This window comes from Lysinibacillus sp. EB106-09-02-XG168 (assembly GCF_058791475.1).
The window spans coordinates 2478651-2593993 of record NZ_JBYTDN010000003.1 but is presented as its reverse complement, the minus strand read 5'-3'; the positions used below and the strand labels follow the sequence as shown (position 1 = coordinate 2593993).

Genomic DNA, 115343 nt, shown 5'->3' with positions numbered 1-115343 from the left:
GGGCAAAAACAAATTATGAAAAAACCTTATAAATAAGCGTTTTGAGTTACTTTTTTGAAATTGACATGTTTCAAATGCTTTTAAGTTGTATTTTTGAAACGGGAAATGCTCTATTATAAACCATGTCAAAAAGTACACTTTATGACATGGTTTATAATAATTTTAACTAATACCCCCTTTTCGGGGATTTGGGAAAAAACCCCCTTGTAGGGATTCCTACAAGTTCTTTTTGTTTTACTGAAATTAGAGGATGTTTGGACAAGGATAGAAGGCCCCGCTTGTAGCCTGTACACCTCCACCATTGAGTGGATCAACATCATCATATATTTGTCGAGTGATTTCTTCAGCATGACTTTTTTCCAATCTATCATCAGTACATCTAATATCTAGTTCATGTATGTTCACACTAGTCCATAAAGAACCTCCATGAATATTTTTGAATTCAAACTGAAGCAATGGGCCTGGGTCATGATTACGATCTGCAAAAATAGTATGATATCCTCCTAATGAAACCGTATATGAAAACATCATTCTATCCCTTCGATCCCCTTTAATGATAGTAAGTATTGGATTTTTCAATGTAACTAAAACTACACTCTCATCGTCTTTCCATACTATGTCCCAATCTTCAAATGGGAAAGAGAGAGATGCTAAAGTCCCTTCCGTTCTTACACTTGGTATGGCTTTATTTGCTGAAGAAGCTTTTTCTATATCCATCATTCTATTTAATACACCTCTCTTGAAATTTATTCATTTTTTATTATTTACACGAAGCATACAATTTATGTATTTATGTCCTCAAAATAATAACGGAACATTCTTAATATACAGAAAAATTAAGTTTTTTAAATGAAAAATTCCTTAGCGTACCTTGGTAATCTCCAGCTATAACTTTATTCTTTGCCATAAATAAAAAACTCCTCCAAAAATAAATAAATCAATATTACCAAGTGTTGTCAGTGTTAGCACAAAAATAAGTATAAATGCTTTTTTACAAAATGAATAACCCGTTAAAATAGATATTTTTTGTATCGCACCTGCTCAATGCTTTTATTTTTTATTTAAATTAATGGTACCCCACGGTACCCCAGAAAGTACCCCAGTTAAAAGATTTTATATGAGTTTATATGGTAGATTGTTAAATATAAAATAAATTCTTTTTTTTATGAATCACCTCTATTTAATCAAGTCATTTTTTCACCCCAAAAAAATCAATAAAACAAAAACACCGCCAAATCAATATTTTTACGCTATAATGTAGGACGAGGTGAAGAAAATGTTTGTAAGTGAGAAACAAATTGAAATTCGATATGCTGAGACCGACCAAATGGGCGTAGTGTATCATGCGAACTACATTATTTGGATGGAAATAGGTCGTTCACAGTTAGTCAATGATGCAGGCTTTGAGTATGCAGAGTTAGAGAAAAATGGTTATGTATCGCCAGTGATGGATTTATCCATTTCTTATAAGGCAGCAATGCATTATGGTCAAGTGGCAACTGTCCGTACATGGGTAGAAAAGCACGATCGTCTACGTACAACATATGGCTATGAAATTTTACATGAAGATGGCACGATTGCAGCGACTGCTCAGTCCGTACATATTCTAGCGCAAAAAGATACGTTACGTCCGGTGTCATTAAGTAAAATTGATCCGGCATGGGATGCGAAGTACAAAGAAATCGCACGCGATACGAAATAGGAGAAACATATATGGAACTATTATTAGCGATAGGTGCAATTATGGCATGTCTTGGTGTCGTGCTAGGCGCTTTTGGAGCACATGCATTAAAAGATAAATTTGCGTCACCACACTACGCAGCCATTTGGGAAACTGGAGTGCAGTATCATATGTACCATTCATTAGGTTTACTGGGGCTTGGTATTTTATCGAGTGATGCTCTTTTAGGAGCTTCTAGTATGCTTTCTTGGGCAGGTTATTTAATGTTTGCAGGTATAGTGTTTTTCTCGGGTAGTTTATATGTATTAGCGGTTACAGGTGTGAAAAAGCTTGGAGCGATTACCCCAATCGGTGGTCTATTATTTATCATTGCCTGGGTGCTAGTGGCTATTTCTGCATTTTCTTAGAATATTCACTGCAAATAAAGTGAGGTAGTTCCTATGGAGCTATCTCATTTTTTATAAAGAAGTAAAAAAATGAAACAAAATGGTCTATTTGTGCGTACTACATAATGATTAGATTATTTTAGCATTTTAGCGTATTTCAACTGAAATACAGAAATTCAGGTTAAGCACTTCACGACTGTGAAAACACCTGAGTGACTAACGTCATGTGGGCCTAAAGCCTGCAGACGCAATTATGTCGAGTCATATTTGATATGGTAAAATAAGTCTTAGTTTATAAGTTGAAGGTGGGAATAAATATGGGTTTATTAAAAGCAGGAGTTGGCGCATTAGCAGGTGTTTTAGAAGATCAATGGCGTGAATATTTCTATTGTGAATCACTGTCAGCTGATGTTCTTGTGGCAAAAGGTTTTAAACGTACTTCTAAACGAGGGTCAAATAAAGGTAATGACAATATTATTAGTAATGGCTCTATTATTGCTATAAATGAAGGGCAATGTATGATGATTGTCGAGCAAGGGAAAGTAGTAGAGTTTTCTGCTGAGTCTGGGGAGTATGTTTATGATACATCAACAGAGCCTTCGATTATGTATGGCAGTGATTTATCTGAAGGTATTATGGAAACATTCAAGCAGATTGGTAAACGCTTCACTTTTGGAGGAGAACCTGCAAAGGATCAGCGTGTGTACTATTTCAATAAAAAAGAAATCGTAGGTAATAAATATGGGACACCAGCACCGATTCCTTTCCGCGTAATCGACCGTAATATTGGCCTAGATATTGATATTGCTATTCGTTGTCATGGCGAATATTCATATAAAATTGTCGATCCATTATTATTCTATACGAATGTTTGTGGAAACGTAGAGCGTGAATTTACAAGAGATGCCATCGATAGTCAATTAAAAACGGAGCTGATGACTGCGTTACAGCCGGCTTTCGCACATATTTCAGCAAGCGGGGTTCGCTATAGCGAAATTCCGGCTCATACGGTAGCTCTAGCGGATGCTCTAAATAAAGTGTTATCAGAGAAATGGCTAGCAACACGTGGTTTAGCAGTCGTATCATTTGGCATAAGTTCTTTAAAAGCATCTGAAGAAGATGAAGCAATGATTAAACAACTACAACGAAATGCAGTAATGCGTGATCCAGGTATGGCTGCGGCTCATTTAACGGGTGCTCAGGCGGAAGCGATGATTGCAGCATCCAAAAATGAAGGTGGAGCAATGGCAGGATTTATGGGCATGAATATGGCAGCTCAAGCAGGCGGTGTTAATGCAGGACAGCTTTACCAAATGAATGAGCAAAATAAACAGGTAGCCCAGTCACAACAAACAGCGACGAATTCAGGTACATGGAAATGTGCATGTGGCAACGAAAACACTGGTAAATTCTGCTCAAATTGTGGGACACCAAAACCAGCCGAAGAAGGATGGACTTGTACATGTGATGCTGTCAACAAAGGCAAATTCTGTGGCGAATGTGGTGCTAAAAAACCTTCAGGAGCGTTACAATACGTTTGTGATAAATGTGGATGGCAGCCAGAAGATCCTGCGAACCCACCAAAGTTCTGTCCTGAATGTGGCGATGTGTTTGATGAGAATGATGTTAAGTAAGGAGATGACTAATGATGCCAACGCAAGATGCTGAAAATTTTAAACAAGTAAAGCTTGATTTTGACGCTGAGTGTCCATCATGTAGTGCATCTATTGAATTTAACCCCGCAACTGGCAAACTTACGTGTCCATATTGTGGCTATGAGACTGAAATTGCAGCCCCAGAAAAGCAAGAGGAAAAAGTTGCCCAGGAAATGGATTTTGTAATGGCTGAAGAACGTGGGAATTTTAACTGGGGTGTTGAGAAAAAAACAGTTATTTGTAAATCCTGTGCGGCAGAAACAATTTATGATGCGTTACAGGTAGCCGATAGTTGCCCGTATTGTGGTTCTAATCAAGTTATGGAGGCAAGTGCTAAAAATACACTAGCACCGAACGGGGTATGTGCATTTGAAATAACAGATAAGCAAGCAGGAGAGAACTTTCAAAGTTGGATTAAGGGAAAATGGTTCACGCCAAAAGCAGCAAAAGAAAGCGCAAAGCCGGATTCGTTTAAGGGAGTTTATCTTCCATATTGGACTTTTGATACTAAAACAAGCTCAAGGTATTCTGCAAGTTACGGTAGACATCGAACAGTTACAGATAAAGAAGGAAATACCCGAACTGAAACGGATTGGTATTCCACAAGTGGTTTTTATCAGGAATTTATTGATGATCATTTAATTAGTGCAACAGCCCGTTATGATCGAAATATGATGAGAAAAATAGAACCTTTTAATTTACTCAACAATAAAGCCTATAAACCAGAATATGTTTCAGGTTTTTTATCAGAACGCTACAGTATTGGTTTACAGGACGGATGGAGTCAAGCGAAGAGGGAAATTTCAGATCATCTGGAGTCACAAATTACTTCAAAAATACGTTGGGAACATAATGCGGACGTAGTATCTAGCTTACATTTCTCAACAACGCATGATGATATTACATATAAATATCTAATGTTACCAATTTGGCTATCTTCATTCCGCTACAAAGAAAAGGTTTATCGATTTATGGTGAATGGACAGACAGGTCGAGTAGGCGGAGATGCCCCGATTTCACCACTTCGTGTTACAATTGCAGTTATCTTATCATTAATTACGATTGCGATTATTTGGTATTTCTTTATGTCAGAATAGTTAGGAGCAGTATTCCTGTAGGGTTATCCATACGTTGGAATGCTGCTTTTTATCTACTTTCAGGCAATAATTGATTTAGTAGTGAATGCGTCAGCACAAAAAATAAATGGGTGAATGGCTGAATCATTGTAGAAAATAGGATGAAAACTTCTAGTTATCACGGCTTTCACTTCTGATAGTTGCATAAATTATAATAGGAAGAAAATCTAAGGGGTTTTACACATTACTACATGAAAAAGGCGAATCCATGTGTTAGTGTGGCGCTAAGTAAAAATATATGTACTAAAGCAACCTATTTTATGGGAAAGTCGTTATGAAAGATGAAATGTCAGAAAAACGCACGATATAGAGTACGTCTGTGGAATGAAAAAGAAATGTTATTTCGTCAAAGTAATGGTACTTCTTATGACCTTTATTGTTAAGAAGTGATGAACATAAAGCGTGTGAAAAAAATTACTAGGCACTAATTCGTTTTATTAATACATCATCTTGGTAGGATCTTGTTAAACTTCAGGACAATTTATTCCATAAAATAACGTCATGTGAAGTTGCCAATTTACTTTAAACAAATTATTATACATTCAGAGAGCTTTTTTTCATGAAATGAGCTGTGAATGTAATGTTATTCTTGGATAACATCATGTATGGAGGTTTCGACAATGGATGCAATTGAAGTGTTAACAAATTTAGATCAAATACATGGGTATTTTCAACCTATATTTAGCGCGGATGCGCATACGGTGATTGCTTACGAAATTTCCGGACAGTTACAAATTGAAGGTCAACAAATTAATTTAAAAGACTTTGTGAATAACGAAGATATTCCAGAAGAATATCGTATCGATATGGAACATAAAATTTTACACGCTGCATTAGCAAAAGTAAACGAAATCGGACAGGATATTGATATTTATATTCCAAGTAACCCGAACTTATTGATGCAGGATTTCGGTGAAAGTCATTTTAATATTATTCAACAATACATCAGTGAAGAGGATTTACATCGTATTGTATTAGTTGTTTCTGAGCATCGTTTTATAGGTGACATTAATAAATTGCACCATGCAGTACGATACTTTACGACTTTTGGTGTCAAAATTGCTATTCAGGAAGTAGGAGCGGAGAGTCATCTAGAGCACATTGCTTTATTATCACCACAAATCTTAAAGGTCAATATTCGTGACTTAAATTATGATTCTTGGTCCGCACAGTCAGATATGATATCAGCAATAGGTAGCCTAGCTTATAAAATTGGTGCAAATCTTTTATTTGAAGGAATCGAAACAGTTTATCAATTACAATTTGCCTGGAAAAATGGAGGCCGATTTTATCAGGGCAGATACTTGGCAAATTCTTCATTGACATTCGTAGAGAAGGATATTTTAAAAGAGCGCTTTAAGGAAGAATGTCAACAATTTATTACCTCTGAAAAGAAAATTTTAGAGGCACAATATTTTGAGTTGAAAAAGTTGAGGGAGGAGCTAGAAGCAATCGTCCATCGTGTTAAGCCTTCTAGTGACAACATCACACATTTAGAGCATTTAGCTCAGTTGTTGGATAGTTATTCGTTCCGAGTATATATTTGCAATGAAGATGGTTTCCAACTATCCCCAAACGTCATGCGTATAGATGGTCAGTGGGAATTGCAACCTAGTGCGATCAATAAAAACTGGAGTTGGCGACCATACTTCCTACAAACAATCATTAAAATGCGCAATGATCAAAGCGGAGAAATTTCAGAGCTTTATCGAGATATCGAGACTGGAGAAATTACAAGAACATTTTCGATTGCAATAAACGAGCATGAGTACTTGTTCGTCGATCTATCGTATGATTATCTTTATGAGCATAACATCTTTAGATAGTGCTACAAATGCTTATATGTCAGGGTTTCAGGGGTACAAGAATAACTTGTACCCCTAATTTGTGTAAAGATGATCACTTGAATTTTATTGGATAAAAGAAAATGAATTGTTTTTTTTGCAACGGCGTAACAGTAGCTTCAGCAAATCTTTTGATTGAATGCTTATTTTTAATGGTAAAAACATTTTTGCGATGTAACACTACTAAGGAATTTTAAAAGTATTGCTATTAAGAGACTGAGAAAAAAGCTAAATGTAATGGAAAGTAAAGGAAAGCGATAAAAATTTATATAGTAAATCCCCATCCGTTTATATATATTTATGGAGGAGGGATTTTGAACAATGAAAAAATTATTTTTAGTACCACTAACATTGCTACTAGTTATTTTGTTAGTAGCATGTAACAAAGATAAAGAAAGTGACAGTGGTAAGAATGAAGAAAATGCTGATCAAACAGCAGAGGAAACACCATTAAAAGTCGATAAAGGACTTATAAACGTTGAAGTTACAATACCAGCTTCGTTATTGGAAGGTCAGGACATTGATACAGCGATTACTGCGGCAAAAGAAGAAGGGGTTAAAGAAGTCATTAAAAATAGTGACGGCTCTTTAACATACAAAATGCCTAAATCAGTTCATAAAAAAATGTTGAAAGAGCTGGAAGAAAGTGTTTTAGAAACGGTAGAGGAAATTAAAACTAGTGATGATTTTACTTCTATCAAAGATGTCACTTATAATAAGTCCTTTACGGAGTTCACATTAACTGTAAATAAAGAACAGTTTGACAGCGGTTTTGATGCCATGTCATCAATGGGACTTGCAATAGTAGGTATTTATTATCAACTTTTCAATGGAATGGATCCGGAGAAGATTAAAGTTACAGTAAATTTTAAAGATGAAGCAAATGGAGATGTATTTAATTCAGTTGTTTATCCTGATGATTTGAATGATAAATAAACTGGAGAACAATTAGTATGGAATGATCCTCTTTAAATTGGGCATTTAAATATGACTATATAATTCTAGTCAATTACATGTCCTTTTTGAAGGGGATATTTTTATAAGTTACGCAAAATTTGAGTTAAAAAAATTTTAGTAGCTAAATAAAAAGCTAAAAATGTCAATCTTTGTTGGGCAAGCCACTGAAAAAGTCGATTTGTACCAAAATTTTCGGTATAAATCGACTTTTAATAATCATCGCATAATTGATGTAAATTATTTTAACGGAACTCCAAGTCCTAATGTAGAAGCGATCGAGACAATAGAGCTAATAACACCTAGTATACTAGTTAATTTCTCTAATGGCTTTTTAGCTTTCTCCTTATCTCCATTTTCAATATGAGTTTTAAGGAGTTCAAAATGAGCTTCTGCAATTTCTCGTTGTTCATCTGCTAGGTGTTGAATTTCTTTTTGAAGCTGTTGTAAAGCATTGATAATGTCACTTGGTGGGCTAGCTATCCCTTGACTGAGTGTACCATTGTTTTCAATAGTTATATTACCTTTGTTTTCTCCAAAAGTTAGACCACCATATTTACTAGATTCACCCATATAACCATCTCCTAATATAATAGTAACTTTCCCAAGTTTTGATACTTTATCTAATACTTGATCAGAATTTTCTTTTGTTAAAATATCGATAATTTCTCTTAAACTCTCGGGTTTATTGTGTTTAGTTATCCCGACATTTTCCTTTTTATTTGTAATTTTTTTTTTGAAAAACTTTGTCTGAAATCCTCACTTAATTCAATGATTGGAATAGCGTTTAAAGGATCAAAACAGTTCTCTGTACCACAATATTTGCATGTAACGGAATCGATATTTTCAAGTTCGGATTTACTAGCAGTTAAAATACTTCTACTACATTCCTCACATTGAAATTCTAATTTTATAACGAGCGCTTCTTGTTTTTCTAATGCAGATAATTGATCAATAACTAATCCAAGAGGCAAGTTAGTTATTTTTGCAATATAACTATGGTAAAATTTATCAATTTTACTGATAGCAATTACCTCAAGTGCATTATCTATTTTTTGAGAAATTTCCCATGGCTTTAAATTGCTCAATACTTTTACCTCGCAGAATAAATTTGGTAAATCAATTTTTCTCTAATATAATCCAATACAGGTTCAGACGCAAATACATTGAACTTAAATGTCTTTGTATTTACACCGATTCGAACAGAATATTCTTGTTTAACGCCATCAACACTGTGTTCAAATAGTATAGATCCTTTTTGTTTGGAAAGGTAAGGCTCTAAATAATTGTATAAGGGTAAACCTCTCAGTTCTCTAATACTACCTAACCCTATCGTTTCAAGGCCACTTAACAGTAACAAAGTAAAAGGTGTTGTTTCTAAAATACCGGTGATATGTTCGCAATTTAAATTTTGCTCTAGAACTGATAATTCACCATTAGTATAGTATTCATCAATTGCAGAAAGTATACTCACAATGGATTGACCCTGCGTTTCTTCAAATGTATTGACTAATCCTGCTGGTCTTCCTGTAGCATCAATCAGCCTTCCTTGAAGTGAATCCGCTAAAGTCGCAAGATTACCACCATAATTTTCTAATAAATCATACTGTTTGAATTCGTAATGCTCATCAACTACTTTAGTTAACCAGGCAATTATTTTTTTGGCAACCGTTGAACTTGCTCGTACTTCAATTATTCCCTTAACTTCATCAATGTAAACTGTTGTAATTTCATGTTTAATATATTCTCTACGGTTTGCTAAAAAGTAATCAACATTAATACCTGTTCTATGAATGAATCGTAAAAAATATATTTGTGAACCTTCGATATCAGCAGCAGCAATAATGGTAGGATCAATAGGAACATTTTCGCTATTTGGTGTAACAACTGTTTCGAAAGGATTAAAAGGCATTTTATTAATAATACTTTGTTTAAAACCTGTTAAATCAGTTTTATTTGTCGCCTGGTACCAAGCTAAGGAAACTGCTCCAGAGAAAATATTATCGCTGATTATTTTTAGAACATCGCCATCAATATGCTCAAAAACATCCCATACTCTGCTAGCTAATTCATTTACATTGCCATTGGTATCTAAAGTCATTTTATTACAAATCTCTTTAAGTAGAGTTTTGCTTAATCTATGCAAGTCTTGGGGGAAAATTAAAGATTTAATAGTGTTCATTTAACACCCTCCAGAATTATATTCTGTGTTCGATGAAAGTATGCATTTTGCTTAATAAATATAATAGTATATGTATGAAAAACCCAAAAAATGACAAAATAATGTTGGTTGACAAGAAAAGATGGACATATATAGACCATGGCGAATAAAGTTAGAGAAGGATTGTAAGAAAGTGGGAGGGGTTATATAAAACATCAATTCGGTATAACAGCCTAAATTAAAAAGTCACTCATTAATAATTAAGTAACTTTACTTAATTATTCGGCAAAATGAAATTAGGGTACAAAGGAGAAGCTGGTTCTCAAATGTACCCCAATTGACTTACCTTTAATTACTTTAAACGAAGAATGTTAGTAAAGACTTGTTACTAAAATTAAAGAATTTGTGTTAATTCTGAATTTACAAACCTTTGAGCAGTAATGAGAACACCTGAAGCCGTTCTACCATAGACGCTATATAATCCGCCAGTTTGGTTAGGGACAATTTCCACTTCATACTGAGCAGCACCTCCTACACTTGGTGTTACGAATGCAGAAGCGTTAGCATTTGCGGCAAATGGAGTTGTTGATAGTAATTGTCTTGAACCGTTAAGTCTAAAAACTCTTACTACCCCAGTTAGTAAACCTCCAGTTAGATTGAGAATTTTGATACGAACGCTAGTTGCATTAGCTGGTTGATTTCCTGTATTTTCAATTGGTCCAGTAGTTAAAGGCAATTTAAATTCACCTCTTTCTTTAAAATAGATTTATAATCTGCAGATTACATTTTCATTGTATGCAGTATCTATAGTAATGCTCTAAACGTATTCATCAATTTTCTATAAAAATGTAGAAATTGATATGTAAATCTTTCTTCATTAGCTATCTAATGTGCTATGACTTTCTACCATTTTGGGGGTGTCACTTAATTCTTTTTTTTGCACGTATTGAGGATATTTGGTGTTATATGAATATCAGATGAGTAACCGTACATATTACGGCTTTTCGATAAGGCGGGTGAGGATATATTGATAGGAGTTCCTATTCTGGTATAATTAACTGTGAGAGAGGATGATCAGTATGAGTAAAAATATCGTTGTTATAACAGGGGCAGGCAGTGGTTTAGGTGCAGCACTTGCTAAAAAGTATTCGACTTTAGGCTATCACATTTGTTTGCTTGGTAGAACAAAATCAAAGCTTGAAAATACGGCTAACGCGTTAACTAATGGCCACACTATTTATGAGGTGGATGTTTCTTCAAAACAAATGGTTACTCAAATAATTCATTCTATACAGGATGAGTTTGGGTCCATTCCGTTGCTAATTAATAATGCGGGTGTTGGCTATTTTGATAATGCTGAAAACTTGAATGAGGATTCAGTTCATCAAATGATTGATATTAACTTAAAAGGAACAATTTTTTGTTCACAAGCAGTATTAAAAGGTATGAAAGAACGTAATGAAGGAACAATCATCAATATTGTTTCAACAGCTGGTCTAGAAGGAAAAGTAACGGAATCTGTTTATTGTGCTAGTAAATTTGGTGTACGCGGATTTACCGAGAGTCTAGCATTAGAATTAAGCGAAACAGCGATTAATGTATGTGCTGTATACATGGGTGGTATGAGAACAGAGTTTTGGGACGGTATATTTACTGAAGAAAAAACTAAAACGTTAATGGATCCTAATGACATCGCGGAAATTATAATGGACAATATAAAACCAAGAAAAGCGTTAGCTGTAACTGAGGTTGTAATTAAAAATCGACGATAATACAATGATCTGAAAAGAAAATGACTAGGTTCTGCAATTAATGTTGAGCCTGGTCATTTTCTATTTCATTTAATATTTCAAAAAAATATACAGTAGATGTCCTCAAATATTATTATTTTAGCCATGCCAATAAGGAGTGAGTAGCGTTGTTTAAAGAATCTATTTCTGTCATTGCAACTGCATCATAGTAAAAAAACGAAAATGCTATTCATACTTCGATGAAAATTGAAATATTTCTCTTGTACTATAAAAATTGAAAGACGGATAGGAGGAGAAAAAATGACTCAAATTGCTAATACTGAAATGATTCATCCAAAAATTTTATACTACGGGACACCTGTGATTTTATTAACTACACTGAATGAAGATGATACCGTAAATATTAGCCCCCTTTCGTCATCATGGGCGTTAGGGGATTGTATAATATTAGGGATTGGACTTGGAGGAAAAGCTATTGAAAACCTAGAACGACAGCCAGAATGTGTAATTAATGTCCCAGGACCTTCATTATGGGAGAACGTAGAAAAATTAGCTCCATTTACAGGGAAAAATCCTGTTCCAGAATTTAAGAGGGTGAATGGATTTTCATTTGAAAAAGAAAAATATGAAATTAGTAACTTAACACCAACCGTGTCTAAAACAGTAAAGCCTTCAAGAATTGCAGAGTGTCCAATTCAACTTGAGGCAAGGGTAAAACATATTCGAATCCCTGAATATGCCTCTTTTTTTGCCATTGTTGAGACACAAGTTTTACATGTCCATGCCCATAAGGAAATTATTGTTGAAGAAAATAAAATTGATCCAAATAAATGGAGCCCACTAATTTATAATTTCCGACATTATTTTGGACTTGGTCATCAGTTAGGTAAAGCCTTTAGAGCAGAAATTTAACTATTATTAGTTATCGTAGAAAAGATCAGCACTCATTTTTTATGAGGGACTGGTCTTTTAGTGACTTTTTTAGATTATAAAAGTACAGTAAGTTACAAAACTGTCATGTTGTGATTTCTTTAGTCATGTAAAACGATTGTTGTGGTCCGAAATGCTTGGTATAGTTAACGATGCTGTTATGATAATTTATAACCTTATACCCAACATTGATTGCTTAAAGGAGAAATGAAAATGAAAGCACTATTAAAAATTTATTTGTCTATAATTGTTACGATTGTGTCCTTTTATAGTTTAACGCCTACAATCGTAAACGCAGATGCAAATGAAAAAACTCAAAAGATTGATCAATTTATTCAAGAGCAAAAGGCGATTAGTAAAATTCCAGGGATATCGCTAGTAATTGTTGAGAAGGGGAAAACGGTTTATGAAAAAGGTTTTGGATACGCCGATGTTCAGTCAAAAACACCAGTTACCTCCAATACATTATTTGAACTAGGATCTACATCGAAAGCCTTTACTGGACTAGCCATTTTAAAATTGGAAACGGAAGGGTACCTAAAACGCTCTGATGATGTCCGAAAGTTTATCCCGTGGTTGGAGTTGCAATATAATGGAGAACCTCAGGCGATTACTATTAATCAGTTACTGTATCATACAAGTGGTATAGCTACGAACACAATATCAAGTATTCCTAAAAGTAATGAAGAGAACGCACTTGAATTGACTGTGAAAAAATTGCTTGATCAGCCATTAAATAGACGGCCAGGTAGCTCATTTGAATACGCAACAGTCAATTATGATGTTTTGGGACTCGTTATTGAAAAGGTTTCAAAACAACCGTTTGATATGTATATCAAACAGCAAATATTAGAGCCAATCAATATGAAAGATTCATTTGTTGGACTTCATCAAGTTAAATCTAATGAGATGGCGTCAGGATATAAAATAGGACTGATGAGAGAACAGGAATACACACCACCTATCTATCGTGGAAATATACCTGCTGGATATATTATTAGTAACACAAACGATATAGCAAACTGGTTAAAGCTCCAGTTAGGAAATAGTCAAATTAATTCGATAGAGAATAAAATTATTCAAGATTCGCATATCCCAGATCAATCTGTAAAGCCATTCGATAAGGATACATACTACGCAAGTGGATGGGGAGTTATAGGAAAAGAAGATAAACAATATATATTCCATGCTGGTGAAAACCCTACATTTTCATCTTATTTCATCATGCAGCCCGATGAACAACTAGGAGTAGCCGTATTATCGAATATGAACTCGAGCTATCCAACTGCGATAGGACAAGGTGTGATGGATTTATGGGAAGGGAAAACGGTAAATACTATTCATGCTGACAACTATCAGAATTTGGATAAAACGCTGTCACTTATATGCGTTATTGTTATAGGCTTTGGGATGTTTTTAAGCGTTCTATTGCTACAATCCTTGAAGAAAGTTATTAAAAAACAACGAATTATAGTATCTTTAAATATGAAAAGGGCTTTATTATTAGTTTTTCATTCTTTAAGTGTTGCAATAACTATTACAATGATCATAATGTTCCCGAAAGTATTACCTGGGGGATCAAATTGGGAATTTATTAAAGTATGGGGTCCAACGTCAATTACTGTGTTATTTTATGGTGTAATAGTGTCGACTGTGATTTACTATTTAGTAGGTTTGGTAAAAATCTTCACGAAAAAAGAAAAGAATTAGAAATGTAGAGATTTGATTGTTTAAGAAAATTATGGTAATGTGGAAGTGACTTTAGGTGAAGGGTGGAGAATCCAAATGAAAAAAAGATCAATATGTTTTTTATCTATGGGTATCGGATTCTCAACGGCTGTTTTTTTCTAAAATGGAGTTTTAAGGGACGAGTCTGTCCTTTTTTAGAAAAATAAAAACCTAAAGGAGATTAACATGAAAACTAAAATAACACGCAAAAATCCAATCCAAGTACCTAGCCCTGTTGGCAATTACAGCCATCTTACAATAATTCCAAAGAATGCAACAATGTATTCATTATCTGGACAGATTGGAGTAGGAGCTAGCGGTGAATTGCCATCGACACTAACAGAGCAGGTTAAAAATACATTAAAAAATATTCAATTAATATTAGAGTCAGAGGGGCTTAACGCAGACAATGTGGTGAAGGCCAATATTTGGGCAACTGAAGAAATAGATTGGGATGACTTCTATCAACAATGGGAGACGATGTTTGGAAATCCTTATCCATCTATGACGATAGCTTATATTACTGCTTTAGGACTTCCTGACATTAAATTAGAAATTGATATTTGGGCTGCTAAATAAGCAGAGTACCGACAAAATCTTGAATGATTTTGTCGGTTTTTTTAAGTGAATTTTTGGGGTAAATGATCTGAAAAAAAGGCCACTTTTCCTAAGTGGAAAGTGACCAAAGAAAGATTTAATAATGATGGGGGTGTGTTTCTTGCCCAAGGTATGAGCAAGTTGGAAGCAAATTAGATACACTACCATTTTATGAAATAGAAAAGATGGCTGTTAGGTCTTTGTCTAAATCAATTACTATTTTTAGGTGTTTTTTTAGAATTACTAGAAGTTTTAAGTAAGGAAGGTACTGTCCAATACGTACCCATGCGCCATAACCACTCAAATGGACCAAATTTAAAGTATTTTAACCAAATCTTACTGAATAGCAATTGGAAAATGTAAATGCCTATACAAATCCATAGAGATTGGATGAAACGAATATTGCCAATAAGGTGAAATGCATTGCCAATTATTAAAATTAGCGCGGTTTGTCCTAAATAATTTGTTAATGCCATTCGACCATAGTCTTTTAACGGTGAAAGCAAAACTTGACATAAAGGACGTTGCAGTAAAAGCATTAATAATCCTACATAAAATGCTGATACAAATGGGCTAAATTGAAGTCCTATTAGTGTAAACTTTTCAATGTTTGTAACTTGTACCTTAAGCTCATCTTCTGTCATTTGATCAAAGTTCACCATTGCTTCTGGGGCATAATGCCATTGATACAGCAATCCCCCTACGCTAATAAAGAACATAATAACTGTTACGATAACTATTCTTTTGCGATTGTCATGGATCTTTTCAAAAATTCGATACTGCCCAGCAGCTAATCCTAGCAAAATTAGAGGGAACGGCATAGCAATTTTGAAACCAAAATAAGCGGTTATAGCTAATAAAATAAGCCCTATAGTCAGGTTTATTTCTTTACGAACTTTGTAAAAAGGTAATGCTATTAGCCCGAATATTGCATAGATGGTTAATGCTTCTCCAGGTTGGAAATAAAAGTGTACAAGCCCGATTAACAATAAAATAATAATTCTTCTAACAAATAATAAGTAGGCATTTTCATTTTTAGCCATTGCACGGGAAATGAAAATATAAAAGCCTACACCAAATAAAAATGAAAAAATGGTGAAAAACTTACCTTCCACAAAAAGTGTTAAAAACCTATTATATGCAACATCTACAGATGTGTCTGGTAGATTAATCCACATTAATCCTGGAATATTGACTAAAATAATTCCTAATAAAGCAAATCCCCTTAAATAATCTAGTGTATCAATTCGTTTGTTTAATTCAATTGGTTGCATGTTTCTCACTCCTCATTGACAAAGTATACGGAAGTTATCCATAAAGTAGTAACGAAGAATGTTACGCCAATCTTACAAAATCGTCATATAACATTAATCATTTTCTGGATACATAGATAAAATGTCCTTTGCCTGCTGCCTTAAAATATCGATTAATTCTTTCGGTTCTACAATTTGTGCATGCATGCCAAGTCGATAGAAAAGGGGACTAATAAAATTCAGCTCACCATTGTCTATAATGGAATTAATATAACCGGTGCCATCTTCTTTGATCACGACCAAATCTTCAAGGTTTGGTTCACTTTTGCATTGTCGCACACCTTCTTTTGATAAGAGTACATGTAAACGGATAGGTTGTTTATTTTCATAATTGCTACTAAACCACTCCTTCAAATTTACAAATACCTCTTTGTTTTCTGAACTTTCTATAATGGAAAGTATGCGGTCTACACGAAACAGTAATATTTTTTGTTTTGTGAAATCAAAGGCGGGCATATACCACAACCCATCATGAGCATACACACCAATTGGATGAATATGTTTCGTAGTTGTACCTGATTTTGAATCATAGTGAATATGTAGATTTTTGTTTTCAATGGCTGCCTCTAAAACTTCTTTCAATAAAGGGGTTTCAATCGCCCGTTTAGGATTCCAAAACGCGATGTAAGATTGAAGTTGATCTACTTTCCGCTTTGCCTCTTCCTGAAGCGAGCTATAAAGCTTATGTGAAGCTGATTGCATTTCCGTATTAAAAGGTAAATCACGGTAATAATGAAGTGATTGGAACGCAAAGAAAATCGAAACTGCTTCATCTTCTGTAAATAAAATAGGCGGAAGAAGTCTGCTCGATAGGACTGTATAGCCACCGTTCCGCCCTTGCTCTGCATAAATAGGCAAGCCCATATCACTTAAATCTAAAATATATCGATGAACCGTGCGAATCGATATATTGAATTCATCTGAAATTTCCTGAGCAGTAAATTTCTTTTTTGCACTTACAAACAGAAGAATATCTAATAGACGTTTTGCTTTTGACATTTTCTCACCTTTTTTCATTTAATCATGCCAGTAGTTGTCATGTTTTTTGTTTAGTATAGATCTTGTTCAGGAGTTTTTCAAAAGTTAAAAGGAGATGATGTTATGTCACGAGAAATCATTTTATATATTGCAACAAGTTTGGATGGATATATTGCGAAAGAGAATGATGATTTACAATGGCTAGAAGAAGCAGAGGGGGAAGGGGATGCTGGATATTCAGATATGTATCAATCCATTGATACTGTAATTATGGGTAAAAGAACGTATGATTGGGTTGTAGACCATATTGAGTCTTTTCCATATCCCGATAAGAAATGTTATGTATTTACAACGTCACTAAGTGGTCAAAACGAACATGTTGAGTTTGTAAATGAAGATATTGTAGCGTTTACTAAAAAGTTAAGGGAACAGGAAGGCTCTAAAATTTGGATGGTTGGTGGAGCGGGAATTCTCGATCCATTTATAAAGAAGCAGTTGATCGATGAAATAATTATTACGGTTACACCGCATTTATTAGGTACTGGCATTCCATTGTTTAAGGATAATAATCCATTTCAAGACCTGGAGTTAGTAAATACACAACGCTTTGGGCAAATGGTGCAAATGCATTATAAGGTGAAGAAAGAAGTTTGATCATTTATCTTAAGGTGACAACCTTCAAACGTAAGTAAAAAAAATCGACCAGACATATTATATATATATATTATGTTTGGTCGATTTTTTAATGATTTTGAACATAACGATTGTTAATTTACCTTGTCTTACTCAATTATCGGTACAGATTTGTTCATGTTCAATAAAAACATGAGTAGTTTTTAATCCAATCTAATATTTCTTAAAAGCATATTCTATAAGAAACAGTGGGGTGAAATTATGTCTGAAAAAAAGAAAATTACTAGAATAAAACCTATTGGCTATTGTCCTCCGGTTAAATACACAGCACTTAATAGTTGTTGTCCTTCAGCCCCTTCATCTTCATGTCTTTGTGACTGTTGTGTTTCTCCACTTCAGTCCGTCTTACAACAACTTGTTGGGCAAACTGTAATTCTTGGTACTATTGCAGACGCACCTAATGTACCTCCTCTCCTTTTTTTATATACTATTGTTGAGGTGAATGATTTTTTAGTTACTGTTACAAATGGAACTCAAACTTTTGTGGTAAATATTTCTGATGTAACAGGGGTAGGTTTTTTCCCACCAGGACCTACTATTAATTTGTTACCGCCTGTTGATTCTGGGTGTGAATGCAATTGTCGCGAACGCCCAATTAGACAATTGCTGAATACACTTATTGGTTCCTCAGTAAATCTTTTGGCAAGTAACGGGTCTACTGCAGTAAATTTTAACGTGGAACAAACAGGTCTTGGTATTGTGTTAGGTACACTACCAATAAGTCCTAATCAACCAATTTTTAGATTTGCAATTTCAACTTGCAAAATTGTAGCTGTAGAGCAAACTAATTGAATAAAGAATGATATTAAAAACAAATATTTAGTGAGTCAGTAGTTATTAATAATTAATAGTTTTATTCTTGAACTAACAGGTTGCATTTGCATTAGTTTAGCAAGAGACAGCGATTCAGGAATTTCATCTTCCTCTGTCAATTGATGAACTTAGCCATCAAGATCAAAGCTAAATAAGAAAAGAGGATAACTAGCCTTTATAAGAGTAATTATCCTCTTTTCTTATACTCTTACATAAGATCATCAGCCTCTTTTTCCGTCATTAGGAAAGCAAACGGTAGATTTCCCCCATGATTCCCTTCATTTGATGCATACCTGTGTCAGTATTGGTCATCATAACAATCCCTTTTTCAAGGTAAGGGTAGGCGACTAGCATACATTGAAACCCAACACCCCAGCCAAGCGAGGAAAACTCAAGGTTGTCACCCGTTCCATCTAGAAATATGCCGAGACCTGTCCATTCTTTACAGCCTTGTGTGCGGAATAGTTCTTTTACATGTTTGGACGTAATGCCAATTTTACCTTGGCCTTTGACAGCAATCATAATATCTAGTAATAATTTTACTAAATCGCTCGAGGTAGTCCATATACCACAAGCTGCAATATAAGGATAAATAGAATATTTCCCTGGAATTAACGCTCCATTTTGATCATGGCCACATGCAAAATTATCTAAATTCGATGTTGAAAGAGAGGTAGAAAATGTACTGTTCGTCATGTTTAGTGGCTTAAATATAAAAGTGTCCATGAGATGAGAAAACGGTTTTTGTGTTATATCTTCTAATAATAGTTGAATAAGACAAAAGCCTGCATCAGAATAGTGAAAATCACTTTCAGGTTCATATGTCACTTTAATGGTAGTAGAGCAATAAGGTGTTGTACCATTCAATATTTCTACCATGGACGGTATTTCGTTGAATGATTCTAGTTCTATAAAACTACCCTCAGGGTCCACAATACCAGATTGATGACATAATAAGTTGCGTAATGTAACTTTTTTATGCTTTGTCAAAGGATTGTCAGGAACCTTCCATGAAACTAGTTTTTTATTAACATCTTCATCTAAATCTACAATTCCTTGTTCTACGAATTTCATAACTAAAATGCTTGTTAGAAACTTACTAATTGAGCAAGCGTTGAAAATGGAGTGCTCATTAACTATTTTATCAGTACCTGCTTCAAGAACACCAAAATGATCTTTCTTACTGATTTTTCCTTTTTCGATAGATACAATGCTTAAACCTGTTATACGGTAATGCTCCATGCGTTCACGAATGTTTATCATTTATTGAGCTCCTAGTTTTTTTCATTATAACAGAGAGAGGAGAACTGGTGTTTGTGGAATGAGTATTTATTTTTTTAATTGTGCATGTACAATCATACAAATACTATCTTTTGTAAAGTCACTTTTGTTCCATGACCCATATAGGTGTAACAAGTCAAACCCATTTTGTTCTAATAGCCTCTTCAATTCCATTGGATATGTATAGCGAATTCGAATTGAATCTTCGAAAGTTGAATGTTCTAGCTTATTGATAGAACGACAAGTTAAGATCTGTGTGATAGGGTCATATTCTTCATGGTGTTGAATGGTTAGTTTTTCTCCTTTGCTAGTAACCAAGCTTTCCTCGTATTCATCTACAATAGAAAGCTCGCTTAGAATAGGGTTTCGAGTATCGAATATAAATTCTCCTCCAAGGTGTAGGTGTTGTTTTACGGATTGGAATAAAGCATTTTGACTTTCATTACTTAAAAATGTTGAAATGAATTACCTGTCATATAAATAAAATTTGATGTGATTGGTAAATGAAGTTGTGTGCAGTCTTGCACAGTGAAATGTACATCAACATTCTCCTTTTTCGCATTTTCAATGGCTTGCTGAATCATCCCTTCATGAATATCAATTGCATAAACCTCAAATCCTTGTTTGGCAAGGGGAATAGCTAATCGACCTGTCCCACAAGCTAGTTCAATAATCGTTTCGTTCTTTGTTTTTAGGTGATCCTCAATATAATGTAAATCTACTTTATAATTTTCATGAAGTTTACCATATTCAATAGGGTTATTATATTTCTCTAAATTTCCACTAAACTCATTTTGATACATATAATATAGCTCCTTCGACTTTATCTTAAATTGTAAGAATATTGTATAATATATATAATATTCGTGCAAATATGGTTTTTATTGAAAGATATAGATAGTGTTTTATAAACAAATGCCTTATATTTAAGTTTATTGGAGTGGAGGCTGAGCGACTCCTTGGGGATCAGCGGTAGAGGAACGAAGGCTAAAAGCATCACATCCTGTGATAACGCCTTCATGACCAGCAACAAAGCGCCCATCTGGAACGGAAATCAACCTCACGCTTTGGTGATGAGTCACGAATAATCAATTAAACAGGAGGGTTTATTTGAACAAAGAATTTCCGCGTAAAATACATATCATTGGCTCTGTTGGGAGTGGGAAAACAACTTTAGCGAAAGAATTATCAAAAAAATTTGATATTCCTTATTTTGAATTAGATAATGTTGTTTGGATAAGACAAAATTCTGGTGATAGTAGAAGAACTGACCAACAAAAAGTGGATTATTTGCAAAATATTATTCTTACAAAAGCGTGGATTATTGAGGGCGTTCATAATGAGGACTGGGTAGCACAAAGCTTTTCGAATGCGGACTTAATTATTTTCTTAGATACAAATTATTTCATCCGAATCTACCGAATAATAAAAAGATTTACGTTGCAAAAACTTGGTTTAGAAAAGTCCAATTACAAACCGACCTTTTCAATATTTATAAAAATGTTTCAATGGAATCGTTATTTTGAGGAGATTAGCAAACCTAATTTTTATAACAATTATGGAAAGTATAAAGACAAGCTATTGGTCGTAACAAGTAAAAGGGAGATTCTTAAAAAAAGCATATCCAATAAATAAAGGATACGCTTCTTATATATGTGTATTTTAAGCATTTTTCTTCGTTTTTGTTGCTCGTTTTCTCGTTGTTGGCTTTTTCGTTTTCTCTAAGGAAGCTTGAAGTGCTGTCATTAAGTCCGTGACATTATCAGGTACTGGACGTTTATCGCTAGTCGAGATTGTATTTGTAGCTTTTTTCTCCTCTATAAGTTCCATTAAAGCATTGCGATAGTCGTCTGTATATTTTTCAGGATTAAATTCTGTTGTTAATTGATCGACTAGCATGAGTGCGGTTTCTAGCTCTTTTGGAACAATGTTTTGTTCACTTGGAATACTTGGAACATCACCAACACTTCTTACTTCATCAGGGTAATGAATCGTCTCCATCACTAAAGCGTTTTGATAAACACGGACAATTGCTAATTGCTCTTTTGAACGGATAATAATTTTGGCCACACCTATTTTTCCAGATTGTTCTAGTGTTTGACGTAATAGGGCATAAGCCTTTCCGCCAGTCGAATCAGGGGATAAAAAATAAGTACGCTCAAAATAAATAGGGTCAATTTCAGTTAATTTTACAAAATCAATGATTTCAACGGCCTTATCTTCATTTTCCTTCCGCAAGTTCTCTATTTCTTCTGGATCTAATACGACAAACTTATTTTTTGCATATTCATAAGCCTTCACAATGTCCTCATCTTTTACTTCTTGGTTACAGCCTTCACAAACTTTTTTATAGCTAATAGGTGTATGACATTCTTTATGAAGCTGTCGCAATTTAATGTCTTTATTTTCAGTAGCGGCATGAAGTTTTACCGGTATATTCACTAGACCAAATGAAATACTGCCTTTCCATACTGTATGCATTTGTATCACCTCGTTTTTCTTACTATGATATATTTTGCTTATTTTTATGTATCTTAAAGTGAAATCGTCAAAAACTGAAGGTAAAAAGAAAAGTAGGTATTCATATGAAACCAATGCTTTTAACGGAAGTGCTTGAAACGCCTATTGGTGAGGAATGGATGTACGAAACAAAATATGATGGATTTAGATGTATGTTAGTGTGGGACGAACAGCCAATGTTAATAAGTAGAAATGGCAATAACTTAAATAACTTGTTTCCAGAGATACTCGATTTTTGTAAAAGTATATTTAATAAAGTTAAAAAGTATTTACCACTTACATTTGATGGTGAATTAGTTTGTTTAACGAATAACTTTAATAGTAATTTTTCGCTCGTCCAACAAAGAGGAAGGATGCAAAACAAAGATGTTATTGCTACACATGCAAAAACTTTTCCTTGTCATTATATAGCTTTTGATTTACTGAGCTTAAAAGGGGAGTCGCTAACAAGTAAGTATTTAAAAACACGCAAACAGCAACTTTCTAAGCTTTTTACGATTTTAAAGCTCCCGGTGACTGTCAATTATGAGGATCAGCGTTCTTTGCAAGTGATTAATAGTGTGGAGCATAGTAAACCTCTTTGGGAGGCTATTAAGGTTTACAACGGAGAGGGCATGGTTGCGAAGAAGAAAACAAGTAAATGGATTGGGGATATACGCTCGACACATTGGTTGAAAATAAAAAATTGGAGATATGTTACGGTCATCGTTACGAAATACGATAATAGCAATGGTTACTTTCATGGCAGTATTTATCAACAGGAGAAGCTAGTTGAAGTTGTTAGTTTTAAACATGGAATGTCAGAGAAAGAACGTAAAACACTTATTGCTTTTTTTCAAGCAAATGGGAAGAGGAATAATGAAACATGGGAGTTGGAGCCATCCATTTGTGTTGATATAGCATGTATTGATTTTGATGGCAGCAAATGCCGAGAACCACGTTTTCAAGCATTTCGACTGGAGATGTTGCCAGAGGATTGTCATTGGCAGCATATGCAGCGTCAGCTTTTGCCTATTCCGGACACTGTTCAGATAACACATCCTGATAAGCCTGTTTGGCCTGAAATCGGTATTACGAAGGATGGTTATTTGCAATATTTGCAATTGATTTCTCCGTATTTGCTACCTTTTTTGCGAGATCGTCCGCTTACGTTAATTCGATTTCCTCATGGCGTGTCGGGAGAAAGCTTTTATCAAAAAAGTAGTCCCGAGAAAATACCTGCATTTGCTTCAACAGGATGGATGGACGATATTCATTATCTTGTATGCAACAATCTTGAAACATTACTTTGGCTTGGCAATCAGCTTGCATTAGAGCTGCACATACCTTTTCAAACGTTACAAACAGAGCATCCTACTGAAATTGTCTTCGATCTAGATCCACCTTCAGTCGATCAATTTTCGCTTGCCGTTTCTGGGGCACTGGATTTAAAGGAAATGCTAGATTTTTTTAAGCTCCAATCTTTTGTGAAAACATCAGGAGGTAAAGGATTACAGCTATATATACCATTACCTGAAAACGCCTTTACTTACGATGAGGTGCGCGTATTTACTGAATTTATTTGTCGTTTTTTATGTGAGCAAAAACCAGAATTATATACGATCGAGCGTTTGAAGAAGAATAGACATCAAAAATTATATTTAGATTATGTGCAACACGCAGAAGGCAAGACGATTATTGCGCCATATTCAACTCGTGGCAATGAGAAGGGATTAGTGGCAACGCCATTATACTGGGACGAGGTTAATGAGCATTTAACACCTGATCAATTTACGATTCCCGCTGTACTGGAGCGTATGAAAAAAGGGAGTAACCCATTTAAAAATTTCCGTGAAATAGGGGAGAGCCAGGATTTTCAATCCGCTTTAGAACAGTTAAAGGAGCAATGATGTGCTTATCCACGACTTTTGACGTCCTATCCATCCTTTTAGGGATTCTATCCACGATTTTGGACGTTCTATCCATCTTTTCAGGGATTCTCCTAAGTATGAACAGGCAGATAGAAGAAAAAACTCGCTAAAAGCACTAAGCATCGGCTTTAATGTCGATGTCTTTTTTCAAACTTATATGAGTTTATTTTGGAGTATTAAAGAGTTTCTAAAGAGAAACTGTCTCTTTTTTATCAGTCTCAATTAATTATTATCATTTGTGATTAAAAAAACAAAAAGACCACCTCGTATGAGATGGACTTTTTGGTCATATAAAAGCAAAGTTAGAATGGTGTCATGAAAGGGTGGTATCAGATGACAATATAAGAATAGACCAGCACTATTCCTATATTTAGAAAACTAATAACAGCCCTTAAAATAGGGGGTAAACGAATTCGCTCAATCAAGTATTAAGACAGTTCGCCGAGGGGTTTTCTACTGAATCTTTATACAAATCATGTTCAAGGACAACATTCTATACTTCGTTCTTTTCTAGATAATCAAGAATCCCCATTGCAGAAACAATGGTATCGAACGGGATTGTTTGATAAACGGGATGATTTTCTGCGATACCGTTTTCCTGTAAATAGTTGTGTAATAGTGCCTTCAAGCGACTATCTAAAAAATGTACTTGTTCTTTAAAATCACTAGATACCGTTAACGCTTTTTTTCCTTCAGCTAGAAATAGCGGCGTCCAATAGCGCACTTGTCTGTAAGCTTCAGCCGGATTTCTATAGGCACCGAAATGACCGAAATACAATTCTGAAGCATTTAACTTTTCATAAAGCTGGATAGATTGCTCCATCGTATGTGGGTCATACTGATTCGGTGAAGTGGAGGGAATAATTAAATCAATTGCTTCGCTCTCCATTTCTGGATAACGTACACCAGTAGTATCTCCAACAAACAAGCCGTTCGAAGCAGAATAATGCATTGATACATGATGCTTTGCATGACCTTCTGTATGATAAAACGTTAGCTGATGCTGACCTAAAGATAGTACTTCCTCATGGCCAATTTCAATAATACGTTCAGCATCAATAGGTACAATTGGATCAAATAGACGATCGAATTCTGCTCCATAAACACTCTTAGCACTTGCAATTAGACGACTTGGATCTACCATATGAGATACACCTCGTGGATGAACAACGAATGTAGCATTTGGACAGCTTTGTAAAAACAAACCTGCACCGCCAGCATGGTCTAAATGGATATGCGTAACAATTACATATTGAATATCCTCTAAATCAAGATGTAATTCATCTAAACCTTCTACTATATATGGCATAGAAGGACTAGCAGAAGTCTCGATTAATGCAATTTTTTCATCGATAAGCAAATAAGAGCTTGTACGCTGTTCACGATTTAAATCGTGTGTATCAATACAATAAAAATTTGGTGCAAGTTGTTGGACTCTCCCCATTAAATACTCCCCCTTTATTTCTGTTGAGTGCTAAATATTCTCTAATATGCAATTTTTATCTACAAAAAGTAGTGGTTATACTTTATAATAATAGAAAATTATACTGAATGTCCATTCATTTTTAGGAGGATTTATTAATGGAGAAAAATATTCGCTACGATACACAAAAGGTCCATCGAGTTAATTTAGCCATCATTGCAATTTTGGCTGCGCTAATTTGTGGACCGCTCATATTTTCAAAGGGCATTATGTTCTTATTTGTTGGACTTGCTGTTATTGCTTTAGCTATATGTAATTACTTTTTACCAATTAAAACGTATGTTAAAGGCTTTATTTTTGGAATGATTCCTTCAATTGTTGTTTTTTCGTTATTTTTAGTTGATAGCTTTTCATTAAATAAACATTATATTTTACTTTGTTCGGTAGCCATTATCGCTCTTTATTTTAAGAAAGAATTACTAGTTATTTTTGGAGTGCTAACAAACATCAGCTTCCTGATTCTTTATATTGTTAAGTCTGAATCATTATTAGGTCCATTTGATGATATAACGGTATTCATTACGCTTCTAGCGATTATGAATGGTGTTATTATTGCATTATATTTAATCGCAAAATGGGGCAATGAACTAATAGAGCATGCTGCAATTCAACAAAATGAAGTGAAAGCGTCATTAAATCAGTTAGAGAATACATTTCAGGAAATTGAAAAAAGTAGCCAAGCTTTAGATGAGCACGTTACACATTTCCAACAAACAATGCAGAGTATATCTGGATCTAGTAAACAAATTCTTTTAGCTACTGAGGATATTTCTGCAAGTATTCAGCAGGAATCATCTAGCTTACAAATGATTCATGGTACGATGAAAGAATCTGTGCATTTTGTCAACGAAACATTCTCAATTTCAAAGGATACTGTTTCAAAATCTACTGATTTGCAGCAGGAAATTCTAATAGGATGGGAGAAAATGCAGGATGCGATGGTGCAAATGGGCGTAATGAATCAAGCGATGAGTTCTACAGCAGAAACTGTGAATGAGTTACAGACTAGCTTGAAAACCGTAGATAGTTTATTAAAGGGCATACAGCATATTGCAGAACAGACGAATCTACTTGCTCTTAATGCTGCAATTGAAGCGGCAAGAGCGGGGGAACATGGTAAAGGGTTTGCCATCGTTGCTGATGAAGTGCGGAAATTAGCGGAAGAAAGTGCCGCTATTACGGTAAGTATTACGAATGTAACCAGAACTTTGTTCGAAAAATCAACAGAAGCTCATCAACGCTCTGATGACGGTGAAAGGGCGGTACAACAAGGGGAAATGCTTTTACAAGATGTGAGCAACTTCTTCAATGTTCTAAAAGATTCATTTAATAATACCAATATAGATTTAACTCGAGGGATGAACGAATTAAGCAGCGCCATTTCTCAGTTTGAAACAATCCAATTTCAGATTGAAAAACTTAATGACATGACCGAGCAAAATGCAACTTCCACAGGAGAGATTGTGCACTCGGTAGAGGACGAACATACTATGCTTGAAATGATGACGAATACAACTAGTCGTATTCAGGAATTAAGCGATACATTAAAGTCGCTTGTAATGAAAAACGGAAGTGAATCTTTTTATGAGTCTAATGAAAATTAGATTGACAAAATTATTTTGATTATTTAGAAAGCGGAAGTGTATTTTAAATTCATTTCAAAGGAGGGGGTTTTTAATATATGAGTATTTTGTTAATGGATTATATGAGCTCTTTTAATGATTAGAAGATAGTCTTTTTAATTTCAGACAAAAGATGGATGAAAATGAAATGTGTTTTTATATATTATTTCATAAATAAAGGGGAGATAGGAGAATATTGAAATGATAAAAGGTTTATATGAAGCACATTTACCAGTTAGTAATTTTAGAAAAATCGATTGTATTTTATCAAAAGTTAGGGTTGGAGCTCGCTTACAAAAAAGGAAAGGTAGCTTTTTTCTGGATCGTTAAAGGAGAAAGCTGGTTAGGTTTATGGGAAAGTGATAGCGTTGAATTAAAATACCATTCATCTATCCGACACTTAGAGTTTAACTTCTTTCAGCGGGTGTGCAAGCACCCGCTGAAAGAAGTTAAAGCCTCCGGCGGATGTCACGGAATCGGAAAGGAGTTCTTTGTGCAAGCACAAAGCCGATTCCGGACGCAATTATGCCGAGGCATAATTGATAATTGACGAAGAAGATCATGAGCATGTAAAAGAATGGTTGTCTTCAATTGGCGTTGAAGTTCGCACTGAATTTGGCCTTACTTCCGAACATCAACCTTTAGTATTATCAAATTATCCTCATGCACATGCAGCAATTTACTTTTCAGACCCGGATGGTAATTCATTAGAATTAATTACACCATTGAGACTAGATGATATGGAGAGTTTTAATGAGATGTCTCTTGAAGAGTGGAGAAAACGTTATTCCGTTTAAGCTTTTAGCGGGAAATTCCATTACAGTAAAAGAGCCTTATACCATGAACGGTAAGGCTCTTTCTTTTGTGGAGGTGATATTATCCATTTTTCAATGCGTTACTGTCATGGTTATATTTAAAGACGATGGCAAAAATGATGGCCAAAACAAGTGTATAACCGCCAAAGAACAACCAAATACTTTGCCAATTTCTTACACCCTCAACTGTGAAATAATCAACTACTTTGCCACTAATTACAGCTCCTAAATAGGCGCCAATACCATTGACCATCGTACTAAATAATCCTTGAGCACTGCCTCGAATTCGATGATCGACTGCTTTTTCAACAAAAATCGCTCCAGAAATATTAAAGAAATCAAAGGCACAACCGTAAACGATCATTGATAACAACAATAGTAAAAATCCTCCGCCTATCGGGCTTCCATACCCAAAGAATACAAAACGTAATGTCCATCCAATCATACTGATGAGTATTACTTTTTTAATGCCAAACTTACTTAAAAAAAACGGAATGGTGAGTATGAAAAATACCTCTGAAATTTGTGACACTGATAATAAAATAGCTGGATATTTAACAGCAAAGCTATTTTTATAATCAGGGTTCAAAGCGAAGTCGTGTAAAAATGGATCACCAAATGTATTAGTAATTTGAAGCGCAACGCCTAGTAACATTGAAAAAATTAAAAACAAAGCCATTTTTTTATCTTTAAAAAGAACAAAAGCATCCAGTCCCAAAAGGCTTACCCACGACTTGTCCTTTATTTCATTGGAAGTTGGGCATGCCGGAAGAGAAATAGTGTAAAGGGCAAGTACTAACGAAGAGCCGCTAGCGATAAATAATTGAATATTACTTAATTCAATTTTGGCAAGACTAATAATCCACATCGCAAGAATAAAACCAATTGTCCCATAGACACGAATTGGTGGAAAGTCCTTTACAATATCAAAGCCTTTGTTCTCCAAACTAAAATAAGAAATCGTATTCGATAATGCAAGTGTTGGCATATACACGATTGAGTTAAAGAGCATTACCCAAAACATCATCGTAGGATCGGAAATTTGAGCCGCAACAAATAGGGTAATCGCACCGAGGAAATGTAGTATTCCGTATAAAACATTGGCTTTTACCCAACGATCTGCAATTATACCTATAAGACTGGGCATAATAATGGCTGCAAGACCGTTAGAACTATACACGATTCCAACTTGCGCGCCGGTAAAATTCAACGTATTAATCATATAAGAACCGAATGTAACGAGCCAAGACCCCCAAATAAAAAATTGGAGAAAAATCATTATTTTAAGCCGTAATTTTATATTCATTTTTTCCTCCTATAGAAGGTGATGTAGTTGTTCAGAAGCAATAATGCAATTCACTACTTTGGATTTTTAAACATACCTACAGCATTTGCTCCTTGCGACCGAATCATACGAATTTTACTGGAGTTTCTTTTAAAGGATTGTCCTATATGTAACAGAATTTTTTTGTGGAAATTGTAATAATATAGACGCTCTGAAATGGGAAGGCCTAGAAAATATATAACAAGGAGGATTTTAGTTTTTTGAAAATATAAGGAAGTGTTCAACTTGATTCAAGAGCGTGCGTGTTCTTTTTAGATGAAATCTGGAATTTTTTGATAGGAAATCTAGTTACAAAATAATATAATTAATAAGTGACGTTTTGTTTTAAAACTTAAAGTTTAGGAGTAAGTACTTTGGCAATATTTATTATGGCAATATTGGTTACGTTAATTTTCGGCAGTTTTTCTTACATGTTATTAAAAAATACTGAAGATTTTTTAAAGATGAGTTCCTTTTCAGAAAAATTCATTAAGAAATCATTTTTAAAAAAGTTCGTAAAGTTTATGGGCTGGTGGTTTTTAATACTTGTGATAAGTGTATGGATTATAGCAATGCTCTCTTTATTTGAATGAAACTATGTCAAGTAGTTGAACATAATGTATGTCCTTCTATTTTACACATAGAACGAGAAAGCTAAGGGATAGCATTCCTGTACATATCTTTTTTCAACAAAGTGAAGTTACTCATTTGAAAAATAATGAGTAACTTTTTTCGATTTTCAATTACTTCAATAAAGGACAATGGGGCTCACTTTTGAACCGGATGATGAAGTAGCCGAAAGGTTGATTTTTGTGCATAATTATTTGTATTTTCAGAAAAGTCTTGATATTATTCCTGCTCATATTTATATGAAAAGTGAGGAAATGATAATGCCAAATGTTTATAGAGCATTAGGTGATTCAACGCGACGCCATATTTTAAGTATGCTTAAACAAGGAAGCAAAACCAGATAGTTGAAGTATTTGATATCTCTCAACCAGCAATTAAGAAGCATTTGAATATTTTATTGGAGGAGAAAATTATTTCATTCAATCAATCTCGACACACTCCAAATTGCTTACCTTGAAATGATTCAATACATCGGAGAACTACTTGATGATCAACTCATAAGTCTAAAAAATTATGTTGAAAAAGGAGAGTTTCGAGATGGAGAAAAATGAAAATTCTGTAAAGTGAGAAATTGGTGTTAACGCACCTTTGAATAAGGTTTGGGATGCATTGACTAAGCCTGAGCATTTAAACCTTTGGTATACGAAAAATGCTGATATAGAATTTTGTATAGGTGGAAAAGGTTATATGAATCATGGCTGGGGGGCAACATCTGAGGGTGTTTTTACAGAAATAGATTTATTGAAATGCTTTGTACTTCAGAGCATAGATGGGGATTTTACAACCATTACGACTTTAGAAGAAATTTGGGATGGTGTAAAAGTGAATATAGAATATCAGGCTTCCTTTATTAGTGAAATGAATCAATCTACAAAGGAAAATATGTTATTTGGCACAAGTCAATTTTTGGAAAATATAAAGAGTGTCTATGAAACTGGCACCGATATTCGTTCGATGTTTTGGAAAACATGGATTGGTATTGCACACACAACAAACGAGGGTAAGAGGGGGACAAAGGTTTTACAGGTGAAGGAAGGCTCGGTAGCTGCAGCTGCTGGAATTAAACCTGAAGATATTATACTAGAGATAGATGGAGAAGCAATCGAAGGATATGAATCTTTTGAAAGAACACTGAATAAGAAAAATATTAATGGCAATGTTACGTTAACGATAGAAAGTAAAAATGAAAAATCACAGGTAAATTGTCTTGTAGATGTTTTTAGTTAAATTAACGCTTCGGTACAATCATAACCTACATGATCAAATGTAACTGGCACTTAATAGAAGGGCTCTCAGACGTATTGAAAATCCAGTTGACGGGTAATTCTCTGTCACGATTCGTCTGAGAGCTCTTTAAGTATTTACGGGAGAGTCTAATACAATAATCATATAACAAGAGATAAATAGACCGCAAAGTTTTCTTTAAGAAAGCTTCTTATTAAAATAAAACCTCTGAAAAGCCATTTCCAAAGGTTTTGAACATTTAAATGCTATGTGTTGAATCTTATTTACTTGTCCTTATCGTTCATACGACTAAAAATGGTTGCTAAAATAGGACCTGATATATTATGCCAAACACTGAAAATCGCACTTGGCACCGCGGCTAATGGAGAGAAATGTGCAACCGCTAAAGATGCACCTAGGCCCGAATTTTGCATTCCTACTTCAATAGCAATAGCTTTCTTTTTCGCTAAGTTCATACCGAAGAACTTTCCAAATAAATACCCGATTAAATAGCCTAAACAATTGTGTAAAACAACAACAGCGAAAATAATTAAACCAGTTTCAGCAATCTTTTGTTGATTGCCTGCAACTACAGCAGCCACAATAGCGACGATGGCTACTACAGAAACTAGTGGCATCATTTTCACACTTGCTTTGGCTTGCTTGTTAAAGAACTTTTGTACAATGAAGCCTAATGCAATCGGAATAATAATTACTTTGACGATCGACATAAAAAGTGCACTAGGTGCAACATCTATGTACTCACTTGCGAATAAATAAATAAGTCCAGGTGTGATGATTGGAGCTAATAATGTTGTGATAGATGTAACTGTCACCGATAATGCCACATCCCCTTTGGAAAGGAATGTCATGACATTTGAAGATGTACCTCCTGGACAGCAACCTACCAATATAACTCCAATTGCAATTTCCGGTTGAAGATTGAACAGTTTCACCAGTAAAAAGGCTAAAGTTGGCATGATAAGAAATTGACCAACTACACCAACTGCCACATCTTTCGGTCTAGTTAAGACTTCTTTAAAGTCCGCAACTGTTATGGTTAATCCCATACCGAACATCACAATACCTAATAATGTCGTGATATACGCCCCAATCCAAGAAAATCCGCTAGGGATAAAAAAGGCAAGCGCTGCAAAAAGGAGCACCCAAATTGCAAATGTATTGCTAATAAACTGACTAAAACGTTCTAAAACTTTCATGTAACACCTCGATGTAATATTTTACTAACATAGTAAACTATAAACTAATTACAGAATTTAATCAATAGTGTGAATAATCAGTTAATAAATTGTGGTTTGTTATAATACCTTCAATATTAGAATCTTTTTTTGAGTAGTTATATGAGTTAGGTAAGGGAATAAAAAATTAAATATAACAAAATATGAAATTTCAGATAATAATGACCGAAATCTAATTAAGTGGTAAAGTATAGAAAAAACGAATGGAGAATTTTGTTATGGAAAAATTAAAAAGGGTTGTATTAAAGCATTTTTTAAGTGAACATATGAAAGAATTGAACTCTTTTATACTTACAGAGGAACAAAAACAATTTTCTGCACTTCCAAGCAAATTTGAGGAAATTAATGAGGGACAGTATCGTATTGTTATTTTAAGTGATAATATACCAGTTGGTTTCTTTCTCCTAAATTCAAATGAGAGAGTAAAGAAATACTCTAATAATTTGAATGCTATGTTATTAACGGCACTATCAATTAATCATACCGAACAAGGAAAAGGCTACGCAAAACAAGGAATGACATTACTAGTTGAGTTTGTTAAAAAAGAATTTCCGAATTGTGATGAAATTGTTTTAGTTGTAGACAAAGATAATATACCAGCACAAAAACTTTATTTAAAAGTAGGATTTGAAGATACAAATGAGAGATTAATAGGACGTATCGGCGAAGAAATTATTATGAGACAATTAATAACATAATATTAGACCACAAATAAAAGCTAGGTTCGTTTTACTATCTTCGTCACCAGAGTGATTCTACATTTTGTAGATTAACTCTGGTTTTATGTATTATTGAAAGTTTAGCATCAATCCCTGAAAATCAGCTTCATAATATGTATCAAATGGCGCAAGTGGTCATTTGTATCAAACGTTACATTTTATATATGTATGAAATAAATTAACAATCAAACTAGGAGGTAGATCGGTGCGGTAAGTATTTCCTCCAGTGGTGTTTATAAAAACAATTAATTACCAGAAGAGACTGACCGACGACCAATCTGCGCAGTTATTAGAATTAGTAGAACAAAAAACAGTAAAGAACAGTTATTATTTGGGGGCTGGAATACTGGTTTTACTTACAGTCACAGTATGTTGACGCAAAGGCTTCAGATAAAAATGATGCCTCTATTGTATTAAAAATTGGATATAAAACGTGTAATTTCTATTAATAGCAGTTGTCGTATGAGATATTTGAGCAGATGGCGGATAACGGCGAAATCAGACGCTTGGTGCTTGAATGTAAGACTAAACTTGTCATTTCTTGCGCTTACCCGGGAAATTATTTCTTATTTCCTAAACTGAGTAACCAATTTCCAAATAGCTTTCATGCAGATAAAAAATAATGCGTGATTGAAGATCTTATAATTATTTCGTGATACATAGCTGATGAAGCTCCATCGTATGAAAACTACACAATTATCGGGTCTTCTTTGGCGGACCAGACTTATTTTCCGTTAGTAGAAGAATATATGGCAATGGTTGACGAAGAACACCTGTCCGTTCAGAACGACTTCACGGTCGCTTTTGCCGAGTGGCAAGGCGTTAACGCAGAAACGATTCTTACGCTAGTGAAGTGTATGCTGCATAGCACGGATTCTATGAAACTGAAAATCAAAACCGATATGGAAAATGAGAGGCATCTCATGCTGCTGCTAAATCAGGTTCGTGACCTTCAGGATTACGAGGTCGAACATATCGTATACTTAATCGGGGCGGACCGAATAAGCTGAAGAAAATAGCTGCCAAAACCAAAGGAAATCGAGGAAAGTGGCTCACTGAGTTGGCGCAGGCCGCCAGCCGCGGATAAATTGGGACAAAGGGCTTAACAGGATAAGTATTGTAGCTGCAAAATAGAAGATGACCAGCAAAGCTAATTTAGCCGAGCTGTTTTTTAAAATTTACTTAGTCATCATCAACCATAAGTCTAAAGCCCAACATGGTATCAGTCTATCACTGTATTTACGAGTAAATAAAACTTTGATATTCTATTTATGGTAAATATTTCTTTATGAAGGGAGTAGGCAGGGTGTTAAAGTGAAAAATTTTTTAATTGTGGGGGCATTAATTTTTGTTTTAGGATGTGTATATCTATAAAGGAGGTAATTCTTTTATGAAAAATAAACTATCTGCGGTGTTAGCCGCTACATTAGCGTTAACGATGAGCCTACCAACAGGGGCGATGGCGTCTTCTAGCAGTCAGACTACGGTTGTAGCTAGTCAAGAATTAGCTAGTCAAGAACTGAAAAAGATTGCGGCGGAGAAGGCTACTCTACTCACGAAGTCCTATGAGACGACAAGCGTGCAGTATGCTCTAATTGATAATGGTAAAGTTATTTTGTCGGGTCAGACAGGCAAGAACGATATAGAAGGGAAACAGCCACTGACCAAAGATACCCTATACGGGATTGGTTCAGTCAGTAAAATGTATGTAACAGCAGCTGTAATGAAATTGGTCGACGAAGGAAAAGTCGATTTGGATGCTCCTGTCATCCACTATGTTCCTGATTTCAAGATGAAAGACGAGCGTTACAAAAGCATTACGCCACGTATGCTGTTGAACCATTCCTCCGGCTTGCAAGGTAGTACGTTTAGTAATTCATTTTTATTTAAAGATAATGATACCTATGCCCATGATAACTTGTTGAGACAATTGTCCAACCAACATTTGAAGGCGGACCCTGGGGCGTTCTCTGTATACTGCAACGACGGCTTTACATTAGCTGAGATTATGGTAGAAAAAGTAAGTGGTATGAGCTTTACCGAATTTATCCATCAACGGTTTACAAAACCCTTAAAGCTAAATCATACGATAACGCCGCTGGACAAATGGGAAGATGATAAGCGGGCTGGACTTTATAATCCAATGTACCAAGGGCAGCTTCCTACAGAATCGGTGAATGTGATTGGTACGGGAGGGATCTCTTCCACAGCAGAAGATTTGGTGCGATTCTCACAAATATTTATGGGACAGGGAAAAGGAATCCTCTCTGATAAGGCAGTCAAGGCGATGGAGCAAGAGGAATATAAAAAAGGAATGTGGCCGGGGGATGGAGATAATATTATCAACTATGGTCTTGGCTGGGATAGTGTGAAACTATATCCATTCAGTGAATATGGGATAAAGGGCTTGGCTAAAGGCGGTGACACGGGACTGCAACATGCTTCACTGGTCGTGCTTCCGGAACAGAAGATGGCAGTGGCTGTGTTGTCATCCGGTGGTAGTAGCATTATAAATCAACTGATGGCGAATGAATTACTGCTCGCCGCGCTTAAAGAGAAGGGCACAATTAAGGATATCAAGCCGAACAAATCTTTTGGTAAGCCGATCAAAGCCAAAATGCCTCAAGACGTAGCGAAGAAAGCAGGTTATTATGGTAATAGTTTCAGTCAATTCAAAATAGAAATTACGAAGACTGGAGAACTAATCTTACCATCTAATCCACAAGAAAAATATGTATATACTGCGAATGGAAGTTTTATAAATGAGAATGGTACTGCCAAGCTCAATTTCGTCACAGAGAAGAATGGACGAACTTATATGAAGGAGAGCACATATTCATCGTTGCCAGGTTTAGGGCAAGCAGTGGTTACTCAATATGTAGCCGAGAAACTAGAAGAGAATGTGCTATCGAAGGAAACCGCTGCCGCATGGGCAAAGCGGGAAGGCGTCAAGTTCTATCTTCTTAATGAGAAATTTAGTTCTATGCAGTATTTCGCACCAATGATGCAAATTAATGGCAAGGAAGGCATGGAGGGCTATTGGGAAAGTATAAAAATTACAGGCCCTAACACGGCGATGCATCAGCTCCAAATACCTGTGGTGGGTGGCCGTGATACGACGGAAGCCCGTTTCTATACAGAAAGCGGCGATGAATATATGGAGATGTCCGGATTTTTATACGTAAGTGAATCCAACGTAAAACCGCTGGATGCAAGCCAATCATCCAAAGTAACGCTGCAAGCAAATGGGAATGCTAAATGGTTTACAATCCCACAAGCGGCAGCAGGGAAAACAATGACCGTGGCGTTGCCAGAGAATAGTGCGTTCGCGGTGTATAATGAGGAGGGGGTATGCGTCAATTTCACTGTTGTGAGTGGTAATAACAAAGTAAAACTGCCGAAGAACGGAACAGTTGTATTTGCTGGCGCACCGAACTCGGAATTTGCATTGACGTTGAATTAACTATAATTCAAGAACGACTTCAACAAAACCAGTACGACACAGAAATAATTCGAGCATTTGACTGCATTCTTAACTCGGAAATAAGTAGAAGATAATAAACAAAAGCCACTAAAGATAAACTATACCCCAAAAGTTAGACCGAAAATTTATCATTAAGGGGTCACTATCTTAGTGGCCTTTTTATTTTAAAATAAAATGGAAATAAAGGATACAAAACCTAGTTGTTGGCCGGCCCATATTTTTTAAGAAATAAGGGAAAAGGCAAATAAAACTGAAGGGGTTTTTATGTGAACTTCGTCCACTTTCCATAATTCGGTCAAACTTACTACAGTTACAAAGTGCGCGGAAATGCACTATAAAAATAAAACACTTTTTTGCTTTACAAAACATGTCCAGCTCAACGTGTGTGAGAAATGAGCTAACTTAACAAAAGTATATTTACCACAGGAAAAAGCCTTACACCTAGCATGGTAAGGCTTTTTATTATCAAAATTTCTCTTTTTTTCCATCTCCGTTCGGTCTTTGTGTATAATGAAAATATTCCTAAATAAGAAGGGGTTGGATAGAGAAATGACAGAAGATCTCTTTACTGCATTTATGTTTTTATTTCCAGTTTTACTAATAGCAATAACACTATGGATTAGAATCATAAAAGTAAATAGCAATATTCAAGTTGAACAAAATAAAGAAATTATCGAGCTTTTAAAAAAGAGCAGTCGCGATAAAGATGAAATCAAAATAAACGAATAATACATATATAGATTAATTTAATGTAGTTTAACATCCTTCGGGGTGTTTTTCTTTTGCTTTGAAAACCTATGTACCTATATCTTCATTTGATTTCTGAAATTGTTAAAATATACAAAATTGCTGAAAGAGTATTTAACTAGTAACAAAAAAGAATTTTTAACAGGTATCGGTATAGAAGTAATAAAAACTATTATGAGTAAAGGGGGGAGAGGTTTACCATGTTGGTGCCCCACTTTTGAAGAGTTTAATTAAAATTCACTATATTGCTGATATGATTTGTATAGCTTGTTTCTCTTTTTCTGCGAAAGAGTGCGCATATGTTTTAAGTAGAGTAGGTGGTGTGCCAGATGAAATTGAAATGGTAGTAAATGTATGCCTTAAACCATGTGTAGAGATTAGCTTTACATCATAAATCTCATGCTTTTGTAACAAAGTTAATCTGGCAGCATTTTGATTCAAAGGTCTACATGTTGTACTGACAAAGACCAAATCGTCATCCTGTTGCTGTTTACCATATGCAAGTTTTCTTTCGATGCACAATTTCCGCCTCCAACAGTAATGCTAAATCATATGTCATATCGATGGACCGGATACTATTTAGTGTTTTTGTCGATCTTTCTCCAGGAGCATCGCGGGTACGGTTGATATAAATCAATTTATTTTCAAAATCAATTTCTGACCACCGTAATGCTTTTGCTTCTCCTCGTCTCATTCCTGTTGCTGTAAGAATTGCAATTAAAGTATACCTAGACATATCTCAAGATTGTTTAACACACTGTAATAAATATTCTAACTCTATAGGAGTTAAATAGTTTCCTTCGACCTCGTCATTATTTTGCTTTTTAATACGTGGTAATTCAGCTTTTAATATACGATTCCTTTCTAATATTGCATCTTAGAAACCAGGAAGCAAGACAGCCAGTAGTTATGACCGATAATAATAGTTACATCCGGGCAAAAACAGCAATGTACGGTATTGAGGCAGCATTGTCGAAAGCTAGTGGTAGAACTAGTGATCCGGTATATACAGAAGTACAGCGTCGTGTATATTCGCTAAATTACAGAATTAAGGAATATGAGCATAAGATTGCAGAGGTGCAAAAACGCATTCTTTATGTTATAGGCGATAGAGAGATTGAGGTTCTTCATAGACTTCTAGATGGTGATAGTATGCGGGCGATTGCTAAACATATGAAATTATCCAGTACGACAATCTTTAGAGCCAGAAACAACTATTGAAACAAATGATGAAGTAACCAAGAAATTCTTTTTAGATATTTTCTGAATTAATTTTCAAAATAAGAAAGGATATAATAAAAAATTATAGAATTCCACAGTGTATTAAATGCATTTTTAAAGGAGGATGTATTTGTGACTACACCTGACTACAGAACACCAATTAAAAACCGAATCGGTGGTGTGTTTATACCAGTACGAAACCTAGAGAAAGCAAAAGAATGGTACAGGAAAATACTTGGTTTGGAAAGAGGAGAAGAATATTTTGGCCATATATTCGTGGCTCCCATGGAAGGTACTGCTGGATTAATTTTAGATGCCATGCCAAAGTGGAGAAAAGAAGATGGTGATATTTCCACTTACCAAGTTCCATCAATTCAGTTTTTAACTGATGATATTCAAGCTGCTTATCAATTTATGAAAGAAAACAATGTTGAACTTGTTACAGAGATTCAGGATAATTTTTATTTTGTGTTTAAAGATCTAGATGGGAATTTATTAATGATTTGTAAAGAAGTATCTTAAAGATTGTGAACGATTGCACTTCATTAATTGGTCCTTTAATAAAAATGGAAATGTAACTTTTGGAACAAATATAACAAAAGGAACAAATGTAAAACGTGTAGCGTGTTTTGTGATAGAAAAAGTATGATGTAAACTCGGGGTAGGTCGGTGCGGTAAGGTTTTCTTCCCTTGGTATTTATGAAATCCTAAATATTGGGGAAAGATAGACCGACGACCGACCTGCGCTTTATAAACTTGTTCGAGGCAAGACATACACGGCCGGCCCATATTTTTTAAGAGATAAGGGATTAACTTACAAAGACTTAGGAAAGAGTTGGAACAAGAATATAAAAATAATAGTCTAGATCGAACAAGGAAACGTTTTAAAGATCATAAGTTATTTTCGGTGTTTTACACACCAGCAGTTCAAGATGCTTATGTTAAAATAACTGGACCGCTAAGTTACTAAAAGCTGTACGGTTTTCTTTATGATGTTGAGGATTATATGAATTATCATATGCCCTGCGAGTATAAGTAAGTAGCTGTTCTGTGTTGACTAATGATTTCTTAAGATGCTCGATTTTGAGCGTCTTTTTTATTTTACAAAGCAACTAGCATAATGGGGTTATTACAAAACAAAGAAAAGATGGAGGTGGTGTTGTATGAGATATGGCTGGACAAAGAAAAAACCACTAAAAAGTGGTTTAAAATTAGAAATAAATATTTTCTTTATCTATCAATTCTTTAATATTCGCATATCCATACCGAACCTACCTTATAACAATTGGGACCAGCTGCTGATGCAGTAGAGATTGTAGATACAGATGTTAAGCCTAAAAGTGATACAACAAAAAGAAGAATGCCTAATTTCTTTTTCATATAATCACCTCCTTATTACTTATTTATTAAACTAATTGGAAAATTATAACCAAATAAATTATAAATGTTCTTTTATAAAGCTACAAAACAAGTTAACATACTTCAGGATGTTTTTATTTTGCTTTGAACATAGCATCAAACAGTCAAAATGCTTAGCAATGATGGGAAAAGTTTGGTGTGGTTTTGAGAGTGAAATTTATAGAAAATTGTTCCAATTTATTACCTCTCGAATTATTATTGAATGGGAGGTGAAAATATGACTGATGATATTAAACGATATTTAATATATACTTTCTCTTTTTCGTGGATATTTTGGGGGATACTAATTGGTTTAGTAAAAATGAATATTACTACATTCGGTACTCCATTAGCGATGGTGTTTTTTATTTGTGGAGGTATTATGCCAGCTATCATTGGAATTAGTCTAAAGAAAATATATAGATCCAATGAGGAGTTTAGTGTTTATATCAAAAATATTGTTAACCCTAAACATCATCTTGGATGGTATATCTGATTATTGTTCTGGCTTTTATTAGTAGTTACTTGCCAACTTTATTTGGTGGAGCAACGATGCAAAAACCCTTATACATGGCAGTTCTTAGTTTCCCAATGATGATTATTGGTGGCGGAGTTGAGGAAATTGGATGGAGGGGGTTCTTGCAACCTGCACTCCAGAAAAAGTTTTCGATATTTATTAGTACCATGATTGTGAGCATAATATGGGCAGTTTGGCACCTACCTTTATGGTTCATTCCAGGCACTAACCAGTCTCAAAGAAACTTTATTTACTTTATTATCACGTTAATTGCCATATCATTCATATATTCTATAATTTATAATGCAACTAAAAGTATCTTCATGTGTATCGTTTACCATGCATTTATGAATTCTTTTTGGAGCGTATTTGTACCAAATGATAAGATTTTACCGGCTTTTTCTACTCTTATCTTTGGAATTTGTATTTTTACGGTATATAAATTAGTGATAAATAGAAAAAGTGTTTTTTAACTGGATAATAAGGATAAAAGAATGGAAATCATTTTGATTTTCCACCCATCAATTCTTACGTATCCTATTGGGAAGAAAATAGAAAACGGTATTTCAAAAACAACATCGATTTTGATGTTGTTTTTATTTTTTTAGAGCAATTAGCATAATTAGGTGATTACAAAACAAACAAAAGATAATGGAAGTGGTGTTTATGAAATATGGCTAGAGCAAGAAATCCAAAACGTAATAAAGCCAATGAATTTTATAAGGCTACAAATGGAGATATTAAATTAAAGGATATTGTGAGCATTTAGGTGTAGCAGAGGGTACAGTCAGAGGATGGAAAAATAAAGACTGATAGGATGAAGCCTTATCCCTAACACGGTAAGGCTTTTTCTTTTGCTCTGAGAACCGCTTCAAATCCCCATTATAAATTGTGTGAGGAAGCGGCTAGGTAATGTGTGACACAAATGACTATTTGAAGTGTTTTGAGAGCAAATTTGATTACATATATTTCCCCTTTATAAATGGTGGTAGACATTATTAAAAAACACAATTAGTTGTGTAACTTTTCCTTACTACAAAGTAAAATAAAAAATTTTTCCTCCACCTTCACACCTGTTTTGACATTAACATTAAAGAAAGCAAATGCTAGCAAAAATACTAATACGTATTTTAACAGGAATTTCATTTCATATCCTACTTTGTAAAATGTCGGGTTACATATTATTGAATTTGATATGAAATATATAAATCCTTTTTTGGGGGGCAAAATAATTAATAAATTAAAATAGGAGGAAATTTGAATTGAGAAAAATATATGTATTACTTTTTGTTTTTTTGTTTATTGGGAGCAGTAACCTTGTTCATGCAGAAGATAAAGCAACTAAACCAGGAGGTTCGTATGATGTTAAGAAACTTTATTTAGAAAACGGTTTTACTGAGGTTAATGAAGCAATAAAAAAAACCGAAGATTTATTAAAAAAAAATTTAGAGCTTCCAACCCGTGTTCCATCAATTACTTTTACACATATTGTGGGAAGTTTTAGCAATAAACCAGGAGTACCCAATTTAGAAATTTCTTATTTAGATGAGAATTCACCGCGTACCCGTTTTAAAATATTGGTTTCCAAAACGCCACCTTCTTCAAATATTTCTAAAAAAATACGTTTAGAGGATGGCAATGAATTACTTTATTATAATCACAGTGATTTTGATGTGTTCGTAGTTGAAAAGAAAGAACTTGGATACACTTTTATGATTGATAAAGAGAGCAGTAAAAAAATTACTATGGATGGTGTAGTTAAAATTGTTAACTCTATGGAATAAGCGGGGAAATTCTTATTTATAAAAAGTTTTAACTTTTCCATTTAGCTGATAACAGTACAAATGTGGAGGTGGTGTTAATGAAGGATGGCTAGAACCAATCGTGAAAAAGCTTATGACTATTATCGTAAGCATAAAGGTAAAGTCACGTTTAAAGCAATTGCTCCCAAATTCGGTGTTAGTGAAAGCACACTGAGGCGTTGGCGTAAAGAAGATGGTTGGGACGATGATATACCCAAAAAGAAAATATCTAGTCGTGGCAGCCCCAAGAAGCGATCACAAAAATCACAAAAAACAGTAGAATATGAATTACTACCAAGCAACGGTCTGAATGATAGACAGTCGCTTTTTTGCATGCATTATGTGCGATGTTGAAATGCTACGAAAGCCTATCAGAGAGCCTACGAGTGCGATTATCGAACCGCTCATGCGAATGCGGCCCGGCTGATGGCGAATGATGGCATATTTTATTCATTCTCCTTGTGATAGCAATTATTGCAATGAACCTGGGGTCAAATTTCTCTGAGGACATGTCTATACCTGGATCAGAATCAGAAAAAGCCCTTCACCTCATTAAAAAGGAATTTCCCACTAATACAAGTCAAGTACAGTTAGTATTTAATGCACCTGAAAATAAAACCTTAGATTCTGAAGAGATTAATAATATAATTACAGATACATTGAAAGTGATAAAAGAAAAAGATAGTCATATTGTTTCTGTAGCAAGCCCATTAGAGTTAGGGAATTTTAATAAAGATAAGAATATTGGTTATGCAATTGTTACTTATAATGTAGTAGCAGACAAGGTATCGGAAAAATCAAAGGAAAATATTATAGAAAACATCGAAAATATACGTGATGCTGGCATTCAAACAGAACTATCTGGTGATGTTTCATTTTCTGAAATGGAAATAGGAGGAATAACAGAAGTAATTGGGGTAGTTGTTGCTTTCGTTATATTGGCAATTACTTTTATTTCTTTATTAGCGGCTGGGTTGCCAATTATTACAGCGGTTATTGGACTTGCTATAGGAATTTTTTTAATTATGATTGGCACAAATTATTTGGATATTACCTCAGTTTCAATAACGTTAGCAGCAATGTTGGGACTGGCAATAGGCATTGATTATGCTCTCTTTATTATGACCCGTTTTAGACAGCAAAGGAAAGAAGGATATTCTGTCCAAGAGTCTGTAGCAATTGCAAATGGAACAGCCGGTAGTGCTGTAGTGTTTGCTGGGATAACCGTCATCGTTGCGCTCATAGGATTATCTGTTGCAAAAATACCATTTTTAACAATGATGGGTCTTTCTGCTGCCCTTTGCGTATTATTCGCAATATTTATTGCAATAATTGTAGTTCCAGCTTTTTTAGGTCTGATGGGACATAAAGTGGGGCCAGATAGAAAGAATAGTTTTATAAGCAAAATTATTAAAAGTGATAAAAAACAAACTACACCCGAAAGATGGGGAAATTTCGTAGCAAAACGCCCGTGGAAGGTGGCGATTATTGGAATTGTACTTCTATCTATAATTGCTATCCCTATCTCCCATATGGAACTCGCATTACCAGATAACGGTTCTAAAAGTGAAGAGACAACAGAAAGAAGAGCATATGATTTACTTAGCAAAGCCTATGGCCCAGGCCATCTTTCAACATTAATTGTAGCGGCTAAAACCTCAAGCGAAACAACCAATCCACAAGAAGCATTAAATGATACTATAGAAGAGTTAAGTGGGTTATCAAATGTAAAAAATGTTAGTCCAGCAATTCCTGGACCTTCAGGAGAATTGTATCTTATTTCTATAACTCCAGAGACAGGAGCAGCCGATTCAGAAACAAAAGATCTTGTAAACGATATTAGAGAAAAGGCAAAGACCTTGGAAAAATCCAATCATTTAAAATTAATGGTTACAGGTACTACGGCGGTAAACATTGATATATCACAAAAACTGAGTGATGCATTACCAATATTCGCTTTGTTAATTATTGGATTTTCATTCATCTTATTAGTACTAGTATTCAGGTCTATTCTAGTTCCATTAGAAGCAGTACTAGGATTTGTACTATCTTTAGGTGCAACATTAGGATTCACTGTATTTGTAATACAAGATGGAAATTTAATTGATTTATTTGGATTTCCTATTGCTTATCCTATATTAAGCTTCTTACCAGTCATTGTGATAGGAATTTTATTTGGGTTAGCAATGGACTATGAGGTTTTTTTAGTTAGTAGAATGCGTGAAGTATATACACATACCGGTGATGCACGTAAAGCTGTTCTAGCCGGAATGAAAGATAGTGGTGGAGTAGTAACAGCTGCAGGGTTGATTATGATTTCAGTATTTACTGGATTCATGTTAGCTCCAGATCAAATAATTAAAGCAATGGGATTTTCACTTACATTTGGCGTTATATTTGATGCTTTTGTAGTAAGAATGGCTATTGTACCAGCAATAATGATCTTAATGGGAAAAGCTTCTTGGTACTTGCCAAAGTGGTTAGATAAATTACTACCAAATTTAGATATTGAGGGAGAATCATTTATGAAAGAAATAGAAAGAAAAAGGAGAAAGGTGTTAAGTTCGAATAATGCATAATGTTTTTAATTAATGGGTCTGCTTATTTTTTATAAAAAAGTTCATCAGTCGGATGTTTTGGATCAATTCTTTTTCAAAGCAACCTCTTTATGTTTGTTCATTTTTCAGGATTGTTAAGAACAGTATCGTTTAAAGGATTTTCTTTTGATAAAGAACCTGAGGAATGTATATCTATTATTAATAGTACATGAAAAGTCACTCATTTTTTATTTATAAAATTTTATTTATAAAATGAGTGACTTTTTAAAATTTTTTTAATATGATTAAAAATACAAGTTGTTGTAAATTATTGTCTTTTTTAAGAGTTCTACTTAAAACATACCTGTCCGAACGATTGTTATAAATTATTCAATATTATAGGTGAGGTACCATTTTAAAAAAAACTACGAGTGCCCCAGAAAGTGCCCCAGTTAAATACATTTAAATACGCTTAAATAGAAGGGTATAAAAACCTCTGATTTGCAAAACCTTGATGTTATGCATCCTTAAAAATTAAATACATTTGGATAGAAACCAATGTCATAAGGATTACTTATTGAAAAAGATAATATTAATGTAATTTACTTATGAATATAAATGAGCTATCATGGGTATTGGAGAAAAGATGCTTTAACAATTTATATAGGCCTTTTCAAAAAGATATTTAGGGGGATCCGCAAATGGCACAAGGTAATTTACACAACAGCCGCGCATCATTCGAAGTTAATGGTAAAACTTATAATTACTATGACTTAGCTGCGATTGAAAAAGCTGGCGTTGCAAAAGTTTCAAACCTTCCTTACTCAATCAAAGTATTATTAGAATCAGTTTTACGTCAATATGATGCATATGTTATCAACGAAGAGCACGTAAACGAATTAGCAAAATGGGGTAACGGCGCAAATCCAGAAGCTGAAGTTCCATTCAAACCTTCTCGCGTAGTATTACAAGACTTCACTGGTGTACCAGTAGTAGTTGACCTTGCTTCTCTACGTTCTGCAATGAAAGAAATGGGTGGCGACCCAAGCAAAATCAACCCTGCTATTCCAGTTGACCTTGTAATTGACCACTCAGTACAAGTTGACAAATACGGTAATGCATCTGCATTAGCAGCAAACATGGACCTAGAATTCGAACGTAACGCTGAGCGTTATAACTTCTTAAAATGGGCTCAAACTGCTTATGATAACTTCCGTGCTGTACCACCAGCAACTGGTATCGTTCACCAAGTAAACTTAGAGTATTTAGCTCCAGTTGTACACGTAAACGAAAATGCTGACGGTACTTTCGAAACATTCCCTGACTCAGTAGTAGGTACTGACTCACATACAACAATGATCAACGGTATCGGCGTTCTTGGATGGGGTGTTGGTGGTATCGAAGCTGAAGCAGGTATGCTTGGTCAACCTTCATACTTCCCAATTCCAGAAGTTATCGGTGTTAAATTAGTTGGCGATCTTCCAAACGGAACTACTGCTACTGACTTAGCATTAAAAGTAACTCAAGTATTACGTCAACGTGGAGTAGTTGGTAAATTCGTTGAGTTCTTCGGACCTGGCGTAACTAAATTACCACTAGCTGACCGTGCGACAATCTCTAACATGGCTCCTGAATATGGTGCTACATGTGGTTTCTTCGCAATTGACGAAGAGTCATTAAATTACATGCGTTTAACAGGTCGTGACGAAGAGCACATCGCGGTTGTAGAATCTTACTTAAAGTCTAACCACATGTTCTTCGATCCAACATTAGAGCCAGTTTACACTGACGTATTAGAAGTAAACTTAGCTGAAATCGAACCAAACCTTTCTGGTCCAAAACGTCCACAAGACTTAATTCCACTATCTCAAATGCGTTCTCGTTACAAAGAAGCAGTAGTGGCACCACAAGGTACACAAGGTTTCGGTTTAACTGAAGATGAATTCTCAAAAACTTCTGTAGCTAAATTTGCTGAAGGTGATGTAGAAATCCCAACAGGTGCTGTAGCAATCGCTGCAATCACTTCTTGTACAAATACATCTAACCCATATGTATTAATCGCTGCGGGCTTAGTTGCGAAAAAAGCTGTAGAAAAAGGTCTAACAGTGCCTAAATGGGTAAAAACTTCTTTAGCACCAGGTTCTAAAGTAGTAACTGGTTACCTTGAAGATTCAGGTTTACAAACTTACCTTGACCAAATCGGTTTCAACACTGTAGGTTACGGTTGTACAACATGTATCGGTAACTCAGGTCCATTACTTCCTGAAATCGAAGACGCTATCAAAGAGAACGACCTATTCGTAACTTCAGTTCTTTCTGGTAACCGTAACTTCGAAGGCCGTGTACACCCACTTGTAAAAGCTAACTACTTAGCTTCACCACCACTTGTTGTTGCTTATGCACTTGCTGGTACTGTGGATGTTGACCTACAAAAAGATTCATTCGGTAAAGACAAAGATGGCAACGATGTATTCTTCGCTGATATCTGGCCTTCAACTGAAGAAGTTAACGCAGTATTAGGTACTGTAGTTAACCGTGAATTATTCCAAAAAGAATACGAAACTGTATTCACAGCGAACGAAAAATGGAATGCAATTGAAACATCAACTGAGTCTCTATACACATTTGATGACAAATCAACTTACATCCAAAACCCACCATTCTTCCAAGGTCTTGCAAAAGATCCAGAAGCTATTAAAGGCTTAGAAGGCTTACGCGTAATGGCGAAGTTCGGTGACTCAATTACAACTGACCATATTTCTCCAGCTGGTGCAATCGGTAAAGATACACCTGCAGGTAAATATTTAATCGAAAACGGTGTTGCAATCCGTGACTTCAACTCATACGGTTCTCGTCGTGGTAACCACGAAGTTATGATGCGTGGTACATTTGCAAACATCCGTATCCGTAACCAAGTTGCTCCTGGTACAGAAGGTGGATTCACTACTTACTGGCCAACAGGTGAAGTAGAGTACATCTATGACGCATGTATGAAATACCAAGCGCAAGGTACTGGCTTAGTAGTACTTGCTGGTAACGACTACGGTATGGGTTCTTCTCGTGACTGGGCTGCTAAAGGTACTAACTTACTTGGTATCAAAACAGTTATCGCACAATCTTACGAGCGTATCCACCGTTCTAACCTAGTAATGATGGGTGTTCTTCCACTTCAATTCATGCCAGGTGAATCAGCTGATACTTTAGGCTTAACTGGTAAAGAAGAAATCTCTGTTAACATTACTGACAACGTAAAACCACGTGAAATCTTAACAGTAACTGCTAAATCTGAAGACGGTTCAGTTAAAACTTTCCAAGCTTTAGCTCGTTTCGACTCAGAAGTAGAAGTAGACTACTACCGTCACGGTGGTATCCTACAAATGGTTCTTCGCGCAAAAGCTGCTCAATAATCATTTAAAAAAACCGATCTCTTAGGAGGTCGGTTTTTGTCTATACATAGAAAAACTGAACTTATCATAGAAGAGTATTCTGAAGACGGAAGAGTGATGTTATCATGGGCGAATGAACAACAGGATGAAAGTATGACTGTTCTGATTGATTATTATAGTGGACCGAATTTTGATTTGGATGAACTTCGCCAAATGCCTACAGTACCAGCTATTTCTTTGGAAAAAGCGTATCGTCGATTTCTAGAAAATATCGATTTTCAATTGGTTTGGGACAAAAATTACGATAACGAAATTGAGTCTTATCAACTTATCTATCAGGCGTGTGATCGACAAACTAAGTTACCTATCCGGTATATTGACGCGACTACTGGCGAAATTATTGTGAGTAATGTTTAATGAATTGTTTTTTTATGGAAGCAAAGCGACAGTACAGAAGTTTCCAATCACTATAGGTGGTGCGATGAATGCGGATTAAAGTTATTGTTCGCATCCGTAACGCTAGTCAGTTGCACTTGGTAAACAACCGATTTTCTGGGAAGTCGGTTATTTTTATTTGCTTCTTTCAAAATGAAAGGGTCGGTCTAGAAATTAATCAAAATCGTGGATAGAACTGCCGAAATCGTGGATAGAAACGTCAAAGTCGTGGATAGAACTGCCGAAATGATGGATAGAAACGTCAAAATGACGGATAGAAAGCAGGGCGACGGAAACAACTTTCAAAACGAGAGATTGCTCCGATTGAATGAAGAATAATCCTTATGAAATGACGGATATCTCAACAAAAATGAAACATAAAACCTAAAAGTTGCGACTCTAACCATCAATTAGACGGTTAGAGCCGCAATTTTCAAATCAGTTTATCCGCTAAAGTTCTTCATACTATAAAACTGTAAAAAAATCGCGAATGACATAGAAATTACTGCAAAATAAATCAATGTTATTGTTCCCAACTGTAAAGACAATACGACCCCGCCTAAGCTTGCGCCTATTGCACTGCCTAAATAATTTACAGAACTGTTTAATGCCACTGCCGAACTTCCGTTATTCGGCTGTTGTAAGAGTAAAATATGTTGTTGAGGAGCCTGGCATGCCCAACCCATTGATCCCCAGACAAAGAACGGTAAGTATTTTAAAACAGGGAAGTTAAGCAATAAGGGTATACTAATAATCGATAACGTTAAAGTAAATAAAATGATTGTAACTAAAGTTCTTGGTTTTCCGAAGTAGTCGATTAAGTAACCAATCAATATACTTCCAACCAAGCCACCGAATCCCCATGCCCATAGGTACATTGTTATATTACTCGAGCTTGTCATTTCTTTTAAAAGGGGAGAGAGATATGTGTACAATCCAAGACTAGCAACACTGGCGAAAAAAGTTATACATACAGTTATAGTTACTCTTTTATCCAGGAACATTTTTAAACGTTCGTTCAGTGCAGGGGGAGGTGTTGTTGGGAAATCGGGCAGAAAAATATGCATACATAAAATAGAAATGACACCGATTGTCACTAATAGCCAAAGTGTTACTTTCCAATCAAATAAGTTCGATATATAAATACCTAAAGGAACGCCCAACACTGTTCCCATACTCATTCCTCCTATAGTCAACCCTAGAGCTCTTCCTTTCTTTTCACTAGAAACGAATTTTGTAGAAGCTGCTATAGCTAAAGGTGAAAATAAACCAGCCCCAGTCCCCGCAATTGCTCTCGAAAGTAGAAGAATAGAAAAGGCCGGAGCTAAAGCTGTAACGCTATTTGCTATTGTAAAGAGTAGCATTGACCATATTAAGATTTTTTTAATAGGTTTTCCAGCAAGTAAAGAAGAAAAGAACGGCGCGGATATTGCGTAAAATAAAGTAAAAATGCTCACTGCCTGACCAACTTGTGATGTGCTTTTTTGATACGTATCGCTAATTCCAGGGAGAAGTCCTGCGATTACATAAGCATCAAAACCCAAGGCAAACATGCCAAAGGCTACTAATAAAACATTTTTCATATTTTGAACCTCCATAAATTAAAGATGCTAACCTATAACGTTATGTTATAATCGAAGCACCTTCTATATTTAATAGGTTACTAAAAAACCTCAGATATGGAACAATCACTATTTTATAAGGATATAACAAATCGTTATAGGGTATGGAGGGATACAATGAATGTAGAATGGTTACACAGTTTTATTGCTGCTGCCAATCAAAAAAGTTTTTCTAAAGCTGCTCAAATTATGAATCTTTCCCAACCTGCACTAAGTAAACATATACGAAACTTAGAGAATATTCTTGGCATCGAATTATTTCATAGGACTTCCATTGGTATCGAATTAACCGAAGCTGGCGATCGTTTCTACACTCGAATAACACCAGTTTTAACTGAATTAACAGCCATTCGTGAAGAATTGCAGCAATTTAATCAAAGCAATCCTATTGCCATCGGTGGTCTGCCTAGCTTAGCCACTTACTATTTGCCAAACAAAATGAATGAACTTAAGCAACTTGGTCGACCTATAACATTAATGATTCAAAATACTTCAAATGAACTGTTACAATCTTTAGAAAAAGGGAGACTTGATGCAGTCTTTGTGGATGCAAAATATTCAAAGGAATCTTTATGGAATTGGGAGCTGTTTTCGGAACCTTATTATGCCGTGTTTCCTTTGAATCATCGTTTTAATTCAAGAATAGCAGTTGAACTTGAAGAACTGTGTGAGGAGCCGCTTATTGTTCATCAAGCTCCTTGTGATTCAAGGAAGGATATAGTAGAACAATTACAATCACTTGGCTACACGCCGAATATCATTAGTGAAGTGAACTTTGGGGATTTTGTCTTTGGCGCAGTAACTTCTGGAATGGGGATTACGATTGTACCAGAATTAATGGCTAAAAATATCGGCCATCTTCAACTTTTTACCGTACCGATTAATAATTTTGGAAGATCTAGAACGATTTCATTGGTTACAAAACATAAAGAATTAGGTTCGAAATTATATCAGTTAATATCAAATTAAATGAAATGAAGCTGTCTCCAAGTGTTTAGTGGAGACAGCTTCATTAAATTAATTAAACCCCATTAAATCCTTTACTTTTTTTGTATTTTCCACAGATGTCAGCATTTCTAATAAGTTAAATGCAACATCGAATGCAGTGCCGGGATTGGAGGATGTAATAATATGTCCAGTTCGAACAATTCGTTCGTTGACGATGTCTGCACCATACGATTGTAGCTGTGCTATTCGTTTACTTGTTGGGTGATTATAAGTTGTAGCTTTTCGATTATGCAGCACTCCACTATGACCTAAAATGAGGGAAGCTACACAAATCGTCGCAATCGGTTTTTTGTGTTCATCGAAATGACGAACAAACGTCTGGAACTCCTCGCTAAAAGCATCTTCATAAAATCCAGCCTCTTCAAAGCCTCCAGGAATCGCAAGTGCATCAAAATCCTCTAATGATATTTCATGTAGCAACTTTTCCGGAGCTACGTTAAAATTCCATGTACATTGCAGTTGCTGATGTAATCCTACAGTCACGACCTCTGTTGTACCGTCACCCTCCCATTTATTCCAGCCAAGTACATCTGTAAAAACACTTGCTTCAACAGCCTCAAAACCATTTGCTAATAGTAATAATATTTTTTTCATATTGTAATGCCTCCTTTATACGTTTAATTGTAATGAATAATACTATTCAATGACAGAATCTGTATAATGTAATTTAGAAGATTTGCTTTATAATGAAAGGAATTTCGTTAAATCTAGTTTATAAAAAAAGGTGGATACTTATGGATCAAATAGATCGTGAAATTTTACAGCAATTACAACAAAATGCAAAAATGTCGATGAAAGAATTAGCGGCTACGGTTCATTTATCTTCTCCAGCTGTTATTGAACGTGTAAGAAAATTGGAAGAGCAGGGGATTATTGAAGGTTACGGTGCTGGGGTTAATTTAAAAAAGATCAATCGCGACATTCAAGCCATTATTTTATTTAAATCCATTGATTGTAAAAGTCTTTCGGATTTTTGTAACGCACATCCTGATGTCCTTGAATGCTATCGTGTAGCGGGTGAAATCAGTTACATTGTAAAAATTGCAACCAATTCAGTAGAAACATTAGAGCAGTTTATTGACGACGCAATGCCTTATGGAACGCCTTCAACAAATATTGTGCTTTCTTCAACAAAAAAAGCAGTCATTGCGCCTTTTTCTGATGAAAATTTAGACTAATGTTCTTACAACAATATCGATTACAGATTTAGAAAAGATGATTCTAAAACAAGAAGGCTAGACATTCAAAAATTTAAGAATGTCTAGCTTTTTATTAGCTGTTTTTTATATTTGGAATAAGGTACAATTATTGTAAGTATTTGAATTCTCAAAAAATAGGTACAGGGAAGTGAATAAATCATTGATAATTGCAATAATGGACAATGCGTTAGCATTTATTCTATCTTCACCACTTATACTTATCTATTTTAAAAGCCTTTATCAGGAAAATTTAGCTTGGCGTTGGACTTTACCCATTTGGTTTTTAAACCACAATATGATTAGATATTTTGTGTCTTTTGGTGATATCTTTGGAGTGGTGTTAATGTGGCAATTTCTTTTTATTTGGCCAATTTGTATAGGTATATATTATTATTTATACAAAATGGAATATAAACGGGAATTTTATATAGGGTTAAAGAAAAAGCATAGCATTTTATTGGGAAGCTTAACCGTTTTATGCATTAGTTCACTAGTGATTTGTATGTATGATACAAACAAAAAAGTAATTGCCTTTCATGAACAAGTAATGAAAGAATTTGAAGATAGCTCTGACCGTCCGCAATATTTGATACAAAATAGTGTTACGCCATCTACGCTGCTTTCTTTGTCCGAGCAAATTAATGAGGTCAGAAATGGAAAGGTGCGTGCGGCAACCTTCCCTTGGAAAAGCAAGGTGATTGTTGTAATGGACAACGACCAGAAGGAGTTTACTTACGTACGGTTTAATAAGGGATGGAAGCTTGACGGCATTTATCATGAAAGTAGTTATGATTATTCAGAATAAAAAAACCGAAAAGGAGAGCAACAGTGCGTATGTTAAAAAATGAAACCTTATTAAAGGAAAACGACTTAAAAGAAATTCTCAGAGAATTAAATAGTGGAGGTAGAAGCTGGCAGCAAGAGGACCAAACGCAACTCATACAATCAATGATGATACATATTGGCTCATTAGATAGTGAACTACGAGATAACTTAATTTATGGATCGTTTTATGAATTGATCCGTGAAAAAGACTTTCTAGAGCATTCTCTTTTAACGGAGCTTTTAGAGGAATGTTTGAATAATTTATTATGTAAGGGTATTGAAGAAGGCGAATCAGATTTAGTTTTTACCCGTACATTTACGTCGCTATTGATTGCGCTAATATTATTTAGAGATAACGCAGACGATTTTTTATCCCAACAGAGAATCGCTGATTGTAAAGATAAAGTACTAGCTTATTTAGCAGCAGAGAAGGATGTAAGGGGTTACGTGCCGGTGAAAGGGTGGGCTCATAGTGTTGCCCATATGGCTGATGCAATCGATGAATTGGTGAAAAATCCAAAATTAGATAAAGCTACTTATATTGAAATTGTAAACGCCTTATGGAACGCCATTTTGCAAGAAAATTATGCTTTCATTCATAATGAAGATGAACGGATTTTAGTCCCTATTTTCACTATGCTTGAGCAAGGTCTAGAGGAGCAAGAGATCATTAAGTTGCTGCAACAATTACCTGCTATTTTAAAAGTAAAAAAAGATCAGCTCGATGTACAGCATCACAGAATTTTAGTTTTTAACTGTAAATCCTTTGTGAAAAGCTTTTATATTAAAACAAATGGAAAGCCTAAGTTCGCAGCTCTTCATAATAGCATCCAAGCATGTCTTGATGAATTATAGGGAAATTACTACCAATAGTAGTGCTTTGAAATTATTGACAGACGAAAAATAGTCTGTTACGATGAGTGACAATAAAAGCATACAAATTCGTTGATGAGAAAGAGTAGTGTTTCATTTTGTTCTACAGAGAGCCGACATATTGGTGGAAGTCGGTGTACAGGTGATACATGAAGATCCTCTCTGAGAAGATTAGCTGAACATAGTAAGCTGATCCGGGTGTCTACCGTTAAAAAGAACACGTATGATTGTACGTTGCTGAGTGCTATTGAACGTTGCTTCAATAGAATTAGGGTGGTATTCGCGGTTAACCCCGTCCCTTACTTGGGACGGGGTTTTTTGTATGCCTTTTATACAAAATTAATTGTATAGGAGGAACTAATATGCAAGCAGAACAAAAGAAGGAAACTACAGTTGAACGAGAAACACGGATCCGAACATTGTGGGAGCAAGAAGGCACGTTTGCAACATCCGTGACAAATCGTGTTGGACAGCAGCCTTTTGTTTTTTATGAAGGACCGCCAACAGCAAATGGATTACCACACGTAGGTCACGCGTTTGGTAGAACGATTAAAGATGTAGTAGCTCGTTATAAAACGATGCAAGGCTATTTAGTTGAACGTAAAGCTGGTTGGGATACACATGGTTTGCCTGTAGAGTTAGGCGTGGAAAAAAAGCTAGGCATCTCTGGCAAGCAAGAAATTGAGGAATATGGTGTTGAGGAATTTATTCAAGAGTGTAAGGGAAGTGTCTTTACTTATGAGAAGAAGTGGCGCTCCTTTACAGAGCAGCTCGGTTATTGGATTGATATGGATGACCCTTATTTAACGCTAAGTAATGATTACATTGAGTCCGTTTGGAATATTTTAAGCCATGTGCATAAGGAAAAACTTTTATATAGGGGGCATCGTGTTTCGCCATATTGCCCTAGCTGTCAAACATCATTAAGCTCTCATGAGGTTGCGCAAGGCTATAAGGATGTCAAAGATTTATCTGTAACGGCAATGTTTAAGTTGAATGACAAAGATGAGTATTTTCTTGGCTGGACAACGACACCATGGACATTACCTGCTAATGTTGCCTTAGCGATGAATCAAAAGCTCGTGTATGTTCGAGTGAAGCAACACGATAAAGTATATATCTTGGCAAAATCATTAGTGGAAAAGGTTTTTACTGAACCAGTTGAAATATTAAGTGAGCATAATGGGCATGAATTTGAAGGTGTATCGTACACTCCTCCTTTTTCATACGTAACTGTTGATAAAGGTCATGTCGTTGTGCTGGCCGATTATGTCACAGAGAATAGTGGAACAGGAATTGTTCATATCGCGCCTGCTTATGGGGAGGACGATTATAAAACGGTTCAGCAAAATGGGTTATCATTTATCAATGTTGTTGATTTGAAAGGCTGTTATACAGAAGATGTGCAAGAGCTTGTCGGTAAATTTGTCAAAGATTGTGATGTCGACATTATAAAAATGCTCGCTAAAGATGAGCTATTATTTGATAAGGAAAAATATGAGCATAGCTATCCTCATTGCTGGCGCTGTGACTCACCTTTGCTTTACTATGCAACTGATAGTTGGTTTATCAACATGTCTACATTGAAAGATAAGCTTTTACAAAATAATGAACAAGTAACTTGGTATCCCGATCATATTAAACACGGTAGATTTGGAAACTTTTTAGAAAACTTAGTGGACTGGAATATTAGCCGAAATCGTTATTGGGGAACGCCACTCAATGTATGGGTTTGTAAGGATTGTGGTCATGAAGAGGCGCCAAATAGTATTGCTGCCTTAAAAGTGTTATCGAAGAGTACTTTACAAGACGTAGAGCTTCATAAGCCGTATATTGATGAAGTTGTGTGTACTTGTCCAACATGTAATGGCGACATGGAACGCACACCTGAAGTGATTGATGTATGGTTTGATAGTGGTTCGATGCCATTTGCTCAGCATCATTATCCATTTGGAAACCCCGATACGTTTAACAATCAATTTCCAGCAGATGTTGTCATTGAAGGTATCGACCAGACGCGTGGCTTTTTCTATAGTTTATTAGCCGTATCCACTTTATTTACAGGTAAAGCACCTTATAAAAATGTACTTTCTTTAGGGCATGTTTTAGATGAGCATGGACAGAAGATGTCGAAAAGTAAAGGCAATGCATTAGAGCCAGTTGAGCTAATTCAGCAGTACGGAGCAGACGCATTACGATGGGCGTTTTTAGTGGACAGTTCTCCTTGGAACCCTAAACGCTTTTCAAAGAAAATTGTGATGGATGCAAAATCAAAACTAGTCGATACACTAGATAATACGTTCAAATTTTATAAGCTGTATGCAGAAATAGATGGCTTCCAATACGATGCCAATAATACAGGTTCTCGTACAAAATTAGATCATTGGATACTATCTAGATTACATCATACGATTCAGCTAGTGACAAAATCGATGGACGATTATCAATTTACACAAGCAACTCGTGAAATCGGTAAGCTTGTGGAGGAGCTAAGTAACTGGTATATCCGTCGCTCACGAGCAAGATTTTGGGCTAACGGATTGTCAAAGGATAAACGAGGTGCCTACAGTACACTGTATGAGTTACTCACGACGATTTGTCAATTACTAGCACCTTTCACGCCATTTATCGCAGAAGATTTAAATCGACAATTATGCGGAAAAAGCGTTCATTTGCAAGACTACCCAACATTCAATGAAGCGCTCGTGAATACAAAGCTTGAAAATGAGATGTCGAATATTTTAACAATAGTAGAACTTGGCCGTAGCATCCGTAATAGTCAAAGCATCAAAGTGAAGCAACCTTTAAGTGAAATGATTGTCTCGGTTGACGGTGAGCTAATGGATTATCAGCCATATAGCGAGCTCGTGAAAGATGAATTAAACATAAAAGAATGCCTGTGGACAAATGATTTCTCTGCATATGAAACGGTTCATTATAAGCTTAATTTTAAAACGGCAGGTGCAGTATTTGGAGCAAAAGTAAACAGTGTAAAAGAGTACGTAGTAAATTTAAGTGATGAGGAGAAAAATTTATTACAACAAACAGGTTCAGTTGCATTAACGATTGATGGAGAACAACTAACATTGCTAAAAGCTCACGTATTAACTGAATCTGTTGTAAAGGACCAATACATCTTAGCCGAAGAAGCTTCTTGTCGAGTCCTTTTGAATGTTCAGCTGACAACTAGCTTACTTGAGGAAGGGCAAATTAGGGAACTTATTCGCACAATCCAAGATACACGAAAAAAATGGCAACTTCCTGTTGAGCAATATATATCGATTGCGGTTGCTGGAAGTGCCAAAGCAAAAACGATTATCCAGCAGCACGAAGCATTATTAAAGACAAATGTGTTGTTACATGATATCCATTATGTAAGTGCCGATCATAATGAACGAAATATAGAGACAGTAATGTTTGATGAAAAAGTTTCTATTTATTTTAAATTGTAAAATCTGCATTGATCGGGTAGATAGAGTAAGTGATCAGGTAAGCTCAGGAGTCAAAAGAAAAAAGCTCAGAACGATGAAAAAACGCTAGGCACAAGTATTTTAAGCAAGAATTAAAGTAATGCACTATTGATCATTATCACCTATATACAATGTGTAACATTCGTTATTTTTAAGCTGAACTAATTTTGATAGTTGTTCAGAATTTTTTCTATACGTGATTCAAACGATGCAGTTTAATACAAGGAGAATTCAAGTAAATAATAGCCTTTAAAAAGAGGAATTATTAGGATAATATGCTAAACTGATGAAAAGGAAATTAAGGACTGATTCAATTAATGGATATTAGAAAACCTAACGATTTGGAACTAAAAGAGGTATTATCTCTTTCGCCACAAGCTGTTTTTGATGGTACATTAGGTGATGTAGAACCTACGAAAGAAAAAATTGACCAACTTGTTAAGCCACTTTTGGAAAAGGGAAGCTACTATTTAATAGCAAAAGAAAATGATAAATTAATTGGCTGGATTCTTATAGGGGCTAGTAAAGACCAATTTACTGATAGGATGAATGGATTTATCTATGAACTATTTGTTCTAGAAGAATTTAGGGGGAATGGGATTTCCAAAATGTTAATGAGAGAAGGAATTGATCATCTAAAACAAGAAGGATATTCAGAAATCCGTCTAAGTGCATTTGCAGGGAATCAAGCAATTAAACTGTATGAAAAATTGGGATTTAGCATTAGGACAGTTACTATGAGTTTGCAGTTATAAGTAACTAACTGATTTCATAAGGGTGCTGTAAGATGGGATTCCACAGGGATCCCATCTTTTTTATTTTCGACTAATGTCGCAGGTAAGTTAGATAAGCGAAGAGGTGAGATTATGGATGAACGAAAAAGAAGAATGCAGCAAAAAATACAAGTTGTCAAACAAAAAAATCAGAGAACTAATCTAATGAATTTATTTCCAAAACATATTTCAAGTGTTATAGAAAAAAGCGAGTTGATTAGAAAAAATCCTAAATAAAGTTCACGAGAAATGGAATTATGAATTACATAAAGTGGATTTTGCGATTAAATATAGTGATTTCAGAAAAGAATTAAGTTGGGAACATGAGGTTATTCATTATGTGCAAGGGATTGATATGGAAAATAAATTAGTGTACTTGTTTTTTGGGGTAGGTGATAGTCCAATATTTCTTGTTGATGGAAAATGGGCATTAACGAACTTTAGCATTCTATGGGAACATATCAATCATGATGATATATGGATTATTAGTCAAGATTTAAGCTATGGTGTTCTCGTATCTCATTATCTAGGCTATTTAGAACACGATCCAAACCCAAAAGAAATACTTTATGCAATTACTAAATGGGATCAGGAATCAAAAGGCTTTTTTCATGTAATGTAGTGCTTTAATGATATGCTCTCCATAGTAGATCATTGAAAGCTAGCAGAAGATTTATTTAATCAATTGATAGTATCTTTTAAAAAATTTATGACTATATCATCAGTATCTTTGGATGAGTTACCAAGCCATATCAAGTGTCCCCAAGTATCCAAGAGACATAGTTTCGAATGTAGTATATTTTCGTAAGCTAGCATGGCGTGCTCTGTAGCAACTGAACTATCAAAATTACTATGCATAATTAAAGTAGGGCAATTTATAGATTTTAAATCTTTAACGGTTAGCTCCTTTGTTTGTGATAAATCAATTAGAAATCCATGGCCAGAGCGTTGGCGATTATTCATTTGAACAGTTAATGCAATGTCATTCGAATTAATTTTGTCCTTTGCATCTTTGTATTTTAGAGTGCTAAAAGAAGAAAACATTTGTTTGAAGATGAAGCGAGGGAAACAATTACTTATCGCTGAAATCATGCCCCAAGTATATTTTTCTGTTCTAGAATTGAATAAGACCGATGCTGCTCTATATGTTCGATCCTTTGGAGTGAGCCATTCTTTAGTGACTGCAGATTGCAAAGTGAGTGAACGGGTAAGGTGTGGAAATTTTTTGGCGAAAATGATCACTGTTGGTTCACCAGCTGATATAGCCAATACGTGAGCTTTTTCTATATTCAAATGTTGTAATAGCTTTGCATAGTAGTCACAAGCCATGGAAAGCGTATCTCCTATTTCCTTAGATGTTTTTCCATACCCTGCTCTTGAAGGTGTGATAATTGAGAAGCCATTTTCTGATAATGCTTTATATCCAAATTCTTCTCGACAATTCGAATGTCCACCATGAAAAACGAGTACTGGTTCTCCCATCCCTAGAATTGAGAATTCAATAGACCCGTTATTAGTCGTATATTCACCGTATGTTCTCATCACTTATATAGCCTCCCTGCCAATCTTTCACATTCTTTAATTTATAAGGGCACTTACATGACAATAAAGCTAGGTTAAAAACATCAAAATGAGGGCAAAAATGTTCTACAAGTCCCCACCTGAGATTATAGAACTTTATAAATCACTTGACTTTGAAACTCGTAAAGAGGGAGAGGTTTATGAATCCTACAAAATTTACGAGATGAAAAATCCAACTATATAATGACTAACAAAAATTGCAACATAAATTAAAGTAATATAAGGTTGATAATCAATATAAAATTCTTTATGTGTTAACCTAAATTTATGAGGAATTAAAACCCAACTAATATAGTCAATTATTATTGAAAGTGTTGTCCATTGGATAACGGTATAAAGCATAAATTCTTTTACATTATTCGTATCAATTCCTTTACTATATAGCCAAAGAAAAATTGGAAATATTAAAACATTGTAAAGAACCTGATAGGGTCTAGATTTAACATAAACTGGTGATTTTAAAAAAGTTGTACCTACCTGTTTCGCATTTTGAACACCAAAAAATTTATTGGTGATTAACATATGTATAAAAACTACTAAAGTTGCGACTGAATAAGCAAGTAACATCCATAAAAAAGACATACCTAAATTATTAAACAAATAACTTCACCTAACCTTCTAAATATAACATTTTATACCAATTTATTACATTATCTTATAAAATAAAGAGATTGTAAATGAAACATTCCGAAGAAAATATCTATAACTTCGAAAGCATAACAAAGTGGTGTGAACTTTATTAAGGGAAATCATTTATTCAAAATTGCACCGTTACGGATAGAAAAATTACAGTACAAATTAATATACTCAAGCTATATCTTTAAGCACAAATAAAAGCTGAACTACTATCAAAATTAGTTCAGCTTAAAAATTGCCCATTATATATTGGATCCTGAAATAGTAAGTGCAAGTGTTTTTGTGAATAGGTTACAATAATCCACTAAAAAGATAGAGAGCGGTTGCCCAAATAAAAATTGCTGAGCATTTATTAAAAATATTCATAAGCTTCCCAGTGCTATCAAGTCTTTTCAACGATGCTCCAGCAATGATAAGACCTAAAAACCACAACCAAGAAATCAAAACACATGCTGCCGTGAACAATATTTGCTCTGTACCACTATATTTTAAAGCACTCGTCCCAATAACACCTATTGTATCTAAAATAGCATGTGGATTTAAAAGAGATACAGACAGTGCGAATAAAATTTGCTTTTTTATAGGTAGTGCTTCGTTGTTATCAGCAGTTGCCGGATTTGAACGCCAAATTGTATAGCCCATATAAAGTAAGAAAAGTATACCAACAGTCATTAAGGTGAACCGTAACCATTCAAATTGCAATACGATTAATGATAAACCAAATACTGCAAGTAGGATTAGAAGTGTATCACAAATTGCGGCTGTAATACTGGCTGGTAAGGCCCGAACTAAACGAGGCTGTGTTGCACCTTGAGAAAAGACAAAGACATTTTGTACGCCTAAAGGCAAAATAAGTCCAAACGCTAAAATCATTCCATGAAGAAATGCTTCCAATAACATTCCCTCCTTCCACTAATTATTCTAGATATGTTATAACTAAAAGAAAACGACCAATTGGATGGTTTTTTATCCACCCAATTTTAAGAGGTGATAAGAATGAACTGGCAGCCAAATAGACAGGGTGAAATGACATTGCAGCAACAAATTGTGACATGGGTTATTGAGCATATCGAACGGGGCGATTGGGTAGCAGGGACAAAGCTACCAACACAAAGACAGCTAGCGATGCAGTTTGGGGTAAACCGTAGTACTGTTCAGCAGGCGTTAGAGGAATTAAAAGCAGCAGGAATATTGGAATCGAAAGTAGGCTCAGGTATATTTGTAGCTCATAATTCTTGGCATTCCTTAATTACACAATCACAGCCAAATTGGCAATCCTTTATTGACACAAGCTTACATAAGCCTAATTATCATACCATTCAATTAATCAATGAATACGAGCAGCGCGATGATGTCATTCGATTAGGTACTGGGGAGCTAGCACCAAGTTTATTACCGACAGCTGAAATTGAAGCGTCATTGAAAGAGCTCTCTTTGCAACCGAAAGCTTTAGGTTATTCATCACCGCAAGGTAGCGAAGAACTTCGAGAAGCGATTTGTGAATACGTGACAAAAAGGGGCATTCATGCAAAGCCCCTAAATGTATGCATTGTCTCTGGTGCACTACAGGCTTTACAGCTCATTGCAGTTGGTCTGCTAGAACAAGGGTCTATCGTATTTCAAGAACAAACATCTTATTTAAATTCAGTGCATCCATTCCAGTCTGTAGGTATGCAAATGATGGCTATCCATCGAGATGAACAGCTTGTACAAACTTTAGCTCAACGAAAAAGAAAAAGGCAGGCTGTATTTTATGCTGTTCCTACGTTAAACAATCCGACTGGAGGGGTGTGGACTACGCATGAAAAAAACAGCTTTATGAAGCATGTCAACAATCACGAATTCCTATTATAGAGGATGACGTCTATCACGAATTGCTCTTTGAAGCGGCAACACCCCCAATTAAATCTATGGATGATAACGGGCAAGTCCTTTACATTGGAAGTGTTTCGAAAACATTAAGCCCTGGACTTAGAATAGGTTGGTTAATCGGTCCAACAACAGTAATTGAGCGGTTAGCGGATATAAAAATGCAAACAGATTACGGATCAAGCGCCATCTCGCAGGAAATTGTGCTGCATTGGCTGCAGTCCGGAAAGTATGAGAAGCATATCGTCGACTTGCGCCAAAAATTACAGCAAAGAGCAGAATATGTAGAGACTAATTTACAAGAAAAATTTAATGCTATTGCAGAGTGGAATAAGCCAAAAGGCGGCTTTTATATTTGGCTAAAGTTTCATGAGCCAATTGTTGATAAAGAGTTGTTTACCAAGCTATTGCAGCGCGAAGTTCTCATTAATCCCGGTTATATTTACGATCCGCAAGATAATCAACATATTCGATTATCATATGCTTATGCGACAACTGAAGAATTGAAGATTGGCTTAGAAATATTATATGAATGCGCCGTTGAAACGATAAAAAAACAACTATAAGAATAAAAACATCACACCTTTGAGGGAGTGATGTTTTTAATTACCTTGTCATCCTTATTAAATTGTATTTGAATAATAAATGTCATTTCCGAGATTCATTAAAAAATGCACAAGAAATGGTGCTAAGATATTGTTTGTTTCAAAATAAATCCATTCAAAAATTAGACTTGTAACGAAGATATTGATTAACATAATCGGTTTTTTAAAGTATTGAGTATGCATTCTTAACAACAATAAAGTTGTTATGATAATGGCAATCCATTGTTCGTTTAAAAATAATAGAAGTGAATTTTGAATAATTCTCCTAAAATACATTTCTTCAAATAATTCTGCTATAAACATAAAGGAAGAAATAGTTAACAACGAATAGGGATATACATTGTTAAGATTACGCCAAATAAAAGTAAACCGAATGAACAGAGAGCTATACTCAGAACCATCTAGAATGGCTGATCAAATGATAGGAAATTATGTATCGTAAATACATCATAGATGATTAGAGCAAAAATGACTGCCACACAAATGAATGTAAAAGAAGAGCATACAAAAACAGCATCTTTTGGGCTAAAGTCCTTCTTTGTTTTTTCTTTTATATGCTCCATATGTTTCCTCCTTTTCTTGGAGAATTTAGAACGAAAAATATTTTACCATAATATTGTAGTGGAAAGTATGGCCTTTTTTTGAAGAGAATTTCTAAAATAGGGACCGAAATTGTTTATCTTTTTTCAGTGGGTGCCCAAACATCCGCTGCGCCGCTTCTCTTTACACAAAAGACATTTGTTGGCCTAAAGCTGGACGGAGTTAAAATATATAGTCATAAGTTAATTCACATTAAAAGTGGAAATGGATAATTAATAATTTTAAACAACAACTTAATAATATTTATTTTTATAATTAAAAAGTTTAATTTTAATTACTTGCATTTTTAATTTCTTGTTGTATAATCAAATCAACTAGAAGGAAGGGATTTCACTATGGCTTATCAAGTTATCACAAATTGTCCTGTTTGCAGTAAAACATTGAAAATTACAAAGTTGCAGTGCTCTCATTGTCACACAACGATTGAAAATGAGTTTGAATTATCTAAGTTGGCATCTTTATCAAAGGATCAGCTTCATTTTGTAGAAGTATTTTTAACTTGCAGAGGGAATATCAAAGAAGTGGAAAAGGAACTGGGGATTTCGTATCCAACGGTTCGAGGCAAGCTAACAGACATTATCTCATCCCTTGGATATGAGCAAAAGAAGAAAAATGAAGTAGACGAGAAAAAAGTTGTCACTATGCTGGAAAATGGCGAAATCACACCAGAAGAAGCTATTAAGCTTTTAAAAGAAGAATAGGGGGAAATTATCATGAAAGAGGAAATTGCACGAGTATTAACAATGGTTCAAGAAGGAAAGATTGATGCAGAACAAGGATCAGAGCTGATTCAAGTATTAAAGGAAAAAGAAGAAACAAGTAATGATAAGCCGACTAAATATTTAGATAAAACTTTAAAAGTCCGTGTTGTATCAGCCGAAAATGATAACGTCATGGTCAATTTGCCTATAAAACTTGTCAAGGTAGTATTACTGGCTGGACACAGCATCGCAGCGAGTGTTCCTCAAGCGGAAAAATATGTTAAAGATATTGATATAAATCTTATTATTGAAGCAATTGAAAACGAGTTAGATGGCCAAATTGTTGATATTAAATCGGCAAACGGGGATACCGTTTCGGTCATCATTGAATAGTGATTTGCTTATGATGCATGTAAAAGTGAAAACAAAAGGTTTTCGGCTTACTATCCCAATGCCATATGCTATGTTAAACATTGTTATTTCAATTTTGTCCTCGAAACTTCTGCAACGAAATTTAAACAAATGGACAAATGAGCCCTTCGAAAGAAATAAAATAGACTTTACTTTTCCAATAATAGATAAAAACACACTAAAGCCTATCGTCAAGGAACTGAAAAATTATAAGGGAATCGTGATAGTGGATGTCAAAGCTCAGGACGGCACTGAGGTTAAAGTTAGACTATAATTGATGATTACTAGTATTTTTAAGAAAAAGCCTAATTTCTTGATTGAAAAAAACTATTATAGCTCAAGTACGTAATCCCGTTCTTAAATCTAGGACGGGGTTAAATATGTACAAGAATCGCGAAACCTTTTGATAAAAGAATAATTCTAGTAATGAATCATACATATTTACATAATGATTATTTATGAAGAGGTGAACCATTGGAGAACATGCCAGAGGGCTATTCTTATGTTCCACAGCCTATTCGGAAAGATGGTGCAGGTGGGGTAGATAAAGGGCCGAGAGATATTATGAGGGATTTGGAAAATCCTGATTTGCTTGTCCCTCCTAAAACAGATGCTGGGCTTGTACCAAATTTAAAATTCTCTTTTTCTGATACGCATATGGTATTAAAGCATGGCGGTTGGTCTCGAGAAATTACTGTTCGCGATCTACCTATTGCTACGACATTGGCAGGTGTTAATATGAGTTTAACACCAGGTGGGGTACGGGAATTACATTGGCATCAACAAGCTGAATGGTCGTATATGCTTCTTGGTCATGCACGTATTACTGCGGTCGATCAAGATGGGCGTAATTTTATTGCCGATGTAGGACCGGGAGACTTATGGTATTTCCCACCAGGTATTCCTCATTCCATACAAGGTCTTGAAGATGGCTGTGAATTTTTACTAGTATTTGACGATGGGCATTTCTCAGATCTTAGTACATTTTCAATTTCTGATTGGTTTGCTCATACGCCTAAAGATGTGCTGTCCTCTAATTTTGGTGTTCCAAAGAGCGCTTTTCAACATATCCCGAAAGAACAGGTCTATATTTATCAAGATAAGGTTCCAGGACCACTAGACACACAAAAAGTACAATCTCCATATGGTACAGTCCCGCAAACTTTCAAGCATCGTCTGCTTGCACAAACGCCTATTAAAACTCCTGGAGGCAGTGTCAGAATTGTAGACTCCACTAATTTTCCTATTTCTAAAAATATCGCAGCAGCCCTTGTCGAGATTAAGCCTGGTGGAATGAGAGAGTTGCATTGGCACCCGAATAATGACGAATGGCAATATTATCTACAAGGAAAAGGGCGTATGACAGTTTTTGCAGCAAATGGTGTGGCTAGAACATTTGATTATCGTGCGGGAGATGTTGGATATGTGCCGTTTGCAAATGGTCACTACGTTGAGAATACTGGTACGGAAACATTATGGTTCCTTGAAATGTTTAAAAGTGATAGATTTCAGGATGTTTCGTTAAATCAATGGATGGCTCTTACTCCATCTGAGCTAGTGCAAAGTAATTTAAATATTGGTCCTGAACTTCTACATGCTTTAAGGAAGGAAAAGTGGCCAGTCGTGAAATATCCTGGGTTTTCATATTATCCAAAGTGAGTATATAGAAAAGCAGGTGAGATTTTTTTCTCACCTGCTTATTTTAATATTGATATTTATTTCTAGTAGTAAGCAGTATACCGATTGCTGGAACAGTACAAATAAGCATTGCTGCAAATGATAATCCAGGAGAAATTTCGTATAAATAGCCGCCTAAAAATGTAAGGATAGCTGTACTTAATCCCATTGCTAATGCAGAATAAATACCTTGTGCATTTGGAATTTGCTCCTTTGGCAATGTTTTTGTTAAATAGCTGATAAAGGCGTAATGCGCAAGAGCAAAAGACAATGCATGTAATGTTTGAGAAGCGATAAATACCCAAACATTCGAGAATAAGTAAATGAGTAACCAACGTAAAGATGAACCACTTGCAGCTAAAAGTAATAGAGAGGATGAGCGCCATTTTTTAAATAGTGTATCAGCCTTCATAAAGTATAAGATCTCGCACATAACGGCGATGTTAATAATCATCCCCATATAAAATGGATCAACATGCAAATCTCCTAAATATATATAGCCATAGCTGTAATAAGAAGCATGTGCACCTTGCAACAGAATAACAACTAATAAAACAATAGGGAAGCCTTTAATAGTCCATAATGTTTTCATCGACAATGATTTCGCACGTTGTTCTTTCGTCGGAACAATGAGTAACTCTTGTGGAGTAGCCATTTGCTGCATCAACAGCATACCGATCAGGCCGACCACCATACTCCAAAAAATAATATCATTGCCATATGCACCTGTCAGCATACTAATGATTAATACTGCAATGACAAAGCCAAGGGAACCATAGGAGCGGCTTTTGCCATAGTGTACATTTCCATGCTGTACGAGCGTTGCCGCACTACTTTCAACTGCAGGGAGCAGAGCTGGATAGAAAACGCTAAATATAAGGGTAACGATAAGAAGCGAGATAAAGCTCGTGCTTGGTATGTAAAGTAAAGTTGTGAGTAGGGCACCTATTGCTAGAATCCTAGTGAGTCGTTTATTGTGCACATATTTCGCAAGCATCGGGAAGAAAAATAGATTTGAAGTTGCTCGTGCTAAAAGACCACAGCCCATTACGACGCTAGCCTGTGAAACTGTAAGATGCTTAGCATCTACAAGCCAACCAGTCCAGTAAGGTAAGAAAATACCCCACGTAAAGAAAAATGCAAAGAAATTTTGAGAAAGCCATCGTTGATTGTTCATAAAATTACGTACCTCCATTAACTATGTTGAATAATAGCACGTTCATCGATACAATAATGTGAGATATCTCACATTATTTCGGAGGAGAGAGTAAAAATGCAAATACTGACAGCTGAGGAACGTTCATATTATCTTGATAAATTTCCAATTGATGATTTTTTTTCTTTTGAAATTGATCCATTTTTAGAAATATGTAGGTTTGACAAAGGTGAATGGATTTTCCAAGAAGGCTCATTTCCAAATACGCTATACTACATGATCGAAGGAAAGGCAAAGCTATACATGACACATAAAAATGGCAAGGTCTCGCTTATCGATTACTTAGAGGCTCCACTTTTTATGGGGGAAATTGAGTTGCTTAATGAGGCAAGATATACGAAGGGGATTCAGACAGTAACCGAGACGATTTGTTTTTCGATTAAACAGTCCTGCAAAGAAAAGTTACTCACGGATGTATTATTTTTACGTAAACTTTGTTTGTTTTTAGGGGAAAAAGCGTTCAAAATGACGTCAAAATATACACAAAATCAAGCATTTCCACTTGAAAATCGACTTGCTGCATTTATTCAATTTTCGTCAGATCAAGGAGTCTATAAAGAAAAACATACTGAAATCTGTGAATATTTAGGGGTTTCCTATCGACATTTATTATATGTACTTGCACAATTTTGTGAAGAAAAAATTTTAGAGAAGAAAAAGAATGGCTATCACATTATAAATAAAGAGCGTCTTTCCGAATTGGCTCAGGAAATACAGTGAGGAAAGAATTTAGTTGCTTTTAAAGGTCTTAAACTACATAAGCAGTTCAAATCATTTCACGGAAACAATGTGATTGGGAAATAACAAAAACCTTTTTGACGGTCAGCCTCAATAGATGGTATTATTTACTATTGTCTGGTGAAAAACGTTTAGAATGGTGTATAAAAGGGAGAATAACAAGTTTTGGGAATGGATTGAGTGAACAATATGGATAAGCCCAATCATTTTTTCGTATTCAACTAGATTTTGGAGGGATAATTTTTAAACATATTTTAATAAATATACGCGGGAGAAATTTTTAGAGGGGGTCATAGAAGAAAGTTTGTGGTGTTTTTAAATAACAACTATATTAGTGTTAGTCAATTTAATGTTATGGCAAAATAAAGAAAAGCCATTACTAGAGTATTATTTTAAAAGGGTGGACTTTAATGAGTAATAATCATACAATATTAAACTTTTCAAAAACTGATAAAGTTATTATGTGGCTTGGTTTCCCACTTATCGGTTTAGTGCTAGGATGGTTTCTTCCAAGTATTGCTAAATGGGCTATTACTTTACCATGGGTACCTTTTCAAGGACCTTTAAATTTAATTGCATCGTATCATGGAGCATGGGTAGGTTTTATCACAATGGCACTTGGTTTGGTGGCGGGAATTGCAATCACTTTTTTTTCTATTCATGAAAGTTTAGAGATGACAATAGACGATGAGAAAGTAATTTTAAAACTTAGAAATGATGAAATGAACTTAAAAAAGAAAGATATCTCACTCGTATTTATGGATGGGAAGCAAATAGTATTATTAGGCAATGATGAGAATGAACTTTTTCGATATAAACAAGAGCTGAATAAAACTACAGTAGGTGCTGCATTTTTAAAACATGATTATCTTTGGAGTGAGAGTGACCCATTTAAAGAAGAGTTTAAAAAGTGGGTAGTAGATTGTCCTGATCTAACACCCGCTGCGAATGCTATATTTAAAGCAAGAAAAATTGCGATTGAAGATAGCGATGATGAAGAAGTATTTCTGTTAGCTAAAGAGCTTTGGAAATTAAGAGTATCAGTAAAAGAAATAAAAAAGAGTCAATATTATCGATAAAAGATAATAAATAAGTAAAAACTGACTTACCTCTTAAATGTAACAATTATGCTTCAATAGTTTTTTGAAAATACAAGTATGCCGAAAAAAGCTTGGTAGCAAGTTTTTTTCGGCATTAGTCTTCTGAAAAGAAGTTATATTTAAACTCTTTCAGTACATGTTTTTGGCCGAAAGTTTAGGGACATGTACAGAAGTTTCTTACTTCTATTGAAGATGAGTTGTATTCAGGTTTAAGTTAATTTTCAACAGTTGTCCAAACATCCTTTGAAATAGAGGAATCAGTCAAAGAACGCCACGTCCTGTGGTAATTTATCTATGCAACAACAACACACGAATGAGTGATCAACATCACGCTGTCGCTTCGCTTTCGCGCGAAAAACGTCGGTTGCCCCAAAGCCTTCGGACGCAATTATGTAGCGGCATAAGCTACTATCTACTAACAAGTCTAAAATTCCCATAATATATATTGATTCTCCGATTTTACTCCTTTTCAATTACACCACCCTAAAACATAGCGAAGAACAAGTTAAATGTAACTTTTTGCATATAGATTGTCCCAAAAAGGGCAAAAGATTAGGGAACTTCGATCCCATGCTGAAGAAGTAAGGAAACGTATCTTAGTTTTAGTCAGTCCTAGCCTTATTATATTCACATTTTTTAACCAACCAGCGTGCAATCTCTTTGCCACCATGGTAGAAGTTAATCTCATTGACTCTTTGTATAGATGTAACTAGGGTTTCTTCCGTAACGCCAAAAGGTATAACCCCTAAACATTGGTGTGTGTTGTGTGGGATTTTATTGTGCTTTACCTCAGTTTCAATGTGAGCTTTAGCAGATTTTTGTGCATTTCGGAATGGACGAGTAAGTAATTCTCCTTGTTCCAATGTTGTGCTTGGCGAATAACAATTACCTTTCATTCAACATGCCCCCTTTGTCGTTAGTTTTATTGTACAAGACATGCGGTGGAAAAAGTCTTCATTTACATGGCTTTAACGAAAACTTAAAGGTTAGTTAATCAATTATGCCTCGGCATAATTGTAGCTGCCGCTTCGCTTTCGCACAGATAAACAGTGCGTCCAGAATCGGCTGGCCAGTAGGAAGCAGGTCAGTTAGCCGTTATCGCATGGATGCGATGATTTTAGGCTAACATCCTTAGCGAACTCCTTTCCGATTTCCGTGACATCCACCAGAGGCATTAGGGCCAACGTGATGTTGGTCACTCAGGCGTTGCCACAGAACGTGGCGTTCTTAGACTGAGTTCCTCTATTTCAGCGGATGTTTGTATATCGGCTGAAAGAAGTTAAATATGTAACCGTATTCATGCCATTTTCGAATAGAAATCATAGAAAACTTGTATGATTTCAAGAGAAAAACTCGTACTCAAACTATTGTGAATTTTCCTAACACAACGTATTATTGTAAGTAGATTTAACGTGAAGGACTTCACATAGTCACGTAATCGTGAGGAGGAATTTTTAATGAGTGCAATTCGAGTAGGTATTGTAGGTTATGGAAATTTAGGGCGCGGTGTAGAGTATGCCATTTCACAAAATCCAGATATGGAGTTAGTAGCGGTATTCACACGTCGCGATCCTTCAACTGTAAACATTGCAAGTAATGCTAGCGTATATTTAGTAGATGATGCTGAAAAATTCCAAAATGACATTGATGTAATGATTTTATGTGGTGGCTCAGCAACAGATTTACCTGAGCAAGGACCACACTTTGCACAATGGTTTAATACAATTGATAGCTTTGATACTCATGCGAAAATTCCTGAGTTTTTCGAGGCTGTAGATGCAGCGGCACAAAAGTCTGGTAAAGTATCCGTCATTTCAGTTGGGTGGGATCCAGGTTTATTCTCATTAAATCGTATACTCGGGGAGACAGTTCTACCAGTAGGCACAACTTATACTTTCTGGGGAGACGGTTTAAGTCAAGGTCACTCAGATGCTGTGCGTCGCATTGAAGGTGTTAAAAATGCGGTACAATACACATTACCAATTCAAGAGGCAGTAGACCGTGTTCGTAACGGTGAAAATCCTGAGCTGACAACGCGTGAAAAGCATGCACGTGAATGTTGGGTAGTTCTTGAAGAAGGTGCAGATGGGGCGAAAGTTGAGCAAGAAATCGTGACGATGCCGAACTATTTTGATGAGTATGACACAACTGTAAACTTTATTTCTGAAGAGGAATTTAAAGCAAACCACACAGGCATGCCACACGGTGGATTCGTTATTCGTAGTGGAGAAAGCGGCGCTAACGAAAAACAAATTCTTGAATTCTCATTAAAACTTGAAAGTAATCCAAACTTCACATCTAGTGTTCTAGTAGCATTTGCTCGTGCAGCACATCGCCTAAACCAAGCTGGAGACAAAGGTGCTAAAACAGTATTCGATATCCCATTCGGTCTGTTATCACCAAAATCAGCTGCTGAATTACGTAAAGGACTTTTATAATTTTAACCTATTAAACTACCCGATTATCATTTAGTTGATAATCGGTTTTTTAAAATTTAGCAATTCATTTTGTTAAATCACTATATAGGTATACTATAAATGAAAGTACCATTAAAAGCTGAGAAGACTAAATTAACGACTGAACAATCGCTAGCTTTATGTAAATTGTTATACAAATCATTGGTTCGTATTTATTGTATATATTATTAAATTAACATTTTTTTGCAGTAAAAAACTCTCATTTTCTCAGTGGGAAAAGTCAGTTAAGATCAAACTTTGATAAATATGAAAATGCAGAAATAGTTTACATTTACAATCTTCTAAATAGCGGGATAGCAAAGGTTTTGATAACTATAGAAAACTTTTACAGGTGTAATTTAGGAGAAAAAGGTCTTGGTTATGTGATTATAGCTGAAGATAGTGATTGTAAATCTTGTGAAGTATCCAGATCAAACATTTCATATTGGCGATAAGGTGAAATTGGTCTATGATGGTAAAATAAAGGAAAAAGCACCGAATGAATTTCTACTCATCCAACAGAGCTATTTTAGTGATTTTTAGTATAAAAATGATAGATTGTGGGGAGTTTCATATGGAAAAAGTGAATTTTTTTAATAGTGAACTATTTCATGAAAATGCTGAGAAATCTTTTTTGATACACGCAAATAAAATACATGAATTACTACCAGAGGCCGATATCCAGCATGTCGGTAGTTCAGCAATTCCTAATAGCATTACTAAAGGTGATTTAGATATCCAAGTACGTGTTCATGCTGAACAATTTTCGAAAGCTGTAGAACTACTATCAAATTTATATGAAAGAAATGATGAAAGTGTTAAAACAACTACATTTAGGGCATTTAAAGATGATACAACTAATCCTCCTTTAGGAGTTCAATTAACAGTAATTGATTCTGAGTTTGATTTCTTTTGGAAATTTAGAGACGTTTTATTAGCAAATAATAACTATCGCGATGCATATGATAAATTGAAGAAAGAGTACGAAGACAAATCAATGGATGCCTATAGGGAGGCTAAAGATATCTTTTTCCAAAGATTAATGGAAACTCCTGAGTTTATGAAATACGATAAATAATATTGATTATTCATCGGATAGTAAGGAAACTTGTAAAAAAGTTGGTAACGGTAAAATCAATTTGATAAACTTGAAGTACCAAGCGAAAACTCCACTCGTGGTTTGTCTCAGCAACCATTGCGATACGTGAGTTTTCGCTTTTATTCGATCTATAGATATAAAGATTTCATAAGAGCATCCCCACGTTATTATGAGGAACTCATAAAAGATTTTAACTCTGAAGACTTGTAACCTTACATAACCAGTTGAATGGGGAGGTTATCACTAAATGACGACAGACATTATTATTCAGTCAAAATGTATTCCACCGAGTCCGTCTAATCATTGTATTAGTAGAGCTACATTAATGAGAACATTAAATAAAAGCCTAGACCATAGTTGCACGCTTATTCATAGTGGAGCTGGGTATGGCAAAACAACAATTCTTACACAATTTCTACATGCACAATCAAGCAAATTTTCCTGGTATAGTGTGTCGGAGGAAGATGATAATATATTGCCGTTTTTAAGGCATTTATTTTTTAGTATCACACGAATTGTTCCGGGCTTCGGCCAAGAATTTGATGCTTGGAATCAATTATCCCGTTTTCCGAAAATTGAAGAACTTAATCGTTGGTTTAAGCTGTTTGTTAATAGTTTATGTGAAATCGAAGAATCAATATTAATTGTCATCGATGACTACCATCTCGTTGACCATGAATTTCATATCAATTATGTGATGGAAAAAATAATTGAGTTTTCACCACCGAATGTTCACTTTATCATTGCCTCTAGAACGATGCCGAATTGGGATATTTCGAGGAGATTAAAGCTACAAAAGAAATTACTTGTAATTGCAGAAAGAGAATTAGCATTTTCCTCAGAGGAGATCGCTGTTTTTTTCGAGGATTATGCAGAGGTGCATTTAACAGAGGATGAAATAGCTAAGGTTGTGGAAATTACAGAGGGCTGGGCAATTAGTATTTCTTTATTAGCTGAGCAATGGAACAATGAGACATTAACTCATTGGTTAAATATTTCTACAAATGATCTTTTCGCTTATTTATCGGAGGAAGTTTATCTTAAGATGTCTGCATTTGAGCAAGAGGTATTATTAAAGCTGGCGATTTTCCCCACTTTCTCAGAAGAGTTAATTTCACAATTTTATAGTACGGAAATTGCACAGGTGTTTAAACTGTTTGTCCAGCGACATTTATTTATTCAACCTATCACGAAGGATGGTTTGTATCGTTTTCATGCCTTGTTTAGTCGATTTTTAGAGCTAAAGTGGCCACAACAAAATGCTTCACAGTATGTTGCATTGCATAAACAAGCAGCAGTGTATTATGTAAAACAAAACAATATTCAAGCCGTTCTTCATCACGCATTTAAAACGAATGATCAGGATTTTTGTGGGGAGCTGTTACAAAATCATGCTGAAAGTCTAGTCCGGGCTGGGCAATTTGAGTGGTTATTAGAAAAGATAAACAGATTTCCAGCTAATGAAAAATCGGAATATTATAAATTGTATTATTTTGAAGGTGAGTGCCATCGCTATCGAGCTTACTATGAAAAAGCGAAGCAGTCGTATGAAAATTGTGCAAACATCGCAAAAAGTAAAAACGATTGTCTCTTTATGACAAAAGCACAGGCAGGTTTAGCACATATTTATCTCGATACAATTCAGCCAGCATTGGCAGAGCCACATTTAAAGAAGGCTTTAGAGTTAGCGAATCATACGCCGTTAAACAAAGAGGAACTTCTCGAATTGCAACGTCAGTATGCAGAAAATCTTGTGAATCTAGGGAATGCGAAAGGCGCGCAAGTATTTACCGATGAGGTTGCTTTAACAGAGGACGTGTTACAAAGAGCAAATGTCGATGTTCGAATATTGTTAAGAACAGGACAGCTACTAGAAGCGAAGGAATTGCTGACGAAGAGATTGGAATTACCACCACAGCTTGTCGCGACACATAGAGAGAGTGAGCTACTAGCATCATTTGTCTATGCGCTTTTAGGGCAGGGGAAGGATGCATGGTATGCCGCTCAGCATGGAATTAGTAGGGGGCTACGTGAAAAATCGGTTTTTATTGAGGCTGTTGGCTATATTCGCAAAGCACATGCTTACCTATTAGTGGATTTTCCTGATTATCAAGAAGCCTGTGAAGCTTATGAGAAAGCTCTTACATTAATGAATACTATTAATATTTCTCGCGTAAAAGCAGAGCCTTACATGGGACTAGCAATTGTCAAACATGCGCAAGGTGATATGATCTCAGCTAAAAAATATATAGCCCTTGGCTTACAGGAAACAGAGCAAGTACAAGACGCGTGGATGACCGCTCTAATATTAATTGCTGAGGTGAAAATCATTCTTTCTCAATATGAATATGACCGAGCTGGACAATTATTAATGAAGGCACAGCGATTATTTCACGACTGTAGTGATCAAAATGGTGCAATGCATGTACTATTCTTTCAATCTGTCATTGCTTTCAAAGAAAATAAACCGCAACAATTCAATCATTATTTTCAACAGTTTGCACAGTTATGCATCCAAAATGGCTATGACTACTTTTTACAAAAGAAAACCATTCTCGGTCCTTCGAATGGGATGATTTTTTATGAGCTTTTACAATTTAGTAGAAAGTGTGATGGGGAAAATGCCGCTATTTTGACGATGCGTAGCTATTTTCAAGTGGAGAACAATATCGTCTATCCGCATGAAGAAGTACAAGTGAATTTTTTAGGAAGTCTAAATTTAACGAGAAATCATCGAAAGCTTGAGGATAAGGAATGGCAGCGCGATAAATCGAAGGAGCTTTTTGTTTATTTATATTGTCATCGCAATCGTTTTATGCCAAAGGAAGAGATTGCACAGGCGTTATGGCCAGAGCGTAATGTTGATTCACTCGATCGAGATTTTAAAGTTGTCTTGAATACGTTATTAAAGGTTCTTGAGCCTAATAGAAATGCGCGTCAGGATAGCTTTTTCATTCAGCGTAAAAATAATATGTATCAATTACAGCATACTCAATTTCTGCAAATTGATGTCGAGCGCTTTCTCTATTTTTATGAACTAGGGATGGAGGAGTTCGATCCACAATTGTCAAACGAATGGTTGTATCTTGCTGAAACAAGCTATACGGATACACTTTATGCTGAAAAAAAGCAGTTAGATTGGCTTATACAGGATCGAGAAAAGCTCCAATCATTGTATATTGAAGTTCTGGAAAGATTAGCACAAAATGCGACGAGGCAGCAAAATTATAAACAAGCTATTTTTTATGCAGAAAGAATGATTCGTGAGGATCCATTGTGGGAAGAAGGCTATCGCTTGTTAATGTATAGTTACTATCAATTACAAAACCGCTCCCTAGCATTAAAATGGTATGAAAAATGTGTGCAACAATTAAAAAGAGAACTAAATACAACACCGATGGAATCGACGATGGTTGTTTATGATTTGATAATGGGTTAGTTTTACTATCTCGATAGCGATGGGGTGATTTCCGTTCCGACTGGACGCTCGCCCGCAGGAAAGCGAGTAGCTCGTAGCGGAAATTAAAGCCTTCTAATTAATTAAGATGGATAATAATGGTTGGTCAACACACCTGGATATTTCTAATTAAATTGGAGGAACTACTATGTCATTTTGTAAGGTAAGAAAAGCGAATATTTACTATGAAGTGATTGGCAATGGAACACCAATCGTAATGATTCATGGCTATTCGCCAGATCATAGATTAATGAAGGGCTGTATGGAACCCATTTTTGTAGAAAGAGAGGGCTGGAAGCGAATTTATATTGACCTTCCAGGAATGGGCAAGTCGACAGACTATGAAAAGATCAATAACTCAGATGAAATGCTAGAGGCCGTAATAGAACTAATTCACTCTTTAATACCTAATGAACGTTATGTATTGGTAGGAGAATCTTATGGTGGATATTTAGTGCGCGGAATCATGAGGGAGTATCATGAACAAATTTTAGGGGCTGCTTTTATTTGTCCGTTGATTATTCCTGATAAACAAAATCGAACAGTGCCAGAACAAAGTATTGTGTCGGTGGATAAAGAATTTTTATCGACATTATCAAAAGAGGAACTAGAGGATTTTAGTTCACATCTAGTCGTATTGAATGAATATAATTGTCATCGATATACGAGTGAAGTGTTAGTAGGCCAAAGAAATGCAGATGTGGAATTTTTAGAAAAAATCCAAAAAAGTTATCGTTTTTCTTTTCCTGTAGATGAAATTTCATTTGATCAACCGTGCCTATTTTTGTTGGGCAAACAGGATTCAATTGTTGGCTATAAGGACGCTTTTGATATTTTAGATAAATTCCCACGAGCAACTTTCACAATTTTAGATAATGCCGGGCATAATTTGCAAATTGAACAAGCGAGTTTGTTTAATAGCCTTATGCATGAATGGTTAGATAGGGTAGAGGAAATTAACGATTGAAATACATTTTTAAAAAGACAGACAGAATGAAATCCTTTGTTTGATTGAAGAATTCACTTATTCAATTAATTCAAGGGTTTCTTTCTGTCTAATTTCTTTTCACATATTTTCCTCATTGGAATCTATATCAATTTTTATAGTCTCAAGTCTTTCTTTAGTGACTTTGCCCTCGCTATCCATTGTACGGATTATTGGCGTAATGAAAATTGCGGAAGCATCAGCATTAAAGTTATTTATTATTGCTTGACCATTTGAGTAATCATCGGTTACTTTTGTTGTCGTCGTTTCTGTTGTATCTTCATAATGGTTCTCTAAATTATCGACTATGTCTAAAGTTATAAATTCAGTAGCAAAGTCCATATCACAGCTAAAGTAAATGTGCGCTGAATTTCCAGAAATCGAAATACGATTAAAAATAAATTCATGCTGTTTTGAGAACAGAGTTTTGTAAATTTTTAAATCATTTATTGGTAATATGGAAGCTAGAGATGGAAAATTTACTAAGCAAGATGAGCTTAGTCCAATAGCAAAAATTGAGGCAATGGCCCATTTATGGATTTGCTTTGGTTTTGATTTCTTTTGTAAAACGGTGTTAATTACCTTTTGCTTTTCATTTTTTGAAACTACCACTGGTACGATATCTTCTATATCTAACTGTAAGATACTTTTTTCCTTATTCATATCCAGCACTCCTTTAATTTAGGATTTTTAGCAAGCTTTTTCTTTCCTCGATATAAACGACTTTCCACTGCAGATTTTGTAATATGTAAAATTTCTGCTATTTCACTATTTGAATATTCAAGATAATACCTCATTAAAAATAATTCTCTATCTAAATCAGGTAGATGCATTATTTCAAGAAGCAATTGTTCTTTGGCATACAATTTATCCAGTTCTTGTTCAATATTATTTGAAGCGATAAGTGGTGGAATATTATCCATAGGCAGTGTGGCAAGTTGTTTTTGCTGTTTTCGGTAAATATCAATCGCTTTATATTTAGTAATCATCCCTATCCACTTTTTAAAATCCTCTTCGCTCCCGATGAAATAAATACTTTTTTGCCATATTAGAAGAAATACATCATTTACACATTCCTCTATAAGCATGTAATCTGACGGTTTGTCTAAAATTTTCAAAGTAATTGCCTTCACAAATCCTAAATAGTGTTCAACTACATATTTAAGAGCATTTTCATCATGTTGTTGAAGGCGTTCGATAAAATCATTCATTTTGTCACTCCTTATGATCGTTATACATACTATAACGAAATTTTTGTGGAACACTCGCACATAAATGGAAAGTTTTTTCTGGATTTGATTGAAAAGTATCTTTTATTTTTTATAAAAAGTAGGGGTGGTAGAAACCCGAAGTGTATGAGTTGGATTTTTTAGTGAAAGTAAGCTGATAACAGGATTAATAGATTGTATGATTTTCAATAAACATCTTAAAAAAGGCATAAAATTCATATATAAGGGCTCAGATTCTATGCTAAAAATTTTTCAACTGTTAAAATTAAATTTAACCTAAAAAAGTAACATCGTAGAAGTGAACCTTTAGCAGAATTACTTGGCATACTGTTACTGAAATATGGATTTTTACTTCAACTACTTTACAAACCTATCCGATTGTGCCTATTAACCAATGTTGTTTTTTCAATTTTTGTATTGATATAACTTCTTTTACTTAAACCAAAAAGCCGAAAACATAATAAGCATAACTACAAATTACAAGGCACACAAATGAGTTCAATATTAAAAGAAGTCCTGAATCGATTTTAGTAGAAAGGATAGTCAAATGGATATTAGGAAAATGCGGTATTTCATAATGGTGGCAGAAGAATTGAATTTTAGTCGTGCAGCAGAACGTCTTAGGATGGCGCAACCTCCTTTAAGCCAAGAAATTCGTAAATTAGAAGAAGAATTGGGCGTTCAACTTTTTCATCGAACGAAAAGGTTGGTTGAACTAACGGATGCTGGGAAAATATTTTTAGAAGGATCTCAACAGACACTGCTTCAGTTAGAAAGAACTATAAAAGAAACACAACTTGCAGCTGAAGGGAAAATAGGGAGCTTAATTATTGGTTTTGTCGATTCCACAGAAATTGTTATAGAAGTTCTTAATGAATTTCGAGAACGCTTTCCTAAAATCCATCTTATATTACGTGAAATGACAACGGAGCAGCAATTAAAAGCACTTTATGAGAAACAAATTCATATTGGATTTATCCGTTCTAAACAGAACAACGGGATACTCTCTTCTGAAGTTTGTTCGGAGGAGTCTTTAAGATTGGTTTTACATCAAGATCATCCTTTCTCCTCATTGTCTGAAATACCACTACGAATGTTAATTGATGAACCATTTATTTTGTTTCCGCGTCATATGGGGCCAAATTTTTATGATTTAATTATTAGCTACTTTTGGGATCATGGTGTAAGTTTAAATGTTGTTCAAGAAGCTATTCAAATGCAAACGATTGTTAATTTAGTGGCAACTGGAATGGGAGTTTCTGTCGTTCCATCGTCGGTGGAAAGTTATAAACATCCTGGGGTTATCTATAAAAAAATCCAAGAGTCTACGCCAAAAGTAAACTTATACATTAGTTGGAGAGAAGATGAAAAATCTACAGTAGTAAATCATTTCTTAACAGTTGTTAGAGAGATGTATTCGATTTTACAATTTAATCACCAAAAATAAAAGCCCATCCTAAAGGGGATGGGTAATACAATATTATTAACCTGTTTTGCTCGGATCGTACTCAATGAGACCTTCTAATACTTTGTCAATCTGATTCATTATTTCAATGTCTAGTATGATACCAGAAGCGAGCGCATTCTCTCTTACCTGTTCTGGGCTCGAGGCACCGATAATTGCTGAGGAAACGTTCTGGTTTTGTAGTACCCAAGCTACTGCGAGTTGAGCGAGGGTAAGATCAATCTCTTGTGCGATGGGTTTAAGCTTCTGAATAGCTGTGAGCACACTGTCGTTCATCCAACGTTGTGCAAGTTTATTAAAGAATGGTTTGCCGGCCGGAGAATTAGCACGCGATTGCGCTGGTACAGGTTTTTGGGGTAAATATTTTCCAGTGAGAACACCTTGTGCTAAAGGCGACCATACTACTTGCCCAAGTCCTTCACGTTGACAGGTTGGTATAATATCGCTTTCGATAACTCTCCACAACATTGAATACTGCGGTTGGCTTGCGATGAACGGAATTTTCAATTCTCGTGAAAGTGCTGCACCACGGTTGATTTGTTCTGATGTCCACTCACTTACACCGACATAAAGCACTTTACCTTGTCTTACAAGATCTGCGAAAGCTAACATCGTTTCTTCAAGTGGAGTAGTTGGATCAAATCTGTGTGCATAATAGACATCTATATAGTCTGTCTGTAATCGACGCAAAGATGCATGACAATTTTCTAGAATATGTTTTCGTGATAAACCTTTATCGTTTTGCCCATTTCCAGTCGGATAGCACACCTTCGTACATAGTTCAATGCTTTCCCGGCGTATACCTTGTAAAGACCTGCCGAGTACTTCTTCAGCTTTAGTTTCTGAATAAACATCAGCAGTATCGAATGTAGTTATACCGACATCAAGTGCTGCTTTAACACACTCTTTTGCAGTATCCTCATCTACTTTACCCCCATGATTTATCCAGTTTCCGTATGCAATCTTGCTTATTGTTAATCCGCTATTGCCAAGTTTACTAAACTCCATTCTAGTCCCTCCATTTAATAGTGCTATCTTCATTATAAAAACCAGATTTCAATATGGATAATATATTATTACTAATGAATTAATATGAAATTTATATAATAAAACTGCTTTGCTGTTGTTGCAGAAAAAGTGGCACCTTACACTGTATTTTCTAAAATGTTCCGATAAATCGATGAATCATTCCGATAAAACCTGAAATTGTTCCGATAAATCTCAAAATTGTTCCGATAAATCACGAATTTATTCCGATAAATCTCTCATCCCCGCAAAAATCCCACTTTCGTCGCAGAGTTGTTAGGCTCAAGTGATGAGCCTAACAACTTGTAACTAATTTGTAACTGGAGTTTTATATAGTGTTTATATAGCAACGAAAGCGCTTTCTTTTTAGTTCATTATGAAGGGGGATATGGGATGAAGAAGCATTGGTTATTTATGCTTTTATTGATGCTGACGATGTTGATGGTGGCTTGTAATTCGGATGGGTCGAAGGATAGTTCAACTGGAGATAAGGCTTCAGAGGATGATACAAAGGGGACTACGAAGGAAGGAGGCACTATTAAAATTGGCGTGCTTGCGTCGTTGACGGGTGCTCTGGAATCGTATGGGAAACAAACAAAGAATGGCTTTGATTTAGGGATTGAATATGCGACAGGTGGAACGATGGAGGTTAACGGTAAGAAAATTGAAGTTGTCTATGAAGATACAGAAACAAAGCCTGAGGTAGCGGTTCAAAAAGCGACGAAGCTATTAGAAGATGACAAGGTTGATTTTTTAGTAGGTTCTTCTAGCTCAGGTGATACGCTTGCTGTTTTACCACTTGCGGAAGAGTACGAAAAGATTATGGTGGTGGAGCCTGCGGTAGCGGATAGTATTACGGGCTCAGAATTTAATAAATATATTTTCCGTACAGGTCGAAATTCCTCTCAGGATGCTTATGCAGCAGCGGCAGCAATCGCGGGAAAAGGCGTTAAGATTGCAACGTTTGCGCCAGATTATTCATTTGGCTTGGACGGGGTAAAAGCCTTTAAGACGGCTGCGGAAAAGCTAGGTGCAGAAATTGTTTTAGAGGAATATGCAGATCCGGCAGCAACTGATTTTACGTCCAATTTGCAAAAAGTAATTGATGCAAAACCAGATTATTTATTTGTTGTATGGGCTGGTGCAAACTCCCCATGGAATCAAATTGCAGATTTAAAAATTCAAGAAAAAGGCATTAAAATTTCAACAGGTGCACCAGATATTATTGCATTGAAATTTATGAATCCGTTAATCGGCATGGAAGGGTTCTCTGTTTATTACAATACGTTACCACAAAATGATGTAAATAAATGGTTGGTTGAGGAACATAAAAAACGCTTTAATGATGTTCCAGATTTATTTACGCCAGGAGGCATGTCTGCAGCCATCTCGATTGTAGATGCTTTGAAAAAATCAAATGGTGATACAGATGCGGAAAAACTGATCGGCATTATGGAAGGGATGTCATTTGAAACACCAAAAGGAACGATGACTTTCCGAAAAGAAGACCATCAAGCATTACAGTCAATGTATTCGATCCGTCTAGAAAAACAAGAAGGTGTAGATTATCCGGTACCAGTGCTAGTTCGTGAGCTTAGCCCTGAAGAAACGGCCCCTCCGGTTATAAATTAATGAAAAATAAAATTGGAGACAGATAGCTTTATTATTCTGTCTCTCTTCACCCACTTTCATATGAGAATGGGTGAAGAGAGTTAGAAGTACTAGAAAGGAGAATACGATGGAACCCATTTTACGAACAGAAAACTTAACCATTCGTTTTGGCGGACATACAGCTGTCGACCATGTGAATTTTAATATGCCTGAAAAGCATTTGAAGTCAATTATTGGACCAAATGGAGCTGGGAAAACAACCTTCTTTAATTTAATAAGTGGAGAGTTAAAGCCGACTGCCGGGGATGTCTTTTTTAAGGGGCAATCACTTGCGCAAAAATCAGCAATCGAAAGAACGCGCATGGGGCTCGGGCGATCTTTTCAAATTACAAATGTTTTTCCGAACCTCACAGTTTTAGAAAATGTCCGTTTGGCTGTGCAATCCAAGGAGAAAGTTCGTTTCCAATTATTTCGCCATTATAAAAGCTATAAGGCGATTACAGAAAAAGCGGAGGAGCTATTAACACTTGTTTTGCTTGACAATAAAAGAGATGCGCTCACGACAATGCTATCTCATGGGGAAAAGAGAAAGCTTGAGATTGCGATGCTGTTAGCACTTGATACGGAAATTCTTTTACTAGATGAACCAACGGCAGGTATGTCCTTAGAGGAGGTGCCGACGATTTTAGACGTTATTCGCACGATTAAAAATCAAGGTGATAAAACCATTCTCCTTATCGAACACAAGATGGATATGATTCTTGATTTGTCGGATTCGATTATGGTGCTATTTAATGGCCAGCTTCTTGCAGATGGAACACCAGAGGACATTATGAAAAACGAAACCGTACAAAATGCATATTTAGGAGGTCTGTACGATGAACACCTTACTGAAATTAAATGATGTCCACACCTATATCGGGCAATACCATATTTTGCAGGGGATCAATTTTGAAGCAATGGAAGGGCAAGTAAGTGTACTGCTTGGCAGGAATGGAGCAGGCAAAACGACCACTCTAAAAACGATTATGGGGTTAACACCTGCCTCAAAGGGAGAGGTAGAATTTCGCGCACATTCTATTAAGAAAAACCCTACCTATAAAGTGGCGAAATTAGGAATCGGCTATGTTCCTGAAAACCAAGGGATTTTTGCAGATTTAACCGTAGAGGAAAATATGAAAGTGGCTATGCGTAAAGAAGATACAGCTACTTTAGAGCGACAAAATTATGTGCTAGAGCTGTTTCCTGACTTAAAGAAATTTTGGAAGAAGGCTGGTGGACATCTTTCGGGTGGTCAAAAACAAATGCTGTCTATGGCACGGGCATTTATCAATGATAGTAAATTGATATTGATTGATGAGCCTTCGAAGGGACTAGCGCCCATTGTGGTAGAGAAAGTAATGGAGGCCATCGTTGAAATGAAAAAGCAAACGTCCATTGTTCTTGTCGAACAAAATTTTATGATGGCGAGCCAAATTGGCGATACGTACACGTTGATTGATGATGGTAGAACTGTTCATTCGGGGAAAATGAAAGATCTTATCCATCATGAAGAATTAAAACGAAAATATCTTGGAATCGGATAAAGGGGGGTGTACTTTTTTGGAGCTACTTGTCAATTTAGTCATTAACGGCCTTGCAACTGGCATGTTAATTTTTCTGCTAGCGGCTGGTCTGACGTTAATTTTTGGATTAATGGACGTTTTGAACTTTGCACATGGTGGTTTATTTGTTTGGGGGGCTTATGCGGGGATCTTTACGTATATGTTTACAGAGAGCTTTCTTATTGGAATTGTAGGTGCCATCGTAACGGGAGCTTTATTAGGACTCATTACTGAAAAATTAATTATAACACCTGTGTACGGCAATCATATTCAGCAAATTTTAATTACATTAGGGCTGATGCTCGTGCTACAGGAGATGATTAAAGTTGCTTTTGGTCCAAATGGTGTGGCAGTGAAAACGCCGAGTTACTTAGCAGGCAGCTGGGAAATTGGAGACGTTATTATTATTAAATATCGATTATTTATTATTGTTGTCGGTTTTATCATTTTCGGTATTTTCCAATACACGCTAAAAAAGACGAAGGTCGGCCTCATCGTTCGAGCTGGTGTACAGGATAAAGAGATGGCACAGGCGCTTGGTATTCATATAAAGCAAGTGTTTTTATATGTGTTTATGGTTGGTGCGGCACTTGCAGCACTTAGTGGTATGTTAATGGCTCCATATTCAGGCGTCATCTATGCAGAAATGGGCATGGAGTATGCGATTTTAGGTTTTATCGTTGTCGTAATCGGAGGAATGGGTAGTTTTTCAGGCTCGCTATTAGCAGCTATATTAGTAGGTTTAGCAGGTAGCTTTATGGCTTATTATGTGCCAGTGTTATCGCTTGCGGTCAATATGATTTTAATGGCTATTGTATTAATTTTCCGTCCACAAGGCTTATTTGCTATGAGAAAGGAGAGATCAACGTGAAAATGAAGCTTTCATTGCAGCATCTATGTTTTTTCCTCATGTTAGCTATTTTAGTGCTTCTCCCTTTCGTCAATGATTCAAGGACGCTAATGATTTTATTAACGCAAATCTTTATTTTCGGTATTTTAGCGATGAGCTATGACATTCTCCTTGGCTATACAGGAATTGTGTCGTTCGGCCATGCAATGTTTTTTGGTTTAGGTGCTTACACAACAGCTGTCATGCTGAAGCAAATGGAGCCAACACTCTCGACATTTTTTATATCTATTGTCGTAGGCATGATACTAGCAGGCTTCATTAGCTTTTTGGTAGGGTTACTGACACTTCGATTAAAAAGTCATTTCTTTGCGATGCTGACATTAGCTTTTTCAGGACTATTTTTAGTTGTGGCAGAAAAATGGCGTTCTGTTACATACGGAAATGATGGCTTTACGTTTAGAGCACCCGAAATTTTTAGAGATCGAATGACGTTTTATTTCTTCGTGCTCGCATGCTTGGTCGTTATTTTTATGGCGCTATATCGCTTTGTGAACTCGCCAACTGGCAGAATTTTAATTGCTGTTCGGGAAAATGAACAACGAACAAAATCATTAGGTTACAACACTTTGTACTATAAAGTGATTGCTTCAATTGTCGCAGGTACTGTTGCTAGCTTAGCAGGCTCCTTATACGCTGTGTCACTACGATTTGTCAATACGAGTGTGATGACAATGGATATTACGTTAGATGCATTACTAATGACGATTATCGGCGGCGTCGGCACTTTAGTTGGACCATTATTAGGATCGGCTGTTATTGAATATGCACAGCATGCGCTTTCAGGGTTAGCTCGTGATTATCCAATATTTGAACGGTGGATTATCTTCTTTGGGATTCTTTATATTTTAGCGGTTATCTTTTTCCCAAAAGGAATTATTGGATCCTTGCGTATGATGTTTTGGAAATGGCGATTAAAGCGAAATGGAATAAATCAATCATCGGTTGCCCTGTCGCAGGAAAAGGAGCGATTTGAATGACTGTAGGCATTGTAAGTACAGGAATCTATATTCCGCAGACGAAAATGACATCAAAAGAAATTGCGACGCTTTCCAATATACCAGAGGATGTTATTCGTCAAAAAATGGGTATTAATGAAAAGCCTATTCCTGATGAGCACGATCATACGGTTCAAATGGGGGTATGGGCCGCGCAGGACGCTATACGCAAGGCTAATATCGACCCGAAGGACATTGATGTTGTGATCTATATGGGAGAGGAGCATAAAGAGTACCCTTTGTGGACTGCCTCGATAAAAATGCAGGAGGAGCTAGGGGCCGTAAATGCTTGGGCATTCGATGTGCAATTAAGATGCGGCACGACCATTATGGCACTAAAGCTAGCGAAAAGCTTAATGGCGTCGGATGACTCCATTCATACCGTACTCCTAGCTGGTGGCTATAGAAACGTCGATTTTATAGATTACAGCAATCCTCGAACACGCTTTATGTACAATTTAGCAGCTGGTGGGGGCGCTATTCTTTTACAGAAAAACTATGACAAAAATCAATTATTAGAGGCGGATATTATGACGGATGGCTCATTTTCAGAGGATGTAGTCGTGCCTGTAGGCGGTACAAAAAAACCTTTGACGCCTTCTGATTTAGAAAATAAATTGTATCAGCTCGATGTGATTGACCCAATTGGAATGAAAGAACGTTTAGAGCAAAAATCTTTAAGCAATTTTTTGAAGGTAATTCGAACATCTTTAGCGAAAAGTGGATTCAATGAGGGCGATGTTGGTTATTTAGCGATGCTTCACATGAAAAGATCTGCTCATAATTATATTTTATGTGAACTCGGCTTAAAGCAAGAGCAGTCCATATACTTGCAAGAGTATGGTCATATCGGACAGATTGATCAAATATTATCATTGCAGCTAGCGTTAGAAGAAGGCCGTATTCATGATGGCGACATTGTTACACTTGTTAGTGCTGGGATTGGCTATGTATGGGGAGCGATTACGATTCGATGGGGATAAGGGGGAAATGCAATGTTAAAAACTGTTGAGCTATCAAATGGAGAAACGATTGCGTATCGCAAACGTCAAGGGGGAGAACGTGTTTTATTATTGATTCACGGTAATATGACATCATCCAAACATTGGGACGTTCTAATCGACGTGTTGAATGAAAAATATACAATTTATGCGCTGGATCTACGGGGCTTTGGTAGTTCATCTTATCATAAACCAATTTCCGCGATTAAAGATTTTAGTGATGATGTGAAGCTTTTTGTGGATGCGATTAAATTGCAGCAGTTTGACATGATTGGTTGGTCAACGGGCGGAGCTGTGTGTATGCAGTTTGTCGCACAGTATCCAGGTTATTGTCAGCAGCTTATTTTACTAGCCTCGGCATCTACGAGAGGCTATCCATTTTACACAGATTTAGGTACTGGCAATCAAGCGGCTTTAAAAAGAGCTTTTACCTATGAGGAAGTACTCGTCGACACTTCTAAAACAAAATTAGTACAAGGCTTTTATGATTCGAAAGATGTGCATGGCTTACAGTCGGTCTGGGACGCACTTATTTACACTCATAATCAGCCTAGCGCAGAACACTATCAGACATATGTGGAGGATATGCTGACGCAACGCAATTTAGCAGAAGTTTATCATGCCTTAAATGTCTTCAATATAAGTGCTGTTGATCATGATGTCGCAAAAGGCACGCATGAGGTACAACAAATTACCATTCCAGTTTTAGTGTTAAGAGGGGATCGTGATTACGTAATAACAGAAGGGATGAATGATGAAATAATGCTCGATTTAGGTGGAAATGCACAATTCATTAGTTTAAAAGACTGCGGTCATTCCCCATTAATAGATGATTTACCACAGCTGACATCTGAAATTGAAGCGTTTTTAGAAATAGGAGGAAAAAAGTATGCGTTTAGACAATAAAGTTGCCATAATTACGGGAGCCGCCAATGGGATTGGCTATGCTGCTGCTGAACGGTTTATTGAAGAGGGTGCATTCGTTGTCATTGCAGATTTTAATGAGGATGCAGGTGTTTCAGCAGCCAAACAATTTGGAGATCAAGCGTTATTTGTGCAAGTAGACGTTGCAGATAGAGAGAGCGTCAAAAACTTAGTAGCAACAGTTGTAGAGCAAACAGGCCGAGTCGATATTTTAGTGAACAATGCGGGTATTACACGTGATGCGATGCTAACAAAAATGACGGAAGATCAATTTCATCAAGTGCTTGATGTGAATTTGACTGGCGTTTTCAATTGTACGCAAGAGGTCATTCCACATATGATTGCTGCCGGAGGGGGCAAAATTATTAACACATCCTCTGTTAGCGGTGTTTATGGCAATGTTGGTCAAACGAATTACGCTGCCACAAAGGCTGCTATTGTCGGCATGACGAAAACTTGGGCGAAGGAATTAGGGCGCAAGGGGATTAACGTTAATGCGGTGGCACCTGGTTTTACAGAAACTGATATGGTGAAAAAAATGCCAGAAAATGTGCTTGCACAAATGCGTTCTATCGTGCCATTGCAAAGATTAGGAACACCTAGAGATATTGCCAATGCCTATTTATATTTAGCATCTGATGAGGCTTCCTATGTCCACGGCCACACGCTTCATGTGGATGGAGCAATTATGATGTGATAAGGAGGCTTTCAAAATGTTTGTCGAGCAATCCTGGATTTTAAAACGTGCATCGTTAACACCTAAACGTATCGCCTTGGTAAACATAGAAACACAGGAGCAGTGGACTTATCAGCAACTAACAGTGGAAATCACAAAATGGTGTCATTTCTTGGAGCGCCAAAACTTGCGGGCAGGAAGTCGTGTTGCTGTATTTGCGAAAAATCACATCCAGCTTTTTGCTGTCTTATTCGCCTGTGGATTAAGAGGACTGATCTACGTGCCACTGAATTGGCGTATGAGTGCAAAGGAATTACATGATATTTTAACGGATGCTACGCCTTCTTTACTGCTTTACGATGAAGAAATGAATTGCCCTGTATCTTTAGAAAATATGCATTCTCTTCGTTTAGCGAGTGAAGCCACTACACTAAGCATTCGAGAGGTAGACTTGAATGACCCTTGGCTAATGATTTACACTGGGGGCACAACTGGCAAGGCAAAAGGTGTTGTCCTATCGTTTAATTCTGTGAATTGGAATGCGATTAATACAATTATTAGTTGGGGTTTGAATGATCGTGACTGTACGTTAAATTATATGCCATTGTTTCATACAGGCGGCTTGAATGCCTTATGTATACCGTTATTAATGGCTGGCGGTACAGTGGTGATTGGTGATAAATTTGAGGCAGAATACGCTCTTCAGGCGATTAATCAGTATAAGACTACAATTTCACTATTTGTGCCAACAATGTACCAAGCGATGATTGCAACGGAGTACTTTAAGGAGAGTAGCTTCCCGTCAATGAATGTATTTTTATCAGGAGGCGCACCATGTCCGTATCCAATCTATGATGCATTTTTTAAGAAAGGGTTATTTTTTAAAGAGGGCTATGGCTTAACAGAAGCGGGACCCAATAATTTTTATATTTCCCGAGAGGCAGCCTGTTTGAAAAAAGGTGCCGTGGGGAAAAGTATGCAATTCAATGAAGCTAAAATTATGAATAGTGCCGGAGAAAGCTGTGCGACAAACGAAGTGGGAGAGCTATTCGTCAGAGGCAAGCATATGTTTCTTTTTTACTGGAATAATCAGCAAGAGACTGAAAAAATCATGCATGAAGGCTGGGTGAAAACTGGTGATTTAGCTATGATGGATGAGGATGGTGACTTTTATATTGTCGGTCGCAGTAAAGAGATGATAATTTCTGGCGGGGAAAATGTGTATCCACAAGAAGTGGAGCAATGTATTTTGCGCCATCAGTTAGTGCAAGAGGTAGCGGTCATTGGAATAGCTGATGATTATTGGGGAGAAATCGTAGCGGCCTTTATTGTTTGTCAGGATCGAGATGAAACTATATTAGAGGAAATCAAAGAAATTTGTAACAAGCATCTAGGTCGCTATAAAATCCCCAAAAAGATTATTGTTATCGATGAATTGCCAAAAACAAGTGTTGGAAAAATTGATAAGAAAGCATTACAAATGTATGCGAAAGCTGCGAAATAACGAAAAACGCTTGGAAATTCAGGCGTTTTTTTTGTTTTTATAAATGAAATGTTTCCTTCATTCTCTACTCGAGGAAGTCCCTTGAAGATGTGAATAAACGGATAGGAGAGGCTATTTAATTGGGCCAGGTTTTTGAGAATCCCTTGTGTAATTATGATAAAATATTGCGAGTGAAATCAGATTTTTAACGATTTTCAGTAACAAAGAATATATTTCAGAAACGAGAAAGGTCAGTACTACTATGGAAAACGTAACAAATGTAGAAAAATTGGAATCAATAAAATCTTTACAATCGACAATCAGCAAACTCGAAAATGCCTTGTCTCAGATGATCGAGAAAGGCGCAAATACTACTTTAGTAAAGAAACGACTTAAAGCTGTTTCCATTGGATTAGCGATGCTAGAAAATGTTTGGAATCAAAGCCCCCATCATTATACTCAAGAAGATTTAGCCGTAGCGAGCAATGTTCTCGCTGGTTTATTACCATCAATTGAGAACATATACATGAAGTCAAAGGTTGGTAGTCCCCAAAGAACGCTCTTAGAAAGAAGGATTAAAGCGTTGGAACTAGCTGTTCAAGCGATTGATGACCATTCAATAACTAAATAGAGTATAGGAGCTTTAATAATCATAGATAGTAATCCTTCTGAAGAACATATACTGGCACTTTATTAGCGCTACACTTTCGCGCAAAGATCATTTGTTGCCCCGATGTCCCTTACGTTGTGAATTTACTGTCTGCCACTGCTCACTAATTAGTGAGCGGTGGCTATAAAAATAATATCAAGGGGAATCCATTTTTGATGTGTACATACAATAATTGACAATTTGATAATAGTTAAGTAAACTAAACTTAACTTAATGTGAATTGGGGCTGATAAATCTGTGGATGATTATTTAATAATGATAGACCAAATCAATCAAAAGTTTGAGCAGTTTAAGTTGTTAGTTTTACAAGAAACCAAAGAGGTTGAGGAATTAGAAAACTTTCACTTAACTCCTCAACAAGAAATTATTATGTTTTATATTATTCGCAATGAGCCTGTAATTGCAAATGATATTGCAAATCATTTTGGTATTTCAAAAAGTGCGGTTAGCCAAGTAATTTCAAAGATCGAAGAAATGGAAATGATTTATCGTCAAGAGAATTCAATAAACCGTAGAGAGACCTTTATTTATCTTGGGGATAGAGGTCAAGAGTTTCATCAGCTTCTAAATAAAATTGACGCCATGCTTGTGAAAAAATATTATTCAAAAGTTAGCTTAACAGAGTTAAAAAATGTTCTTGATACATTAAATAAGATTGTCGGAACAAATGAAAACAAAGGGAGTTAAGATAATGGAGAAAAGTTTGAAACAACTAACTAATCGTATACAGTATTTACCGCATGATCCTGAAACAGATCGACCAATACTGTCTGCCATTTGTGGGGAACACCGAACTTTAATTGTAGATGCAGGAAATTCTGATAAACATACTAAGTTATTTCTTGATGAACTAAATAAAAGTCATATTGCTAATTATCATTCTGTAGTATTAACGCATTGGCATCATAGCTTTGGAACAAATCAGATGAATCTCTTAACCATTGCACATGAATACACAAAAATACATCTTGAAAAAATGATTGAATATGATTGGTCAGATGAAGCTTTAGATAATCGTATCGAAAAAGGCCTAGAGAATCAGTTTTGTTCCGACATGATAAAAAACGAATTTGGAGAAGACACAAATATTACCATCAAATTACCTAATATTACTTTTAAAGATAAATATGAGATTGAATTAGGTGGTATTCGGTGTGTAGTCAAACATGTAGGTGGAGATCATTCTGATGACTCATCACTTATTTATGTAGAGGGAGAAAAGGTACTTTTCTTAGGGGACTGCTTGTATCCAAGTATTTACACACAACAACCACAATATAAAATTGAAAATGTTAGACATCTCATAGAAAACATTGAAATGTTTGATGCCGAAATTTATGTACTTTCGCATGAGCCCCCATTATCTAAAGAGGATTTTATGGGGTATATCATGTTGTTGAAGTTAATTTGTGATTTAACAGAAAAACATCAAAGAAACCATCCGAATTTAGTTAATGAACTAACTACTCAACTAAATCGTAAATTAAGTCAGTTAGAAGAAGAAATAGTATATTGTTTTATTAACGGGTTATCAGTTAATTAATTATAGTTACAAGTGATTATAAAAGCGAAAAAACGCTTGGAGATCCAGGCGTTTTTCAATTCTACAAATGAAATGTTTCCTTTATGCTCAAAGCAACTTCTTCAGCACTCAAATTTGTGTTGTTGATCTTGAGATAATTTGCATATTTTAATTCGCCTTTTAACGAATTTAATCTGTATTTTTCCATTGAGCTTTTCAAATCCTTTTCGGACCATTCAATATCTCTCTTTGAAGGTTTATGCTCAAGTCGATGACCGCTTTTATTTCTTTCCAATCTTTCTACTACATCAGCTTCAAGCTCTACAAAATAAACAGTAGCACCTCTTGATTCAAAAAGCTTTGCAAGATCGTCGACATAATCCCAATCCTCCTGCATATCAAAAGCCCAGACATAAGTAAAAATTAAGCCATACAAATTACTTTTGGACACCTCTTCGAATATTTCCTGACGAAACAAATTAACCAATCTTTTTCCTTCTGTTGTACCATAACCAAAAAATGACTAACCAAATCAATCGTCATATGGTTATGAAAAAGTTTCAATTCCGTTATTTTAGCTAATTCCTGTCCAACGGTCATTTTTCCTACTGCTTGAGGACCAAATATTAAAACAAGTTTCATAAACTTCCTCCCTTTTAAAAGATATATTAACAGAAATTTAAAATTACACCATAAAAAAGAAGGATTGTAGTTTACCAGCGAGAGATGGGGTGACATTATGTTAAAGCATAAGTTATGCGGTTAAGTTGATTAGAGAGGAAACAGAGCGACTCCTTGGGAATTAGCGTAGAGGAACGAAGGCTAAAAGCATCACGTCCTGTGATAACGCCTTTGGGATCAACATCCTGCCGCTGATGCTTCACTTTCGCGCAAAAAACAGCTGTTGGCGCGAGACCCTGCAGCGTAGCGGATGTTTTCTGTGAGAAAGCGTAGCGTCAGCAAAGCGGCGGAAAACAACCATACGTTGTGAATTCATTGTATTTCCCTTAGCCACTGCTCACCAACAACTCATTTATATTAAAATTGTTAATTTATTGATAATGTCTTGAAAGTATTTATAGAATCATGTTTAATAAAAATGGTTTACATTTTATACATAATATTCCTAATTAATGTGAGAAAGGAGAGACAAATTATTTGCGCACTTTTAAAATTAGTACGAAATTTAATTTGCTTTTAGTGGGGGTTATTCTGTTTTTAAGCATTATGATTGGATTTGTATCCCATATACAAGTGAAGCAAATTATGCTTAATAATTTTGAGCAGAGTGTAACCCATATTTCAAAGGTCGGCTACGCGCTTCTAGAAGAACGATTTAAGGGAGATTGGACTATAAAAGATGGGGAACTTTACAAAGGGGATTCAAAAATGGTTGATCAGGAAGCCTTTGTTGATGAGGTTGGAGAAAGCATCGACGGTGGTGTAACCATTTTCCAAGGCTCTAAAGGACTAATTACTAATCTAAAGCTAAATGGCGAACGTTTAGTTGGCAAAGATGCTGATCCAAAAGTCGTTAAAAATGTTATGACTAAAGGGGAAACCTTTATTGGTGAGGCAGATGTAGTAGGAACGAAATATTTAACACTATATGCACCTATTAAAGATGCAAATGGAGACATCATTGGGATGTGGTTTGTTGGTGAAACGATAGATGGTGTGAACTCTATTATCTTTGCATTTATCGGCAAGCTTCTCATTGTATTGTTCATCGGAGCTGTCATCGCTATATTAGGTAGCTTCCTCTTTACAAGAGCATTTGTTAAGCCGCTTCGTGAAATGAATGCTCAACTTCGAGATATTGCGGATGGAGAGGGAGATTTAACAAAACAGCTACAAATTAATTCCAAGGATGAAGCAGGTGAGCTTGCGCAATCGTTTAATAAAATGCTGACAAGTTTAAAGGTAGTCATGCAACAAATAGCACAATCCTCTAAACAAGTTGATATATCGTCTGATGGCTTAACAACTAAATCACAGCAAACCGCTGACATGACGAGACAGCTAACGTCAACACTACAAGATTTAGCCAATGGTTCAAGAACAACGTTACATAGCACAAGTGATAGCTTAACGGCCATGCAGGAAATGGCGATTGGCATCCAACAAGTTGCTGAAACGGCTTCAACGGTTTCAGATGCTGCTGATTTAATGAGTGACGAGGCTGCTCAAGGAAATGATTCTTTGAATCGTGTATTGAATCAAATGACAATTATTAATAAATCATCTGACCATGTAGAGGAGCAGGTTCGAATTTTAGGTGATCAGTCGCAACAAATTGGCAATATCGTAGATGTGATTACAAGCATAGCCGAACAAACGAATTTGCTTGCCTTAAACGCAGCCATCGAAGCGGCTCGTGCCGGGGAGCAAGGAAAAGGCTTTGCTATCGTTGCAGATGAAGTTCGTAATTTAGCAGAACAATCAAAGAAATCTGCTGATCAAATAGCATCGCTTATTCATTCAATTCAAAGTGATACGGCAAATGTTATTACGGCTATTTCTAGTAACTCGAAGGAAGCTGCCGCAGGTATGGATGTTGTCGATGATACAAAACTGGCTTTCCACAAGATTATGCAGTCGATTAAGGGTGTAAGTACACAGTTGCATGACATCTCCGCTGTGACGGAACAAATGTCTGCAAGTGTTGAAGAAGTTACTGCTTCAACAGAAGCAATGGCACGCATTGCAAGCAAGGCTACTGAAAGCACGGAACACGTTACGATAACCGCAGAGGAGCAATTAGCTTTCATAGATAATATGGCCTCTTCAGCAAAAGTAATGGCACGACAGGCAGACGAGCTTCAAAGCTTAATAAAGAAATTCCAATATTAAAGATGGTGATAAACGCTGATCCTAGCTATTTGAAGTACAAACAAGTACACAAATAGGAACAAGGAACAAGGAACAGCTTTTCCTAAATTTTTTATTAAAAGGATAGAAGAGCTTAAATAAATTGGTTCTATCTATCCTCTTTTTTATCAAAGATGGCTTTATTTACTACAACTACAATTTGTTCGTTCATCAACCTATGTTGCGGTAATTCATATCAATTATTAAATGAACATTCAGCCTATTTCTTAAACGCCTATGTAAAAAAGATATAGGCTGTTTTCGAATTGATCCTATTCAACTAACGATATAATGTTATGTTAATGAAAATTGTAAATATTCAAAATTAAATGAATGTATGTTAAAATAGTTATTTGATACATAAATATTTTTATAGGAGTATATTTATGAAAATCGTAGAAAAGTATGGAAAAGTAATAATAGACAACTTTGAATTTTATGGTCAAATTGAACAAGATAAATATTGTTCTAAATGCAAGTTTAATCTAGTATACTACGATGATTTTGATGCTTATTTTTGCCCTAAATGTAATAGTTGGGCTGAATCAAAATGTAGTGACCCTAATTGCAAATATTGCGCTAACCGACCAGAAAAACCTTTAACTTCTTTCAGCATTGATGAAAACTAAAAGCATGAATGGAGAGCTAAAAGTGGAAATAAAATTAGCTGAAATCGATGACTTATCGCAATTGATGTATATATTAAATGAAGTTACATTAAATTTACAACAAAAAGGAATATACCAATGGGAATACCCTTGGGATAATAATAAAATTATAAACCAATTAAAGAATAACTTTTTGTATGTTTTAATACTAGAGGAAGAAATAATAGGGACATTTTGTATATATGATATAGAAAATATAAATGAGCTTTTACTTGATGATAAAAGTAAGTATCTATCTCAAATCGCTATTTTACCCAAGTTCCAAGGAAAAAACATTGGTTCTGCTATAACAAAATTTGCTTGTTTTTTGGCAAAAGGATTAAATAAAACCTTGTATTTAGATTGTTGGACAGGAAATGAAAAGTTAAAACAGTTTTATTCAAGGAATGGTTTGGAATATGTGGGGGATTTTCCTGAAGAAGACTATTTCGTTAGTATTTTTAAATACAGCTAAATATATGTGCTTACTTACTGATGGGTTCCCTAAATAAAGAAGTGTCAGTGTAAAAGATAGAATAAGATTGTGAATCATTGTACTTAAACTAATGGGGGCCTTTGAGTTGCATAAGGGCTCAGTTTGCTCGAGCTATGTAATAGATTACTATGTAATGTAAGTGAAATAATTTATTGAAGATAGGTGATGAAACTTGTACTTTATACAAATGGCAGGCTTCCCTGGTTCCGGAAAATCCACTCTTTCGCGTGAGATTGCTAAAAGAACGGGGTGTATTATCATTGACCATGATATAGTCAAATCGGCTCTATTAAATACATTGATGAGTTTTCAATTGATGAAAAGCTTTCGGGTAATATTTCATATAATATTGATTGGTCCTTAGTTGACTTCCATTTATCACAAGGACATAACGTAATACTTGATAGTCCTTGTTTTTATGAAGAAATGGTCGATAAAGGAACAATACTAACAGAAAAATACAATGTTAAATATAAATATATCGAGTGTTATCTTGATGACTTCAAAGAGATAAATTATAGATTGAAAAATCGAGATAGAATGGTTAGTCAAATAGCAGAGATAAAATCAGAAGCGGTTTTTAATGATACACTTCAAAATAGCAAAAAGCCCTCCAACTGTAGGTGTATCACTGTGAATACAAGACAACCATTGGAAAATTATATACAAGAAGTAATGTATTATTTAAATAATTGATGATCTGATTACTCTTCTTCAACGCTGATGGCATAACTTAAGGTATAGAAGAAGCGAATAATTTACGTTCAGAACACAAAATAATGGTGAATCTGAAACGAAAAAGCTGGGAATAAAACTAGCTGATATTAAAAGAAAAAAGGGAAATCGATGTTGTTCGATTTCCTTTTTTTATTTGACGAAGTCATTCTATTTTCTTTGACATATTTTCCGTCTAAACTTAATTCTCATTCTATTGGAAGACCTGAGTTCGTTTTTTACGTGTATCTTGTAGGCAACTACTCCAGTTATACGATAAGTGCACGCCTACAAAAGAAAGAGTAAAATTAATATTAAATGATTTGCTAACTGATTACATCTTAACAACAGAAAGTTTATCTAGAAGAAAAAGATCTTATAGATTTTAGAAAAAAACACTACTTGATAGAGATATAGAGTTAAAAATATGTGTAAATATTATCTTTCTTCATTTTATTTTACACAAATAATTAAAAAAATTATAAGAGCACCTAATGTAGTGACCCCTTAAAGTAGAGTTTTCATTTTGTCTTCATTTTTTGTAATGGCTATGCTAAATAATCTAAATAATGTCCCGAGAGAAAAGCAAAGAATTAAATCTTATTTTAATCAAACATTTATTTTTCTCACAAAGGTTCCCATAATACGAACATATCAGTAAAATAGAGTAGGTTAGGGGGACTATATTTTGAAAGATCAACGTTTTAAAATTGCGCATCGAGAGGCGCTTATCGGTATTGGACTTGTTATCGTTAACTTTGCGATATGGTTCGGCTTTGCCTATGGTCTAGGCTCTGGTGATCCAACAAGCTATACGTATGTTTTCGGTTTCCCTGCATGGTTTTTTTATAGCTGTATAGCAGGGACAGGCTTTATGATTATTTTAATCTGGCTCGTCATGAAACTCTTTTTCAAAGAGGTCCCATTTGACGATGAGGAGGTGGATCGATAATGCATTGGCAAGTTATTGTTCCACTGCTATTATTTTTAGTTATCATCTTTGGTATTGGTATATGGTCAAATAAGCATATACGCTCTTCCAATTCATTTTTACAGGAATACTTCCTCGGTGGTCGTGAAATGGGAGGATTCATCCTTGCGATGACAATGATTGCTACGTATGGTAGTGCAAGTAGCTTTATTGGGGGTCCAGGTGTTGCTTATACGAAAGGGCTTGGTTGGGTATTATTGGCGATGGCTCAGCTTCCTGCAGGTTATTTTGTTTTAATGATTCTTGGGAAGAAATTTGCTATTATCGCAAGACGTTATCAAGCGATCACGTTAATAGATTTTTTACGAGAGCGCTATAAAAGTCATGCCATAGTCATTTTATCAGCCATTAGTATCATCATCTTTTTATTTTCTGCCATGATGGCACAATGGGTAGGTGGTGCTCGATTAATTGAGTCATTAACGGGCTTAAACTACACAACGGCACTGTTTATTTTTGCGATTTCCGTGTTAGTTTATGTGATCATTGGGGGCTTCCGCGCTGTAGCATTGACGGATACGGTGCAAGGCTCGATTATGGTAATCGGAACAGTTATTTTATTAATTGGGACAATCATCGCTGGCGGAGGAATCGATAATATTATGGCCTCGCTTGTCGCTGAGAATCCGAATCTTGTGTCTCCATTTGGAGCTGAAGGTGAATTAACGCCATTATACGTTTCTACATTTTGGATTTTGATCGGTGTTGGTGTGGTGGGGCTTCCACAAATCGCTGTTCGTGCGATGAGCTACAAAGATTCAAGAAGCATGCATTTAGCCATTATCATTGGCACTATTGCCATTGGGACAATCATGTTTGGTATGCATTTAATTGGTGTTTTAGCACGACCTGTGATGCCAGGTATTGAGATTGGTGATAAAGTTATGCCACTGCTAACATTAAAGGTTTTACCGCCATTTTTAGCTGGTATAGTATTAGCAGCACCGATGGCAGCAACGATGTCTACAGTTAATGCGTTGTTGATGCTTGTAAGCTCAACAGTAGTGAAAGATATTTACTTAAATTATATAAAGCCAACAGCAAATGATACGGAAATTAAACGTGCAAGTTTTATTGTTACAGCAGTGATTGGTTTAGCGGTTATCGTTTTTGCACTAAATCCACCAGATTTATTAGTATGGCTTAATTTATTTGCTTTCGGAGGACTAGAGGCAGTCTTTATTTGGACCGTCGTTTTAGGACTTTATTGGAAAAAGGCCAATAAATATGGTGCGATTGCGTCAATGATTTCAGGGATGACCTTATATATTATCATTGATCGTTTTTATCCTTCTGTCTTTGGCATGCATACTGTGACAATTCCAATTGTCGCTTCCTTATTGATATTTATTATTGTTAGCTTATTAACAAGTCATAAATTTAAAGATGAAAAGTTGTTTATTTGACTTATAAAACGCCGTAGAGATTGAAAATCTACGGCGTTTTTTTACTGTAGACAATTAGCAACGGATAGACTATTCAAAATCGTGGATAGAACCCTCGAAAACGTGGATAGACGTCCAAAATCGTGGATAGAACGTTCAAAGTGATGGAAAGACCCTGCGAAGCGACGGATAGAACCCCGAAAATCGTAGAAAGAACTACTGAAACGACGAAAAGTCTCTCCGAAATGAAGGAGAGAATGCCCAAAAAAACAAAGACGCCGTAGAGCTAGATATCTACGGCGTTTTTTATGTAATCATAAGCATTTTTAGTGAGCAATGTAATCGTTACGATAATAAACAATACGCGAACAAAGCCGCTACCTTTTTTAATCGCCATACGAGAGCCTACAAATGCACCGGCAATTTGAGCTACACCCATCAGTAAACCGTAGACAAAATGAATTTGACCTAAGTAGGCGAACATTAAAAGGCCTGCAAAATTACTTGCTAAGTTTAAAAATTTGGCATTTCCTGCTGCCTTTAAAAAATCGAAGCCTATTAGTAAAAAGCTGAAAATTAAAAATGAGCCAGTTCCTGGACCAAGAAATCCATCATAAAAACCGATGCTAAATAACAATAGCATGAATAAAACTAAGTGCGTAAACTTTAAATTTTTGACCGAAGCTACTGAACCCCAGTCTTTTTTGAAGATTGTATAGACTGCAACAGCAGTAAGCATTATTAGCATAAGCGGTTTTAGTAATTCAGGGTTTATTAAATGTACTGTCCATGCACCAAAAAGGGATCCTATAAAAGCTAAAGGGAAGTATTTGATAACCGAACGTATTTCTAGCTGACCAGAACGATAAAAGGAAATGGTTGATGTTAAAGACCCCATTGTACCAGCAAGCTTATTGGTTGCTACGGCTGCTGCTGGATTTAAACCTGCAAACATGAGGGCGGGTAATGCTATTAAGCCACCGCCACCAACGACCGCATCTACAAAGGCTGCTAAAAATCCAAAAGATATTAATAAAATGACTACATTTAAATCTACTTCAAATAGCATGTTTACACCTCTTTAAATAGTTACTACTGAAATAGTAACTAAATTTCGTGTAGCTGTAAAGACTAATTTTTTCGTTGGCGTATCTTCATACCCTTCAACTATAATAGAGGAAATGGAGGGATTCGATGGAATTATTAATCGCCCAATTAAAAGAACTGGGATTCACAGAATATGAAGCAAAAGCTTATACGGCACTCGTACAAAATAGTCATGTTAGTGCTTATCAAGTAAGTAAAAACTCCGGTATCCCACGTGCAAGAATATATGACATACTTAATGTACTTGTTGAAAAAGGGTTAGTACTGAAAGAAGAAACTGCAGATCAAACGACATACTCTTCCATTCCTGTTGCTGTGTTTTTACAACAAGTTGAACAACGCTGGCAATCGAATTTCACGTCGATTAGTGATCAATTAGAAAAATTAGAAGTAAAAGAGCAGGAAGCGGAGCATAAGGTTGTTATGCTAAAAGGAAAAGAAGCAATCGTCAATTATTGTCAGTCGTTATTACAAAAAGCGGAGAAAAAAATATTATTATCAATGTGGGAAGATATGTATGAAAAATTGCGAGAAGATATACATGAGGTCTCTCAGCGTATTCCGGTTCATGGCATTACATTGTATGTGGATGAAAATGTTGCATCGATTGACCAGCATCGCATTACTCAATATACGAGAAATGCTTCCACACCACATTGGTTCATTCTCTCTGTAGATGGTCAAGAGATGATTTATGGTCACTCACCGTCCAATCAAGAAACGGCTTTTATAACAAATGACCCTGTGCATATTTATTTACTAGAGGATTATATATGGCATGATGTGCTTGTCAATCGATTGTTAAAGCGCGATGATGATATGGAGCTTGAGGAATGGATTACTAAAGAGCGTAAAGCTTTTTTTGTAGAGTGAAAATAATAAAAGAATCTACAAGCCATCATGTACAGATGGCTTGTAGATTCTTATTTTATTTGTTATATAAGATTTTTTATCTTAATAAAAAACTTTATCAACATTATATTTAGCACGGAATGTATTAACCGCGTATGTTTCGTAAATTTCACGTTCCATTGGATCATCTACTTCATATACTTCAATTTTGAAAACTTCATCACGGTGATTTTTCATCGGTGACACATTGTCTTCAAAATGCTTTTTAATACGTTGACGAATTTTACGTGCTTTACCGACAAATAATAGTTCATTCTGTTCATTGTAGAATAAGAAAATGCCGCCATTTTCACGTGTGATTTTATGGAAATCAATAAAACCGAAATACGGTGTGATTGGTACATCACCTGGCTTTAAATCTTGTTCGCGTTGGCGAATTACTAAATCTGGTTTTGGAAAATCAATTTTAATCAAACTTTTCACGTTCCTCTCTGTTACTAAAGGTATATGTTAACATAATTACAGCTTGTTTACCATAAAATATATGGACTTAGCTTCAATATTAGTTTTAAACAAATTACGGTATGACATGCATGGTTAATAACAAAATATTCTATGTATTGTTGATATTCTTAATTGTTCATGTTACAATTCTTCTTAATTAAATAATCTTATCAAGAGAAGTTGAGGGATTTGGCCCGATGACGCTTCAGCAACCTCTAACAAAAGTTAGAAAGGTGCTAATTCCATCAAAGGATTTGTCCTTTGAGAGATAAGAGTGAACGTGGTAAAAATCCTTCTCATTCTATCTCAAATGGAATGAGGGGGATTTTTTAATTTCATCGAAAAAAAACTTTACGCAAGGCCTATGTATGGAGACTAAGGCCAATAATGGGTTAACAGAGAGAAATATAAGAGAGGGGAATGCAAGATGCCAATTAATATTCCAAAAAACTTACCAGCTGGAGAACATTTACGTGAGGAAAAAATCTTCGTAATGGAAGAGGATAGAGCGAAAACTCAACAAATTCGTCCGTTAAATATTTTAATCTTTAATTTAATGCCAGAAAAAGAAAAAACAGAGCTGCAATTACTACGTTTATTAGGGAATACCCCGTTACAAGTGAATATTACATTTTTGAATACTGCTACGCATGAATCGAAAAATGTTAGTAAATCACATTTACAATTATTTTATACGACGTTCGATCAGATTCGTCATCGTCGCTATGATGGCATGATTATTACGGGTGCACCAGTAGAAAAAATGCCGTTTGAAGAAGTGAACTACTGGCAGGAAATTTCAGAAATTATGGACTGGTCCAAAACAAACGTAACATCGGTTCTACATATATGTTGGGGTGCTCAGGCAGCGTTATACCATCATTACGATATTGGCAAAATTGGGCTTTCTGCTAAATGCTCAGGTGTATATTCTCATGTCATTACGGATTTAACAGTTGATTTAGTACGCGGCTTTAGTGATTTGTTTACGGCACCACATTCTCGTTATACGTCTGTATCGATTGATGAAGTACGTAACCACCCTGATTTACGATTGCTCTCTTATTCAGAAGATGCTGGTGTTTTCATTGTGCAATCTAAAGACAATAAAAATATTATGATTACTGGTCACCTTGAATATGATGCGACAACTTTAGCGGATGAATATAGTCGCGATGTTGCGAAAGGATTAGATATTGAGGTGCCGGTGAATTACTTCCCTAATGATGATCCAGCAAATGAACCGATTAATACGTGGCGTGCCCATACACATTTGTTATTCTCGAACTGGTTGAACTACTATGTTTATCAAGAAACACCATATGAATGGGATTTTGTTGATCAAATTGAATATCATATTTAATGCCTTAGAAAAATGATGACCTTGATATTTTAGGGTCATCATTTTACTCATCTCCGTTCCGGCTTGGTGCTTTACAGGGGCGTCCAATGAGCCACTTTGCTTTTGGCAATAACCAGACTGCTGTTAATTGTCTGGCGATTATTTATTCTTATCACTGTTTGGCGTATTTCCGGTATCGCTATCATTCTGTGTAGAATTTCCGGTATCGTTTTCACTTTTACTTTGTGTAGTATTTTCGGCATTACTATTACTTGCACTTTGAGCAGGATTTTCATTATTGCTGCTACTTGTGCTTTGAGAATCATTCCCCCCATTGCTGTTACTATCACTTTGAGTAGAATTATCGATATTGCTGCTATTTGCACTTTGAGCAGAATTGTCATTATTGTTACTACCTGCACTTTGAGAAGCGTTACCGCCATTGTCGCTACCTGTATTTTGAGAAGGATTACCACCATTGCCGTTACAATCGCTTTGAGTAGAATTATTGTTATTACTCGTACTTTGAGCAGAATTGTCATTATTGCTACTACCTGTACCTTGAGAAGCATTCCCGCCATTGCTACTACTATCACTCTGTGTTGTATTTCCATTTTGATTTTGCGAACTACTATTACATTGCGTATTATTTCCTTGATTACCATTGATTTTACGAATCTTGGCGACAATTAATAATAGTAATGGTAATAAAATCATTAAAATCAAGGAAAATATAGGCCATATATCTCTATTGTAAATATCTGAATGAATAATATTCGGATGAACAATTTGTGAAATTCCAAGGATAATCATGCCGAGTGGAAAAATGAGCGGTCGATGATTTTTAATTTTACATAATTGTGCAATCCCGATAACGGCAGCATAAAAATACATAAAAGTTCTAATGAAAATAGTGATAATCCACATGGCGGCCATAATCACTTCAATACGCTGTAAAAAGTTACCGATTGAAATTCTTTGGGCTAATGCATAGCTAGGGTATGTCCGTGAAGCAGTATTTGTCGGGCCAAGGACAAGGATTGATAGTGTGATGATCATTATTAAGACAATTCCTCCCAAAATTGCGCCAATGTAAAAACCTTTTTGTGCAGATTTTTGGACGTTAACTGCGGAAGGGAAAATCATTAATAATACGACAAGTGGGAATGAAAAAAGACTTATAAAACGAATTATACTAAAGAATAATGATTTTTTTTTTGTTTCCAATATTGGCTGTATATTTTCAATCTGGATGGAAGGTGCAATAAAAACGACAAAGAAAATAAAAATTAATAAAAATATTGCAAATAGTATTTCTGCAGAACGGGCAAAAACCTCAATTCCTAAAAATGCAGCATAAATAATGATAATACTGAACAGAAATGCAAACGCCATCGTGGGCGTTTCTGGCATTATTTCCGTTTTCATGAAAATTCCAATGAAATATAATAATTCTCCGGCAGAAAGTAAAGATATAAGAATAAAGCCAATGGCAGTAAATTTTCCGAAAAAACGACCTAATATTTTTTCATTAGCTTCTACAAATGTAAGGGTAGGCGTTTTATTTCCTAAAGTAACGAAAAGCTTTAAAATAGGCAAACTTATTACGACACCAATGATCGCTGCAATCCATGCATCTTGCTTTGCTTCACTTGCTACACTTGCAGGGATAATTAAAATGGCTGTACCAATTGAAAAGAGAAGGGTAATGATCATAAATTGTCTTGAACTAATGATTTCTTTTTCCATCATGAACTACCCCTTTTTCTTAACATAATATTGCCTTATTACTTTGTCAGTGAGACGATGTAATCTTTAATAGGTGAAAAAATAAAGGTAATCAAGTCTAATGGGCTTGGAATTTTGATGTTTAATAAGATCGCAATATTTAATGCGGTACCAAGCAATAAAAAAATCGAAAAAATAACGAGCGTTTTCGTTTCTTTCTTTTTTTTTAATGTTGGAACGTAGGTAAAAGCGATAACAGCTGTAATAATTAGTATGAATATTGTCATGATCATAGCTTATTTTCCCTCCGGTTTATTCACTAATGAGTTTTCCATCGTTCCTAATCCTTGCGTGTTAACATGTACGTCAACTTTAACTGGTATCTCTTGAAATATGGTTAGCCAATCTTTTTTTATTTTTTTCCACTCTTTAGGATTTGTGCGGTGCAGTGCTTCGCCAAATCCAAAAATATCGACCCGATAACTTTGCTGAACTGTACTGATTGTTTTTTCGATCCGTTTTTTTATAAGTTCTTCCGTTTTTTTATCGATGTAGTGAATCGATTTTTCTTTTGTAAGGTCTATATCACATTCAACTTCTCCGACATTTTGGTTTACATCTATAGAAACATTGATTTTGGGAGATCCATTTTCAAATTTACCTTTTATTTTTGTCTTTGAGTGCGTAATTTCAGTGGATAACGTACCTTCGTTAGGGCAAGCAATAATTTCAATTGTACTTTCTATTTTGTCCTTTAAAAAACCTAGACTTCTACTCTCATCTTCTGTTAAAAGCCCAATGTATTTATCTTCTTTAAAAACAGCTAAGCCAGCATATTTCAAGACCGTAGAAGCCTTTGATTTTTTAACATTCCTTTCCTCCATTCCTACACTTTTATCTCCATGAATTTCAATAGCAGACATAACTACGCTTGTTTCTTTGGTATTTAAAGTATTAATTAATTCATCAATTTTAATGGATTGGGTTGTACCCCAAGATTTCTCCGACGTTCTAAGAGAATTTAGCATTTTAGTAGCTGGTACTTTTTCGATAGGTGTTAATACATTTAAAACTTCTTCGGCAGTTGCTTCATGAGCAACGATGACATCGAAATCATTTCTGAATTCATGATCTCTTGAAATTAAATCTAACGGCTTGCCCATTCCTTCCCTAGCTAATTCATCGCCGAGCACAACTATTTGAAGATGAGAAAAATAAAGTTTTCGAGCTGTTACGGTTGTCATTTTTCTAATGGCCTCAAAAACCGTTGCACCTTTTGAATGATAGGTAATAACTGGTGATCGTCCTGAAGCAGGCTGTTTGGAGGAGATTTCACCAGGAATTACAACTTGAACAGTTATGTCATATTCATTATCTACTTTATCTATTCCTAATGCTGCGACAATTGCTAATTCATTGAGTTCACGCTTACTCCAACACCCACTTAAAAATATAGTAAGAATCATTAGTAAACATAGTGCCTTACATTTTGACATAGTTTATTCCTCGTTTACACATTCTTTTGATTCCTTTTTTTTGCATTAAAATATTTATGCCCTCGGACAGTGTTTTTGTTACTAACTAAGCGTGGTCGAGTCAATAAAGCTCTACGCGGAAACAACACAAGTGCATCCTTTTGATCCTTTAAAATTAATGGGCCGAATGGACTTAAATATGGGACACCGAAAGTTCGTATGCTGCATAAATGTAGTAGGATGATCATCAGGCCAAACATTAAACCAAATAGTCCAACGATTGCTGATACGATCATTAATGGGAAACGAAGAGCACGAACTGTATTGGATAAGCCATAGGCAGGGAACAAGAAGCTACAAATGGCTGTTAAGGCTACAATAATGACCATTACTGCTGATACAACTCCTGCTTCTACAGCAGCTTGGCCGATTACTAATGTTCCGACAATCGACACGGCTGGTCCAATGGTTCTTGGCATGCGAAGACCTGCTTCTCTTAACACCTCAAAGGCAATCTCCATAATGAGTGCCTCAACAACGGCAGGGAAGGGGACTCCTTCACGTTGAGATGCAATACTGATCAGCATCGGAGTCGGTAGCATTTCTTGATGGAAGGTGGTGATTGCTACGTAAAGCGATGGTGCCACCAAGGCAAGGGCAATTCCAAAAAATCTCAAAATGCGTACAAGAGAACTAATCATCCAATGCTGATAATAATCTTCAGCTGATTGTAAAAAGGATGTAAATAATGCTGGCACAACGAGGACAAACGGTGAACCGTCCACTAAAATAGCAATTTTACCGTCTAATAGCTCACCAGCAATAACATCAGGCCGTTCAGAATTATAAATAGTAGGGAATATAGTGAATTTGTTATCTTGAATAAAATCTTCGATGTAGCCGCCTTCTAAAATACCATCAATATTAATACGATCTAATCGGGCTAGAACCTCTGCTACTATTTTCTCGTTGGCAATGTCATTGATATACATAACTGCAACTTCCGTTTTTGTTACTTCACCGACAATCCGGGTCTTGATCCAAAGATTAGGACTTTTAATTTTTCGACGGAGCAGGGCCGTGTTCGTACGTAATGTTTCCGTAAACGATTCCCTAGGACCTCTAATAACCGACTCTGTGGCTGGTTCCATAATGGCTCTATCTTTTGCACCTTGTGTACTTGTCACGATACCAGTTGAAGATTCATCTATTAAGATGACCGTATTACCCTTTAAAATAGAATTGTACAGTGCTGAAAAATGGAAAATATCATTCACATCGCCGGCTGTTAAACAAGAATCTCTCAAATATCGAATAATCTTTTCTATTTCTGTATCTTGATGATCTTCAATATCAAGCATTAGTTTATCAATCACCGAATTAGAAATGCTTATTTTATCGGATAAGCCATCTATATAAATGATTGCTAACGTATATTGTTCAGCTTTTCCAATCGTTATTTCTCGTATGACAAGGTCATTACTATTCCCAAGTGTGTTTTTAATCAACTTTAAATTTTGAGAAAGTGAACTATATAGTTGGTTGTTATTTTGGGAGGTATCAGCAATTTTAGAAATAGACATGTTCTTTCCTCCTCAAGTTTTTACATAAATATAGAATGTACAACTTTGAGAGAAGATAAACTAAGGTTGGAAGTGATTTCATAGAAAAAAGCAGTGTTCCTTTCGTATAAAGAAAGGAAACACTGCTTTATTTTGTATACGTATATTTTAGTTCGTCATTAGTAGCATCCACATCTACATTTAAATTGTGGTCATTGAAGAACCATAAATCTTTTTCATCAATATAGTAGGTCACATCGTCAATAACTGTCTTTACACCAATTTCGATTGGTTCTTCACGTGTCATACCAAGAGAAAAGCCTTCGTGAAAAGGACTGGAACCACCATATCTAGCATAAAAACGAATCGTATCTCCGGATTCTACTTCCATTTCTTGTTTAAACCATTGTAGGGCTTTATCTGTTAGTGTGATATTCATTAGAATGCTCCTCTCTTCGTTACAGCCATTTTACCTTTGGTTCAGTACCATTTTTAATGCGGGTAATATTTGCTCGGTGACGATACATGATAAAGGTAAATAAACAAGCTACTAAAATACCTAACGCAAAATCACCTGTAACAAAATAATAAACGATTGAATAAATAAGTGCTACTAAAGCGGCAATCATCGAAGTTAAGCTTACAATCTTCGTTATTTTTAATGTTACAACAAAAGCGATAAATAGTAAGATAAATAGAGGCCATGAATAACCTAAGAGAACGCCTGCTGATGTTGCTACCGCTTTCCCTCCGCGAAAACCTGCAAAGATAGGGAACATATGGCCAACAACGGCTACTAGTCCAAGAATTAGCGAGTGAATGGAGACGTCAGAGAAGACAGGAAGAGCTACAAGTAATACGGCTGCTGTACCTTTTAAGACATCCATAATTGTTACGACTATTCCCGCTTTTTTTCCTAAAATACGAAATGTGTTTGTCGCACCTAAATTTCCACTTCCGTGTTCACGAATATCCGTTTTATAAAAAATTTTGCCTACCCATAATCCTGAAGGTATAGAGCCGATTAGATAAGCACATAAAATAATAAGTCCATTTAGCATAGCTGGACTCCTTTCATTCATTGATTATTACTTGGTACTAATAATATGTAATAAATATTCTACACTTTTTCTCTACAATCTACAATGACATGAAGGAGATTTCTTCGTGTATCTTGAATTCATTATAAAAGATAACTATTTTTCAAGGATTTTAATATGTATTTGATTATATGTTAGGGTTTTTGACATGATTCATGTTGGCAGTATGAAAGCCCTTTCTAGAAATATAGGTAAAAAGGCAATTTTGTCAATCATCCATTCCTTTGGTAGAATAGAAGTCTATCTTTAATTTCTAGAGTAAGTTAGTATGAATTTTCAAATAGACAGAAGGAAGCTATGAAGTACTGTACTGTATATTTTGCAGTGGAATTTCAAATGCTTCTGTATGGAAGACCAAAACCTATACCGATCGGCATCGTTTTGAAATGAGAGAAATGACCAGAAGTTAGCCATATGTTGTTTTATTTATGGAACTAATGTTTATGATCCTGCGTCAAGGGAATAGGATAGTTAGTAATACATAATAATGCATATATTGCAACTTTTTCTTCCGGTAACATGCTCAAAACGACAAAGCTGTGAGGAAATTTTAAAAATTTATTGGGTCTGTCACTAGCTATTGACAGGAAATGCTATTATTATTAGGAAGAGAACATAAATAGAACATGCGTTTTGTTTTTTGGAGGGGAATTTTTTGGCGAATAAACAGTCACCAAGCGTCTATAATGATGACGCCATTCAAGTATTAGAAGGATTAGAAGCGGTACGAAAACGACCCGGCATGTATATCGGTTCTACAGATGGCCGTGGACTTCATCACCTTGTATATGAAATCGTAGATAATGCGGTGGATGAAGCACTGGCTGGCTTTGGTTCTCATATCATTGTCACTATTCATAAAAATCAAAGTATCAGCGTTCGAGACTTCGGCCGTGGAATGCCAACAGGTATGCATAAGATGGGGAAACCCACTCCCGAAATTATCTTTACTGTCTTACATGCTGGTGGTAAATTTGGACAAGGTGGCTATAAAACAAGTGGTGGCTTACATGGTGTAGGTTCTTCTGTTGTAAATGCTTTATCCACTTTTTTAGAAGTAACGATTCATCGTGACGGTAAAAAGTATCGTCAACGCTTTGAAAACGGTGGCCATCCTGTAACAACATTAGAAGCAATAGGACAAACAAAACAGACAGGAACACTTGTACATTTTCTACCAGATGACACAATTTTCTCTGTAACAAAATTCAATTATGATACACTTGCAGAACGTTTACGAGAGTCCGCATTTTTATTAAAAGGCTTAAAAATTGAGCTAATCGATGAACGCGAGGAAGGCAAAGGTGATGTTTTCTTTTATGAGAACGGCATTGAAGCTTTCGTTGCGTATTTGAATGAGGAGAAGGATGTCCTTCATCCTGTTAAGTATGTGGAAGGGATTCAAGACGATATTGAAGTAGAATTCGCCTTCCAATTCAATGATGGATACTCAGAAACAATCCTTTCATTTGTTAACAATGTTCGTACTCGTGATGGTGGTACACATGAAACAGGTGCCAAGTCAGCGTTAACACGTGTTTTCAATGAATATGCACGAAAAATTGGCCTGTTAAAAGATAAAGATAAAAACCTTGAAGGGACAGACATTCGTGAGGGCTTAGCTGCGATTGTTTCTGTTCGTATTCCAGAGCATTTACTACAATTCGAAGGTCAAACGAAAGGTAAGCTCGGGACTAGTGAGGCACGTTCGGCGGTAGATAGTGTTGTTTCGGAGCAAATTTTATATGTGCTTGAGGAAAATGCTGAATTGTCTGCATCTCTAGTGCGTAAAGCTATTCGTGCGCAACAAGTACGAGAAGCTGCTCGTAAAGCACGCGAAGATGCACGAAACGGCAAGAAAAGCAAAAAAGGCAGTACGATTCTTTCCGGAAAATTAACACCTGCACAATCGCGAAATGCGGCGAAAAACGAGCTGTATTTAGTCGAAGGTGACTCTGCAGGAGGTTCTGCAAAACAAGGGCGAGATCGTACGTTCCAAGCGATTTTACCATTGCGTGGTAAAGTTATTAATACTGAAAAAGCAAAGCTTCAGGACATTATGAAAAATGAAGAGATTTCAACGATTATCCATGCTATTGGTGCTGGTGTCGGAACAGATTTCTCCGTCGAGGATGCAGCATATGACAAAGTCGTGATTATGACCGATGCTGATACAGACGGAGCGCATATTCAAGTGTTGCTGTTAACGTTTTTCTATCGATATATGCGACCATTAATCGAAGCTGGAAAGGTATTTATCGCATTACCACCGCTTTATAAAATATCAAGAGGCACTGGTAAAAAAGAAGTGATTGAATATGCTTGGACCGAAAATGATTTACAAAAGGCCATTAAAAAAGTTGGAAAGGGTTACATATTACAGCGCTATAAAGGTCTTGGTGAGATGAATGCTGACCAGCTGTGGGATACGACGATGAACCCTGATACGCGTACATTAATTCGTGTAACGATTGAAGATGGTGCACGTGCTGAAAGACGTGTGACAACATTAATGGGCGATAAAGTAGAGCCACGCCGTAAATGGATCGAAGCTAATGTAGACTTCGGTATGGAGGATGATTCAAATATTTTAGAAAATGAATTCATCCAACAAGAGGAGGACCAAGCATGAGTAGTACGGAAAAGTATCAAGATTTACCTTTAGAAGAAGTAATGGGTGACCGTTTTGGTCGCTATAGTAAATATATTATTCAAGACCGCGCGTTGCCAGATGCACGTGACGGTCTTAAGCCTGTGCAACGACGTATTTTATATGCGATGTTTACAGAGGGCAATACGAACGATAAACCATTCCGTAAATCAGCCAAAACTGTCGGTAATGTTATCGGTAATTATCACCCACACGGTGACAGCTCAGTTTACGAAGCAATGGTGCGCATGAGTCAGGATTGGAAGGCGCGCCATATGCTTATTGAAATGCATGGGAATAACGGCTCTGTTGATGGTGACCCACCGGCAGCCATGCGTTATACAGAGGCAAGACTATCTGCTATTGCAGCAGAAATGCTCCGCGATATTGGCAAGAAAACCGTTGAATTTGTGCCAAACTTTGACGATCAGGATATGGAGCCGACTGTTTTACCAGCTCGCTTCCCGAACTTATTAGTCAACGGTTCAACGGGTATTTCGGCAGGTTATGCGACAGACATCCCACCTCACGCACTTGATGAGGTGCTAGACGGTGTTCTTATGCGCTTAGATAAGCCAAACTCCACTGTTGATGAATTAATGACCGTTATTAAAGGGCCTGATTTCCCAACAGGTGGCATCATTCAAGGTGTCGATGGTATTAAAAAGGCATATGAGACAGGACGCGGTAAAATCATTGTGCGCGCTCAAGCAGTCGTGGAGCCAATTAAAGGTGGCAAAGAGCAAATCGTTATTACGGAATTACCGTATGATGTCAATAAAGCAAATCTTGTGAAGAAAATCGATGAGCAACGCGTGGATAAACGACTTGAAGGAATTGCAGAAATTCGCGATGAATCAGATCGTACCGGCCTACGTGTTGTCATTGAGCTGAAAAAAGATGTTCCAGGACAAGGGATTTTACAGTACTTGTTTAAAACAACTGATTTACAAGTAGCCTATAATTTTAATATGATTGCTATCCATAATCGTCGTCCGACAATGATGACATTGCCATTGTTATTGGATTCTTATATTGCCCATCAAAAGGAAGTCGTGACAAACCGCTCTATTTATGATTTGCAAAAGGCTAAAGATCGTTCGCATATAGTTGAAGGCTTGATAAAGGCATTGTCTATTTTAGATGAAGTCATTGCAACGATTCGTTCGTCGAATGATAAAAGAGATGCAAAAACGAATTTACAGGCGAAGTTTGACTTTACAGAAGTACAATCAGAGGCAATCGTTAGCTTGCAATTATACCGATTAACGAATACAGATATTACAGAGCTTCGCAATGAACAAGATGAACTGAATAAACTGATCGCCAAGCTTGAAGGGATTCTTAATAGTGAAGCAAAGCTTGTACGTGTCATTAAACAAGAATTGCTCGACATTAAAAAACGCTTTGCAGAGCCTCGTCGCTCAAAAATCGAGCAAGAGATTGAAGAAATCAAAATTACGTTAGATGTCCTTGTACCAAGTGAAGAGGTCGTAGTGACTGTTACAAAGGATGGCTATATTAAGCGAACATCTACACGTTCACATGCAGCTTCAAACGGTCAGGATTTTGCCATGAAAGATTCCGATTATTTATTATATGAAGCACATTTAAATACACAGCATCATCTACTGCTGTTCACAAATCGAGGCAATTATATTTATCAGCCTGTCCATGAGCTACCTGACATTCGTTGGAAGGATCTTGGTCAGCATATTTCAAGTATTGTGCCAACCGGAGAAGATGAATCTATTATTGCTGTATATGGTTTTGAGACATTCGAACAGGCCAATACGTATATTTTAACGGCTACGAAAGATGGACAAATTAAACGCTCATCAGTAGCAGATTATGCTGTAACACGCTATTCCAAGCCGATAAAAACGATGAATGTCAAATCAGGCGATGAAATGATTTTTGCAAGTATTGTGACGGACGAGGTAGAACTAATGTTAACGACAGATACTGCCTATGCAATTCGTTTCCCAATCGAGGAATTACCAGTAACAGGTGTAAAAACAGGTGGCGTCAAAGGGATTACCCTGAAAGACGGAGAAGCATTAGTTGGCATCAATGTTTTACCGCCAGATGAAACGTCCTATGTGGCAATTGTTACGCAACGCGGTGCTGTGAAGAAAATGAATGTAGCCGAAGTAGAAATGACTAGTCGTGCAAAACGAGGCTTAAAAGTATTAACAGAGTTAAAAGCGAACCCGCATCGAATCGTGGCTGTAGTCAAGGTCACTGATGGGGAACAGCTAATGATTGAAACGGAAAAAGGTGTGCAAGAGTCCCTTGATGTACAAGCATTAACTCGAGCAGATCGCCATTCAAATGGCTCCTTTAAAGTGGATATAGCTACAGACGGTGCCATTTCACATGTCTTCGCGGTCAAAAAAGAAGAGAAATAACATTAGTTTTCTAGCCCAGCCCCTTTGAGAGCTGGGTTTTTTTATAAAATGAAACCAATCAGCTTTGTGCTTTTATGAGGCTGTTTAATAATAATTCAGCACTATCGGTAAACAGACCCTTGTCATTTTCGGATGGATATGGGTATAATAATCATCGAAAAGTTCATATGGAAAGAATGTGGGGGGGCTGGTAGTTGCCAGCTGAGATTGTGTCCGATAGACGCTGACCCTTTGAACCTGATTTGGCTCGTACCAGCGTAGGGAACATCAATTCAAAAAAGAAAGTTTTTGATACTGATTGTAAAACGTCTGGGAGGAATCCTAGACGTTTTTTATGTTTTCAGACTTTTATTGCATGGACAGGCTTTAGTGTAAACAGACCGTGAATACGCTTTTTTCTGGTAAACACTTTCAATCATGAACACTTTCACACTACTAACTTGGAGGATTCAGCATGAAAAAATGGTTATTGGTCCTAATGGTTGCACTTTTAACATTAGTGGGCTGTAGCGAAAAAGAGGCTAAAAAGGATGCTAAAGGATTAACAAAAGTATCGG

Annotated in this window: 107 protein-coding genes, 7 pseudogenes, 2 riboswitches and 1 other annotated feature (1 of these 117 only partly in view); of the genes and pseudogenes, 75 read left to right on the top strand and 39 right to left on the bottom strand. The window is 35.8% G+C overall.

The features are described from left to right. Positions 1–243 precede the first annotated feature (243 nt). Positions 244–720 carry a hypothetical protein gene (locus AC3WSO_RS13565; protein ID WP_492531460.1) on the bottom strand — a complete coding sequence of 159 codons (477 nt, stop codon included), beginning with the start codon at positions 718–720 and terminating at the stop codon, positions 244–246. A 556-nt stretch (positions 721–1276) separates the two neighbouring features. On the opposite strand from AC3WSO_RS13565, the gene AC3WSO_RS13560 reads away from it, so the two are divergent. From AC3WSO_RS13560 to AC3WSO_RS13535, 6 genes are all read left to right on the top strand, one after another. Continuing rightward, on the top strand, positions 1277–1702 hold the full coding sequence (locus AC3WSO_RS13560; protein ID WP_492531458.1) for an acyl-CoA thioesterase: 426 nt from the start codon (positions 1277–1279) through the stop codon (positions 1700–1702). Positions 1703–1713: 11 nt separating this feature from the next. Next, positions 1714–2088 carry a DUF423 domain-containing protein gene (locus AC3WSO_RS13555; protein WP_492531457.1) on the top strand — a complete coding sequence of 125 codons (375 nt, stop codon included), beginning with the start codon at positions 1714–1716 and terminating at the stop codon, positions 2086–2088. A 296-nt stretch (positions 2089–2384) separates the two neighbouring features. Beyond that, positions 2385–3701, top strand: a complete 1317-nt coding sequence (locus tag AC3WSO_RS13550; protein WP_492531456.1) for an SPFH domain-containing protein — start codon at positions 2385–2387, stop codon at positions 3699–3701. Positions 3702–3715: 14 nt separating this feature from the next. After that, positions 3716–4819 carry a TFIIB-type zinc ribbon-containing protein gene (locus AC3WSO_RS13545; protein ID WP_492534356.1) on the top strand — a complete coding sequence of 368 codons (1104 nt, stop codon included), beginning with the start codon at positions 3716–3718 and terminating at the stop codon, positions 4817–4819. A gap of 659 nt (positions 4820–5478) precedes the next feature. Next, positions 5479–6684: an EAL domain-containing protein gene (locus tag AC3WSO_RS13540; RefSeq protein ID WP_492531454.1), complete on the top strand. Its 1206-nt coding sequence runs from the start codon at positions 5479–5481 to the stop codon at positions 6682–6684. A 339-nt stretch (positions 6685–7023) separates the two neighbouring features. Further along, a complete protein-coding gene (locus AC3WSO_RS13535; protein WP_492531452.1) occupies positions 7024–7638 on the top strand; it encodes a hypothetical protein in 615 nt (204 codons plus the stop codon). 258 nt (positions 7639–7896) lie between these two features. On the opposite strand, the gene AC3WSO_RS13530 is transcribed toward AC3WSO_RS13535, so the two are convergent. The 4 genes from AC3WSO_RS13530 to AC3WSO_RS13515 form a co-directional block, all read right to left on the bottom strand. Next, positions 7897–8229 (bottom strand): hypothetical protein, encoded by a 333-nt coding sequence (locus AC3WSO_RS13530; protein WP_492531451.1) that lies wholly within the window; start codon positions 8227–8229, stop codon positions 7897–7899. Between the two features lie 125 nt (positions 8230–8354). Further along, the gene (locus AC3WSO_RS13525) at positions 8355–8744 is read right to left on the bottom strand and encodes a hypothetical protein (protein WP_492531449.1); all 390 of its coding nucleotides are present in this window, start codon (positions 8742–8744) and stop codon (positions 8355–8357) included. Between the two features lie 5 nt (positions 8745–8749). Then, positions 8750–9838, bottom strand: a complete 1089-nt coding sequence (locus tag AC3WSO_RS13520) for a hypothetical protein (RefSeq protein WP_492531448.1) — start codon at positions 9836–9838, stop codon at positions 8750–8752. Positions 9839–10211: 373 nt separating this feature from the next. Next, the gene (locus AC3WSO_RS13515; protein WP_492531446.1) at positions 10212–10553 is read right to left on the bottom strand and encodes an ATPase; all 342 of its coding nucleotides are present in this window, start codon (positions 10551–10553) and stop codon (positions 10212–10214) included. Positions 10554–10896: 343 nt separating this feature from the next. Between AC3WSO_RS13515 and AC3WSO_RS13510 the strand changes: the two genes are divergently transcribed. The 4 genes from AC3WSO_RS13510 to AC3WSO_RS13495 all read left to right on the top strand — a co-directional run bounded on the left by AC3WSO_RS13510 (position 10897) and on the right by AC3WSO_RS13495 (position 14805). Next, entirely contained in the window at positions 10897–11589 is a 693-nt protein-coding gene (locus AC3WSO_RS13510) for an SDR family oxidoreductase (RefSeq protein WP_492531444.1), read from the top strand. A gap of 279 nt (positions 11590–11868) precedes the next feature. After that, entirely contained in the window at positions 11869–12480 is a 612-nt protein-coding gene (locus tag AC3WSO_RS13505; protein WP_492531442.1) for a flavin reductase family protein, read from the top strand. A gap of 225 nt (positions 12481–12705) precedes the next feature. Further along, positions 12706–14208 carry a serine hydrolase domain-containing protein gene (locus tag AC3WSO_RS13500; RefSeq protein ID WP_492531441.1) on the top strand — a complete coding sequence of 501 codons (1503 nt, stop codon included), beginning with the start codon at positions 12706–12708 and terminating at the stop codon, positions 14206–14208. A 204-nt stretch (positions 14209–14412) separates the two neighbouring features. Beyond that, the gene (locus tag AC3WSO_RS13495; protein ID WP_492531440.1) at positions 14413–14805 is read left to right on the top strand and encodes a RidA family protein; all 393 of its coding nucleotides are present in this window, start codon (positions 14413–14415) and stop codon (positions 14803–14805) included. Between the two features lie 227 nt (positions 14806–15032). Here the strand turns inward: AC3WSO_RS13495 and AC3WSO_RS13490 are convergent, their stop codons facing one another. Together AC3WSO_RS13490 and AC3WSO_RS13485 are read right to left on the bottom strand one after the other, a co-directional pair. Next, a complete protein-coding gene (locus AC3WSO_RS13490) occupies positions 15033–16097 on the bottom strand; it encodes a DUF418 domain-containing protein (RefSeq protein ID WP_492531439.1) in 1065 nt (354 codons plus the stop codon). Between the two features lie 93 nt (positions 16098–16190). Beyond that, positions 16191–17135, bottom strand: coding sequence for a helix-turn-helix transcriptional regulator (locus AC3WSO_RS13485; protein ID WP_492531437.1), 945 nt, complete (start codon positions 17133–17135; stop codon positions 16191–16193). Positions 17136–17237: 102 nt separating this feature from the next. Between AC3WSO_RS13485 and AC3WSO_RS13480 the strand changes: the two genes are divergently transcribed. Continuing rightward, complete coding sequence (locus tag AC3WSO_RS13480; protein WP_492531435.1) at positions 17238–17768, top strand: dihydrofolate reductase family protein; 531 nt, start codon at positions 17238–17240, stop codon at positions 17766–17768. 342 nt (positions 17769–18110) lie between these two features. Continuing rightward, a pseudogene (locus AC3WSO_RS13475) lies at positions 18111–18599 on the top strand (bclA protein); the annotation flags it as partial. Between the two features lie 261 nt (positions 18600–18860). Here AC3WSO_RS13475 and AC3WSO_RS13470 read toward each other — a convergent pair. The 3 genes from AC3WSO_RS13470 to AC3WSO_RS13460 all read right to left on the bottom strand — a co-directional run bounded on the left by AC3WSO_RS13470 (position 18861) and on the right by AC3WSO_RS13460 (position 20704). After that, on the bottom strand, positions 18861–19883 hold the full coding sequence (locus AC3WSO_RS13470) for a serine hydrolase domain-containing protein (protein WP_492531433.1): 1023 nt from the start codon (positions 19881–19883) through the stop codon (positions 18861–18863). A 66-nt stretch (positions 19884–19949) separates the two neighbouring features. Next, positions 19950–20219, bottom strand: coding sequence for a hypothetical protein (locus AC3WSO_RS13465; protein WP_492531432.1), 270 nt, complete (start codon positions 20217–20219; stop codon positions 19950–19952). Between the two features lie 128 nt (positions 20220–20347). Beyond that, positions 20348–20704 carry a class I SAM-dependent methyltransferase gene (locus AC3WSO_RS13460; protein WP_492531431.1) on the bottom strand — a complete coding sequence of 119 codons (357 nt, stop codon included), beginning with the start codon at positions 20702–20704 and terminating at the stop codon, positions 20348–20350. Positions 20705–21011: 307 nt separating this feature from the next. On the opposite strand from AC3WSO_RS13460, the gene AC3WSO_RS13455 reads away from it, so the two are divergent. After that, the gene (locus AC3WSO_RS13455; RefSeq protein WP_492531429.1) at positions 21012–21536 is read left to right on the top strand and encodes an AAA family ATPase; all 525 of its coding nucleotides are present in this window, start codon (positions 21012–21014) and stop codon (positions 21534–21536) included. A gap of 27 nt (positions 21537–21563) precedes the next feature. Here the strand turns inward: AC3WSO_RS13455 and ku are convergent, their stop codons facing one another. Then, the gene (gene ku, locus AC3WSO_RS13450) at positions 21564–22382 is read right to left on the bottom strand and encodes a non-homologous end joining protein Ku (protein WP_492531427.1); all 819 of its coding nucleotides are present in this window, start codon (positions 22380–22382) and stop codon (positions 21564–21566) included. 104 nt (positions 22383–22486) lie between these two features. Here ku and AC3WSO_RS13445 point away from each other — a divergent pair, with 104 nt between their 5' ends. Next, positions 22487–24310 (top strand): DNA ligase D, encoded by a 1824-nt coding sequence (locus tag AC3WSO_RS13445; RefSeq protein ID WP_492531426.1) that lies wholly within the window; start codon positions 22487–22489, stop codon positions 24308–24310. Positions 24311–24824: 514 nt separating this feature from the next. Here the strand turns inward: AC3WSO_RS13445 and AC3WSO_RS13440 are convergent. Then, the gene (locus AC3WSO_RS13440) at positions 24825–25775 is read right to left on the bottom strand and encodes an MBL fold metallo-hydrolase (RefSeq protein ID WP_492531425.1); all 951 of its coding nucleotides are present in this window, start codon (positions 25773–25775) and stop codon (positions 24825–24827) included. 137 nt (positions 25776–25912) lie between these two features. Here AC3WSO_RS13440 and AC3WSO_RS13435 point away from each other — a divergent pair, with 137 nt between their 5' ends. The 3 genes and pseudogenes from AC3WSO_RS13435 (at position 25913) to AC3WSO_RS13425 (ending at position 28233) form a co-directional block, all read left to right on the top strand. After that, positions 25913–27418 carry a methyl-accepting chemotaxis protein gene (locus tag AC3WSO_RS13435; RefSeq protein ID WP_492531424.1) on the top strand — a complete coding sequence of 502 codons (1506 nt, stop codon included), beginning with the start codon at positions 25913–25915 and terminating at the stop codon, positions 27416–27418. A 219-nt stretch (positions 27419–27637) separates the two neighbouring features. Beyond that, a pseudogene (locus AC3WSO_RS13430) lies at positions 27638–27845 on the top strand (VOC family protein); the annotation flags it as partial. A 130-nt stretch (positions 27846–27975) separates the two neighbouring features. Continuing rightward, positions 27976–28233, top strand: coding sequence for a hypothetical protein (locus AC3WSO_RS13425; protein WP_492531422.1), 258 nt, complete (start codon positions 27976–27978; stop codon positions 28231–28233). Between the two features lie 79 nt (positions 28234–28312). Here AC3WSO_RS13425 and AC3WSO_RS13420 read toward each other — a convergent pair whose 3' ends face one another. Beyond that, positions 28313–29557, bottom strand: coding sequence for a nucleoside permease (locus AC3WSO_RS13420; RefSeq protein WP_492531421.1), 1245 nt, complete (start codon positions 29555–29557; stop codon positions 28313–28315). A 392-nt stretch (positions 29558–29949) separates the two neighbouring features. Here AC3WSO_RS13420 and AC3WSO_RS13415 point away from each other — a divergent pair, with 392 nt between their 5' ends. From AC3WSO_RS13415 to AC3WSO_RS13405, 3 genes are all read left to right on the top strand, one after another. After that, complete coding sequence (locus AC3WSO_RS13415; protein WP_492531419.1) at positions 29950–30168, top strand: hypothetical protein; 219 nt, start codon at positions 29950–29952, stop codon at positions 30166–30168. A gap of 377 nt (positions 30169–30545) precedes the next feature. Beyond that, entirely contained in the window at positions 30546–30662 is a 117-nt protein-coding gene (locus AC3WSO_RS13410) for a hypothetical protein (protein ID WP_492534354.1), read from the top strand. 131 nt (positions 30663–30793) lie between these two features. Then, positions 30794–31432: a PDZ domain-containing protein gene (locus AC3WSO_RS13405; protein ID WP_492531417.1), complete on the top strand. Its 639-nt coding sequence runs from the start codon at positions 30794–30796 to the stop codon at positions 31430–31432. Positions 31433–31713: 281 nt separating this feature from the next. Here AC3WSO_RS13405 and AC3WSO_RS13400 read toward each other — a convergent pair whose 3' ends face one another. Next, positions 31714–32649, bottom strand: a complete 936-nt coding sequence (locus AC3WSO_RS13400; RefSeq protein ID WP_492531415.1) for a bile acid:sodium symporter family protein — start codon at positions 32647–32649, stop codon at positions 31714–31716. Between the two features lie 257 nt (positions 32650–32906). Between AC3WSO_RS13400 and AC3WSO_RS13395 the strand changes: the two genes are divergently transcribed. From AC3WSO_RS13395 to AC3WSO_RS13380, 4 genes are all read left to right on the top strand, one after another. Further along, positions 32907–33386, top strand: coding sequence for a GNAT family N-acetyltransferase (locus AC3WSO_RS13395; RefSeq protein WP_492531414.1), 480 nt, complete (start codon positions 32907–32909; stop codon positions 33384–33386). A gap of 770 nt (positions 33387–34156) precedes the next feature. Next, the gene (locus AC3WSO_RS13390; RefSeq protein ID WP_492531413.1) at positions 34157–34417 is read left to right on the top strand and encodes a DUF6138 family protein; all 261 of its coding nucleotides are present in this window, start codon (positions 34157–34159) and stop codon (positions 34415–34417) included. 380 nt (positions 34418–34797) lie between these two features. After that, positions 34798–36870, top strand: a complete 2073-nt coding sequence (locus tag AC3WSO_RS13385) for a serine hydrolase domain-containing protein (protein ID WP_492531412.1) — start codon at positions 34798–34800, stop codon at positions 36868–36870. Between the two features lie 570 nt (positions 36871–37440). Continuing rightward, the gene (locus AC3WSO_RS13380; protein WP_492531411.1) at positions 37441–37620 is read left to right on the top strand and encodes a hypothetical protein; all 180 of its coding nucleotides are present in this window, start codon (positions 37441–37443) and stop codon (positions 37618–37620) included. Between the two features lie 258 nt (positions 37621–37878). Here AC3WSO_RS13380 and AC3WSO_RS13375 read toward each other — a convergent pair whose 3' ends face one another. Together AC3WSO_RS13375 and AC3WSO_RS13370 are read right to left on the bottom strand one after the other, a co-directional pair. Then, complete coding sequence (locus AC3WSO_RS13375; RefSeq protein ID WP_492531409.1) at positions 37879–38160, bottom strand: tyrosine-type recombinase/integrase; 282 nt, start codon at positions 38158–38160, stop codon at positions 37879–37881. Next, entirely contained in the window at positions 38129–38374 is a 246-nt protein-coding gene (locus AC3WSO_RS13370) for a tyrosine-type recombinase/integrase (protein WP_492531408.1), read from the bottom strand. Before AC3WSO_RS13370 ends, AC3WSO_RS13375 begins: the two co-directional genes overlap by 32 nt. 173 nt (positions 38375–38547) lie before the next feature. Between AC3WSO_RS13370 and AC3WSO_RS13365 the strand changes: the two genes are divergently transcribed. Beyond that, positions 38548–38859, top strand: coding sequence for a hypothetical protein (locus AC3WSO_RS13365; RefSeq protein WP_492531406.1), 312 nt, complete (start codon positions 38548–38550; stop codon positions 38857–38859). Between the two features lie 132 nt (positions 38860–38991). Continuing rightward, positions 38992–39381: a VOC family protein gene (locus AC3WSO_RS13360; RefSeq protein WP_492531405.1), complete on the top strand. Its 390-nt coding sequence runs from the start codon at positions 38992–38994 to the stop codon at positions 39379–39381. Between the two features lie 723 nt (positions 39382–40104). Here the strand turns inward: AC3WSO_RS13360 and AC3WSO_RS13355 are convergent. After that, positions 40105–40239, bottom strand: coding sequence for a hypothetical protein (locus AC3WSO_RS13355; RefSeq protein ID WP_492531403.1), 135 nt, complete (start codon positions 40237–40239; stop codon positions 40105–40107). Positions 40240–40495: 256 nt separating this feature from the next. Here AC3WSO_RS13355 and AC3WSO_RS13350 point away from each other — a divergent pair. Both AC3WSO_RS13350 and AC3WSO_RS13345 read left to right on the top strand, forming a co-directional pair. Next, positions 40496–41247: pseudogene (locus AC3WSO_RS13350) on the top strand (CPBP family intramembrane glutamic endopeptidase). A 200-nt stretch (positions 41248–41447) separates the two neighbouring features. Next, positions 41448–41543, top strand: coding sequence for a phage terminase small subunit-related protein (locus AC3WSO_RS13345; protein WP_492531402.1), 96 nt, complete (start codon positions 41448–41450; stop codon positions 41541–41543). A 242-nt stretch (positions 41544–41785) separates the two neighbouring features. Here the strand turns inward: AC3WSO_RS13345 and AC3WSO_RS13340 are convergent, their stop codons facing one another. Next, on the bottom strand, positions 41786–41920 hold the full coding sequence (locus AC3WSO_RS13340; RefSeq protein ID WP_492531401.1) for a hypothetical protein: 135 nt from the start codon (positions 41918–41920) through the stop codon (positions 41786–41788). Between the two features lie 116 nt (positions 41921–42036). Between AC3WSO_RS13340 and AC3WSO_RS13335 the strand changes: the two genes are divergently transcribed. From AC3WSO_RS13335 to AC3WSO_RS13315, 5 genes are all read left to right on the top strand, one after another. Continuing rightward, complete coding sequence (locus AC3WSO_RS13335) at positions 42037–42558, top strand: hypothetical protein (RefSeq protein WP_492531400.1); 522 nt, start codon at positions 42037–42039, stop codon at positions 42556–42558. An 84-nt stretch (positions 42559–42642) separates the two neighbouring features. After that, positions 42643–42930: a phage terminase small subunit-related protein gene (locus AC3WSO_RS13330; protein WP_492531399.1), complete on the top strand. Its 288-nt coding sequence runs from the start codon at positions 42643–42645 to the stop codon at positions 42928–42930. An 89-nt stretch (positions 42931–43019) separates the two neighbouring features. Then, positions 43020–45155 carry an MMPL family transporter gene (locus AC3WSO_RS13325; RefSeq protein ID WP_492534352.1) on the top strand — a complete coding sequence of 712 codons (2136 nt, stop codon included), beginning with the start codon at positions 43020–43022 and terminating at the stop codon, positions 45153–45155. Between the two features lie 659 nt (positions 45156–45814). Beyond that, entirely contained in the window at positions 45815–48520 is a 2706-nt protein-coding gene (gene acnA / locus AC3WSO_RS13320; RefSeq protein WP_492531398.1) for an aconitate hydratase AcnA, read from the top strand. Positions 48521–48556: 36 nt separating this feature from the next. Beyond that, the gene (locus AC3WSO_RS13315) at positions 48557–48916 is read left to right on the top strand and encodes a hypothetical protein (RefSeq protein ID WP_492531397.1); all 360 of its coding nucleotides are present in this window, start codon (positions 48557–48559) and stop codon (positions 48914–48916) included. Between the two features lie 461 nt (positions 48917–49377). Here AC3WSO_RS13315 and AC3WSO_RS13310 read toward each other — a convergent pair whose 3' ends face one another. Continuing rightward, entirely contained in the window at positions 49378–50517 is a 1140-nt protein-coding gene (locus tag AC3WSO_RS13310; RefSeq protein ID WP_492531396.1) for an MFS transporter, read from the bottom strand. A gap of 156 nt (positions 50518–50673) precedes the next feature. Between AC3WSO_RS13310 and AC3WSO_RS13305 the strand changes: the two genes are divergently transcribed. Continuing rightward, complete coding sequence (locus AC3WSO_RS13305; protein WP_492531394.1) at positions 50674–51525, top strand: LysR family transcriptional regulator; 852 nt, start codon at positions 50674–50676, stop codon at positions 51523–51525. Positions 51526–51573: 48 nt separating this feature from the next. On the opposite strand, the gene AC3WSO_RS13300 is transcribed toward AC3WSO_RS13305, so the two are convergent. Continuing rightward, positions 51574–52158 (bottom strand): DJ-1/PfpI family protein, encoded by a 585-nt coding sequence (locus AC3WSO_RS13300; protein WP_492531392.1) that lies wholly within the window; start codon positions 52156–52158, stop codon positions 51574–51576. A gap of 140 nt (positions 52159–52298) precedes the next feature. Between AC3WSO_RS13300 and AC3WSO_RS13295 the strand changes: the two genes are divergently transcribed. The 6 genes and pseudogenes from AC3WSO_RS13295 to AC3WSO_RS13270 all read left to right on the top strand — a co-directional run bounded on the left by AC3WSO_RS13295 (position 52299) and on the right by AC3WSO_RS13270 (position 59326). Beyond that, complete coding sequence (locus AC3WSO_RS13295) at positions 52299–52742, top strand: Lrp/AsnC family transcriptional regulator (RefSeq protein ID WP_492531390.1); 444 nt, start codon at positions 52299–52301, stop codon at positions 52740–52742. 181 nt (positions 52743–52923) lie between these two features. Next, a complete protein-coding gene (locus AC3WSO_RS13290; RefSeq protein WP_492531389.1) occupies positions 52924–53568 on the top strand; it encodes a hypothetical protein in 645 nt (214 codons plus the stop codon). Between the two features lie 29 nt (positions 53569–53597). After that, the gene (locus AC3WSO_RS13285) at positions 53598–54443 is read left to right on the top strand and encodes a DUF2785 domain-containing protein (RefSeq protein ID WP_492531387.1); all 846 of its coding nucleotides are present in this window, start codon (positions 53598–53600) and stop codon (positions 54441–54443) included. Positions 54444–54524: 81 nt separating this feature from the next. After that, positions 54525–54764 (top strand) — a binding site (T-box leader). Between the two features lie 59 nt (positions 54765–54823). After that, on the top strand, positions 54824–57913 hold the full coding sequence (ileS, locus tag AC3WSO_RS13280; protein WP_492531386.1) for an isoleucine--tRNA ligase: 3090 nt from the start codon (positions 54824–54826) through the stop codon (positions 57911–57913). A gap of 335 nt (positions 57914–58248) precedes the next feature. Continuing rightward, positions 58249–58686 carry a GNAT family N-acetyltransferase gene (locus AC3WSO_RS13275; RefSeq protein ID WP_492531384.1) on the top strand — a complete coding sequence of 146 codons (438 nt, stop codon included), beginning with the start codon at positions 58249–58251 and terminating at the stop codon, positions 58684–58686. 111 nt (positions 58687–58797) lie between these two features. Next, a pseudogene (locus AC3WSO_RS13270) lies at positions 58798–59326 on the top strand (hypothetical protein). Between the two features lie 59 nt (positions 59327–59385). Here AC3WSO_RS13270 and AC3WSO_RS13265 read toward each other — a convergent pair. From AC3WSO_RS13265 to AC3WSO_RS13255, 3 genes are all read right to left on the bottom strand, one after another. Then, positions 59386–60249: an alpha/beta fold hydrolase gene (locus AC3WSO_RS13265; protein ID WP_492531383.1), complete on the bottom strand. Its 864-nt coding sequence runs from the start codon at positions 60247–60249 to the stop codon at positions 59386–59388. A gap of 192 nt (positions 60250–60441) precedes the next feature. After that, complete coding sequence (locus AC3WSO_RS13260) at positions 60442–60885, bottom strand: hypothetical protein (RefSeq protein WP_492531382.1); 444 nt, start codon at positions 60883–60885, stop codon at positions 60442–60444. Between the two features lie 327 nt (positions 60886–61212). Continuing rightward, positions 61213–61815, bottom strand: coding sequence for a LysE/ArgO family amino acid transporter (locus AC3WSO_RS13255; protein ID WP_492531381.1), 603 nt, complete (start codon positions 61813–61815; stop codon positions 61213–61215). Positions 61816–61917: 102 nt separating this feature from the next. Here AC3WSO_RS13255 and AC3WSO_RS13250 point away from each other — a divergent pair. Then, a pseudogene (locus AC3WSO_RS13250) lies at positions 61918–63356 on the top strand (aminotransferase-like domain-containing protein). A 57-nt stretch (positions 63357–63413) separates the two neighbouring features. On the opposite strand, the gene AC3WSO_RS13245 reads toward AC3WSO_RS13250, so the two are convergent. Together AC3WSO_RS13245 and AC3WSO_RS13240 are read right to left on the bottom strand one after the other, a co-directional pair. Beyond that, positions 63414–63671, bottom strand: a complete 258-nt coding sequence (locus tag AC3WSO_RS13245) for a CPBP family glutamic-type intramembrane protease (protein WP_492531379.1) — start codon at positions 63669–63671, stop codon at positions 63414–63416. Positions 63672–63796: 125 nt separating this feature from the next. Further along, complete coding sequence (locus tag AC3WSO_RS13240; RefSeq protein ID WP_492531377.1) at positions 63797–63958, bottom strand: hypothetical protein; 162 nt, start codon at positions 63956–63958, stop codon at positions 63797–63799. 372 nt (positions 63959–64330) lie between these two features. Here AC3WSO_RS13240 and AC3WSO_RS13235 point away from each other — a divergent pair, with 372 nt between their 5' ends. The 4 genes from AC3WSO_RS13235 to AC3WSO_RS13220 all read left to right on the top strand — a co-directional run bounded on the left by AC3WSO_RS13235 (position 64331) and on the right by AC3WSO_RS13220 (position 66766). Continuing rightward, positions 64331–64696, top strand: coding sequence for a DUF2089 domain-containing protein (locus AC3WSO_RS13235; RefSeq protein WP_492414852.1), 366 nt, complete (start codon positions 64331–64333; stop codon positions 64694–64696). 12 nt (positions 64697–64708) lie between these two features. After that, positions 64709–65089 (top strand): SHOCT-like domain-containing protein, encoded by a 381-nt coding sequence (locus tag AC3WSO_RS13230; RefSeq protein ID WP_079561953.1) that lies wholly within the window; start codon positions 64709–64711, stop codon positions 65087–65089. Positions 65090–65099: 10 nt separating this feature from the next. Beyond that, positions 65100–65381, top strand: coding sequence for a hypothetical protein (locus AC3WSO_RS13225; protein ID WP_492531375.1), 282 nt, complete (start codon positions 65100–65102; stop codon positions 65379–65381). A gap of 209 nt (positions 65382–65590) precedes the next feature. Beyond that, positions 65591–66766, top strand: a complete 1176-nt coding sequence (locus tag AC3WSO_RS13220) for an oxalate decarboxylase family bicupin (protein WP_492534350.1) — start codon at positions 65591–65593, stop codon at positions 66764–66766. 43 nt (positions 66767–66809) lie between these two features. On the opposite strand, the gene AC3WSO_RS13215 is transcribed toward AC3WSO_RS13220, so the two are convergent. After that, positions 66810–67961 carry an MFS transporter gene (locus tag AC3WSO_RS13215; RefSeq protein WP_492531373.1) on the bottom strand — a complete coding sequence of 384 codons (1152 nt, stop codon included), beginning with the start codon at positions 67959–67961 and terminating at the stop codon, positions 66810–66812. 96 nt (positions 67962–68057) lie between these two features. On the opposite strand from AC3WSO_RS13215, the gene yeiL reads away from it, so the two are divergent. Continuing rightward, positions 68058–68720, top strand: coding sequence for a transcriptional regulator YeiL (yeiL, locus tag AC3WSO_RS13210; RefSeq protein ID WP_492531371.1), 663 nt, complete (start codon positions 68058–68060; stop codon positions 68718–68720). A gap of 428 nt (positions 68721–69148) precedes the next feature. Then, entirely contained in the window at positions 69149–69817 is a 669-nt protein-coding gene (locus tag AC3WSO_RS13205; protein ID WP_492531370.1) for a YqeB family protein, read from the top strand. Positions 69818–70440: 623 nt separating this feature from the next. Here AC3WSO_RS13205 and AC3WSO_RS13200 read toward each other — a convergent pair. Next, positions 70441–70734: a hypothetical protein gene (locus AC3WSO_RS13200; RefSeq protein ID WP_492531369.1), complete on the bottom strand. Its 294-nt coding sequence runs from the start codon at positions 70732–70734 to the stop codon at positions 70441–70443. A gap of 561 nt (positions 70735–71295) precedes the next feature. Between AC3WSO_RS13200 and AC3WSO_RS13195 the strand changes: the two genes are divergently transcribed. The 4 genes from AC3WSO_RS13195 to AC3WSO_RS13180 all read left to right on the top strand — a co-directional run bounded on the left by AC3WSO_RS13195 (position 71296) and on the right by AC3WSO_RS13180 (position 77817). Further along, positions 71296–72276, top strand: a complete 981-nt coding sequence (locus AC3WSO_RS13195; protein WP_197140991.1) for a diaminopimelate dehydrogenase — start codon at positions 71296–71298, stop codon at positions 72274–72276. Between the two features lie 592 nt (positions 72277–72868). Then, positions 72869–73372, top strand: a complete 504-nt coding sequence (locus AC3WSO_RS13190; protein ID WP_492531367.1) for a GrpB family protein — start codon at positions 72869–72871, stop codon at positions 73370–73372. Positions 73373–73640: 268 nt separating this feature from the next. Next, positions 73641–76832 carry an AfsR/SARP family transcriptional regulator gene (locus AC3WSO_RS13185; protein ID WP_492531366.1) on the top strand — a complete coding sequence of 1064 codons (3192 nt, stop codon included), beginning with the start codon at positions 73641–73643 and terminating at the stop codon, positions 76830–76832. A gap of 166 nt (positions 76833–76998) precedes the next feature. Continuing rightward, positions 76999–77817, top strand: a complete 819-nt coding sequence (locus AC3WSO_RS13180) for an alpha/beta fold hydrolase (protein WP_492531364.1) — start codon at positions 76999–77001, stop codon at positions 77815–77817. A gap of 99 nt (positions 77818–77916) precedes the next feature. On the opposite strand, the gene AC3WSO_RS13175 is transcribed toward AC3WSO_RS13180, so the two are convergent. Continuing rightward, positions 77917–78498, bottom strand: coding sequence for a hypothetical protein (locus AC3WSO_RS13175; protein WP_492531362.1), 582 nt, complete (start codon positions 78496–78498; stop codon positions 77917–77919). Then, complete coding sequence (locus AC3WSO_RS13170; protein WP_492531361.1) at positions 78495–79046, bottom strand: sigma-70 family RNA polymerase sigma factor; 552 nt, start codon at positions 79044–79046, stop codon at positions 78495–78497. The genes AC3WSO_RS13175 and AC3WSO_RS13170 overlap by 4 nt, the downstream gene beginning before the upstream one ends. A 565-nt stretch (positions 79047–79611) precedes the next feature. Here AC3WSO_RS13170 and AC3WSO_RS13165 point away from each other — a divergent pair. Beyond that, positions 79612–80511, top strand: coding sequence for a LysR substrate-binding domain-containing protein (locus AC3WSO_RS13165; protein ID WP_492531360.1), 900 nt, complete (start codon positions 79612–79614; stop codon positions 80509–80511). A 36-nt stretch (positions 80512–80547) separates the two neighbouring features. On the opposite strand, the gene AC3WSO_RS13160 is transcribed toward AC3WSO_RS13165, so the two are convergent. Next, positions 80548–81537: an aldo/keto reductase family protein gene (locus AC3WSO_RS13160; protein WP_492534348.1), complete on the bottom strand. Its 990-nt coding sequence runs from the start codon at positions 81535–81537 to the stop codon at positions 80548–80550. Positions 81538–81948: 411 nt separating this feature from the next. Between AC3WSO_RS13160 and AC3WSO_RS13155 the strand changes: the two genes are divergently transcribed. From AC3WSO_RS13155 to AC3WSO_RS13100, 12 genes are all read left to right on the top strand, one after another. Then, complete coding sequence (locus tag AC3WSO_RS13155) at positions 81949–83187, top strand: substrate-binding domain-containing protein (protein ID WP_492531359.1); 1239 nt, start codon at positions 81949–81951, stop codon at positions 83185–83187. 106 nt (positions 83188–83293) lie between these two features. Continuing rightward, positions 83294–84070, top strand: coding sequence for an ABC transporter ATP-binding protein (locus AC3WSO_RS13150; protein ID WP_492531358.1), 777 nt, complete (start codon positions 83294–83296; stop codon positions 84068–84070). Continuing rightward, the gene (locus AC3WSO_RS13145; protein ID WP_492531356.1) at positions 84045–84752 is read left to right on the top strand and encodes an ABC transporter ATP-binding protein; all 708 of its coding nucleotides are present in this window, start codon (positions 84045–84047) and stop codon (positions 84750–84752) included. The genes AC3WSO_RS13150 and AC3WSO_RS13145 overlap by 26 nt, the downstream gene beginning before the upstream one ends. Positions 84753–84768: 16 nt before the next feature. After that, a complete protein-coding gene (locus AC3WSO_RS13140) occupies positions 84769–85641 on the top strand; it encodes a branched-chain amino acid ABC transporter permease (RefSeq protein WP_492531355.1) in 873 nt (290 codons plus the stop codon). A 2-nt stretch (positions 85642–85643) separates the two neighbouring features. Next, positions 85644–86657, top strand: coding sequence for a branched-chain amino acid ABC transporter permease (locus tag AC3WSO_RS13135; protein ID WP_492534346.1), 1014 nt, complete (start codon positions 85644–85646; stop codon positions 86655–86657). Continuing rightward, positions 86654–87658, top strand: coding sequence for a 3-oxoacyl-ACP synthase (locus AC3WSO_RS13130; RefSeq protein WP_492531353.1), 1005 nt, complete (start codon positions 86654–86656; stop codon positions 87656–87658). The genes AC3WSO_RS13135 and AC3WSO_RS13130 overlap by 4 nt, the downstream gene beginning before the upstream one ends. Before the next feature lie 12 nt (positions 87659–87670). Beyond that, on the top strand, positions 87671–88582 hold the full coding sequence (gene phaZ, locus AC3WSO_RS13125; protein ID WP_492531351.1) for an intracellular short-chain-length polyhydroxyalkanoate depolymerase: 912 nt from the start codon (positions 87671–87673) through the stop codon (positions 88580–88582). Beyond that, on the top strand, positions 88566–89297 hold the full coding sequence (fabG, locus tag AC3WSO_RS13120; protein ID WP_492531350.1) for a 3-oxoacyl-ACP reductase FabG: 732 nt from the start codon (positions 88566–88568) through the stop codon (positions 89295–89297). The genes phaZ and fabG overlap by 17 nt, the downstream gene beginning before the upstream one ends. A 16-nt stretch (positions 89298–89313) precedes the next feature. Next, a complete protein-coding gene (locus AC3WSO_RS13115) occupies positions 89314–90780 on the top strand; it encodes a class I adenylate-forming enzyme family protein (RefSeq protein ID WP_492531348.1) in 1467 nt (488 codons plus the stop codon). Between the two features lie 241 nt (positions 90781–91021). Beyond that, positions 91022–91390 (top strand): hypothetical protein, encoded by a 369-nt coding sequence (locus AC3WSO_RS13110; protein ID WP_492531347.1) that lies wholly within the window; start codon positions 91022–91024, stop codon positions 91388–91390. Between the two features lie 276 nt (positions 91391–91666). Next, on the top strand, positions 91667–92116 hold the full coding sequence (locus AC3WSO_RS13105; RefSeq protein ID WP_492531345.1) for a MarR family winged helix-turn-helix transcriptional regulator: 450 nt from the start codon (positions 91667–91669) through the stop codon (positions 92114–92116). A 4-nt stretch (positions 92117–92120) separates the two neighbouring features. Beyond that, positions 92121–92972, top strand: a complete 852-nt coding sequence (locus AC3WSO_RS13100) for an MBL fold metallo-hydrolase (protein ID WP_492531344.1) — start codon at positions 92121–92123, stop codon at positions 92970–92972. Positions 92973–93033: 61 nt separating this feature from the next. Here the strand turns inward: AC3WSO_RS13100 and AC3WSO_RS13095 are convergent. Beyond that, positions 93034–93593 (bottom strand): annotated as a pseudogene (locus tag AC3WSO_RS13095) (AAA family ATPase). 516 nt (positions 93594–94109) lie between these two features. On the opposite strand from AC3WSO_RS13095, the gene AC3WSO_RS13090 reads away from it, so the two are divergent. From AC3WSO_RS13090 to panF, 6 genes and pseudogenes are all read left to right on the top strand, one after another. Continuing rightward, the gene (locus tag AC3WSO_RS13090) at positions 94110–95804 is read left to right on the top strand and encodes a methyl-accepting chemotaxis protein (protein WP_492531343.1); all 1695 of its coding nucleotides are present in this window, start codon (positions 94110–94112) and stop codon (positions 95802–95804) included. Positions 95805–96208: 404 nt separating this feature from the next. Then, the gene (locus tag AC3WSO_RS13085; RefSeq protein ID WP_492531341.1) at positions 96209–96451 is read left to right on the top strand and encodes a hypothetical protein; all 243 of its coding nucleotides are present in this window, start codon (positions 96209–96211) and stop codon (positions 96449–96451) included. A 22-nt stretch (positions 96452–96473) separates the two neighbouring features. Beyond that, positions 96474–96944: a GNAT family N-acetyltransferase gene (locus AC3WSO_RS13080; protein ID WP_492531339.1), complete on the top strand. Its 471-nt coding sequence runs from the start codon at positions 96474–96476 to the stop codon at positions 96942–96944. 193 nt (positions 96945–97137) lie between these two features. Next, positions 97138–97661, top strand: a pseudogene (locus AC3WSO_RS13075) (P-loop nucleotide/nucleoside kinase family protein). Positions 97662–98367: 706 nt separating this feature from the next. Continuing rightward, positions 98368–98631 carry a YhdT family protein gene (locus AC3WSO_RS13070; RefSeq protein WP_386828081.1) on the top strand — a complete coding sequence of 88 codons (264 nt, stop codon included), beginning with the start codon at positions 98368–98370 and terminating at the stop codon, positions 98629–98631. Beyond that, complete coding sequence (panF, locus tag AC3WSO_RS13065) at positions 98631–100076, top strand: sodium/pantothenate symporter (RefSeq protein WP_492531337.1); 1446 nt, start codon at positions 98631–98633, stop codon at positions 100074–100076. Before AC3WSO_RS13070 ends, panF begins: the two co-directional genes overlap by 1 nt. Positions 100077–100341: 265 nt before the next feature. On the opposite strand, the gene AC3WSO_RS13060 is transcribed toward panF, so the two are convergent. Then, entirely contained in the window at positions 100342–101124 is a 783-nt protein-coding gene (locus AC3WSO_RS13060) for a TSUP family transporter (protein ID WP_492531335.1), read from the bottom strand. A 125-nt stretch (positions 101125–101249) separates the two neighbouring features. Here AC3WSO_RS13060 and AC3WSO_RS13055 point away from each other — a divergent pair, with 125 nt between their 5' ends. Further along, positions 101250–102035 carry a TrmB family transcriptional regulator gene (locus AC3WSO_RS13055; RefSeq protein ID WP_492531333.1) on the top strand — a complete coding sequence of 262 codons (786 nt, stop codon included), beginning with the start codon at positions 101250–101252 and terminating at the stop codon, positions 102033–102035. Between the two features lie 81 nt (positions 102036–102116). Here AC3WSO_RS13055 and AC3WSO_RS13050 read toward each other — a convergent pair whose 3' ends face one another. Beyond that, entirely contained in the window at positions 102117–102488 is a 372-nt protein-coding gene (locus AC3WSO_RS13050; RefSeq protein ID WP_492531331.1) for a nucleotide excision repair endonuclease, read from the bottom strand. 194 nt (positions 102489–102682) lie between these two features. Continuing rightward, positions 102683–102793: riboswitch (SAM riboswitch) on the top strand. A 152-nt stretch (positions 102794–102945) separates the two neighbouring features. Here AC3WSO_RS13050 and metA point away from each other — a divergent pair. Then, on the top strand, positions 102946–103881 hold the full coding sequence (metA, locus tag AC3WSO_RS13045; RefSeq protein WP_492531329.1) for a homoserine O-acetyltransferase MetA: 936 nt from the start codon (positions 102946–102948) through the stop codon (positions 103879–103881). 138 nt (positions 103882–104019) lie between these two features. Here metA and AC3WSO_RS13040 read toward each other — a convergent pair whose 3' ends face one another. The 6 genes from AC3WSO_RS13040 to plsY all read right to left on the bottom strand — a co-directional run bounded on the left by AC3WSO_RS13040 (position 104020) and on the right by plsY (position 109686). Continuing rightward, on the bottom strand, positions 104020–105609 hold the full coding sequence (locus AC3WSO_RS13040; protein ID WP_492531327.1) for a GerAB/ArcD/ProY family transporter: 1590 nt from the start codon (positions 105607–105609) through the stop codon (positions 104020–104022). 38 nt (positions 105610–105647) lie between these two features. Further along, a complete protein-coding gene (locus AC3WSO_RS13035; protein ID WP_492531326.1) occupies positions 105648–105881 on the bottom strand; it encodes a hypothetical protein in 234 nt (77 codons plus the stop codon). A 3-nt stretch (positions 105882–105884) separates the two neighbouring features. Then, positions 105885–107084: a Ger(x)C family spore germination protein gene (locus tag AC3WSO_RS13030; RefSeq protein ID WP_492531324.1), complete on the bottom strand. Its 1200-nt coding sequence runs from the start codon at positions 107082–107084 to the stop codon at positions 105885–105887. 14 nt (positions 107085–107098) lie between these two features. Beyond that, a complete protein-coding gene (locus AC3WSO_RS13025; protein WP_492531323.1) occupies positions 107099–108646 on the bottom strand; it encodes a spore germination protein in 1548 nt (515 codons plus the stop codon). A gap of 127 nt (positions 108647–108773) precedes the next feature. Continuing rightward, positions 108774–109064: a HesB/YadR/YfhF family protein gene (locus AC3WSO_RS13020; RefSeq protein WP_492531321.1), complete on the bottom strand. Its 291-nt coding sequence runs from the start codon at positions 109062–109064 to the stop codon at positions 108774–108776. A 19-nt stretch (positions 109065–109083) separates the two neighbouring features. After that, positions 109084–109686, bottom strand: a complete 603-nt coding sequence (gene plsY, locus AC3WSO_RS13015; RefSeq protein ID WP_492531319.1) for a glycerol-3-phosphate 1-O-acyltransferase PlsY — start codon at positions 109684–109686, stop codon at positions 109084–109086. A 694-nt stretch (positions 109687–110380) separates the two neighbouring features. On the opposite strand from plsY, the gene parE reads away from it, so the two are divergent. From parE to AC3WSO_RS13000, 3 genes are all read left to right on the top strand, one after another. Beyond that, the gene (gene parE / locus AC3WSO_RS13010; RefSeq protein WP_492531317.1) at positions 110381–112357 is read left to right on the top strand and encodes a DNA topoisomerase IV subunit B; all 1977 of its coding nucleotides are present in this window, start codon (positions 110381–110383) and stop codon (positions 112355–112357) included. Next, positions 112354–114786: a DNA topoisomerase IV subunit A gene (gene parC, locus AC3WSO_RS13005; RefSeq protein WP_492531315.1), complete on the top strand. Its 2433-nt coding sequence runs from the start codon at positions 112354–112356 to the stop codon at positions 114784–114786. The genes parE and parC overlap by 4 nt, the downstream gene beginning before the upstream one ends. Positions 114787–114956: 170 nt before the next feature. Further along, a riboswitch (TPP riboswitch) is annotated at positions 114957–115067 on the top strand. A 173-nt stretch (positions 115068–115240) separates the two neighbouring features. Then, positions 115241–115343, top strand: the 5' end (the start) of a protein-coding gene (locus AC3WSO_RS13000) for an ABC transporter substrate-binding protein (protein WP_492531313.1). It continues 893 nt past the right edge of the window; the window shows 103 of its 996 coding nt (coding positions 1–103); it begins with the start codon at positions 115241–115243; its stop codon lies beyond the right edge, outside the window.

Coding starts and splice junctions, on each gene's coding strand:
- AC3WSO_RS13180 (WP_492531364.1), top strand. CDS start 76,999: ATGTCATTTTGTAAGGTAAGAAAAGCGAATATTTACTATGAAGTGATT.
- AC3WSO_RS13560 (WP_492531458.1), top strand. CDS start 1,277: ATGTTTGTAAGTGAGAAACAAATTGAAATTCGATATGCTGAGACCGAC.
- AC3WSO_RS13395 (WP_492531414.1), top strand. CDS start 32,907: ATGGAAAAATTAAAAAGGGTTGTATTAAAGCATTTTTTAAGTGAACAT.
- AC3WSO_RS13205 (WP_492531370.1), top strand. CDS start 69,149: ATGAGTAATAATCATACAATATTAAACTTTTCAAAAACTGATAAAGTT.
- phaZ (WP_492531351.1), top strand. CDS start 87,671: ATGTTAAAAACTGTTGAGCTATCAAATGGAGAAACGATTGCGTATCGC.
- acnA (WP_492531398.1), top strand. CDS start 45,815: ATGGCACAAGGTAATTTACACAACAGCCGCGCATCATTCGAAGTTAAT.
- AC3WSO_RS13060 (WP_492531335.1), bottom strand. CDS start 101,124: ATGCTATTTGAAGTAGATTTAAATGTAGTCATTTTATTAATATCTTTT.
- AC3WSO_RS13380 (WP_492531411.1), top strand. CDS start 37,441: ATGACAGAAGATCTCTTTACTGCATTTATGTTTTTATTTCCAGTTTTA.
- AC3WSO_RS13535 (WP_492531452.1), top strand. CDS start 7,024: ATGAAAAAATTATTTTTAGTACCACTAACATTGCTACTAGTTATTTTG.
- AC3WSO_RS13230 (WP_079561953.1), top strand. CDS start 64,709: ATGAAAGAGGAAATTGCACGAGTATTAACAATGGTTCAAGAAGGAAAG.
- AC3WSO_RS13235 (WP_492414852.1), top strand. CDS start 64,331: ATGGCTTATCAAGTTATCACAAATTGTCCTGTTTGCAGTAAAACATTG.
- AC3WSO_RS13305 (WP_492531394.1), top strand. CDS start 50,674: ATGAATGTAGAATGGTTACACAGTTTTATTGCTGCTGCCAATCAAAAA.
- metA (WP_492531329.1), top strand. CDS start 102,946: ATGCCAATTAATATTCCAAAAAACTTACCAGCTGGAGAACATTTACGT.
- AC3WSO_RS13480 (WP_492531435.1), top strand. CDS start 17,238: ATGTCACGAGAAATCATTTTATATATTGCAACAAGTTTGGATGGATAT.
- AC3WSO_RS13530 (WP_492531451.1), bottom strand. CDS start 8,229: ATGGGTGAATCTAGTAAATATGGTGGTCTAACTTTTGGAGAAAACAAA.
- AC3WSO_RS13300 (WP_492531392.1), bottom strand. CDS start 52,158: ATGAAAAAAATATTATTACTATTAGCAAATGGTTTTGAGGCTGTTGAA.
- AC3WSO_RS13390 (WP_492531413.1), top strand. CDS start 34,157: ATGGCAATGGTTGACGAAGAACACCTGTCCGTTCAGAACGACTTCACG.
- AC3WSO_RS13540 (WP_492531454.1), top strand. CDS start 5,479: ATGGATGCAATTGAAGTGTTAACAAATTTAGATCAAATACATGGGTAT.
- AC3WSO_RS13500 (WP_492531441.1), top strand. CDS start 12,706: ATGAAAATGAAAGCACTATTAAAAATTTATTTGTCTATAATTGTTACG.
- AC3WSO_RS13420 (WP_492531421.1), bottom strand. CDS start 29,557: ATGAATATAAAATTACGGCTTAAAATAATGATTTTTCTCCAATTTTTT.
- AC3WSO_RS13440 (WP_492531425.1), bottom strand. CDS start 25,775: ATGGGGAGAGTCCAACAACTTGCACCAAATTTTTATTGTATTGATACA.
- AC3WSO_RS13245 (WP_492531379.1), bottom strand. CDS start 63,671: ATGTATTTTAGGAGAATTATTCAAAATTCACTTCTATTATTTTTAAAC.
- AC3WSO_RS13555 (WP_492531457.1), top strand. CDS start 1,714: ATGGAACTATTATTAGCGATAGGTGCAATTATGGCATGTCTTGGTGTC.
- AC3WSO_RS13195 (WP_197140991.1), top strand. CDS start 71,296: ATGAGTGCAATTCGAGTAGGTATTGTAGGTTATGGAAATTTAGGGCGC.
- AC3WSO_RS13490 (WP_492531439.1), bottom strand. CDS start 16,097: ATGCAACCAATTGAATTAAACAAACGAATTGATACACTAGATTATTTA.
- AC3WSO_RS13330 (WP_492531399.1), top strand. CDS start 42,643: ATGGCTAGAACCAATCGTGAAAAAGCTTATGACTATTATCGTAAGCAT.
- yeiL (WP_492531371.1), top strand. CDS start 68,058: ATGCAAATACTGACAGCTGAGGAACGTTCATATTATCTTGATAAATTT.
- AC3WSO_RS13345 (WP_492531402.1), top strand. CDS start 41,448: ATGGCTAGAGCAAGAAATCCAAAACGTAATAAAGCCAATGAATTTTAT.
- AC3WSO_RS13485 (WP_492531437.1), bottom strand. CDS start 17,135: ATGTCAAAAGCAAAACGTCTATTAGATATTCTTCTGTTTGTAAGTGCA.
- AC3WSO_RS13110 (WP_492531347.1), top strand. CDS start 91,022: ATGGAAAACGTAACAAATGTAGAAAAATTGGAATCAATAAAATCTTTA.
- AC3WSO_RS13505 (WP_492531442.1), top strand. CDS start 11,869: ATGACTCAAATTGCTAATACTGAAATGATTCATCCAAAAATTTTATAC.
- AC3WSO_RS13400 (WP_492531415.1), bottom strand. CDS start 32,649: ATGAAAGTTTTAGAACGTTTTAGTCAGTTTATTAGCAATACATTTGCA.
- AC3WSO_RS13385 (WP_492531412.1), top strand. CDS start 34,798: ATGAAAAATAAACTATCTGCGGTGTTAGCCGCTACATTAGCGTTAACG.
- AC3WSO_RS13160 (WP_492534348.1), bottom strand. CDS start 81,537: ATGGAGTTTAGTAAACTTGGCAATAGCGGATTAACAATAAGCAAGATT.
- AC3WSO_RS13520 (WP_492531448.1), bottom strand. CDS start 9,838: ATGAACACTATTAAATCTTTAATTTTCCCCCAAGACTTGCATAGATTA.
- panF (WP_492531337.1), top strand. CDS start 98,631: ATGCATTGGCAAGTTATTGTTCCACTGCTATTATTTTTAGTTATCATC.
- fabG (WP_492531350.1), top strand. CDS start 88,566: ATGCGTTTAGACAATAAAGTTGCCATAATTACGGGAGCCGCCAATGGG.
- AC3WSO_RS13445 (WP_492531426.1), top strand. CDS start 22,487: ATGAAACCAATGCTTTTAACGGAAGTGCTTGAAACGCCTATTGGTGAG.
- AC3WSO_RS13130 (WP_492531353.1), top strand. CDS start 86,654: ATGACTGTAGGCATTGTAAGTACAGGAATCTATATTCCGCAGACGAAA.
- AC3WSO_RS13470 (WP_492531433.1), bottom strand. CDS start 19,883: ATGATAAACATTCGTGAACGCATGGAGCATTACCGTATAACAGGTTTA.
- AC3WSO_RS13285 (WP_492531387.1), top strand. CDS start 53,598: ATGTTAAAAAATGAAACCTTATTAAAGGAAAACGACTTAAAAGAAATT.
- AC3WSO_RS13150 (WP_492531358.1), top strand. CDS start 83,294: ATGGAACCCATTTTACGAACAGAAAACTTAACCATTCGTTTTGGCGGA.
- AC3WSO_RS13240 (WP_492531377.1), bottom strand. CDS start 63,958: ATGGAGCATATAAAAGAAAAAACAAAGAAGGACTTTAGCCCAAAAGAT.
- AC3WSO_RS13295 (WP_492531390.1), top strand. CDS start 52,299: ATGGATCAAATAGATCGTGAAATTTTACAGCAATTACAACAAAATGCA.
- AC3WSO_RS13225 (WP_492531375.1), top strand. CDS start 65,100: ATGATGCATGTAAAAGTGAAAACAAAAGGTTTTCGGCTTACTATCCCA.
- AC3WSO_RS13215 (WP_492531373.1), bottom strand. CDS start 67,961: ATGAACAATCAACGATGGCTTTCTCAAAATTTCTTTGCATTTTTCTTT.
- AC3WSO_RS13085 (WP_492531341.1), top strand. CDS start 96,209: ATGAAAATCGTAGAAAAGTATGGAAAAGTAATAATAGACAACTTTGAA.
- AC3WSO_RS13035 (WP_492531326.1), bottom strand. CDS start 105,881: ATGATCATGACAATATTCATACTAATTATTACAGCTGTTATCGCTTTT.
- AC3WSO_RS13565 (WP_492531460.1), bottom strand. CDS start 720: ATGATGGATATAGAAAAAGCTTCTTCAGCAAATAAAGCCATACCAAGT.
- AC3WSO_RS13165 (WP_492531360.1), top strand. CDS start 79,612: ATGGATATTAGGAAAATGCGGTATTTCATAATGGTGGCAGAAGAATTG.
- AC3WSO_RS13460 (WP_492531431.1), bottom strand. CDS start 20,704: ATGTATCAAAATGAGTTTAGTGGAAATTTAGAGAAATATAATAACCCT.
- AC3WSO_RS13200 (WP_492531369.1), bottom strand. CDS start 70,734: ATGAAAGGTAATTGTTATTCGCCAAGCACAACATTGGAACAAGGAGAA.
- AC3WSO_RS13510 (WP_492531444.1), top strand. CDS start 10,897: ATGAGTAAAAATATCGTTGTTATAACAGGGGCAGGCAGTGGTTTAGGT.
- ileS (WP_492531386.1), top strand. CDS start 54,824: ATGCAAGCAGAACAAAAGAAGGAAACTACAGTTGAACGAGAAACACGG.
- AC3WSO_RS13220 (WP_492534350.1), top strand. CDS start 65,591: ATGCCAGAGGGCTATTCTTATGTTCCACAGCCTATTCGGAAAGATGGT.
- AC3WSO_RS13025 (WP_492531323.1), bottom strand. CDS start 108,646: ATGTCTATTTCTAAAATTGCTGATACCTCCCAAAATAACAACCAACTA.
- AC3WSO_RS13185 (WP_492531366.1), top strand. CDS start 73,641: ATGACGACAGACATTATTATTCAGTCAAAATGTATTCCACCGAGTCCG.
- AC3WSO_RS13175 (WP_492531362.1), bottom strand. CDS start 78,498: ATGAATAAGGAAAAAAGTATCTTACAGTTAGATATAGAAGATATCGTA.
- AC3WSO_RS13155 (WP_492531359.1), top strand. CDS start 81,949: ATGAAGAAGCATTGGTTATTTATGCTTTTATTGATGCTGACGATGTTG.
- AC3WSO_RS13040 (WP_492531327.1), bottom strand. CDS start 105,609: ATGGAAAAAGAAATCATTAGTTCAAGACAATTTATGATCATTACCCTT.
- AC3WSO_RS13275 (WP_492531384.1), top strand. CDS start 58,249: ATGGATATTAGAAAACCTAACGATTTGGAACTAAAAGAGGTATTATCT.
- plsY (WP_492531319.1), bottom strand. CDS start 109,686: ATGCTAAATGGACTTATTATTTTATGTGCTTATCTAATCGGCTCTATA.
- ku (WP_492531427.1), bottom strand. CDS start 22,382: ATGCATACAGTATGGAAAGGCAGTATTTCATTTGGTCTAGTGAATATA.
- AC3WSO_RS13550 (WP_492531456.1), top strand. CDS start 2,385: ATGGGTTTATTAAAAGCAGGAGTTGGCGCATTAGCAGGTGTTTTAGAA.
- AC3WSO_RS13115 (WP_492531348.1), top strand. CDS start 89,314: ATGTTTGTCGAGCAATCCTGGATTTTAAAACGTGCATCGTTAACACCT.
- AC3WSO_RS13135 (WP_492534346.1), top strand. CDS start 85,644: ATGAAGCTTTCATTGCAGCATCTATGTTTTTTCCTCATGTTAGCTATT.
- parC (WP_492531315.1), top strand. CDS start 112,354: ATGAGTAGTACGGAAAAGTATCAAGATTTACCTTTAGAAGAAGTAATG.
- AC3WSO_RS13340 (WP_492531401.1), bottom strand. CDS start 41,920: ATGAAATTCCTGTTAAAATACGTATTAGTATTTTTGCTAGCATTTGCT.
- AC3WSO_RS13170 (WP_492531361.1), bottom strand. CDS start 79,046: ATGAATGATTTTATCGAACGCCTTCAACAACATGATGAAAATGCTCTT.
- AC3WSO_RS13310 (WP_492531396.1), bottom strand. CDS start 50,517: ATGAAAAATGTTTTATTAGTAGCCTTTGGCATGTTTGCCTTGGGTTTT.
- AC3WSO_RS13100 (WP_492531344.1), top strand. CDS start 92,121: ATGGAGAAAAGTTTGAAACAACTAACTAATCGTATACAGTATTTACCG.
- AC3WSO_RS13355 (WP_492531403.1), bottom strand. CDS start 40,239: ATGAAAAAGAAATTAGGCATTCTTCTTTTTGTTGTATCACTTTTAGGC.
- AC3WSO_RS13435 (WP_492531424.1), top strand. CDS start 25,913: ATGGAGAAAAATATTCGCTACGATACACAAAAGGTCCATCGAGTTAAT.
- AC3WSO_RS13370 (WP_492531408.1), bottom strand. CDS start 38,374: ATGTCTAGGTATACTTTAATTGCAATTCTTACAGCAACAGGAATGAGA.
- AC3WSO_RS13365 (WP_492531406.1), top strand. CDS start 38,548: ATGACCGATAATAATAGTTACATCCGGGCAAAAACAGCAATGTACGGT.
- AC3WSO_RS13055 (WP_492531333.1), top strand. CDS start 101,250: ATGGAATTATTAATCGCCCAATTAAAAGAACTGGGATTCACAGAATAT.
- AC3WSO_RS13020 (WP_492531321.1), bottom strand. CDS start 109,064: ATGAATATCACACTAACAGATAAAGCCCTACAATGGTTTAAACAAGAA.
- AC3WSO_RS13495 (WP_492531440.1), top strand. CDS start 14,413: ATGAAAACTAAAATAACACGCAAAAATCCAATCCAAGTACCTAGCCCT.
- AC3WSO_RS13190 (WP_492531367.1), top strand. CDS start 72,869: ATGGAAAAAGTGAATTTTTTTAATAGTGAACTATTTCATGAAAATGCT.
- AC3WSO_RS13545 (WP_492534356.1), top strand. CDS start 3,716: ATGCCAACGCAAGATGCTGAAAATTTTAAACAAGTAAAGCTTGATTTT.
- AC3WSO_RS13030 (WP_492531324.1), bottom strand. CDS start 107,084: ATGTCAAAATGTAAGGCACTATGTTTACTAATGATTCTTACTATATTT.
- AC3WSO_RS13145 (WP_492531356.1), top strand. CDS start 84,045: ATGAACACCTTACTGAAATTAAATGATGTCCACACCTATATCGGGCAA.